This window comes from Paraburkholderia sp. HC6.4b, from assembly GCF_014200875.1.
Lineage (GTDB): Bacteria > Pseudomonadota > Gammaproteobacteria > Burkholderiales > Burkholderiaceae > Paraburkholderia > Paraburkholderia tuberum.
Genome location: NZ_JACHDC010000012.1, coordinates 115,344 through 230,686, shown reverse-complemented (window position 1 = coordinate 230,686; position 115,343 = coordinate 115,344). Strand labels below are relative to the sequence as shown.

Here is a 115,343-nt window from a genome sequence, read left to right as displayed (position 1 = left end):
CATGCACTCCTGCGTGGTGGCGTGCGGGTTTCCGCGTTGCTACACGCGCAGACGCCGGCCGCGCTCGCGTCTATTGAACGGGCCGTCGCACACGAGGCGCAGGCGTATCGCAGCGATACGGGGGACCTCAGGCTTCCGATGAGCTGCGTTCTGGCTTCCGCACTCAAGCCTTAGGGCGAGCGGGTTGACTCAACTCAACTAGACCGTCGCGGCGAGCTTGAATTCATCGAACCTGGCTACTGGTGGCGATAGTTCCTGGACTTCCAGACGGTCCACCAGAGCTGCATGCGCACCGTCAACCAGCCAATCGCAGATTCGCTCGAGTTCTTCAGCGGGTCCTTGCAACACAGCCTCGACCGAACCGTCCATCCGGTTGCGCACCCAACCCATGATGCCTCGAGCCGTGGCCTCGTTGATGCAAGCCTGCCGGTAACCCACCCCCTGCACGTGACCATATACCCTGACCAGTCTGGTCCGTAAATCGGTATCGAACTGTGGCGTCATGATGCACGTAACTCCAGGTCGGATAAGACGCAGCGCAATTGCCTCTGGTCGCTGTCGCTGTCAGTCCGGAAGCAAAAGCGCTGCTCGACACGAATCGCGGGTTCGACAGTCAACCTCCGCGCACCTCGTCGGTTTCGCCTGCCGAGTCTGTCGCCTCCCAATCCGCCTTCGTCGTTGCTGCTGGCGTCACCGGCTTGATACGTGTCCACCACGCGGTATTTGCCGGTGCATGGAAGCGGAACTGCGTGCTCCATGCCGCCCAGAACTCCCGCTGTGCGGCCTGGGACGTCGGGAGAACAAAACCTAACTTCTCAGCGAGTGCCGGCAGATAAAGGTCAAACGCTGATTTGACAACGTCGCCCCAGCTTCTTGCCTCTAGAATCGCAAGCCGATACGCAATTGCCGCAATGGCGGCCGCAATCGCAGCGTTCTGAAAAAGATCCGCCAACAGGTAATTACCGGACAGTCCGTCCGCAAGCCAGATGTCAATCGCTCGCACCAAGGTAAAGATGGACGTAAAGGTACCCAGAACGACGAGTCCGACCAGAAAGTCAACTGGAGCTCTCGAATCCGCAATGATTGCCTGATAGTCCTTTGGGATGACTGCAAGAAGACGCGGCCATACGAATATGCTGTCAACCTTATAGACTTCGCTCGAGTAACCCTCGAATGCACGCAACGTGTTCCCAAAGGCCGTAGGAAGAACGAGATTTTCATGCCGGGGGAAATCACGGGCGTTCCGCTCCTGGTTGCGGTACAGCCTCGCCCTTACGGTGGCTCGGTTCGATTCAGCCTTTCTGTATTCCAACGATTCCTTTGAGGCTTTAAGCCGCTCGATTGTACTGTTCTCTGTAGCGAGTTCCGTACGGAGGCGTTCTATGAGGTCCAGCTGACGATTGCGGCGATTTCGCTCATCGCGCTTCCAGGCCTCGCGATTGAATGGCCATTTGTATCCTTCGAGAACCTGATAAAACCAGTTGTTCAATACCAACAGGATCAGCGATAGGACCCATACGATGATGAGGAAAGAGAACAGGCTTCCAACCTTGTCGCTGTCCGAGGTCGCCTTGTGTAGCAAATCGCAAAATGCCGGGATATCGGCGTTTGCCGCGAGAAAGCCTGTAAAGCCAAGCAGGGCCGGCAAAAAGAAGCCGAGGATAAATGCTTTGTCCAGCAGTTTCGATAGGCCCGAGAGCATCGGAGATTATCCCTTGGCAAGTTCAGCGACGCACTGGCGGTGGGTTGTCGTCATCTGGGTCCTGCTGCGACTGTCCCGGAAGACCTCCGAATTGAAGAGCCCGGTGAACCGCATTCAAATCGATGCTTGCCAGTTTGCTCGGCGGCATTGCTGAGCCGGAGTCGTCTACAAGATGTTGATAGAGGAAATCGACAACCGCACCGAGGGCATTGAGGGCGCTCGCGTAATCTCGTGCAATCGCCAGGTCGTGGACTTCTACGGCCCGCCTCATCACCAATTCGCGTAGTGGTTCCGGTGCTGATTCGTATTGGCGAGCAAACGCGGCGTTCCGTTTGATCTCTTCAAGCCGGTCAATCGCTTTTGAGGCACTGCGGCGGCTCTGCCCCCTGGGTACATGCGTGGCGCTGCGCCCGACCACTTTTGTCAGCAGTTCGACGATTTCACGAGATGAGTTTTCTTTCATCCTGGCTCTCCAAGGGGAAAACAAACTCGCCTCCCCGGCCCCGCCCGGGCGTCAATGCTCGAACCGTTACTCGATGTTAGTACAGCTGTTCGGTAGGAGGAAACAGTATATCGGTGCGCACGCCGCAGAAGTGTCGCGTGGACTTCGCAACAAGTGAACTATCGTCGGGTTCCTCGCTGCCTCGCACATACGGTTGGTCAAGCGAGCGGCACAGGACAATCCCTGAACGCTTGCCGAGCAATGTTCAGGAACATGCGGGCGCAATTCTCCGCAGCGAAATGTTGGTTTCGGACCGTCGCTGCCCGGTCAAAGTGTGGGGTGAGTCCCACCACCGAGTCCACGTCGCCACTGTCACGCGAGCATTCAACGCCTACGCGGCCCGTTAGCGGCGGCACGCTTGCCTGACAGCCCCTCCGTCGGCACGGTCTTTGCATCCAGAAACTGCGTCAACCGGAGATAGCCATGATGCGATGTTTTGCGGACTTCGCTCCCAAGCAAGCGCTGCGCGGCAGTGCAGCCGTACTTGCTGCCACCATACTCCTAACAGCATGCGGGACGGGAATGGCGGCATTCGCCGGACTGCTTCCGAAATCCGACGGGGTAGCGACCGCAGTGACCGCTACGCCGTTGGTCGAGCTGCAGACCACGATGACGAATCTAATCGAATCCAGTTACGAGGACATTTCCGCAACTGCTGACTAAGCTCGCCCGCAAGCTCGGCGGTGCCGCGCCGCGCCACGTGATATCACTGTCGGAACCGACATCACCGTTCATCAGGTGTTGAACACGGTTCGTCTTCAACTCTGTTCTCTGCCATTAGCTATGCTTCTCTCTGTGTCTTGCGCCCGCCGCGAAGCACAGCCACCAAACACCGGCACAGTCGCTTGCGCACGACCCAATGATCGGTCCGACAGGTACCGTTACGTCACCAGCGGGTAGGCACGGTCGCATTGATTGCGTTCAAGCAATGCCCAACACCTGGCGGGCCACCGCGTACTGCACGAACATAGGAGCGAAACGTGGCAAATATTGACTTCGAGAACCTCCGGCAGTTGTTTCCAGTCACCGACGATATTCCCGAGACCGCCCGCCTCGCGGAGCCGATTCATCAGCGCGTCTCGCTCGTCGATGGAGAACTGAAGGCATGGGATGGCGCCTGCAAGAACGTGCAGTCCCCAGTCTGCGTGCGACAAGCCTCCGGCGACGCTGAACAGGTCGTAATTGGCAGTTATCCGGTCATGGGCGAGGTCGAGAGCGATGCCGCGCTGAACGCGGCCGTGCGAGCCTACGATCACGGCCGCGGTGAGTGGCCAACGATGACAGTCGCGCAGCGCATCGGCTGCATGCAAGACTTCATTCGGCTCATGGCGGCCACGCGCCATGAGATTGTGAATCTGATCATGTGGGAAATCGGCAAGAGCCTTGCCGATTCGCAGAAGGAGTTCGACCGCACCATCAGCTATATGCAAGACACTATCTCGGCGCTCAAGGAGCTAGACAATAGCAACTCGCGCTTTGTCATCGCCGAGGGCACCATCGGCCAGATTCGCCGCACCCCGCTGGGCGTCGTACTGTGCATGGGGCCTTACAACTATCCGCTGAACGAAACGTTCGCGACGCTCATTCCCGCATTGCTGATGGGCAACACCGTCGTGTTCAAGCCGCCCCAATATGGCACGCTGTTGTTCTTTCCACTGCTCGAGGCCTTCCGCTCTGCTTTCCCGAAAGGCGTCGTCAACACGATTTATGCACCGGGTGCGGTGGTGGTGCCACACATGCTCGCCTCAGGAAAGATCGACGTGCTTGCCCTCATCGGCTCAAGCAAGGTTGCAGACCATCTGAAAAAACAGCACCCAAAGTCGCATCGGCTACGCGCCGTTCTCGGCCTTGACGCCAAAAACGCCGCGATTGTGTTGGCTGACGCCGACATAGACCTCGCCGTGAAGGAATGTCTGCTCGGTACGTTGTCGTTCAATGGTCAACGGTGCACAGCGCTCAAGATCTTGATGGTGCACCGCTCGATCGTCGATACGTTTCTTCAGCGCTTTAACGCAGCGCTCAAAAATCTCAAGGTCGGCATGCCGTGGGAACAGGGTGTGTCCATTACACCGCTGCCGGGGATGCATCGCACGGCCTACATGACTCAGGCAATTGACGATGCGAAAGCGAAAGGCGCGGCGGTCGTGAACGAAGGTGGTGGCGTGTTCTGCAAAACTCTTTTCTATCCGGCCGTGGTGTACCCCGTGAAGGAAGGGATGATGCTCTATCGTGAGGAGCAGTTCGGACCGATCATCCCAGTCGTGCCGTTCGATGACATCGATACACCACTCGAGTATGTCATCACTTCGGACCACGGTCAGCAGGTCAGCATTTTCGGCACCGACGCTGCCCAAATTGGCTCGCTGGTCGACCCGCTCGTCAATCAGGTGTGCCGCGTCAATCTCAACAGCCAGTGCCAGCGAGGCCCAGACGTCTTTCCGTTTGCCGGCCGCAAGGATTCTGCGGAAGGCACGCTATCGGTCACCGATGCGTTGCGCGCGTTCTCGATTCGCTCCATGGTCGCGGCCAAAGAGACCGACCTGAACAAGACGCTGCTCGATACGATCGTCACGAATCATCACTCGAAGTTCGTGAACACCGGTTTTATCTTTTAGCGGCTCGATGGGTACCGAGCTCGAGTCCCGGTGCGGAGGTTCAGCGCGCGATGCCGTCAAGGTCAGCGCATCGTGCGCATGGTTGAGTGAAAGGGTCCATTCGTCAGTTGGGGCGATTTCGCACGACGTCCGGCCAGTCGATGCCCGCAGAAAAGCATAGGTTTAAAAGCGACGAATATTTGCGACCTGCTCGTATTGTTCCACACCGACTACGACTCGGTACTCCTGCATCAGCCGGATGAGCGCCTGCGACGCCCTGGAAATCACACCGTAGACTTCCAGCTGCTCGGCGTGCACCAGCGCCTGCCCCAAAGTCATGGCCACGTCAGTCCCCTTATTGCAGTTGAACAGCGAGCAAATCGTTGGCGAACGCGGGCCGGGCGGAGGCGAACTCCATCAGGTCGAGGAAGCCCTCGCTGACCGCAAACTCATGCAGCGCATCATCGCCGCTGTCAGCTTTGATGCGACCGTAGCTTTCGACCATTTTCAGGTCGGTAATCAAGTACATCATCTCAACCTCTTTCTGTCTGGGAATGCCCCGAGTTGTCGCGCTCATACCTCGACGGAAAGAATGCGCCCCGTCGGGCCGTTGTCGTCTCATGCTTCGGTCCGAAGAGTACGTAGCGTGGCTTAATTCAAGCTTAAACAATGCCAACGATGAGAACGCCTCGCCGCAACGGAGATTCGGCGGCGCCCAGTCGGAAAACCTCGCGGAATAGCATTCAATCCGTCGCGAAGCGGTTGAACACTGGACGGTCGTTTGGCGGGGAGAATAAAGTGTCCTCGGGCCACTTGCTCGATGGCGGAGCAAGCGGCTGTTATTGAATGTCAGTCCGCAATCTCCGGCTCGACCAGCTTCGCCAGTTGCGCGAGCGACTCCTGCCAGCCGAGGTAACACATCTCGACCGGAATCATCTCGGGGATGCCTTCCTGCACGATGTTCAGTTCGGTCCCGCACGACACCTGCCGCAACGAAACGGTCGTGTGCATCTGACCGGGCAGATTCGGGTCGTCGAAATGGTCCGAATAGCGGATCTTTTCGAACGGCACCAGTTCGATGTACTCGCCGCCGAACGAGTGCCCCTTGCCCGAGCCGAAGTTATGAAACGACATCCTGTAGGTGCCGCCGACGCGCGCATCCATCTGATGCACGTCGCAGGTGAAGCCATACGGCGGTAGCCATTTCGCCATCGCGGCGGGTTCGAGGAATGCGCGATAGATACGCTCGGGCGTCGTGCGCAAAACACGGTGGAATTTGACGGTTCCGGTAGCCATGATGAGTATGCCTTTAACTGGAGGGGTTGAACATACTGTCACGACGCGCCCGCGTTGCGGGAATCGACACGCACGAGACCAGGCAAAACCCGTAGACGGTTGACACTCGTTTAGCAGATGTATCGCCCCTTACGGACTGCGTTGCGGTCGAAGCGTCCCCGGTCGCCATAGCGTCCCCGTCCTTTTTAGATGATCGATGATTGCAACGCATCAGGGACCGCCGGCCTACGCCGGCCATTGAAGTCCGGATGCATGGCTGCAATCGTTACCTTCAATCCGTTGCAAATGAGAACTTGGCAAGCCGAGGGCGTCCATGCATGGTGTATAGGCAACTTGATGAGCAGGGACTTCAGGCGGCGAGTTTCTGCTGAACCGGTTGATCGTCTTTCACCGGTTCGCCATCCCTGAAGGCAATGCCTTCCAGCAACAGCTTGATCTTTTCACGCGGCGCCAGGCTTTCTCGGCTTCCTCGATCAGCTTGAATGCCAGACCAAGGAAGGTGGGTCGCGACACACAGTTGCGCGTGCGCGTCGTACGGTGTCGCACCGTCGCGAACGTCGACTCAATCGCATTCGTGGTCCGCAAATGCTGCCAGTGCTCAGCCGGGAAGTCGTAAAACGCCAGCAGGCTTTCCCGGTCCTTCTTCAACGTTTCCGTTGCCTTCGGATATTTCGCCGCGTAGACCGTCACGAAACGATCAAACGCGCCTTCCATTCGCCATTCGAGGTCTTTGCCCCAACACTTGCTTCAGCAGTTCAACCTCAAGGCTCTAAACATTAACCCCGCCGTTGCGCTTCGACCTTGAAACCGCCGTTTACGTACGGCCATAAAACATAATTCGTATTACATATAGGCAATACCCGCTGAATGATGGCCGAAACTGACGGTGTGATGCGCCCCCGAGAGCACCCGTGTCCCACTATCCTCATCCTCATGGCAGCGTTGTGCAGCACAGCATTCGAAGACCTCCACATCTCGAATCGGGGAAAAAGATGCAAACGTTCGATGTGTTGACTTATGTTGCTCATACCTTGCGTGCGGGAGAGCGCGTAGGTGTTGCCTCTATTCTCTGCGTCGCCGTCGAGATAATGCTGCCGTATGGCAAGGTGTCGTTTGCATCACGCGCGCGCGGCATTCTGTTTCACATTTGTTATTTGTTTATAGGTGGGCTTTTCTTCGAACTTTATCATTCTGTGATCGTCGCACTGCATATCCGACCGCTTTTCTCGATATCGCTTGACGGCGTATTGGATTCGCCGCGGCCAGTCTGGCGCGCCACCAGCATCGCCCTTGCTATCGCTGGGGCGATACTGATTGGTGATTTGCTGTACTACTGGTTCCATCGCGCGCAGCATACGTTCGGTTTCTTATGGCGGTTCCACCAGGTCCACCATTCGATTCGCGAGATGAATGTGTGGAACTGCAATATGCATGTATCGGAGGAGTTGCTCCGTCCCCTCGTTGTCACGCTTCCAATGGCACTACTGATCGACTTCCATCCTCCATTCCTATGGTCGTTGATTGGCATGGTGATACTCATTCAGGGCACCTTCGAGCACGCCGATACACGCATCAGCTTTGGCCCGATTTCCTATCTGTTCCCAGACAATCGATTTCATCGAATTCATCATTCAGTCGAGTTGCGCCATTACAACCGAAATTTCGCTGCAGTCGTGACCTTATGGGACGTATTGTTTGGGACCGCACACTTCCCGAAGAAAGGCGAATGGCCCGAGGTCGGTCTTGACTACACTGATGAGCCTGACGGTCTGGTTGATTATCTGCTGATGCCATTCACCGTCAGGCTACCCGCCACCGCTGTACAAGACCCATCCCCACGGAGGACGGAGTGATGTCCCCACTCGCAACGACACTCGGATCGCGGCTTGCCGATGCGAAAAACAGGCCATCGGGTTTCGACTACATGCGTCTCGTGCTCGCCGTCCTCGTGGTCGCGAGCCACACCATTAACGTCTGTTATGGTCACAAGTTCACTCAAGCGGTATGGTCCGGGCCTGCACGAGCACCGCTCGCGCTAATCTTGCCAATGTTCTTCGCTCTGAGCGGTTTCCTGGTTGCCGGCAGCTTCGAACGTTGCCGCACGATCGTTTCCTTCTGCGGGCTGCGGGTACTGCGGCTGCTACCCGCATTGGCGGTCGACACGCTGATCGCCGCATTGCTGATCGGGCCGTTCTTTACCATGCTTCCACTTCATCAATATTTCACTGATCCCGAGTTCCGGGCGTACTTCCTGAACATTCTCGGAGACGTCCATTTCGCGCTGCCAGGTATGTTCGCCAACAATCCTTGGCCGGATGCAATCAATCAGCAATTGTGGACGTTACCGTTCGAACTAGCCTGTTACGTCGCATTGACTATTGCGTCGTATGCCGGCATGGCACAACGACCGCATCTTTTACTCGCCGCATCGATTGGTGCGAACGTCTTACTCGTTGCGCTTGCGCACCGTTCCGGTTCGGCTGGTATGACCGTACACGGACCGATGCTCGTTCTCTGTTTCTTCTATGGCGTTTGCGCGTACCAGTTCCGCAACCGGATCGTCTGGAGTTCATGGCTCTGTATGCTATCTGGCCTCGTCGCAGTGATTTGCCTATCCGTTCGCGGCGCGGATTACTTCGCGGCGCTGCCCGCCGCCTATCTGACCGTCTTTCTCGGACTCACGCAACCAAGACGCCACCGCTTTGTCGCAAGCGGTGACTACTCATACGGCATCTTTCTTTACGGTTTCCCGATACAGCAATCTGTGGCCGCGATGCTTGCCCCGGCCGCCCTCACCTGGTACGTTCATTTTCCGATTTCCCTCGCCCTCACACTTCTCTTTGCAATGATGTCGTGGCATGGCGTCGAAAAGCGTGCCCTGAAACTGCGCGGCTTGCTGGACCGTGTCGAAACCGGTGCGTTGCATATTGCCGCCGCCGTACCGGGGGGGCGATATCTCGTACCGGCGCCCGCGGTCCGAATCACGAAGTCGCCGACCCTCGAATGATCGTCAGAAGGCGGGGAGAGGCAGCCGCAGAGATTCAATCTCGCGCAATTCGTAGCGGCGCTGCGGGGCGTCTTTGCTCATCAAGGTCAGATACGGAGCAGCGAAATACCACTCTTCATCCAATACATCCGTTGGGTAGGGCCCGCGTTTTTTCGAAGTTCATAACACGCATCTAAGATGGGTGGTTCCCGTCAGAGCCACAAAGGAAGGTCATGGGCATCGACTCGACACATCAAACCGCCATCAAAGCTTTCGTGTTCGATGTCTTCGGAACCGTGGTTGACTGGCGAAGCGGCGTCGCGCGCGAAGCGCAACCGTTTCTGCAGCGGCACGCGCCGAATCTCGACGCATCCGACTTCGCGGACGCATGGCGACGCGAGTATTCGCCCGCGATGGAAGAAGTGCGTAGCGGACGCAGACCGTATGTGCGTCTCGACGTGCTGCACCGGGAAAACCTCGTCAAAGTGCTGGCGCGTTTCGGCATCGCCAACGTTCCCGAACCGGAAATCGATGAGTTGAACCTGGCCTGGCATCGGCTGGACCCCTGGCCCGATGCCGTCGACGCATTGCGGCGCCTGAAGGCGCGCTTCATCATCGCACCGCTATCCAACGGCAACATTCGCCTGATGGTGGACATGGCAAAGCGTGCCGCTCTGCCTTGGGATGCCATTCTCGGTGCCGAAGTCGTCCGCGCTTATAAACCCTCGCCGCTGGTCTATAGCGAAACGGCGGAAATTCTCGGCATTGCGCGACGCGAATTATGCCTCGTGGCCGCGCATAACAACGATCTCGCCGCTGCCCGGCGCGTCGGCTTGAGCACCGCGTTCGTCGTGCGGCCCACCGAGCATGGCCCTCAACAGGCGAGCGATCTGAAGGCGGACGAGGCGTGGGACTTCATCGTCGACGATCTGCACGAACTCGCGACGCAACTAGGCTGCGCGCGCTGACGCAAACCCACGCAAGGCGACGTACTGCAACAGCATGATCGTCTTGCCGTCGACGATTTCCCCTGCGTCGACCGCTCGCAACGCGGCTTGCAACTGCATTTCGATCACCTCGAGATCTTCCCCTTCATCCTCGACGCCGCCGCCGTCGTTGACCCGCATCGACGCGTCGTACTCGCCGACATAGAAGTAGAGCTTTTCGGTTACGGATCCCGGGCTCATGTAGGCCTCGAAAATCTTGTGGACCTGACCCACGCGATACCCCGTTTCCTCCTCGACTTCGAGCCGGATGCGTTCTTCCGGCGAAGCGTTGTCGAGCAACCCGCCCGGCGCTTCGATCATCATGCCGTCGTGACCGTTCACGAACGCGGGCATGCGGAATTGTCGCGTGAGTATCACGTTGCCGGTGCGCGGACTGTGCAGCAGGATCGTCGCGCCGTTGCCGCGATCGTAGGTCTCGCGGTTCTGCCGCTGCCATGTGCCATCGCGACGCAGGAAGTCGAACGTCACCTTCTTCAGCGTGTACCAGTCGTCGGATAGCAAGGTCGTTCCGACGATGCGAACCCGGTCTTTCGTTGCGGTCATGGCGCCTCCTGTCGACCATGGACAATGATTCATGGTATCGTGCAACTTCGTGCAATTTCAAGATATTTCGTGCAATGCAATGTTGACGACCCAACGCAAGAAAGCGATCCTCGACGAACTCGCGCGCAACGGGCAGGTCCTGGCAGGCGAGCTGAGCGCGGCGTTTGGCGTGTCGGAAGACACGATCCGCCGCGATCTACGCGAACTGGCCGCGCAGGGGCGCTTGCAGCGCGTCCACGGCGGCGCGTTGCCCGCGTCGGCGGCGCTCGCGTCATTCGAGCAGCGTCAGGACATCGAGACGCTCGCCAAGCGGCGCATCGCTCGGCGAGCGGTCGAACTGATCGCGCCGGGGCAAACCGTGATCGTCGACGGCGGCACCACGTCGGCGCTATTGGTCCAGGCGCTGCCGTCCGATTTGCACGCGACCATCGTCACGCATAGTCCGAGCGTCGCCACGGCGCTTGCCGCGCATCCTTGTGTCGAGGTGATCCTGATTGGCGGCCGGCTTTACAAACATTCGATCGTGGCCGTCGGCGCCGCGGCGATGGAAGGCATTTCGCGCATCCATGCCGACCTGTACTTCATGGGGGTGACCGGCGTGCATCCCAGCGCTGGGCTGAGCACCGGTGACTTCGAGGAAGCCGCGATCAAGCGCGCGCTCGCCGCGCGGGCGGCGGAAACGGTCGTGCTCGCGTCATCGTCGAAACTGAACGCCGCATCGCGGTTCGTGATCGGCGAGATCAAACTCGCGCAGACCATCGTGGTCGAGAAGAAGACCCGCGCGGAATTGACGAAGCCGATCGAAGCGGCTGGGGTGACTGTGGTGAGAGCGTAGGGGTGGCGCGCCATGGATCACGCGTCCGTCGGGCGTACGCCGCCCGATCACACCCGCGCATGACGGATAGACATAGAAGGCGCCGGTCGGACGAGGACAATAGAGTCCATCGATCGCATTCGGTCTATCCACCACGAGATCGCGCCGTTGCGATTTTTCGAAGCCGGAGTTTCATCCGCGCGCGGCCGCTTCCGAACAAAGATCAAACAGGCGACTTTTGAAGTGCTAGGATGACGCGCGCAACCCGGCTTGTTCCACGAAGCGACACTGCCGGGTTGCCGACACGATGGTGAAATCGTTGCGTTGTGCAGCCTGATACTCAAGTACAGAGGAGACACTCAATGAAACTTTCGAAGCTGCTTATAAACGCGTTGGCGCTCTCGGCTCTCAGCTTTACCGCGGTCGCGGCTCATGCCGAAGATCTGCTCGACTCGGTCAAACAGGCCGGAGTCCTGAAGATCGGTCTCGAAGGCACCTATCCGCCGTTCGACTCGCGCAACAAGGACGGCGAGCTCGAAGGCTTCGACGTCGATGTCGCGAAAGCCGTGGCGGCGAAGCTCGGCGTAAAGCCGGTATTCATTCCGACCGAGTGGAGCGGCATTATCGCGGCGCTGCAAAGCGGCAAATTCGACGTGATCGTCAATCAGGTCACCATTACCCCGCAACGCAAACAGGTTCTTGATTTCAGCCAGCCGTACACGTACTCGGCCGCGCAGCTGATCCAACGGGCGGACGACAAGCGTGAGTTCAAATCGCTCGACGAATTCAAGGGCGACAAGAAGATCGGCGTGACGCTCGGCACCAACTACGACCAGATGGCGCGCGCGGTACCTGGCATCAACGTGCAAACTTATCCGGGTGCGCCCGAGAAACTGCGCGATCTCGCCGCCAGGCGTATCGATGCGACGATCGACGACCGGCTGATGCTGCCGTACATCATCAAGAACTCGCAGTTGCCGTTGCGTACGGGCGCGGTGCTGAAAGGCGCCGAGCAGGAAATGGGCATCCCGTTCCGCAAGGACAATCCGAAGTTCGCGAAAGCACTCGACGACGCGCTGACCCAAATGAAGCAGGACGGCACGCTCAAGAAGATCTCGATGCACTGGTTCGGCACGGACGTGACTCAGCCTATCGCGCAGTAATTTTCTCGTTGTTCTCGCGTACCCGCGCCGACCTGCCGAATGGTCGACGCGGGTACGCCGCTTGCTCGCTGAGCGGTTTCTGCCGCGCAATCGCTCGCGATCAACGCTTCCATTGCTTCGAATCACGAAGCAAGCGCGGATACGCCATTACGCGCACCTTCTCCCTCGTTCATCACGTTTCATTCTTCATGCTGATGCATGCACGCTCTGCTGCGCCGCAGTTGCCTGATGCTTCGAAAGCGTGCGATGCTTTCGGAGCCATTGATCCGGCCACCTCGTGTCGGACTCGCATGTCGCCGGGAGACGACCGCGAATGGCACGCGATGAGACCAGTGAAATGCCCACAACCTTGGAGGCATCATGAGCATTCAATCACTGTCTCGCAGCCGCAACGCATCAACCGCCCATCTCTTCCCCAGCTCAAGTAAGTACTTCGTGCCGCGGCGTTCGCCGATCACGCTCGGCGTCGCCTGCATCGCCTCGCTCGTCTTCTCATCCGCGAGCTGTCTGGCCGATACCCAGGTGGGCGCCACGCTGCCGCCGGCGCCCGACATTCTGTACGGCGATCTGTTCGTCGCCGTGCAAACCGCGCAGATCTTCGCCGACCAGAAGACGTTCGTCGACGCGACGCCGAATGGCAATCCCGCCGCGATCGTCCAGCTATACGAAACGCAGAAGAACCAGCCCGGCTTTTCGCTGCAGAAATTCGTCAGCCAGTACTTCACGCCGCCGCCCGATCAGAGCATCACGCCGCCGCCGAACCAGAGTCTGCGCGAGCACATCGACTGGCTCTGGGACGGCCTCACGCGCACGACGACGAGCGCGCCCGACTACAGTTCGCTGATCCCGCTGCCCAAACCATACGTCGTGCCGGGCGGCCGCTTTCGCGAAGGCTACTACTGGGATACCTATTTCACGATGCTGGGGCTGCAGGAGTCCGGGCGTGAAGATCTCGTCGACGATATGCTCGACAACTTCGCGTACATGATCGACACGTTCGGCCACATACCGAACGGCAATCGCACGTACTATCTGAGCCGCTCGCAGCCGCCGTTCTACTCGTATATGGTGGAGCTCGCGGCGCAAAAGGAAGGCAACAAGGTTTATCAGAAGTACCTGCCTGTGCTGCGCAAGGAGTACGCGTACTGGATGCAAGGCTCGTCCAGCACGCCGCGCGGCGGCGCTACGCGCAATGTGGTCGTGCTCAACGATGGCACCGTGCTCAACCGCTACTGGGACGATCTGGACACGCCGCGCGACGAGTCGTACCTCGAGGACGTCCAGACCGCGCAGGCGAGCGGCCGACCGGCCAACCAGGTCTACCGCGATCTGCGCGCGACCGCCGAAAGCGGCTGGGATTTCAGCTCACGCTGGTTCGGCGACAACCAGACGCTCGCAACGGTACGCACGACATCGATCATCCCGGTCGATCTGAACAGCCTGTTGTTCCATCTGGAGACGACGATCGCGCGCGGCTGCTCGGAGACACGCGACTTCCGTTGCGTCGCGCAGTTCATCGGCTACGCGGCGCGGCGCGCGGAAGGCATCAACCGCTATCTGTGGAATCGCAACGGCTACTACGGCGACTACGACTGGCAACTCGGCAAGTCGCGCGACAACCAGACACCGGCGATGCTGTATCCGCTGATGGCCGGCGTGGCGTGGCCCGATCGCGCGTGGAAGACCGCCCAGACCGTGCAGAATGTGCTGCTCAAGCAGGGCGGCCTCACGACGTCGACCTATAACACCACGCAGCAATGGGACGCGCCGAACGGCTGGGCGCCGTTGCACTGGATCGCGATTCAGGGCCTCAAGCGCTACGGACGCGCCGACCTCGCGCAACCGATCGGCACGCGCTTTCTCGCGGACGTCGAGAACGTCTACAACACGCAGCACAAGCTCGTCGAGAAGTACGTCGTGGAAGGCGCGGGCGAAGGCGGCGGCGGGGGTGGCGAGTATCCGCTGCAGGACGGCTTCGGGTGGACCAATGGCGTAACGTTGATGCTGCTCGATCTGTATGGCAATGGGCAGTGAGTCCCCGCGGCATCGTCAAGCGAGTGTCGTGCGGCTAGTCCCAATGGAAGCAGAATGATCTGGCTCGCCAATATTGTTCTCGTGCTGCACGCGCTGATCGTGGTGTTTATCGTCGGCGGACTATTCGCCATCTGGATCGCCCACGGTTTGGGACTCCCGTGGGCGCGCAATCGCACATTCCGGACGGTACATGTTCTCGCCATCGGTATCGTGGCGACCCTTGCGGTGCTCAATGTGCCGTGCCCGTTAACCATTCTGGAGGATCGTCTGCGCACGGGAACGGTCGGTCCGCAAGGCTTCATACAGCGCTGGGTCAGCGCCTTGCTGTATTACGACTTTCCGGGCTGGGTGTTTGTAGTCGCCTATGTCGCGTTCTTGCTGGCAGTGATTGTTACGTGGTACCGAATTCGGCCACGAGCGTGACGGGCGTACCGCCGCCCCGCCCGCCGAAGCGATCGACGCCGCCCGGACGGAAATTCCCGAGCCTGCTCTTTTTTTAATTCTATTGAGGACGCATTTTCACCGGTTAAATTTACCATTCAGTTATATTTATCAAACGCAATTAATTCCGACGACATAGCCACGAAAATCCGCAGTTCGTCGTCGCCATTCAATGCAATTCGGATAAATCCACCAGCGTTTTTCTGCCCCCCATGCAGCGGCGACCGCGCCAGCGCTCGATCTCAAAGCGCTACTCCCCCACAAGATCCGACTTTATTCTGAATCGCATAATTGCCGCTTGATCCTTGACAAGACCGCATTTCGCATCCTATTTTCACTCTTGCTGTAAGCATCGGAAAGATTCAATTTTAAATTTCTCTTGAAATGTCGAGATAAATCGACAGGGAATCCCTTTATCCATTCAATTAGTAATTTCAGAAAGCGAATGGAAATATTAATGAAAGTATTTTGAATTAATGCATTGCGAAAAGCTGTCCATGCAACCGCTGCGTGCCATCGAGTGCGGTGCGGGTTATTCGATCTCCAATGCGCGCGACCGGCGAAAAGCGGCCTTTGTGTAGCGGTATCACTCACCAGGGAACGAGATGAAACCAGACAGAAGGAGTACCGACGATGGTCGCGTCCGTCGTCATGGCCGGCTCGCCGCGCTAAGCGCGCTGACACTCGGAATCGTTATGCTCGCCGGATGCGGCGGCAGCGACGGAGGTTCGTCGGCGTCGACGGTACCAAGCGGCATGGCGCAGGTCGCCAATCAGGCGCAAGCGGCGTCGGCGCCGCAGACGCCATCCGCCAATCAGCCCTACACCGATCTCACCACCTATTCGACGAGTGCGACGTCCGGGATAGCCGCGTCGCTGGTCGCGGAGAAAGCGGCGATCATGCATTACCAATGGACGTCCGGCAGCACCACCGTCAATTACACGACGACCACCGGCCACCTGACCGCAATGGATCTGACGAGCGGCGCACCCGAAGCGACGATGTCCTACGTGGCCTACACGGCGCCGAGCACGAATGGCAAACCGCGCCCCGTTACGTTCGTCTATAACGGCGGGCCGGGTTCTTCGTCGATCTGGCTGCGTCTCGGATCGTTCGCGCCGACGCGCGTCGCGACCACCGATCCGCTGCTGAACGGCACCAGCTGGCCGAACTATCCGCTTGTGAACAACACCGAGAGCCTGATCGACACGACCGATCTCGTGTTCATCGATCCGCCGGGCACGGGCCTCTCCGAAGCGATCCTGCCGAACACGAACCAGACCTACTGGAGCACCGATGCCGACGCGAACATCATGCGCGACTTCATCATCCGCTACCTGACGGTCAATTCACGCAGCAGCTCGCCGATCTATCTGTACGGCGAATCGTACGGCACGCCTCGCACCGACATACTCGCGCTCGCGCTGGAATCGGCCGGCGTGCAACTGACGGGGATCACGCTGCAGTCTTCGATCCTGAACTACTTCGCGGATGCGATCGAGGCGGTGGCAATCACGGGTTCGCCCGACCAGCTCGCGCTCGAAACCGATACATTGAGCGGCTACATGCCTGGCTATGCCGAGGTCGCGGCGTACTACGACCAGGTATCGCCAGCGCCAATGAGTCAGGCGACCTACGCGCTTCGCAGCGAGGCGTTCGTGACCGCCAACTACAACCTGTTCAAGAATTATTCGCTGTACTGGACCTTGAGCCAGCTCGGCGCGCCCACCTACGCGGGACCGCCGAACTTCCCGCCGACGTGGCTGGAGAAGTTCTGGGACGCCGAATCCGGTCTCACGTTGCAGGCGATGCAGGGCTACTTCAACATCAATCCGTTCAACCTCACGCTGGTGCCAGGCTCGACGATAGGCCGCTACGATGGTCGCGTGTCGTTGCCCAACTCGGACTCGCGTCTGCAGAGCGACGGCGACCCGTCGGACATCCTGATCTCACTGCCATTCACCAATGCATTGGCGACACAGATGCCGGATTACCTCGGCTACACGGCGCCGAACGCGGCGTACATGCCGCTGAACGACGCAATCATCGAGGTGTGGGATTTCTCGCACGGCGGCCAGCCGCTGCCCGACACGATCCCCGATCTGCTCGGCGCGCTAAAGCTGAATCCGCAACTGAAGGTGCTGGCGGAAAACGGCTTCCACGATCTCGCCACGCCGTTCTTCAATACCGAGAAGCAGCTCGCGCGGCTCAAGACGGTCCAGGGTCTCAACCCGAATCTGCGGGTCAACTTCTTCCAGGGCGGACATATGATTTATCTGGATGACGTGGCGCGCCCGCAGATGAAGGCGGATCTCGCGGCCTTCTATGGCGGCACGCCGATAGCGGGCGCGCTGACGCTCGCGACGCTGCCTCAGCCGTGGGCCGACGAAGCGTCAGCCGCCACGCCGACGAGCGAGGCGCTCGCCGCGGCCGCGCCCTGATCGATGGTGGTTTCGCTTCGCGCGAAACCCTCTGACTACTTTTTATGGCGAATGATCATGTCTTCAATCGATATCTTGCGACGTACTCTGGCGTTGATCGTCCTCGGTGTGATCGTCGGCAGTGCGCATGCGTTGCCGCCCCAGCCGGTGGCGCCCGTGACGCTACCCAACGGCGGACACGGCGTGGACGGTCCGTTCTTTCCTCATAACCGTGCCAACGCGGTCGCGCCGACCACCGGCTCGACGCTGCAGCAGCAGGCTCAGCAGCGCGTGGAGAGCAGACTGGGCGCGAAATCGGTGCTCAGCAACGGCTCGTCGATCACCAAGGCCCAGGCGCAAAGCAATGGGCTCGGCTATATCGCCAGGCATTTTGACGAGATCGATACCGCGCATTCGGGCCGCGTGACGTTGAACGACGTTCGGCAGTATCTGCAGCAGCATCAGCAGTGAGAGTCCGGTAGTCCAGTGGTCCGGGATGACGGCGGGCGGTGCGTCGCGATCGTGCGACGCACCGCCGGCCTTATGCGGCTGCGCGCCGCGCCCGCGCGCGGCGGATCGCTCACGCTCACTTGCCGGTTGCCGCCTGGATCATCTTCCATCCATTGCCCGCCGGATCGCGAAAGCCCGCATCGACGCTGCCAAAACGATCCACCGGCTCCTGCGTGAATTCCACGCCGCGCGCCTTCAATTGCTCGTAGCTCGCGCGACAGTCGGCAACGGACAGCACCAATGGCGGCATCGCCCCCTTCGCAACCATCGCGCGCAGCGTTTGCGCGGTCGCTTCATCGTGGACCGGGGGCCCCGGCGCGAACAGTCCCAACTGGAAAGTCGGCTGTTCCGGGTGCTGGACCGTGAGCCAGCGGTAAGCACCGTTGCGCACGTCGGTGTGGACGCGAAAGCCGAGTTTGTCGACGTAGAACGAAAGCGCCGCATCCTGATCGTCGACGTACAAACCGACCACATTGATACCCTGATTCATAACTCCTCCCTCGCTGGTTGAGGGTTCGACTGTATCGCTGGCCACGCGGCGGCGCTTCTCCAAAACTGCGATCGGCAGGTTCGGGCGTTTGCCCGGCCTTCGGCACGCTGGCGCGCCGGTTTCGGCGACGACCGCGCGAATCTCGTCCTCCGAGTAACCGAGCGCGCCGATCGGATCGGTCGGCCACGCGACGCCGCCGGAGGCCGCGAGACGCTAAAGCGCTTCGCAAAGGCAGCGGGGCATCGGCATCGCGGCGCTCGCGCGTCGAACGCGAGCGCTGCGTCCCTTCTGATCGTCGACGTGCGCGCCGACCACATCGATACCCTCATTCACGAAGTCTCGCTGGTAGGAGGCTCGACAGTGTCGCCGACCACGCGGCGGCGCTTTTCCAGAACTGCGGTCGTCAGATCGGGGCGTTGCGCGGCCTTCAGCACGCAGGCGGGCACGCGATCGAGTTCAGCGTGGTTGGCGCGTGCCTGCACGCGCATCTCGCTCGGGCTCAGGCCGGTAATGTCGCGAAAGACGCGGCCGAACGTGCCGAGGCTTTCCCAGCCGGTCGCGAACGCGATGTCGGTGATGCCGAGGTCGGTATCGCGCAGCAGTGTGGTGGCCTGCTCGATACGCCGCGTCAGCAGATAACGGTGTGGCGGCACGCCGAAGGCCCGCTTGAACGAACGCGCGAAGTGCGCCTCCGACACGCCGCTGACTTCAGCCAAGCGCCGCACCGGCCAGGCTTCGTGCGAGGCCGCATCGATGCGGTCTTTCGCACGCAGCAGGCGACGCAGCAGCGCCGGGTCTTCGAGTGCTTCGGCGCCGCCCGAGACGGGGGTCGGCGGGACTGCAGGGTCGTGTGAGCCGGGCATATGTTCGCGTTAGAACCGATAGCCGATGCCCGGCCGCCGCCGCGCCAAGAACGATCGCGGCCACGAGGAGCGTCCAGGCAGGCTTTGTCATCGAGCGGCAGGCCTCGTGTTGATGGAACGACGCACAAGCTGCGGCCCCTGGCCCTGACCGCAACCCGAGGCCATTGTTGCACGGCTTTGCGTGAACCTCGCGTCAAAGGCCGATCGAAAATTTTTCGATTTATAAGAGATGGCAACGGTGCTGTGGACGATACCGCGAGAACACCGACGCGTTCGACCCGGGTTCGGCCTCGAAGGCGGTCACGCAGGCGCTGGCGACCAGCAGCACCACGACTTCGTCGGCCAGCAAGATCGCGTTCGACGGCTACCTGAAGAACGTCGTGTTCGCCTACAACTACATCAGCACCGGCGACGACCGGCCAGACGTGGTCGGGTTCTTCGCAGTAAGCAGCAAGCGTTAAACGCTGATGGCAACAGCGTGCGGCGGCGGCAAGCCGCACGCGTCGAGATAGACGTGTTTCATTCGCCGGGTCGATCATATGTCCGCCATGGTGGGCGCTTCACGCGGTCTGTTCGGTCTTGCCGTAAGTGAGCCGGCCGTTTTTCGACAGCAGCACCGCCACCGGCCGCGTCATTTCGAACTCGGAGAAAATGATCGTCATGCTGGCGGTGATCGGCACCGCGAGAAAGGCGCCCGGCACGCCCCACAAAGCCGACCACACGGCCATGCTCGCGAGAATCGCGAACGGGCTCAGGTTCAGGGAGTTGCCCGTCAGATACGGATCGAGAATATTGCCGATCACGAAGTGAATCGCGGTCAGCGACACCAGCACGACCAGGATCGAATTCAGGTCGCCGAACTGCAGCACCGACATCAGCACCGGGAACACGATCGCGAGCACCGAGCCGATATAGGGCACGTAGTTCAGCAGCGCGGTCAGTATCGCCCACAGCCCGGCGAACTCGAGGCCGACGCTGCGCATCGCGAGCCAGCAGATCCCGCCTAGCAGCACGCCGAGGAACGTCTTCAGCGCGAGATAGGCGCCAATGCGCCGGTTGATGTCGGTGACCACGCCCCGGATGCGCGCCGCGTTGGTCGAATTGGCGGTCATGTTCGTCAGCTTGTCGCCGAACGTCCGGCGCTCGACCAGCAGAAAACTCGCATACAGCACGATCACGAACAGGTCGATGATCACCGACGACAGCGACGCCAGCATGCCGGTCACCATCGCCTGAATATTCAACTGTGTGAGCATGTTCCGCCGCAGCGATTCCCACGTCGGCTCGCTTTCGAGGTGCAGCAGCGTCGAAATCTTGTGGATCATCAGCAGGACCGAGTCCTGGTAGCGCGGCGCGAGCGCGACGAGCGCGTCGTAGTTCTCGACGAGCATGTCGACCGCGAAGAAGATCGCGGCGCCGATCAGGAACATCGAGAGTCCGTAGCGCAACTGGACCGGCAGCCGCGGGCCGATCACCGGAATGCGTTGCAGCAGCCGCGTGAAGTCGACCACCACGTATACCGCGATCGCGCCGAACACGATCGGCACGAAAACCGCGCGCCCGATATACAGCACCCAGCCCACAATCAGCAGCAGCACCACTACATATACGGACGCTTGCAATCTGTCGGTCATTGGTCAGTGCTCCATGAATCCGCAAACAGGTGCGCCAGAGAGTCACCCCAAGGTCACCCGAGGACGACGGCGATGGCCGGGCACGCGCCCGCCGTGCGATCCCCTTACCAGCCGGTCGCGCGATGGACAGCACTGATCTTCGCACAGAACGATGACAGCTCACATAAAAAGCGCGCCAGATCGCTCCGCCGGCAAACTCCGGGTCGACACCTCCAAATGCGCCAGCAGAATGTCGCGAAACGTCGTGATGCGCCGGATTCGCTCGTGAAACCCATCTGCTACGCTGCCCTAATCGGTTTCGATCTCCTGACGTGATCCGAAGCGAGCGCCTGCGTCACGCGGTGGCAGCGCACGGCCGAATCCATGCAGCGAAGCCGCGCCGCGCGTGCCCGTGCGATGTCCGCGCTATATCTGTGCGTGATGTCCGATTGCACGCATCCTCTCACCTCACGACATGGGAGTACGAGATGCTGCAACGGCTGGGGTCGCGATTCGTCGCAGTGGGTCTGATGTGGACATTGTCCGCTTGTGGCGGTGGTGGGGGCGGCAGCGGCGCCGACCCGGCCAGCACCGGCTCGAACGGCGCGGCTGGCGCGACCATGCCAGCATCGAGTCCCGCGCCCGCGTCGAGTCCGACACCGGCATCTAGCCCGACCCCCGCGTCGAGCCCGTCGAGCGCATCCGACGCGAGCGCCACGACACCGAAGCTCGCCGCCGCGACGCCGATCATCGACGGCACGACACTCGGCGCCGCCATCTGGCCCGCGGGCGTCACGGCTTCGGGCGGAACCGGTCAGCCCGTCAGCGGACTGAACTGCGGGTTGCGTAGTACCGCGTACACATACGCGCATCTGTCGATCTACCAGAACGGGCAACTCCTGACGCTGCCACCCAACATCGGCATGGTCGAGCCGACCCTGACCACGCCAACTGGCTGCGCATATCCGGTGCACACGGTCGATTCGAGCGGCAAGATCCATATGGACGCGACGACCGGCGCGACCTATACGCTCGGCCAGTTCTTCTCGATCTGGGGCGAGACGCTGAGTGCGTCGAACGTGGCGGGATTGACCGCCTCGCCAATCGCGATCTACGTGAACGACGGCGGCACGCTCACGCAATATACGGGCGACCCCGCGAGCCTCGTGCTGAAGCCGCACACCGAAATCACGGTCATGGTCGGCACGCCTGTCACCCAAGTGCCCACCTACACCTGGACCGATCCGCCGCCGTTCGACCCGAACCCGATCACGCTCGTCTTCGGAGGCGTGGTCGGCTCGTCGTTCTGGCCGAACGGCACGACCTCGACGGGCGGCACCGGCACGCCGGTCGACGGCCTGACCTGCGCGCCGGACATGAGCGTGCTGTACCACGTGCACGCGCACCTCGCGATCATCAAGGACGGGCAGTGGCTCGCGTTGCCGATGAACGTCGGCATCCTGTCGCAATGCACGTATGAGATGCATACGCACGACAACACCGGCATCATCCATATCGAAGCGCCGAACCTCAAGACCTATACGCTCGGCGAGTTCTTCGATATCTGGGGCGAGCCGCTGACGAACACGAACGTCGCGGGCATCATGGGCGACGTGGTCGCGTATATCAACGACAACGGCGATTCGCGCCGCTATATGGGCGACTTGCGCAGTATCGAGCTGACGTCGTTGCGCGACATCACGCTGCAAATCGGTACGCCGCCGGTAAGCACGTTGGCGACGTATTCGTGGTACGAACCGCAGTGACGTCGGCCGGAGGCCGCGTCACTTCGCCATGGCGCGGCTTCAACGCGACGTACCCGAATGCCCGATACCGCCCGGCCCGCGCGGCACGATGCCCGCGACGGAGCGCGGCGCCGCGTTCGCGACCAGAATCATCGCCGCGCCGGCGAGACCGCTCGCCACGTGCTTCAACGCATGGCCGGCGATCACGTGATGCGTCAGCTCCCATATCTGCCAATCGAGGCTTTCGAAAATCTTCGCGACCCCGTAGAAGACGATCACGAGCGTCCATGCGATCACGCCGTCCACCTTGCGCGTGAGCGTCAGGCCGACGATCAGCATGAGCCCGCCGAACTGAAGAATCGCGTAAGGCCACAGGCTGTTGAACACGAGCCAGTAGCCGACGGTGGCGGGCGACACGACCACCATGATCAGCATCTGCGCCCAGCCGACGCGCTGTCCGCTCCACGACGTCCATAGCATGGCGAGGATGCCGGCGAACACGATGGTCATCGGCAGGCGGTCCCAGACGAGCGTCGCATCGTTCGGCGCCATGTGGTAGTAAGCCGAGCCGAACGCGGTGAAGAGCAGCCCGAGCGCGGCGACGACCATGCCGGGAAATTGCGCCGGCTGGTCGGACGCATGGCGCTGGACCCAACGCAGACAGAGCACACCGGCGATCAGAATGACGACGTTCGACAGCACGTCCGCAGCATGGTGCAGCGGCCCCAGCGAGCGTTGATCGGCGAAGTGGTGATACGAGGCCGGCTGCGCGAGCGGCCATATCATCTGCAGCGCGGTGCCCACCACGAAAAGCAGCACGCTAGCAAGCAGCAAGCGGGAGATCTTCACGTTGCTCGACTCCACAGTGGGCGAAACGCTCGAAGGCGCCGTGAACCGGACCCTTTATGACCCTTTGCGCTGACACGGAGCGGATCACGCTCGATTGCATGGAAACCATGCGGTCGATGCGCGGCCGGGTTGGCCCCCGTTCGAATTCGCGCAGCCTGCTCGTATCATCGGACAAAGCGCTTTGCGCAACAAGAGCGTCGGGCGGCGCACCGATGGGCATGCGCTCATAGTATTCTTCTCAACCAATGCAAGTTGCGTGCAAGCATGCGCGCGACACCGTCAGTACAGGCGGTCGAGCGAAGCTTTGTCGAGCAACGCCACGCGATGTTCCGATTCTGGAACCGGCCGGCTCGCGCGACCCAAACGAAGACCTGGACTCCATGCAAGCGCAGATCCACCACCCGTCGTTCCCGCACCGCCGATGGAGAGGCGCGCTGTGCGCGCTGCTGTGCGCAAGCCTGCTGGCCGGCTGCGCGCCGTTACCGTCGCTCGAGGGTCGCCAGGCGTCGCATGCGTTGTCGCCCGCGGTGGCGGCCACCACGGATCTCGGTCGCGCGGTCGCGCCCGAGCTGGCCGCGCACGCGGGGCTGGCGGGCATTTATCCGCTGGCGGATGCGCATGTCGCGTTTGCCGCGCGCATGGACCTGATCCGTTCCGCGCAACGCACGCTCGACATCCAGTACTACATCTGGCGCGACGATCTGACCGGCACGCTGCTGCTCGAGCAGATCCACGAAGCGGCGGACCGGGGCGTGCGGGTGCGCCTGCTGCTCGACGATCTCGGCATCGCCTCCGCGCTCGACCCGACACTGGCGGCGCTCGACGCGCATCCGAACATCGAGGTGCGCCTGTTCAACCCGTTCGTCGTGCGCAGCCCGAAAATCCTCGGCTTCGTGACCGACTTTTCGCGCGCCAATCGACGCATGCACAACAAGTCCCTGACCGCCGACGCCACCGCGACGATCCTCGGCGGCCGCAACATCGGCGACGAGTACTTCGATGCCACCGACGGCGTCGTCTTCGCCGACCTCGACGTACTCGCGGTCGGACCGGCCGCGACCGACGTCTCGCGCGATTTCGACCGCTACTGGGCAAGCGCGTCGGCGTATCCGGTCGGGAAGATCCTGCCGCACGAGAGCGTCGATGAGCTGGCCACGCTGGAGCGTAATGCGCAGGCGATCGAGCAGGATCCTGCCGCCGCTGAGTATAAGCAAGCGCTGCGCGGCCCGCGCGTCGTGCAGAACCTGCTCGACGACAAGCTGCCACTCGACTGGGCCAAAACGAAGATGATCAGCGACGACCCCGCGAAAGGCCTCAACAACGCGCCGCCGGAAGCGCTGATTTCCCACCAGCTCCGCGAAGTGATGGGCCAGCCGACGAAGTCGCTCGACCTCGTCTCCCCGTACTTCGTGCCGGCAAACACGGGCACGCAGTATCTGAGCGGGCTCGCCGCCCAGGGCGTCGACGTGCGGGTGTTGACGAACGCGCTCGAAGCGACCGATGTCGTCGCCGTGCATTCGGGCTATATGAGGCGGCGCGTCGAGTTGCTGCAAAACGGCGTGCACCTGTATGAATTGCGGCGCGTGGCGGGCGCCACCTACAAGAAAGAACAGTCGCCGGGGCCGTTCGGCAGCTCCGGGTCGAGCTTGCATGCGAAGACTTTCATCGTGGACTCCCAGCGGGTCTTCGTCGGTTCGTTCAACTTCGATCCGCGCTCCGCGCATCTGAATACCGAGCTTGGACTCGTCATCGACAGCACCGAGCTCGCGACGCGGGTCGATCGCAAGTTTCTCGCGCTACTGCCGAGCGTCGCGTACGCGGTGCATCTCGACAAAAACGGCAAGCTGTACTGGATCGAAACCAACGGCGACGTCGAAACCCGCCATGACACCGAACCGAATACGACGTGGTACGCACGGCTCGGTGTTTGGATGCTGTCGATTATGCCAATTGAGTCGCTGCTATAGCTCACAGTTCAGAACCGTCGCAAATCGCGATCTCGCACGGGATCGGGCGTGCGCTGCGTCTCGCGCAACACGCCGTTGGTGTCGAACGCGAAATTGAACAACATGTGGTGGATGTTGCTTTCGATATAACGGTATGACCAGACTTCGCGTTGCGAGAGCCGGAAGAACTGCGTTTGCACGGGGCGGCCGAAATTGATCAGCACATCGTCGCGCGTCCATTTGCCGATTTCCGCGCGATTGAATTCGCTCAACTGCAAGACCTGACGCACGTTCACGATCTTGCCTGAAGCGTCGATATCGGCGGCGACGGTGGTCGAGCCCATCGGCTGGGTCGGCCACATCAGTCGGCGGCCGCCCCCCGGCAGGTCATAGACTTCGCGCGGCGGACCCATGCGGGCGACGATCGCCGCTTGATCCTGACCCGCCTGGAATTGCTGCCACGGCTGCGCGCAAGCCGCGAGCATCATCGCCGTCGCGCACGTGAGCGCGGCGCGGCGCAATGCCAGCGGCGCGCGCGCGGTTCGCGCGGCAGCGTTCCGAACGTGGGCGAGGCGGGTAAGCAAGGGTTCCTCCCGTTACGTTCGATCGCACGATCCTTCGCCGCGCAAAAGCCGAGGCGACACGGACCACGCGCCCGCTCGCCCATGGCTGCAGTCAGGTAACCGACGCTTACTGCACGAGCTTCGCGCGCAGACGCGAGTGCTCTTCCCCGGAAATCGAACCGGACGCTTTCAGCTTGTCGAGCTTCTCGATTTCGTCGGCGACACTGAAGCCCACCACATTGCGCAGATCTTCGCGCACCTGCTTGGCCCGCGCCTGATCGCGTTCCGCCATGCCGCGATGCTGCGTGAGCAGATACGCGAAGATGCCGATATACGGCAGGATGATGAGAAAAATCACCCACAGAACCTTGCCCCATCCGGACACGTCATGGCGGCGGAACAGGTCGCTCGACACCGTGATCAACAGCCAGAACCACAGGATAAAGATGAAGATGGAGAAAACGTCGGCCAGAAAATTCGGGAATGTGAAACCATCATTAAAGAAAAGCATTGTTGTTCTCCAGTCATTCCGGTTGCAATTGAACGGCTTAACGGATTTCGACCTATTGTTGCCCCGCTATGGATGACGCATACGATCAGCACGGCAGCGCCGAAAACCTACCATGACCGCATGTCGATTCGCACGCGCATTCATACTGTATGAAAGACATGCATGAGTTTCAATGGCTCGTTTAAAGCCACAAACCCGCTGTTCGTCACGTCTTTCATTTGTGCTCCTCACTTCGGGCGCCGCAAATGCATGATGCGGATCTTTTTGTCTTTATAGCTTATCCCGATCGTGTAACGCGAGCAATTTTTAAGGATTCCGTTCGATTGACGATTTCTGGTGGTGTGGCGATCATGCCGCGTGGCATTGAACATGCATATGTGAAAATGATGTCAAAAAACCAGCGCTTTTGCCCGGCAAAAAAAATGCCAAAAGAGACGTTTGCGAAGCATCCATGCAGCCCCTGACCGGCCGGCTATGCGCCTCGTCACGCCGCTGCACGATCAACGACTCGTCATTCGCGATGCAGGTCACCGAGTGCGAAGCCGACTACACTTGGCAGGACGACCGAACCACGAGCGCTTCAACAGGTGCCGCGGCCGGATCGCTCACCTCGATCGTCATATGCGTGAGCGCGCTTTTCGCTGCAAACGCATCGAGCCACTGCCGGGCGAGGCGCGGCAGCACGTGCTGTTCGATGAAGCCGATCAAAAGACGCGCACCGGTCTCCTGCACGAGGCAGCGCCCGACGATGTAGTCGACCACCTCCGCCGCATAACTCAGCGCGATGCGGTGGTTGTCCGCCATCCGCCGAACGACTCGATCGAGATGCAAACGCACGATCCGCGCGAGCGAATCCGAGCCCAGCGGACGATATGGCACCAGCGTCACGCGTCCGAGGAAGGCGGCCGGAAACGCCTTCAGCAATTCCGTCGAAAGCGCGGAACGCAGACCGTCAAAGTCCGGCGCAAGCATTTCGTCCGCGCATAGGCTCGCGCTCAGATCGGAGCCGACATTGCTGGTCATCAGGATGGTCGTATTGCGGAAATCGATATAGCGACCATCGCCGTCTTCCATGTAGCCCTTGTCCAGCACCTGGTAGAACATTTCGTGCACGTCGCCGTGCGCCTTTTCAATCTCGTCGAGCAACACGACCGAGTACGGACGTCGGCGCACCGCTTCGGTCAGCACGCCGCCATCGCCGTACCCGACGTAGCCAGGCGGCGCGCCCTTGAGTCCCGAGACCGTATGCGCCTCCTGGTACTCGCTCATGTTGATCGTGATGAGGTTCTGCTCGCCGCCATAGAGCGCCTCCGCCAATGCGAGCGCGGTTTCCGTCTTGCCGACGCCGGACGGCCCCGCGAGCAGGAAGACGCCGAGTGGCTTGCGCGGGTCCGCGAGCCCGGCGCGCGCCGTCTGCACGCGCTCGCCGATCTGCTGCAACGCGTCGTGCTGGCCGATCACGCGCGCCGCCAGCGTGGCGGGCAGCACCTGAACGGCGCTGACCTCATCGGTGATCATGCGTCCGACTGGAATACCGGTCCAGTCAGAGACGATGTCGGCGACGATCGCTTCGCCGACTTCCGGGAACACGAATGGCGTATCCGCCTGCAGGTTCGATAACGTCCGCTCCAGCTCGCGCAACGTCTCCAGCGCGGTCGCCGCGCGATCGCGCACTTCGGCCTCAGGTCGGGCTGCGGCGGCGCGCTCGCTTTCGACCTCGCGCGCGTGCGCCAGCGCCTTCGCCACATCGGACTGGGCCTGCCAAGCGGCTTCGACAACACGTTCCTCGAGCTCGAACGTCGCGATGGTCGCCTTGACGTCGGCCAGCGCAGCCTCGCTGCCGAGCCCGATGCGCACCTCGTTACCGAGCAGATCGGCTTCGACGCGCGCGGCTTGCAAGCGCTCGCGTATCCGCTGCAATTCGCGCGGCGGCGCATGCTGCGATAGCGCGACGCGCGCGCAGGCGGTGTCGAGCAGGCTGATCGCCTTGTCCGGCAACTGACGCGACGGGATGTAGCGATGTGACAGTGTCACGGCTGCGCGAATCGCTTCGTCGAGAACCACGACGCCATGATGGCTCGCGAGCGTGCGCGCGAGTCCGCGGACCATATCGATCGCGGACGGCTCCTCGGGCTCGGCGATCTGCAGCACCTGAAAGCGCCGCGTGAGCGCCGGGTCTTTCTCGATGTGCCGCTTGTACTCGGCCCACGTCGTCGCGCCGATCGTGCGCAACGTGCCGCGGGCGAGCGCCGGTTTCAGCAGGTTCGCCGCGTCGCCGGTGCCGGCCTGGCCGCCGGCGCCGACCAGCGTGTGAATCTCATCGACGAACAGCACGACCGGCGCCGACGACTTCGCCGCCTCCTCGAGTACCGACTTCAGCCTGGCCTCGAACTCGCCCTTCATGCTCGCGCCGGCAAGCAGCGCACCGACGTCGAGGCTCAACAGCCGCACGTCGGCAAGTTTCGGCGGGACTTCGCCGGCCGCGATCGCGCGCGCGAGGCCTTCGACCACCGCCGTCTTGCCAACCCCGGCGTCGCCGGTCAGCAACGGATTGTTCTGACGCCGGCGCAACAGCACGTCGATCATCGTGCGAATCTCGACTTCGCGCCCAACCACCGGATCGATTTCACCGGCGCGCGCGCGTGCGGTCAGATCCGCGCAAAACTGCGCGAGTGCCGCGCCCTTCACCGACGCAGCGATCGCACCGGACGCCTCGCCCGGCACCGCCGACGAAAAGTCACTCTGGTCGTACGGGGTGTCCTCCGCTTCGGGGGAGCCGGCAATCCACGCCGGCAACGCATCGTGAAGGCCGTCGACGGCAATCTTGCCGAACTCCGGCGAAATGGCCAGCAGCAAGCGCCGCAACTCAGGCGTCTCGACAAGCGCCGCCATCAGCCATGCGCCGCGGATCCGACCGTCGCCGAATGCCAGCGTCGCGACCACCCACGCGCGCTCGATTGCCGTCTCGACGTGATGCGTAAAATCCGTGAGCGCGCTCGCGCCGGACGGCAGCGCGGCAAGCGCGGTCTGCAGGTCCCGCTCGAGCAGTTCGCGGCTGATGCCGCAGTGTCTGACGATGCGGTGCAGGTCGCTATCGGACTGCGCGAGCAACTGGTGCAGCCAGTGCGCGAGCTCGATATACGGGTTGCCGCGCAGCTTGGAAAACGCCGTTGCGGATTCGATGCTCCTGAAGAGCGTTGCGCCGAGCTTGCCGAACAACGCGTGGCGTGAAATGGACATGATGACGTTGCAGGTAAAGATGTTTGTAGCGGAAAGGCGTGGCCTCGCGTCGGCATCCCGCGCTCCGCGGGCAGGTATCCGACAAAGCGCGCCGGCCAGACTGATCGAACGACAAAGGATAGCCGGTCGATCGCTGCGTGTATTTGGGCCGTCGCCCATATTCCACTCGAGGAGCGCGAAGTAGCATTCATATCTTCCACGCGCCAACCCACATTTTCAGTTGGTGATCCTTTTTTTTATTTCTGCGGCGAGAGAGTTTTTACAAATGCGCGCTTTCCAGGCAAATCTCATTCGCCGTTGCATACGGGTCAGGCCATGACTGGATATCACGCTCGCTGGGACCATTCGCCCTTCGAAGCAAGCGCGCTCAGGACCTTCGCACGAACGATCCAGTCTTTCCGGCTCGCTCCAACCGTTTCGCGAATCGATCGGTCGGAAATGAGTGAGGCAAGCCAGTGGGCCTTCGTAGGCGAGAACAGTCACGCCGGCGTGGAGTGTTCGCCTCGCGCTAGGCCGAGCGCGCATACCGACCTTCAGCCTATGCCCGATTTATTACGGAACCCGCCTCTCGAAATAGCGAATGCGTCCGGAGACTTTGTCCAGGCACCACCGTCGAGCGTGAATTCTCCGGCGGACCGGATCGAGCCCGTGCTCATGCAGCCGGATGACTTCAGCGACCTGATCGCACTCGCCGAAGAGGACGATAACGATCCGCTGCAGTTGCGGCGCGAACCGAATCCAGCGGAACCCGGCGCACACGACGGCATGGCAAAGCTTCTGGCAGCCGACATCGACGCAGCGGACCCGCTCGCCGCGCTCACGCTGGAATATCGTCACGCGCTGTTGAGCCAGGAGAGCGGCAACGCGCACGAGCCCAAGGCGTCGGCCGAAGATCACGGCGGGTCGATCATCGGCTCACCTCACGACCCGTTCGCCGAGCTTGTCGATCCGTCGCGTGCTGAAGCGTCGGTGTTCGACCTGCTGACGAAGGGGAAGAACATCGACACCCTGCTCGATAGCCTTGACTCGTTCAGTGCCGAGCAGATTTTCGAGTCGGACGAAACGCACGAGATCCTCGCGCTGCTCGCGCCGCGCGGAATTCCCGCGCACCGTGCGAGCAGAACCGCGCAGCTTGCGCGCGAAGAACATCACATGATCAGTATGGACAGCCACATCGCCATGCCTGAATCGATCGAATACGAAGAGCCTGAATTTTCAGATGAAAATAACCGCTGACCTGCCCAAGTCGGACACGCCAACACTTCGCAGCCTGCTCGACGCGCAGACTTACTGCGAACTCAAGGAGCAAACCATCGACAACGTGCGCAAGCATCCGTCGAACGTGCGCGAACGCTGGCTGTTGTTCGAGCTGTTGTGCCTCGACGGTGAATGGAAACGCGCGTTACAACAGCTGCAAACCTGGGCCACGCTAGAGCCGGAAGGCACATCGCGCGCCCAGATGTATCGCGGGCTGATTCGCAGCGAGATGTTCCGCGCCGAGGTGTTCGCGGGTCAGCGCGCGCCGGGCGAGATCGATCCGCTGCCCCAGTGGGTGAAATCGCTGCTGCAAGCCAACGTCAAGCTGGGCGAGGGCAACCTCGCCGCCGCCGACGAACTGCGCGGCGCCGCGTTGAACGCCGCGCCGGCCACGCGCGGCGACAGCACGCAGATCGGCGCATTCGAGTGGCTGACCGATAGCGATAGCCGGCTGGGCCCCGTGTGTGAGCTGACCGTAGCGGGCGGGTATCGCTGGGTGCCGTTCGACTCGATGAAATCGCTGACACTCGGTCCGGTCACCGCGCTGGCCGACCTCGTCTGGCGCTCGGCCGTCGTCGGCCTACGCGACGCGACTATCCTGCGCGGCTACCTGCCGGTGCGCTATCCCGGCTCGGAAAGTGGTCCCGCCGCCACCCGGCTCTCGCGCGAAACAACCTGGAAAGACGTAGGGGAAACCGGCGTGATCGCGCTCGGCCAGAAAACCTGGAGCACCGACAAGGGCGACGTCGGCCTGCTCGACATCGGCGAATGCCGGTTCAATCACGACGAGCACGTATGACCACGTCTGACGCGCGACACCGGCAAGCCTACATGCCGTCGCTGATCGACCGCCTGCTCGACGATGCGCCCGCGCGGCGCAGCGAGCGGCCGGAGGCCTATGCGCCCAATAGCGAAGGCATGCGCCGCATCATCCAGCGTGATCTCGGCCTGCTGCTCAACACGACGAACCTGGACGACGAAATGGACATCGCGCGCTACCCCATGCTAGCCGCGTCGGTCGTCAATTACGGCATTCCCGCGTTGTCCGGCAGCTACCTCACCAGTCGCAACTGGGAAACCGTCGAGAAGACGGTCCGCAACGCGATCGTTCGCTTCGAGCCGCGGCTGATTCCGGAGTCGCTGCGCATCCGGCCGCTCAATAGCAAGAACCCGGTACGCTACAACCAGCTCGCGTTCGAGATTCATGGCCTCATGCGCTGGTCGCCCTATCCACTGGAATTTCGCATCCAGAGTGCATTCGACATCGAAATGAATCACGTCACGTTCGAGCTGGGCTCCGGCAAGGGAAGTTGACATGGACCCACGATTTCTCGACTACTACAGCCGCGAACTGACCTACATGCGGGAAATGGCCGGCGAGTTCGCCGCCCAGCACCCGAAAATCGCGCGCCGCCTTGGCATGGAGGGCATCGACGTTGCCGACCCCTACGTGGAGCGGCTCATCGAGGCGTTTTGCTTCATGTCGGCGCGCACGCAGATCAAACTCGACGCCGAATTTCCGCGCTTTACGCAGCGCCTGCTCGAAGTGGTCTATCCGAACTATGTCGCGCCGACGCCGTCGATCGCCGTCGCGCAGTTGCGTCCGAGCCTGCGCGAAGGCGATTTCACGAGAGGGCTGAAGGTGCCCCGGCAAAGCATGCTGCGCTCGGCGATCCCGCCCGGCGAGCAAACCGCGTGCGAATTCCGCAGCAGCCAGGACGTCACGCTATGGCCTATCGAGATCGCTGAAGCCCGGCTCAGCGCCGTGCCGCCGGATATCCCCGACACCGATCGCCATCTGTTGCCGCACCTGCAATTGCGCGGCGCGTTACGGCTGCGCCTGCGCACAACAGGCGAAGTGAAGTTCAACCAGATGACAGACTTCGACCGGCTGCCCATTTACATCGGTGGCGACGAACGTATCGCTTCGCATCTGTTCGAGCTGATCCACGCCGGTAGCGTCGCCTCCGTCGTGCGCGCGTATGGCGCGTCGAGAGACGAAGGGCACGTGGTCGCGAAAACACCGGTCGAATTTGAAGGTCTGCAAGCGCAACAGGGTCTGCTGCCGCTCACGTGGAATACGTTTCACGGCCACAACCTGCTTCAGGAATACTTCGCATGCCGCCAGCGCTTCTATTTCTTTGCGCTGACGCAGCTCGCGGCGGGTCTCGCGCGCGTGGACAGCAAGGAGGCCGAGGTCGTGCTGCTGCTCGACCGCCTGCCGGAAGAGCTGGCCGCGCACGTCGACGCAGCGCGTTTCCTGCTGTTCTGTACGCCCGTCATCAACCTGTTTCGCAAGCGCACCGACCGCGTCGAAATCAATCGCGCGCAAACCGATTTTCATCTGCTCGCCGACCGCACCCGGCCGCTCGACTACGAGATTTTTTCGGTGTCGCGCGTATTCGGTCAGCGAGCGCAAACATCGCTCGAAGTCGAGTTCAATCCGCTTTATCAGACGCTGCATAGCGACGTGGGCAACCACGGCCGCTATTTTTCGGTGCGCCGTGAGCAGCGCGCGCTGTCGGCCAATGCACGCAAGTACGGCACCCGTACGCCGTATATCGGGACCGAGGTCTACGTGTCGCTCGTCGATCAGGCGGAGGCGCCGTACGCTGACGACATCCGCTACCTGTCGGTCGAAGCGTGGGTCACGAACCGTGACCTGCCGCGCCTGATCCCGCGTAACGGCAAAACCGACCTCACGATGTCGGACTCCGTGCCGATCGAGGGCGTGCGCCTCGTGCATGCACCGAGCGCGCCGCGCGCGCCGTACGCGAGCGGTGAAACGGCGTGGCGTCTGATCAGGCAGCTGAGCTTCAACTATATGCCGCTCGCCGAACTCGACCACGGCGACGGCGGCCAGGCGCTGCGCAACATGCTCGGCCTCTTCATCGCCCCAGGCGAGCGCGAACAGGCACGGCAGATCGAGGCACTCGTCGGCGCACGCACTGAACCGGTGGTCCGGCGTCTGCCGGGCGACGGACTACTCGTGTATGGGCGTGGCGTGCGCTGCGAACTGACGGTCGACGAAACCGGCTTCTCAGGCATCAGCCCGTATCTGCTCGGCCTCGTGCTCGAGCATTACCTCGCGCGCCACGTCTCGATCAACGTGTTCACCGAAACCGAACTTCGTTCGATGCAACGTGGCCTGATCACCCAATGGCGGCCACGCATGGGCGGACGCGGAGCGGTATGAGCATGGATGGGGCAATGGCGAGCGCCGTCGCGCCAACGCGATCATCGCTCGATCCGCAATCGCTCGACGCGTGGTTCGATCCGGACGCGCCGTGGCAGTCCGGCTTCCTGAGCCTGCTGCGGGCTATCGCCGCGCGCGACCCGCTGATGCCGTTGCCGGGCACCGCGAGTCTGCCGCAAGAAGAGCCGTTCCGGATCGGTCAGCAACCCACTCTCGCGTTTGCGCCACGCGAAATCGCGTCGCTCGGCATGCGAGACGGTCGCCTCGACGTGCGGCTGTTCGGGCTCGGCCTGTGGGGGCCGCAGGGGCCGCTGCCGCTGCATATGACGGAGCTGGCTCACAGTCGTGTGGAAAGCCACCAGGATCATGCGCTCGTCGGGCTGGTCGATCTGTTCCATCACCGCGCGCTGTCGCAGTTTTATCGCGCGTGGGCATCGGGGCAAGCCACCGCGTCGCTCGACCGTGCCGGCGACGAAACGTTTTCGTTCTACGTCGCCAGTCTGATCGGCGTCGATCCGGCCGAGGCGGAACAGTCCTGTCTGCCCACGCACTCGCGCTACAGCGCGGCGGCGCACCTCGTGCGCGAGGCGCGGACTCCGCACGGCATCGCGGCGACGCTCTCGCATTACTTCGGTGTTCCGATGACGATCGAAGAATTCGTGCCGCACTGGATCCATCTGTGCGCATCGGAACATACGAGGCTCGGGGTGCCGGGGCCCGCGGCGATCATCGGTGAATGCGCCCAACTCGGCGAGGCAATTCCCGACCGGCAACACAAGTTCCGGCTCGTCGTGGGTCCGCTCGACCTCGATCAGTATTTGCGCCTCACGCCGCACGGCGAGGACTTGCCGACGTTCGTCGAATGGGTGCGAGCCTTCGTCGGCCACGAATACGCGTGGGAGGTCAAGCTGCTCGTCAACCCCCGCGCGGCGCCACCCGCCTGCATCGGCACGTCGCAGAGACTCGGCTACTCGACGTGGCTCGGTGATTCCCTCGACGACCTGCCGGTCGTCGGCATGGTTTTCGAACCTGAACAGTACAACGACCGACCCCGGAGTTCCCTCGCATGAACGCCAACACTCCCGCCGTCGTGCTGCGCTACGCCGATCTGCTCGAACCGGTCTGCGCACACGCGCCTTGCGGTCCCGATCTCGAATACGATCCGGCCTTCGTGATGCTGCAGGCGGCCGCGGCCCCACGCGCCGAAGCGCAGTACGGCGACTTCGTCGACGTGCCGCCAACGGCCAATTGGGCCGACATTGAACGCGACTGCCGCGCGCTGCTGCTGCGGACAAAAGACATTCGCCTCGCGGTGATCCTGCTGCGTTGCCGAACCCGGCTCGACGGCGCGGCTGGCCTGCGCGACGGACTGGCATTGCTGATGGCGATGCTCGAATGCTATGGCGAAGCGCTCCACCCGCTGCCCGTGTTCGAAGGCGAGCGAGACCCGGCGATGTTCGCCAACGCGATCGGCGGACTCGTCGAACCGGATGGCACGTTGGCCGATGCGCGCGACATCCCGATGCCGAGGGCCGCGGGGCTTCAACTGCATTTGCGCGATATCGAAAAATCATTCGCGACGCCGCGCCAGAAGGACGCGCTCGCCCCTGAATCCGTCGCCCGGTTGCTCAAGGAATTGTGGGGCCGACGCGACGCGGCAATGGCCGCACTAGTCGAAGCGCAGTGTCTGACGCAGCGCATTGGCGCATGGTGCGATGAGATGCTCGACGCCGACGCGCCCGATCTCGGCGCGTTGTCCCGAGCGCTGGAGCCATTCGCGCAGCATCGGGTGGGCGGCGGCGGGTCCGCGCCAGCACCCGCCCGAGCCGTCAACGAGCAGGACAACAAGCAGGACAACGACAGCGTGCGTGGATCGGCGTCGGCGATCGTGGCTACGGCGACGCTACAGCAGTCCGACGCGCCGACCGAACTGCCAATCACTGCGCCTTCTCCAATGGATCGCTGGAGCGCGCTCGCAGCCATTCAGGAAACACGCATGTGGTTCGAGCAAAACGAACCGAGCAGTCCTGTCATTGTTTTGCTGCGCCAATCGGAACGAATGGTGGGCAAACGGTTTTCAGAACTCGCCCATATCATTCCCGCCGATTTACTCGCTAAATGGGACGTAGCCGACAGTTGAGGCGACGTGCGCGCATGTGCGACTTTCCCCGCTGTCAGCCTATTCAGTCCGCCGCTCAACCAACAACTTCCAATGAAAAGACTCATTCATTTTCTAATCCTGGTTTGCTTCGCGATACCCCATTTCGCGTTCGCCACCTGCACCCAGTTGAAGCCTTCGCAAGTTTCCGAACTGCTGTCTCAAGGCTACATCGCGGGGCAAACATTAACGGTCAACATACCGTTCCGGGAAAGCTCGGTATCGATCGATCCGGCGTTACCGGTCGGCTCGGTGATCGCCACGGGCTTGTCGCCGGCGTACGCGACCTATGCGAACTTCGCGGACTGCACCAACGGGGGCACGGTATCAATGCAGTATTCCAACGCAACGCCGTCCGTTGTATTGGGGGCTACCGTCTATAACACGAACGTCCCAGGCATCGGCTTTCGTTTGACCTATCTTCGTGCAACCGGCGTGAACTCGCCACTTCCGTTTACGCCTTCCTATCCCGCGGGCGAACCCGATCAGGTTATCTATGCGCGCTTCGGCATTGGCTCGCAATTCGAGATCGAACTGGTCAAAACGGGCGACATCGCAAGCAACGTCAACGTGATACTCAACACCGTGGGAGCCGGCGTCGCCGAGGGTGACGGCAATCGGGTCGTGACCATCACGGGCGGCAGCATCAACGTCAAGGTTCTTCCAAGTTGCTCGGTCAATACCAGCACACTGAACATCGATTTCGGCACGTTCGGCCCAAGCGATGTATCGACCACAAGCGGGCCAACCCAGCCAGTCGACTTTACGGTGCTCTGCACCGGGCCCACGCCACCGGCTTCGATTACTGCCGTACTTTCCGGAACCCCCGATACAGAAGATAGCAGCCTGTTGAAGAACACCGGCGCGACGCATCTCGCGATTCGTTTGCGGGATGTTTCAACCAACACAATCTTCAGGCCCAACGATCCGACGAGCACCCTCGTCCACACACCGCAGGGCGCGATGCAATCGCCGTTTGCACTCGAGGCGACGGTGCTGCGCGTCGGAACAGCAACGCCGAGCGCAGGCAGGATCCAGGCAACCGCAACAGTCACGATGACCATTCTTTGAATCGACTATTCAACGACGAAGGTCCACCAGAATCAACGCGCATGACCCAGTTATCCGTCACACCGCCGCACTCGATCTTCGTGCAAATCGCGAGTTATCGCGACCCGCAGTTGATCCCCACCCTGCTGGATTTGATCCAGAAAGCTAGAAAACCTGATCTACTACGGATCATCGTCTGCTGGCAGCATGCGCACGACGAGACGATGATCCAATTCTGGCAGCAAGGCTTTGGCAATTGGCGAACCGAGCAGACCGACAGCTGGACCATCCAACATCTCAGTCATCGTGAAGCGAAAATCGAATTGATCGACGTGCCCCACATGATGACGCAGGGCGCATGCTGGGCTCGCAATCTGGTCCAACAGCGATACGGCGGCGAGCGCTACACGCTGCAACTCGATTCGCACCACCGCTTCGTCGACGCATGGGACACGCTCGCAATCGAGATGCTGGAGTCTTTACGCGATGCAAGTCCGAAACCCGTGCTGACCGCCTACCTTCCGATGTACGACCCCGAGAACGACGACGCTCGATCCAGCGACGAGCCGGGGATATTGGCCTATGCAAGGTTTTCCAGGGAAGGGGTGGTCCTGTTTCGCTCGAAGACACTCTCCGACTGGAGAACGCGCATTCGCCCGGTCCGTTCACGCTTCTTCAGCGCGCACTTCGCATTTGCCGACGGTCACTTTGCCCAGGCGGTCCAGCACGATCCTGACTATTTCTTTCACGGCGAGGAGATTTCGCTTGCCGTCCGTGCGTTCACCCACGGCTATGACCTGTACAGTCCGCACAGGCTGATCGGTTGGCACGAATATCTGCGCTCATACCGCGTCAAGATGTGGAACGACCACAATCACGAGGCCAAGGAACGGGGTGAAATCGACGAGCCCTGGCACGAGCGCAACGAGCGCTCGTTGCAGCGCAATCGTGCTCTGCTCGGTATCGACGGAGAAACGTTGGCTGGCATTGAGTTCGGCAAGTATGGACTCGGAGCGGAACGCACGCTCGCCGATTACGAGGCCTACGCGGGCATCGGCTTCAAGTGGCGCGGTGTCCAGCAGTCGGTATTGAATGATGTTCCACCAGTCGCGGGCACGCAACGTCCCGACGAAGCGACATGGAAAGCTTCTCTGCTACGCGCAAACGACGTCCGTGTGTGCGTACATCAGAATGGATTCGACAGGCATCTGGTCACGCCCGGCGTCGAGCACGCGCTGCGGGCCGCGACGTCAGTCACCGTCGTGATTTACGGCAACGACGAGACGGTACTGCGCCGCGAGACCGTCGACGGCAGCGGTCTTTCCCGATACCGGAAAAACGGCTGGCTCGACTTCCATGTGACTTTCGAATCAGAACTTGGCCAGCTCCCAGCCTGCTACGTCGTGGAGTTGTTCGACGACGCCGGCAAGGTATTGAGCCGGGTCCGGTGCGCCATCGATGCATGACGCATCCGCGACGACGACGCACGGAAACGCCTCCGGCGTCGCGCGGCCGACAGGATTGCACCACGTCAGCGGATTCGGCGCGTAGCGATACGGACTGGCTCCGCCTTCGCCGTTGCGATCGGGGCTGATGTAGCGGCCCGCGTGAGGATCATAAAAACGCGCACCGTTGTAGTACAGCTTGTTTTCATCGTCCGCGTATTGGCCGGCATAACGAAGCGGCTGCGCAAACGCGTCGCTGCTTGGCCACTCTGGCGTCACAAGACTGCCCCACGCCCGGTAACGCCCGCGCCATGCCACCTGGCCGGTCTCATCCGTGAGCGCGACGGCCGTACCGGCGACGTCAGTGTGATAGTGATAGACCTGCGTGTTCTTGATCGCGCCATCATCGGTGAGGGTCTGGTCCACGCAAGCGAGCGGCGCGAAGCCGGTTGAGCGGTCGGGCTCGGGTTGATACAGGTACGTGCGCAGTTCCATCGCGCGCTGCTGCTGGATCAGTCTGTGTCCTTGCCACAAATAGCGCGTGACCTCGTCCTGTTCCGGCGTCGATGACTGCTGCGCACGCCGTGACGAAGCGGGTTCGACACGCCTGCCGATACGTCGACCGATCGCGTCGTACTGATAGCGCACGGTATAGCCCTTGCGGTGCGCGGCAATGACGTGCCCCTCCGCATCCCAATCGAGCGATAGCGTATGGTTGCGGCCACGCCTACGCACCAATTGCCCCCACACATCATAGTCATAACGATGTCCGCGGCACTCCCGTAACCGGTGGTCGGGATACGCGGCCGGGAACCAGCTGCCGCCAGGCGTATCGAGCAGATTGCCAGCGGCGTCCCACGTGAAATACTCGATGTCCCCCTTCTCCGACACCGAGCGCAACAGACAGCCACGCCGGTCGTAGTCGTACCACGTCTGACCGTCGGCCTCGGCGCCCGTCCTGACGATCACGTCAGCGAGACTGTAATCGGCTTCGCGCCACAATCCGGCGACAGGTTCTGTCGCGCAGCCCGGCGTATCCACGTCGCGCCCCGTCACCGAGCGCCACCACACCGGCAAGCCGAGCGGCGAATAGCCCGTATGCGTGCGCAAACGGCCTTGCGTGCGCGCAACCGGACGCCTCATCGCGTCATACCAGAAGCGCGCAATCTGTCGATCGTCCAGTTCGACGAACGCGACAGCGCCAGTTTCGAAGCGACGCATACGCAACTCCTGCCCCTGTGGCAGCTGAATCGCGACAAGGCGGCCAACGACGTCGTACGTGTAGCGCAGTGTGCCGTTTGCGCCGTGCTCGGCGATCAGACGGTCACCGGCGTCGTGTTCGAAGCGGATCTCATCCGCTCCGGTTCCGAGTAGCTCGCCTTCTCGTGTTGGCTCGCGGCTCACGCAGTCGAGCAATCCGCGCGGCCCGTAGCGATACATATAGCGGTTGTGCGCGGTCTCACGCCGGATCAGACGGCCCGCGCGGTCGTAGTCGAACGTTTCGCGACGCTGTTGCCCGCCCGCCTGCCACGTGAGACAACGGACCTGCCCGGTATCCGCATAGTCGAAGTTGCGTTCCACGCCATCGGCATCCGTGATCGACAGGCAACTGCTGGCATTCCACCGAAGCAACTGCACCGCGCCGTTCGCGCTTTCGATTCGAACCGGGCGCCCATGCGCATCGTATCGACGCACGATCACGTGCCCCTCTTCGTCGACCGCGCGTACGACATTGCCTTGCCGGTCTCGATACCAGTGCCGGCTTCGGCCACTCGGGCCGACGAACGACGTCCGCTGGCCAGCCGCATTCCACACATGACGCTCGGCCTGTCCGTCCGGACGCGTGATGGTCAACGGTCGGCCGAGCCCATCGCGCTCGATTCGCGTGACCGCGCCGAGCGCGTCGGTCACACTGACTACGTAACCATTGACGTCATACTCGTAGTCCGTCGTGCTTCCGCCAACTCCAGTGCGACGTGTCACCTGCCCCCACGCGTTATGCGCGAAGGTCGTGGCGACCCCCTGCGCATCCGTCGAGCACACGACATCGCCATCGTCACCATATTCGAAACGCGTGAATTCTCCAGACGGGGTTTGATAGTGCAACGGCTGCAAGCGATCGTTGCGTGCCCACATCCACACACGGCCATCGCTCAACGCAACTGACACGGGCTCGCGTGACGCAAACGCATACTGCGTCGAGCGGGTTGCGCCCTCGCGATCCGTCTCACACGCGACGCGTCCGAGCCCGTCGTATTCGACGTGAACCACCCGCTCGCCGGGCAGGTGTATGGTGAGCGGCGCGACGGCGTCGCCGTAGTCGAACCGGTAGCGCCGGTCGTCGAAGTCTGTGTGCGACAGCACGCGGCCCTGCTCGTCGTATTGCCAATGCGCCGTGTTGCCGAAGACGTCGCTGACCTCACTGGTCCGGCTATCGAAGTCGTAGGCGAAGCGCTCACGCGCGCCTTCTGACGCGACTCGTCGAATCACCCGCGCGGCGCCGCCGATCGTCTGCCACACATAGCGTGTCGCCATTCCGAGCGCGTCTGCTTCTTCGACGATCCGCCCATCGCGGTATGCAAAGCGACGCACGATTTCGCCGACCCGGTTGCGTACCTCGGTGAGTTCGCCGCGCTGGCTGTAGCCGTACTGGACCAGCGCGCCGGTGGGACCGCCGTCGACACACTCGACAGCGCTCAGACGCGCGCCCATCCGCGCTTCGTAGTGCATGCGCAGCTCGTGGCCGCAGGTTCCACGCATGCGCAGCAAGCGCCCGCCGGGATCCCAGATCAGGCCGATCCGCTGCTGACGAAGATCCTCGACGTATTTGAGCCGTGCGATTCCGTTCGCGTCGAAGTCGCCGAACACGCGGTAATGCGGCGTCAGATCAGCGACGACGAGGCGTCCGTCGCTCAGATGCGCGATGTGCAACTGCGCAGCCGACGCAATTACCTGCGACCCGCGCTCGGGAAACGGCACGCTGAGCGTGCTGCCGCATTCGTCGGTGTAGAGCAGTTGATCGTCCCGCTTGTGCAGCGTGACTTCCCAACTCGTGCGCCAACCGACGCCGAGCAGCCCGTGCGCGTGCTGCTCGCTCGAATAACAACGCGACCATACGAGCGGAAGACGGCCTCGCAGCCTGAAGTCGGTTTCGTCGGTAGGTAGGCAGACTTTGCTGCCGCTGATTACCTCGACCGAGCCGCACAGAATGCCCGACAGCGCACGACGCATCCGCAAGCGGTCGACGACGTCGCCGAGCCGCTCACAGCGATCCAGCAACGGTCCGACACTGGCGAGGGGCAATACGACGCCGGGCAAGCCGACCAGCTCGCCGCCGATTCCCGCGACTCCCGTCGTCACATGGCCCCCATCGTCATCATGAACCGATGCGCACGTCTGGCGAGCCAGCGGAACACGGCGCGCCACACGAAACCTTGCCGCCAACCAATGCCGCCGGCACGTTGTTGATCAACACCGTACCCGAACCCGCGACCACAGCTTGCGAGCACGGGTGCAGCGCGCAAACGGCAGAGCTCATACCGACGAGCGCCGCAGGCAATCGATTGATGAAGACCGTCGGGGAACCCGAGACGATCGAACCGCCATGTCCGATCGCATCGCCTTTGCGAGCCGCTGGAAACATGATCGATTTTCTCCTCATGGAAACTGAACGTCCGTGCAGGGCGATGCGCGAAGGCATTCGCCGTCTGCACGGTATTGCGAAATACGCTGTTACGTGTCAATGCCGGTTTCCGGCGGCTCTTCGGACGGCGGCGGCTCCTCCGACGGTGCCGGCTCTTCCGATGGCGGCGGTTCCTCCGAGGGCGGCGGCTCTTCCGATGGCGGCGGCTCCTCCGACGGCGGCGGCTCCTCCGACGGCGGTGGCTCCTCCGATGGCGGCGGCTCCTCCGATGGCGGCGGTTCCTCCGAGGGCGGCGGTTCTTCCGATGGTGCCGGCTCTTCCGAGGGCGGCGGCTCCTCCGACGGTGCCGGCTCTTCCGATGGCGGCGGTTCCTCCGAGGGCGGCGGTTCCTCCGAGGGCGGCGGTTCTTCCGAGGGCGGCGGACATATCGTCGGAAGCGGACATATCGTCGGAAGCGGCTCGTCCGATGGAGGTGACGGAATAACTGGAACGTCCAGCGCATCGAGCACCACTACAGGAACTGGCACCGTCACTGAGCTGCCGCATTCCTTGTCACCGGGGTTAAGGTCCAGCGGCGTGCCTTGCACCACGACACGGGTGTCACCCTGGATGCGGATCGACTTACCGATGAGCTTGATCTCGCCATCCTTGTTCATGGTCAGCGACGACTTGCCGCACACGATAGACAGCGCCCCTCCGGCCGACAGCGAATAGGCTCCGCCTACCGCGTGGGTCGACGCGCCACCAACCGTGACCGTACGTGCACCGCCCACCGTCAGAAGGGAGGCACCCCCAACCGCGGTCTCCTCCGCCCCGCCAATCGAGACAAAGTGTGCAAGACCCACGGAATAGAAGGCGACACCCTTCACCCTTACCGAGTACTTGCCGCCGACGATCGTGCTGGACGTCGCGCCGACGGTCATGCTGTGCGCCGCGGCCACGCCGATCGTGTAGTCGGCACCGACGACGTGTGACTCATTCAGCTTCGTCAGGCGGTTCATGTCCCGTTCCGCCTGCAAAGTGAATTCCTCGGCACCCGCCTTGTCCTCGAAGCGGATGCTGTTGTAGTTCTGCAGGCCCCCTTCCATCGACCGGCTCATGAAACCGCTCTGCGTCGCGTTGCCTGGCAAGTCATAGGGCGGACGCGTCGCCGCGTTGTACAGGCTCCCGGTGATCAGCGGACGATCCGGGTCGCCGTTCCAGAAGTCGACGATGACTTCCTGGCCGATGCGCGGAATGTAGATGCCACCGAAACCCTGACCGGCCCACGCCTGGCTCACACGGACCCAGCAGGAGTCGGTTTCGACGTTTTGGCCGTAACGGTCCCAGACGAAGCGGACCTTCACGCGGCCGAATTCGTCGGTCCACAGTTCCTTGCCCTCGGGACCCACGACGACAGCCGACTGCGGCCCGTTGACGATCGGCTTCGAGGTCTCCCGCGGCAGTCTGAACACTTCGCTTGTCGGTTGCGCGTCGAACTTGTTGCTGCAGGTGTATTCGTAGCCGCTACCCGATTCGTCCGGCGTACCGGTCAGGTCGAGCTTCGTACCGATGACGAGGTATTCGCAGTTCGCGGTCGTATAGTCGTAGTTGGTCAACACGAACGTCTGCCCGCACGCGAGTCCCCGTACGTTACCTTCGCCTTGCGCTCGCGTACCCGGCGCGCGCAGTGCTTCCATGCGCGTACGCGCCAGCAGTTCACCGTGGCTGCTGTCGGTGTAGTCGCCCGGCCAGTCGTAGCGCTCGAGCAGGTTCCAACTGGTGTCGCGCGGTTGCTGATTGATCGCCCGCATGTCGGCGCGCGAACGCGTGAAGTCGAAGTCGCTCGTCACGTAGTGACCGGTGCACAAGACTTCGGCCGTCGAAAACGCGCTGATGTATTCGGTGTCGGTCTTGCCGCCCTGCGGTAGGAACGCCAGCGTCCGGTATGAGGGGTTCGGCGAGTGGCGGTGCGCGCCAATGTGATCGCACAGCACGAGCCGGTGCTTGCCGTCGGCATGCTCGAAAAACCAGTAGATGCCCCACTCTTCCATCAGACGATGAATGAAGTCGTAATCGGTCTCGCCGTACTGGACCTGGAACGTGCGCGGTTCGTTGGTCGGACTCTCACCCTCGAGCGCATAGCGGCTCACGTCGAGGCGCTTTTCGACCGGGTACGGATAGTCCTTCAGCACCTCGTCGATGATCTCGATGACCGTCCTGTTCTGGAAAATCTTGTAGTCGGTCGTCAGGGTCGCCAGCCACAGCCACGGCTTCAGCACGACACGATAGACGTTGTAGCGGCCGTCCCGACGCAGGTATTGCGCAGCGACGACGAGTCCGGTGATTTCGCGCTGACATGCTTCGGTGTCGGCGCTCGGCTGGAGGTCGATCGCGACGGTCATTTCCTTGCCTAGCAGCGCCTTCAGGTCGAGGTTGGCACTGACGGCAAGCGGTACCGTGTAATCGTCAGGCGTGCGCAACAGCAGTTCGTACTCAAACAGCTTGCCGAGATGCTCGTCGCCGTTCAATGACATGAACTCCAGCGCCGGCTGCGTCTGTCCGTCCGCGGTCTGCCCCGGCCACCGCGGTATCGCCGCGCTGGATACGGTCACTGCGCGGCTTTGCACACTTATCGCGTTCAAGGGATTACTTGACATGCACTCCTCTAAATTCTCTATATCGAAAAGACGCTAGACGCTACAGTTCGTCGGCGAATGCGGAGCCTGACGACGCGTCCGCTCGCCTTCCCATCGCGTGTCCGCTACCGGGACAACGAAAATCGCGCAGCAACGCCGTGAGTTGCGGTCCTGACTGTCCGCCCGATGTCAGTTCGATGACCGCGTGCCGGTCGTCGAAATTGAAGTCCACCGCCGAGCGGCTCGACGACAACGTCGACGTCACGCGGCCCCGGTCGATCAGACGGAACAGCGCCCACGGACCTTCGGTCATGACGGTCGACGTGTCCGGACGCACGCGCGGATTCGCGGTGAGGCCGGCCATCGAACCGCCGCGCGGCCCCGGCCAGGTGATCGGGGACGTCGTGACCGGACCATGCGCATAGCGCAGGTTTTGCCCGTCGACGTCGATGAGCAGATCGGTAATCTCGGGGTCCAGCGACACGACCTTGAGGCCCGCGTTCCACGACATCCGGGTCGCGCCGGGATCGCGGAAAAATGTCTGACGGATCGCCGCGGCGCGCTCGAACGGTTCGAGGCCCGGTCCCTGCATGGGCGGCATGCCGGGGCTGACCGGCTTATAGCGCCATGGCCGCATGCTCGTATCGACGCGGCTGGCGAGCGTCTTGTGGAAGAAGTCGTCGAGCAGGCCGCCGGCCGCGAACACGCGATTGAAATCGTCGATGTCGACTTCCTGGGCGCTCGCGGCAAACGGATATTTGCCTTCGACAGCACGTCGGCATTGCGCGCCAACGCTCGATTCGACCTGCATCGTGAGCAAGGAGCCGACATTGCGGTCCACCTTGCGCATCGACTGCGACGCGAGGCCCACGAGCACGGCCCGAAACGGCGGCGGAAGCTTCTGCGCCTCGAGCTGCAGCGTGGAGCCGAGGTCGTCCGTGGGCGGCATGCTGTTGGTGGCGAGCACGTCGCCGGCCGTCATCAATCGCGTGTACTGCTCGTTGATCAGCCCGATGACGCCGCCCAGCTGCAGCACGCCGCTGCCGCCGGGCAGCGCGCTCCCGCTATCGGCCTGGCCGGTCACGACTTCGCGCAGCGCGGCAAAGCGTCTGTCGACCAGTTCACGTTCCATCTTCTGTTGCGCGAGCTGACCGATCGTGGCGGTTGCGGCCACGGCGCTCGCCGCGCGCGCCGCCTGCGAGCGACGCATGATCACGTTCATGGCACTACCGGCGGCCGACGGCTCGTCCGCGCCATCCACGATCGACAGCGACGTCTCGCGCGCGGCCGTTCGCGCGAGTCTCGCCAGCGGCGAATCCGGCGCAGCCAGCGTACGCAGCGTCTGCAGATCGGGCGCCAGGGTGCCTTCGCTGCCGGACACCGGTCTCACGTCGTCGAGAAACTGGCTCCAGTAATTGCCATAGTCGGTCAGGTATTGGCGACGGATATCGTCGGCGAGCCTGTCCTTGCGCGGTGCGTTGCCGTTTGCCATCCGCCGCCGCCGCGCCGATGCATCGGCCTCGCCCATCACCCAAGCGTCCTGTTTTCGCGCCTGCTCGAGAAAATCAGGGAGGCGCTTGTTAAAAACGGCGTGATAGCCGTCGTAGGTATAGAGACCGGGGATACCTCGCGCGAGCGTCGAACCGCCGGCCAGCATGAACACGGTAGTGGCCTGCGGACCTGCGGCGCTCAGCAGCGTGACGTTCTCGGGCGCCTCGGGAGCCATGGCGTTCATCGCACGTTCATAGAGCCGTCCGGACGCCGGATTGCGGCCAAGGAACTCGCGCGCGCGGCGCACGAGCTGCGCATTCACCGGTCTTGCCGGCACCGTGGGCACCCCTTCCACGATCAGCGCATCGAGGTGACGCGCCATCACGTTGCGCTCGCCGAGCGATGCGACGCTGTTGGCGTGTTCCCAGTCGCCGAGCACCCATGCCTTGACTGCTTTCGCGTCGTAGTGCGAGCCATCGAACAGCATCAGGTAGACCATCAGCGTGCGATAAACGCCGTCCGCGTCCTGTACGCCGATTTGCGTATCGAGCACCGTTTCGAGCCGGCCGACGACTTGCGGCAGCAGCATCTGTTTCAGCAGATTGTTGTAAGTCTCGCCGGCGGCGACGCGGATGGCGGGCGCCGTGTAGAGCCCGTAGTGCCATGCGACACCGGGACTGTCGAGGTCCATGCCGTCGAACTGAGGCAGGTCACGCGACGCTGACAGAAGCGTCCCCATCGTCCCGGGCTGCGGCGCCTTCCGTTGCGACAAGACCCGCGCGGCGAGCGCATTGGCCTTGCCATCGATCGCGGCGAGATACTCGCGGTTGTTGCCGAAGCTCACGACGAGCGCACCAATCAGCCACACCGCCACGACGATCGCGAGCAGATGTCCGATAAGACGCAACGCGCGGAAGCGGACTTCCCAGTACAGGTTCGGCCGCACCAGATGCGCTTCGGCCAGGATCACGCGCTGAAACAGATTGCGCAAGAAATAGCCGCGATAGCCGGTAGGCGTCGCGTCGCCGGACGACGGCGAGACCGTATTCGGCGCGGCACCAAATAAACCCGCGAGCCCGCGACGCAGCCGCTGCAAGAGCGTGGAGCTGTCGGCGGACACGGCCTCGTGAGTTTGCGCCGCGCTCGTGAAATAGACGCCGCGCAGCGTGCTGTTCAACTGCGAGTCGTCGTACTTCGAATCGAGAAACACCAGCGCGAGCAATTCATTGAGTTCCGCACACAGGCTACGAAATTCTGACGGCAGCGCATAAAGTTTCTTGCGCAGATCGACCTCGTACACCTCTTGCAGCCTCGTGTTGACGCCGTCTTCGAGTCCCTGCTCCAGCTCACGCATTTCGGCCGCGCAGTTCAGGCGCAGTGTGTCGCGGCCGTGTTGTTCCGCCGCTTCCTGATAAGGCAGTGTGAAGCCGAAAATCTGCGCGCGGCTTTCCGCCGTCAACGACTGGAAATACTCCCCGAAGCCGGGCAGCAGATCGAGCTTCGTGACGAGCACGTAGACGGGGAATCGAATCCCCAACTGCTGGCGCAACTCGCCGAGCCGAGCGCGCATGGACGCGGCGAGCGCCTTTCGTTCGGGCGCTGGGTGCGTCAACAACTCTTCGATTGAAACGACCAGCAACGCACCGTTGATCGGCGCGCGCGGGCGCCGCTTGCGAAGCAGCCCCAGAAGGCCGCGCCACTCGGCCTCGTTCACGCTCTTCAGGTCTTCCGGATCGACGTCAACCTTCGCGGCGTCTTGCGACGCTGCGTCCTGAACCGTATAGCGGCCAGCGGTGTCGATCAGCACCGCCTCGTTCGCGAACCACCAGTCGCAGTTCGCCGTTTCGACGCGGCTTCTCAGCGACGCCGCGACCATCTGATCCGCCTCCGGAAAATCCAGACCCGAGTTCAGGACCAACGTCGTCTTGCCGGCGCCTGGCGAGCCCACCACCATGTACCACGGAAGTTCGTACAGATAGCGCTGGCTTTCGAGCAGACGACGCAGCCCTGCCGGTCCGCCGCGCATGCGTTTGAGCTTGTCGATGGCCTTCGCGACGACCGCGTGAAGCGCGCGGATTTCGTCTCGTGCGACAGGGGTCGCGGCCGACTTCTTCGTGAACGGGTTCAGAACGCGCTGCAGCAGCACGTCATCGCTGCGCACTGCCCGCCACAGACGATACAGCCCATAGATCGCGTAGCAGGCAAGCAGCACCGAGATCAGCAGCACGCGGGACCAGGTGGTGCCGAGTGGATGCGTTTCGCCGAACGCGAGTATCGGTCCGAAATACCAGAGCGCGAGACACAGCAACGCGACGCCGATGACACCAGGCGACCAGCCGAGCAGCCAGAACAGCAGCAGCAATAACAGCACGACGATCGACAGCGTGCGCGAGAGCACGCTCTCGAGTGGGCGGTAGTCGCCAAACGCAATCAGAGGTCCCACGAACCAGACGGCCACAGCCGTCACGAGGATCGCGGCGAGCACCAGCGTCTGGCGCGTGAGCACAAGTTTCGATAAGCGGTTCAAATAAGACATCAAGGCTTTCCCGTTAATGCGTGACGAAGACTTCCACGCGTCGATTGCGGGAACGACCTTCCGCTGTACTGTTGTCCGCGACAGGTTGTGTATCGCCCTTGCCGACAGCCTCGATGCGATTGCCGGGCATGCCGTGCGCCTTCAATACGTCGGCGACGAACGCGGCGCGCTTTTCCGATAGCACCAGGTTGTCAGGAAACTCCGCCGTATGAATCGGCTGGTTGTCGGTGTGCCCGGTCACCGTGACATTGCCGCCGACCCGGACGACCTCCTGCGCGACCTTGGTCAACACCGGATCCAGTTCCGGTCGAATGCGGCTTTGCCCCGGCAGGAACACGTAGTCGCCACGGAACACGACCCGGCTGCTGCTCGCGGTCTCTTCGACGGAGACCTGGCCGCGAGCGATCTCGTCTTTCAGCAAAATCGACAGGCGCAAGCGCTCGTGAACGACCGGGGCCGCGACCTTGATCGGCTCTCCGATCGCGAGAATCTTCGCTTCCAGCGCATTGCTTTGCGCCAGAAGCCGATACTTGTACCAGGCGAACAGCGAGAACACACATAGCGCAGCGACACCCGCCGTCGCCCAGACCGGCACGCTTTTCAGCAGCCGCATCCTGCCCGGCTCCTCGCCGCGCCAGTGCGGCGACAGTTCGAGCCGCATCGTGTCCCGCGTGCCGCTGATAAGCGTCAGCATTCGCTGCCGGATCTGCTCCAGATGACGTGGACCGTCCGCGGCAACGCTGTAGCGTCCTTCGAATCCAAGGCTGAGAATGCGATACAACACCTCGAGGACGTCGATGTACTCCTGGGGATCCGTTGCCATGCGGCCGATCAGCAGGAAGAACTTCTCGCCGCCGTCCACTTCTCCTTCGAACTTGAGCAGCAGCCCCCCCGCGGCCCAAATTCCGCCGTTCCCCCAACGCGTGCGGTTGGCGGCTTCGTCGAGCGCGGTGCACAGCGCGTAACGGACAGCCGCCACGTGCTTCCACGGCAAACTCGCTTTGTCGCAGACCTTCTGGAATGCGGCGACCTCACGCACCAGCAGCGAGCGCAAGCTCGCGACCGCAGCCAACGAATCGAGCGAAGCCGGCATGTCCGCCAGCATGCGCAACAAAGGCTGCGCGCCTTCGCACAACGGATTGCGCGCAGCCTTCATGCGCTCCAGACGCGTCTGCACTTGTTCCGGCGGATCGAACGCGGCCGCATCGACCACCGGTTCCTGATTGGCGACACCCGCGGTTGTGGGACGCCCAGCGGGACTGGCAGACGGCTGGCTCTGGCCAGAAGCAGAGTTGTCGGGGTTCAACAGAAACTCGAACGCGTCGTCCCCGTATGCACCGGTACTCATTTTTGACGTACGCCCCACAACTCAAGCTTGAGTTCCGGGAAGTGCCCGGCGACATGCATGGCAAGCCCTCCGTGCCGCGCAATCTGTTCCCAGAACGGTCCGGTACGCGACAGTTCGAAATAGATAAAGCCCGAGTTGAACGGAATCTGGCGCGGAGGAACCGGCAGCGCCGCCACTGTCAGACCCGGCAGGTGCGAACGGATCAATTCCGGCAAGCGCTGCGGATGACTGATCTTCGTTTGGGCAAGAAACTGCTGCTGCAGCAATTCGGAAGGCATCTGCGCGCCCACGGCGAGCACGAGGCTCGAATAACCGGCCAATTCGTTCGGCAGCATGGCGGCCGTACGGATGCCATGCGCCTGCTCCGTAAGCGGAATGGGCTGCGCACCACGAATCAACACCTGGTTCAACAGATAGTGAACCTCCTCGACGAGGGGCCTGATACTGCGGTAGAGCTGCGCATGGTCATAGCCCGGCGCCGCCCGCGGACGCCGCGTTTGCGGACGCACGAAGGTCGAAAGCTCGCCCGCGAAAAGCGCGAGCTCGCGATACAGGGTCACCGGCGCGGTCTCCTCGAGTTGGCAAATATGCTCCAGCAGCGGCTCATAGCGATTGAGCACCTGGAGCAGCAGATAGTCGGCCACTTCGGCCGCCGCGCCCGTACGGCCATCAGAACCTGACAGACGGGCGGCGAGCGCGTCGGCGCGTAGTCGCGCGAGACCGTGCAGCTGCATCGCCCATTCGCGCAGCAGTGGATTCGCGCCGTAACCGGTCACGGGCGGAATGTGGTCGGCGCTGTGCAGCGACACGGCGCCGTCGGCGTGCAGCGCCTTCACGCGCGTCAGCGCAAGCCCGATCCACGACTGCGTCAGCTCTTTCTCGGGCAACAGCCGCAAGCGCAGATTCGAGAGTTGGACCGGCTTCGGACCTTGGCCGATCGCGTTGCTGTCGCGCAGTTCGGCGTCGTACGCATGGTAACGGGCCAGCGATCCGCTCTGCTCGGTGAAGGCGGTTTCCTCGGTGTTAGGCAAGCGAAGCGGGACCGCCAGGTAAATCACCTGCTCCTGATGTTCCGGTCCGATCGTCAGTGGGGGCGGGGGCAGCGTCAGGCCAGGCACCTCGAACGGTGTGCCGTCTGGAAATACGCCGAGCCCGCTCTTGAACACCAGCTTGCCGAACGCGAGCGATTCCTGATCGATTTCATAACGGCTGAAGCCCCAGAAAAACGGGCTCAGCGGCGCGCTCCGGCGATGCGCGAACGACTCGAAATACCTCTCCTGCTGCTGAAACAATTGCGGGCGCAGGAAGAGTCCTTCGCTCCAAACAACTTTGCTATACCAACTCATCGAAATTAGTCTGACTTTGAAATCGAAACAGTGCGCCGATCGAGCTGGATCGTCAGCTTCTGTTCCTTGTCTGGAAGAGCCATCCTGTACCATGCGGCGTCGGGCGCGATTGGCAACCGGTAAACCGCGCGCCAGACCGATTTCCCGAGATCCCGGTAGCCGGCCAGCACGCCAATTGCGGTAGTGGCGGGGTTCGACTTCCGGACGATCTCGCGTGTATCGCCGGGACGCAGAATAAATTCGTCAACGACCAGCACGTCGTCGCTAAGGATTTTCTTGTCGTCGCTTTGCAGCGTGAAAAAGTCGCCGGTTTGAAACGCCGTCGGCGACTTCAGTTCGTAGACCCGCACGAGGATCGGCGCCGCCGTTCCCCACTCGTTCGGATTGACGTTCTCGTTTGCCGCGATCTGAAGCCGGAGGGTCGTTCGCTCCTTGACAACGGGAGCCGACGCGGTAGCGCACCCGGACAGCCATGCGCTCGCCCCGCTTAGGGCTAGCCAGCCTCCGATACGCAGCCATATCGCGAAGCGGGAAAAAAAGATCGAAACCATCTGACGGTATCAAGGTGATCTCGCACATCGCCCTGAATGAACCAGGATGCCTGCATCCAGCCAGGCATCCCGGTTAACAACCTTGACACGGCGTCCCGGACAAAAGGGTCGTCGTGCCAAGATTCAGGAAAATGTGCGATTTAGGCTGTGTTCTTCTTGATATCGAAGGTCGCCGTGATCGCACCACCGCTACCGCCTTGCGCGTTCTGCACCACATATTCCTGCTTCAGGCGAGCAAAGGACAGACGCACCGTTTCGCACGGACGCGATTCACTGTCGCTGACGCCGGACGGATGCACCGAGGTAACCAGCACGTCGTTCATCGTGAATTTGATGTATTCGAGCGGATTACCGCCAGCCTTGCGCACGACGAGTTTGGCTTCGTCGATGTGCTTACCGGTCAGGCAGTATTGCGTCAGGTTGGGCGTTGCACGATCGATGAAATGCTCAAACGTGAAGTCGTCGACCGTAGCTCGGCCAGCGCCACCACCGGAACCAACGTGCATATTCGATTGCTGCGTAACGCCCCACGCCCAGCTCAGAACATCGATTTCGTCCTTGTGGTTAGCGTCTGCCGACTCACCATCAATCCCGTTAATCTTGAGAAAGATGTCTTGCGCCATAAAAATACTCCTTGATACCGATTAGTTTTAAAGATGCTCAATGAAAGTCAGGCATATTTAGTGAGCGCCTGTCCGTCGCTCAATCACCGAATGAACGGTAGACGTCAGGTCAGGCTGCATCCTTCACGAGCGGCAGCTTCGCGACGAGACGCAAAGAAACCGTCAGACCTTCAAGTTGGAAATGCGGACGCAGGAAGAACTTCGCCTGGTAATATCCCGGATTTCCCTCGACGTCCTCGACGACCACTTCGGCCGCGGCCAGCGGTCGACGTGCCTTGGTTTCCTGCGACGAATTCGCGGGATCGGCGTCCACGTAGTTCATGACCCATTCGTTGAGCCATTGCTGCATTTCGTCCCGCTCCTTGAATGCGCCGATCTTGTCGCGCACGATGCACTTCAGGTAATGCGCAAAGCGCGAGCACGCGAACAGATACGGAAGACGTGCCGATAGATTCGCGTTCGCAGTTGCGTCGGGATCGTGGTACTCGATCGGCTTCTGCAACGATTGCGCGCCGATGAACGCCGCGTAGTCAGTGTTCTTGCGGTGAATGAGCGGTATGAAACCACTCTTCGACAATTCCGCTTCGCGGCGGTCGGAGATCGCAATTTCCGTCGGGCACTTCATGTCGATGCCACCGTCGTCCGTCGGGAACGTGTGACACGGCAGGTTTTCAACTACCCCACCGCTTTCCACGCCGCGAATCAGCGTGCACCAACCGTAGTTCTTGAACGAACGGTTGATGTTCACCGCCATTGCGTAGGCCGCGTTCGACCATACATAGCGTTGATGATCCGCGCCGGCGGTCGTCTCTTCGAAATTGAATTCGTCGACCGGATTCGTCTTGACGCCATACGGCAGACGTGCAAGGAAACGCGGCATTGCAAGGCCGATGTAGCGCGCGTCTTCCGAACTACGCAGCGAGTTCCAAGGTGCGTACTCAAGGTTTTGCGTAAAAATCTTCGTCAGGTCGCGCGGGTTGGCGAGTTCCTGCCACGAGTCCATCTGCAGCACGGACGGTGCCGCGCCCGTAATGAACGGCGCATGCGACGCTGCGGCCACCTTTGCAATCGAGCCCAGGAGGTCGACATCGGCCGGCGTGTGATCGAAGTAGTAGTCGGCGACGAGACAGCCGTACGGCTCGCCACCCAACTGCCCGTATTCTTCCTCGTAAATTTGCTTGAAGAACGGACTCTGGTCCCACGCAATCCCTTTATAGCGCTTCATCGTGCGACGCAGGTCGTCCTTCGACACATCCATAAAGCGGATCTTCAGCTTCTCATCGGTTTCCGTGTTCGCGACGAGGTGATGAAGCCCACGCCATGCGCTTTCAAGACTCTGAAAATCTTCATGGTGGAGAATCAGGTTGATCTGTTCGGATAATTTGCGATCGATCTCCCCAATAATTGACTCTATGTTTTTGTACGCGTCGTCGGACACCGTTGCCGATGTAAGCAGTGCTTGTTGAGCGAGCGTCCGGACAGCCCCCTCGACAGCCTCGCGCGCGCGCTCCGTTTTGGGCTTGAATTCGCGCGATAGGAGTGCGTTGAAATCGGACTGATTGGTCACGCTCGCCGTTGCCTTGGCGCGCGTGTTCGCTTGAAGTTCGGCCATCATTTCCCCATTGTTTCAGGCTGTGCTTTCGTGCGGAAAGCAAAAATCATTCGTTGGTCACCGGTTCGCCGGTGGATGCCGCTTCCGGCTTTGGCGCCTTTGCGAGCGCTTCGAGTAACGCTGGGTCTCTCAACACCTTGCTGACCAGGTTTTCCGCGCCACTTTTGCCATCCATATACGTTTGCAGATTGGCCAGTTGCGTACGCGCCTCGAGTAGCTGCGCAAGCGCGTCAACCTTCTTCGCGACGGCTGCGGGCGAGAAGTCGTCCATGCTTTCGAACGTGATATCGACCATCAGATGACCTTCGTTCGTCAGCGTGTTGGGCACCGCGAACGCGACACGCGGTTTCATGGCCTTCATTCGCTCATCGAAGTTCTCGATGTCGATATCGAAGAACTTACGATCGCCGACGGCGGGCAACGGTTCGAGCGGCTTGCCCGACAAGTCGGCGAGGACGCCCATCACGAACGGGAGTTCGACTCTCTTTTCCGAACCGTAAATTTCGACGTCGTATTCAATCTGGACGCGGGGGGCACGATTACGTGCGATGAATTTTTGAGAACTGGTAGAAGCCGACATAGTGCTCTGAGGTTGTTCGCTCAAATAAAAGAAGGAGCGGCGACACCGCTCGCTTTCGTATGAAATCCGCAAGCTGATGATGTTATGTCTCGGAGCAGCGCGGCGATATGGGCGGTTGCCCAAAAGTCTGTCCCGTTCGCAAAAGAGAGGCCGGGTTGGCGTGCGCGAACGCAGGTTCCCAGAGGGCTACCCGCGACGAGTACTTTCAGTGCGTGCCTGAATCGGGAACAACGGTGATTTCGACACGACGATTCATCTCGCGCCCCTGACTAGTTTCGTTGCCGGCGATCGGCCGGGTATCGCCATACCCCTGAATTGCGAAACGTGTGACGGGCAACGTAGCCGTGTTGACGAACCAATCGCGGATGGCCCGCGCGCGTGCCTCGGAGAGCTTTTGATTCGCGACGCTGGCACCCACGTTGTCAGTATGACCCGCGATGAGAATTCGCTTGTCGGGATTCGCGCGAATCAGATCGAGAACCGTGTGGAGCCTTGGCTCTGCACCTGACTTGAGCGTCGTCTTGCCGCTGTCGAATAACAAGAGGCTGTCGATCGTCACAGCAAGGGGCGGGGAATGCGCGGCGATTGTCGGGGAATGCGATGTCGCGGTCACGCGTTCAAGCGCGACTTGCAACTGCTTGCCCCGATACAGTCCCCAGCCGAGCCCCGTCGGCACACCGTTGCTCGCATAGCGAGCCAGCTCGGCGGATTGTCTGCGCAACGATTCGAATCGCTCATGCTTCGCATCCGCGCGGGCTGTGGGTATATGCGTGTAAACCTCGAGATCGTCGGCGACTCGCGTGACCAACCTGCTGTTCGACCATGCGGAGACACCAATCGACACCATCAGGACGACCGCCGACGCAGCCAACGCGTGCAAGCTTCCGGAATACGACCGGGCCCACTCGCTCTTCGAAACGCGGAATCTGTCGTTCCGCGCGATGGTCGTAAGTAAAGGCAGAGACAGCGGCTTCGGTTGAGCCTCCGGCCTCGTCAGCAGCGGCCGCAGCGCGGTCTTGCCGGTGAGCCATCGCGTCCATGCGCCTGGACGCATCGGCGGGTGTCCGATGTCGGCCAACAGCAAGCCGCGCAGCGAGAACGGCGCGGTGTTCGCGAGCGATGAAAGTATCGATAGCAGCGCCTCATCTTCTAGCCAGTCGAACACTGCATGCCCCAGACCGGCACGCGACGCACGTTCCGGGTGGGCGACAGCGAGCCAGGCCTGATCCAGCTGTTGCCTGAGCGCTTGCACATGTTGCCGCGCGGTTGCGGTCGCGGGTTGCATCGTCGAGATATTCATGGCATCGCCGAACCAGACCGGTTCCACTGCGTGGCCGCTATTCGAGCCGAGGTACGCGTAGATCGCGATATAGCAGGGTAATACGAACGCCCGGGGACCCATGCAAGCGTCGATTTGATGCTTCCAGCGGGAAAATTCGCGGCGAATCACAGCATCGTCGCACTCACCGTCGGGAACAACGGGCATCAACACGGCATCCGGCGGACGTTGATGCGACTCCATCACCGTGGCCAACACGCTGGACAACTGCTGCGGGGACCGGACACGCAACCACAGCGCATCACCGTTACGTCGCAGTGCGGATGTCTGGCCATCGCGTGCAAACAACGCGCCGGCATGCGGCCCGACGACGAGAACGATCGATAACTGACGCACGTTCCCGAGCTGAAAATCCTGATCCTCGTGAGTCGGATGCGATCGCCCGTAAGCTGGCAAAACGGCGGCGCCCGCCGCCGTCAACAGAACAAGACTGAGCACAACGGGCCACGATGGTTGGAGAGCAAGCGGCAAACATAGCCATATCAGTCCAACTACGGAGACAGCGATCCAGATCAGCGCCGCCCGGTAGCTGTTTCCGGAAATCATTGCGAACGCTCCGTCTGCATAGGACTACTCTGCGGCGGCGACGTTTGAGGTAGACCGCGTACCGCAACGTCCAGACTAAGGTCCATCGCCGTCCATAGTGACGCGATGGCAACCGCACCAGCAATCACCCCGCCGGCGGTTCTGCGTGAATGTGAGATGCGTGACACGTCCGACGGCCGAAGCGAATTGGTCGGTGGCATGGCGTTATCCGGTGCGTCGGGTATGGAGAACGCCGCCTTATTACGCGGATGCCCGTTCAACGCCGATTTCGCACGCTCCAGATATGCGTTGGCGTTTTCTCGTCCGCCGTCGAAGCCCAGCCCCAGCAACATGGTGTAGAACTCAAGTCTGGCGGGGTCCGGATCGCCGCCGTCCACCACCGCCTCGATCCGGTGCCATACCCATGCGGCGCCATCACGCACGCCATGAAAACGCATCTGCAGCGGGTCACGCAACCATTCCTCGCGCTGCCTGGACGGCAATGCATGCAACGTCAGTTCATCTAGCAGAACGCATTGTGCGAGGCTGACTTCCCGGATGTCCGTTGCCGGAAAAGTTCGATCCAGCATTTGCTGCTGTAGCGTCTCGACCAACGTACTGCAACGCGCGCGCCAAAAAGGAATAGCCGGCAGCTCCGCGCCGTCGGACAGCAGTGCTGCATGCAACGCAGTCGCTCGCATGAGCGCGACTGTTGAGTCAAACATAATAAGAAACGTATTCGCGCCGGCACCCTCAGGGCATTTCGACGACATAGGTGACGAATGTATTGACGGTGCCAGCCGTGGCCCGACCGGTTGCGTAGTAGCTGGCAATGAACTTCACCGGCGTTGGATCCGTGGACGTGATCGGAACGACTCTCATCGTAGACCGGTCGCCGACCTTGATCCGCGATCCGTCCTCATTGGCCAGCATGACCTGTACATTCGTTGCCGACGCCGCCCCGCTCGCATTCTGCAGGTCCAGATTCCCGGTGTTGGGATCGGTCGACGAACCGCTCTCGAAATACACGCGCGCCCCCGTTACACCGCTTGGACATTGGATCGTGATGGTAAAGAACTTTGAGCCGCGATCTATAACTCCGGCCGTCGGCAGCGATTGCGTCGAAAGCGTCGGCAACGTGACCGTCATGTCGGGCGAACTCACCAGCGCACACGTCGTCGCGTTATAGGTGCCACTAAAATTGAGCGTGACCGAAGGCGAGCCTTGCGCATGTACGCAAACCGATCCCAACAGCGCACCTGCGATCAATCCGGAAATTAGTCCGGCAATCCGAAAGTATCTACAAATATTTTTCATTTTCTGACCTCTACTGTCGGCGGAATCATCTAAGCCGCAGCGCTGGAGCTGACCGGGTATCGACCTTCGCACTTCAGCGAAGCGAACTGACAAGCGCCGCGCCCGCTGAACGTCGCGCTACGGACTTTGCCGGCGGAGACCAGATTAGCGCTGGATCACAGCTCAGCTTGATGCGCGCAACGATCCCCGCGCGCTGACCGCTGTCCGCCTTGTCGTCGTCCGGCATCGTGTAGGGCATCACGCACTGCTCCGCTGCGCGATTGCCCCAGCGCACCAGCAGCTTGCCTTCGTGCTCGAGGCCGCGCAGGTACGAGAGGCCACCCTGACCGACGATGCCCACCGATTTCTCGGACTCGTCGAATAACTCGGTGCCCATCGGCATGGCTTTGCCTTCCCGATCCAAAACCTCGGCGAAAATCGGCGTGCCCTGCGTGGTCGCAATCTTCACCTTGACGAGCGAACTCGCGCGCGGCACGACTTCCTCACTCGTGTTGCCCAGTTCAACGTCGAGCGACACGTCGCTCGGATCCAGCGCGACCGTGTTGACCCGGTATGGCATCAGCGACGACACCACCGCATAGCCGTTAGCGTCAATCCTTGCACCCTGGCCATTGATGATCCGGCCGCCTTCCGCGCCTTTCGCTTCGACGAGCGCGAACGCCTGCCCAAGCGGCGGGCTCAGCGTCATGCCGCCACTGTGAACGACGACCGCGCCGTCGGCGTTGAACGCGGCTTGACGGGTCTGATTGCTGATCGATGCATTGACGTTGTAAGTAGCGAACGGCGCGCGATACATCGCGTAACCACCCGCGGAAACGGTCCGATTGTCGCCGGCGACGATCCGTGACGCGTTGACACCGTAGGTGATCGGCGTGGCTCCGGTCGTGTTGCCCGACGCAGTGGCCTGAATTGTGCTATCCCCGTTCGAGCCGCGCGAAACGTTGGTGGTCAGATAGTCGAACATATGATGCTCGTTCGAGTCGACCTTGCCGAGCGGAATCGTCAGGTTCAAACCTACCTGCGTGCTGATCTTCGAGTTTTGCAGGCGCGTGCGTTGCGCATATAGCGAGTAGGACACCCGCTTGTACGCGCTGTTGAAACCAACCTGATATTGCAGATCGTAGCCCTTCGACGCGCCCCAGTAGTTCTGCGAACTGCCGGCGATATAAAAAGAACTCGACTCGCCGATTGGCTGGTTGATATTCAGCTGCAGACGGCTGCGCGTGCGGTAGTCATACTGACCCGTGGTGTCTCGGGAGCCATATCGCGCGTACATCGCGTCATGCAGGCTATAGAAGCGTGAGGTCGAGTATCGGTAAGCCGCAACCGAAAAATTCGTGTTGGGCCCTGGAAGGAGCTTGCTGTAGCTGATCCGCGTACTGTAACCGGGACGACCACCAGACACGCCGGGAATATTCGTTCCCGCCGCCGTTACGTCAAACGCGAATGCGCCGAGCGGCGTATTGAGCGCGACACCCACCAGGCCAGCCCAGTAACCTTCCGCAAACTGTGCACCGGTGTAGCCGGTCAACAGGTTTGTCAGGCCGCGCTGATAAACCGCCTGCGCCACCCACGGATGGTTATTCAGCACGGTATCGCGATAGACACCGGTCGTCAGATTGAAACGTGCAACACCAGGCCGCAGCAACTGCGGGACGGACGCAAACGGCACCAGAAAAGTCCGCTGACGGCCGTCGGATTCTGTAATAGTGACCTGAAGGTCGCCGCCATAACCCGTAGCCGGCAGGTCGTTCAGTTCAAACGGCCCCGGCGGCACGCTGGTCTCGGCCACGATGATGTTGTTCTGACGCACGATGATGCGTGCATTGGTATCAGCCACGCCACGCACAACCGGCGCGTAGGAGCGCATGGAATCCGGCAACATGCGGTCGTCGCTCGAAAGCTGGACGCCACGCACGTTGAATGAGTCGAAGACGTCACCGCTCGTCGAACTGTCGCCGATCGTCAGTTGGCTCTTAAGCGCCGTGACATCGTGTTGCGCAAACAGCGCGACACTTTGCCAATGCGTGCCGGAACCCCGGTTCTGCGAGCTTACCGTGGACCACTGGCGGAAACGCCAGCCGTTCACGTTGAATCCGCTTTGCAGACCGAGGTAGACACTGCTGAAGTCTCCGCTACCATTGTTCTGGTGAGTCGTATAGCCGGCGAGACTGTATTGCACGAAGCCTGCGTTGATCCCGTTGTCCCAACGGGACGGATCGACGTAACCGGCAGCCTCCTTGCGCAATTCGATCTGTGGAATCGACAGATCGAGTTGCAGGTCGGCGGTGTTGAACGATGCAACCGATCCCGGTACGGCTTCAACCAGCGGGACGCATTGCACTGACGCGTCCGTATCGTCGAAGTCGCCCTTTCCTGCTTCCTTCAACCGCTGGGCCACGCGCTCGGTATCTACGCCAGCGCGCTCCAGGCCAGGCATCGTGAAACAGGGCGTTGCGATATCCGAGCCCGGCACTGCCTGAAACAGGACATCGAAGCGTCCACGCTTCTTACCATTGACGAGCAGTTCGAGCGGATAAACACCGGGAGCAACAGGATTGCCTCGCGTATAGCGTGACAAATCGGCGACGTTGCCCGTAAAGAATGCTGGATTGAACTCGACTTCTTGCGGAACTTCCGCAGCGGGCGCATTTGATGTCGCCGTGGTAGATGACGCATCCGTACGCGCAGCCTCTCCGTCGACACCGGCTGCCTGTTGCGGCAACTCGGACGCCGAGCAGTCGCTGGATGGCGTCACCGCTGAGTCCGGCGCGCACGCGGCGACCGCGGAATTTGGGCAAAAGACCCAGCCCGACGCTATGATTGCCGCCCAAGCCAGTGGGTGAAACCGGAAAGGGACATTACTGAATACTCTTTCAACCGCCGTCTTACTATTCCGCACGCCCGACATCCCGTATTTCAATTATTGATTCTTTTGCGCTTCCGCGCTTTGCGCACCTGTCACTTCCGCCGAGTCCTTGACCGCTGTACCGAAGTCGTTCAGAACCGTATAGGAAACGGTGGCAGGAGCTTTGATATCCAGCTTTCCATCTTGTGGACGGAGATCGACGTGCCCGAACGGCGGTGCCATATCGGGCAAAAGAGCGACTTTCCTGCCTGCCGTTTCTACCTCTGCCGTGCCGACGGAAATGTAGTAGGGCGATGGGTTGTCCAGACGAACGATGCTCTGACCTTTGTCATTTGCCTCGACATGCCACTTCAGCTGGGCCCGCCCCGCCGTTGGGTCATCGAGCAACGATACCGGCCGGTAGAACATCTTGATACGCGTTCGGAACGCGAGCTGAATCATGTTCCGGTCATCAGCGTCCTTAGGCTTCGGCGGAATTTCGAGAACGTTCAGCCAATAGACAGCCTCACGGTCCTTCGGCATGTCGCCGCCTATGAACAGGATGCGCAAAGCCTGCCCTCTGTGAGGCTCGACCCGAAATACCGCCGGCAGTAACGTGAACGGCACCTTGATTTCATTCGGGGCAGCGGCCGCATCGCCGTCGTCCAGCCATGCCTGGACCAGGACCGGACGGCTGTCAACATTGTTCAAACGAACATTGACTTCGCGGTTTTGCGCCGGATAAATAACTCGGGTACCGGTAATGGTGATAGCAGCTTGTGCAGCAAACGAGGTCACACTTAAGGCGACAGCTGCGGCGAACAACATTGGAAACTTCATTGAAGACACTCGCTCCTCCACGCGACAGATAAGCGGAATGCCACTTCGGGTTGCCCTCGAACTAGAAGAGCAACCCGATGCCATTCGGCTTAGATTCGCTTACTGGTATGCCAACGTGTAGCGAACAACAGCCGTCACGTTACCGGCCGTGGCTCTGCCTGTTGCATAGTACTGGCCGGCGTAGTACATCGTTGCCGTACCGTCGTTCCCAACAGCAACGAACTCGCCCGCGCTGCCCAGCGGAAGCACCGACTCCTCGCCACTCGTGCCATTGTGGTCAAGCAATTGCACTTCGACGTTCCCGGCCGGCAAGGTAGTTGCCTGGTTAATGGCATTACGCGTAACCGGGTCCATGTTCGTGGTCTCGAAATGCGCCGCGACATGGGTCAGCGTTGCCGGGCACTTGGACACCGAAATGGTGAACGGCTTGGACCCGCCGGTTACGCCAGCCGCAGGCAGCGCCTGCGAAGACACCCGAGGCAGCGTGACCGTTTGGTCCTCGTCACCCGAGTTGATCACACAGGTGTCGTCATACAGTTCTCCATTGAACGTTACCTGACCTGTGCCCGGTACAGCTTGAGCGAAAACCATCGGCGCGACGGACAGGCCCATCAGCGCGATCATGAGTTGCGTTACTTGTTTTTTCATGAGATTCCTCTTTGTTGCCATTTCAGAACTACAAACCCTTGTAAAGCCGGGACGTCCAGCGATCGTCAAGGCAGAGGAATGATCTCATTGAAGAAGATCGGTGTTAATGGGCCAATACCCAAAATGAAAGACCAAAATAGGTCAGTCGAGAAACGGCGTGTCGATTCCTCGAACTGAACAGGTCACAGGACCACCCTACGATAGGGAGAAGGCGCTACGAGAACGACAGAATCCGCCTGAGAATCGCGGCAATTGCTACGAGCAGGACCACTCGCGCACGATTGTGACGAGTTCTACGTCGTTTCTGGCACCGAGCTTCTTCATGCCAGCGTTCTTCTGATTGCTCACGGTCTTCGGACTGCGATTGAGCCGCTCGGCAATTGTTGCGATCGACATCCCGTCGCAGATCATTCGCACGACCGTCGATTCTTTTTCAGATAGCAAATTGAGAGAAGATCCGCCTTGCGCTGCGCGCCCCGTTGCGCGCAACATCTTGTCCGCAATGGAATCAGGCAGAAACACGCTTTTATTTTTGGCAACGCGAACGGCAGCAGTAAGGCTGACAAAGCCCTCGGGACCCTTACCGACGAAGCCGGCCGCCCCCGCGTTGAGCGCGGCTGAAATGATGTGCGTGGAAGAATGCGTGCTCAGAAAAACTACTCGTAAGGATGGGGCGACACGCCGGATCCGGTCAAGAAGATTGAGACCGTCGGCATACGGATCGCCTTCGAATTCGTAGTCGCACACAAGAACATCGACCGGCACTTCAACCAACCGCTGGAGAAGCAGGCCGATACTTTCGCTTTTGAAGCAGACCTGGATGTCAGGACAACGCTGAAGAAGATGCTCGACGCCGAGGAGAATAAATGGATGATCGTCGGCGATACCCACTCTTATTTTGTTCACTCACACTCCATACCACGCAGGTGAATACCTTTTCCTTGCCGAAACACCCTGCATGACTTGTCACCAAAGTACCATGTCATTTCACGCCGTTACATGATGAGAAAGGCGCAGGGCATCTCGTCCCATCCGCTCGTCGACTTCCCTGATCCTGTGTGTCGCCACGGGACGCTGCGTTTGCGTGGGCCTAGCCGCACACCTCAGCAGCAAGATCGAGAGCCGCAACCTTCCTGCTTCTAATGAAGCGAACGGCGTCGGGAACGCCTATCATCTAAGCGCACAAGTCGGCGCGGTCCAAATAGCGCATATCAAATTGTCTTGATCGTTCCACAAAAGCATTTTGGCACCACGCAAATAGAAGTTTTCGAACCACTGTTTTTTAAACGATGCAAAATCGGTGAGAAAGCCGGTGTGCTTTGGTAAAGACAAAGCAATTTTTGGGCATACAACCTAGCATGGATCAATCATGAAGATGGGATAGCGCGACGCACCCCAACTCGTCGGCGAGGAATTAAAACGTCTTCGCCTTGCGCAGAGGCGGATTGTACGATGCGCTAACAAGCAAAAAAATCAGCAGAGTCCTATATGCGTCATAGGTGCAAGAAGTGCTTTCAACATCCACCCCAGTCGGCCCGTCGCAATGCCCCATCGCCGCCGGCGTCACCGCCGTGTTTCTTCTAGCGGACCGCGCGACAGCAGGTCCGCGGTCGGCGCGCTGCCCGTCAATGTCACGACGCCGTTATCCGCGCGCGCTGTAATGTTGCTGGCCCGTAGTCCCTGGCTTCGTGCGTTTCTGAATGCGCGGCGTACGTCCCGCACGAGTTGCCGGTTGGTAGCCTTGATCTCGCCCGCGGTTGGCGCCGAACTCGCCGCAGCTTGTGCCGCGGGACCCGATCCGCCCGCTTGCGGCTGCGCGTGCGCAGTCAGGCAAGCGGAACACGACCGCGCTCGCGCAAACCAGCTTCAGCCATTTCTGTGCGTTCATTTCGTTTTCCTGTTGTGTATGGCCGGATGACATCGACGGTGGCGCCCGGCCGACCATTTCATCCGCTGCATTCGCCAGGCCGCGATCATGTGAGCCGCGCGGCGCGCGAGCGGAAGCCTTAGGCCGCAAAATGATTGCGCACGAGATCGACGAACGCGACCAGCCCGGTAAGCAGAACCACAATGAACAGCCAGCGTTCGAGCAGCGTAAACACAGGCCGTTTCCCCTTGCGACGCTCGGCGATGTAAAACCACACGGTCGCCGCCGTATAAAGCACGGTCGACATCAACAGATAATGCAGGCCGCCCGCGTACACGAGAAAGAGCGCGTATCCGCAGCCCAGCAGCGCGAGCATGAAATCGATGCGCCGTGACCACGGCTGCCCCGCATACGATTCGCCGCTCGCTGCGAGCTTCAACCCATAGCCGGCGACGAGCAGATACGGGATCAGGTTCATCGACGTCGTGAACTCCTTGGCCAGCGTGAACGCTTCTTTCGAAAACAGCGTCACGATCAGAAAGGCCTGAATCACGAGGCTCGTCATCCACAGTGCGGCGACCGGTACGTGGTTGCGGTTTTCTCGCCCGAGAAACGCGGGCATCGTGCGGCTCTTGCCCGCCGCGTGCAGAATTTCGGCGGCGAGCAACGTCCATGCGAGATAAGAACCGAGTACCGATATCAACAGGCCGAGCTTGACCGCGACCGCGCCCCAGGCGCCGACCGCGGCGCTCAGCACGCCAGCCATCGACGGATTTTTCAGCGTGCCCAACTGCTCGAGCGGCAACACGCCATACGACAACATCGTGACCATGACCATCAACGCAAGCACGCAGAGAAAGCCGAGGACGGTCGCGACCCCGACGTCGCGCCGTTCGCGTGCATGCCGTGAATAGACACTCGCGCCTTCGACGCCGAGAAACACGAATACCGTGCCCAACATCGTCTTGCGCACCTCGCCGAACAGACCGGTCGCCGACGGCTCGGGAACGGTCCACAGGTTCGCGATGAACAACTGCCACTTGACACTCGATAGCACGAGCACCGCGAACAGTCCAAGCGCGAACAACTTGGCGGCCGTCATCGACGCATTCACTACCGACGAGCCCTTCACGCCGCGCAGTATCAGAAAGTGAAACACCCAGATCATCAGCGAGGAACTGACGATCGCGCTAAACGTATTGCCAGCGCCGAATGAAGGCGCGACGATCGCGAGCGCGGACTTGATCAGCACGAGATACGCCACGTTGCCGAGACAGCTGGCGCACCAGTAACCGAACGCCGACAGAAATCCCGTGTAGCGTCCAAACCCGACGCGCGCATACGTGTAGACGCCAGCGTCGAGTTCCGGCTTGCGCCATGCGAGCCGTTGAAAGATCAGCGCGAGTATCAGCATGCCGGAGCCGGTGATGGTCCAGCTGATCAACGAACCGACTACGCCGGTATATTTGCCGAGCGCCTGCGGCAGCGAAAAGACGCCCACCCCGACCATCGAGCCGATCACCATTGCCATCAGGCCCGGCGCTGAAAGTCTGACGCGCTTGTCCATTGCTGCGATCGCTCTCCCGCGAACACGTTCCGATCGAGCCGCGCTCGTGCGACTACGATGATCGACCGCTCAGATGACGATCGTGCCGGTCGCGAGGCCGATCAGCGCGCCAATCGCGCCGCAGGCCGCGACGGCAAAGATGACCCACTCGACTTTCGAAAACACCCGATGGCCGCGCTCGCGTTTGGCCACCACATACAGCACCGTACCGGGCGCATAAAGCAGCGCCGATAGCATCAGGAACTTCAGGCCGCCCGCGAACAGCAGAAAGGCCGTATACAACGTCGCGAACATCGCGACGAAATACTCGGTGCGCAACGCGCCGCTCAAGGTGCCGCCATTCTGTCCACTATCGTAACGCGCGGCCTTGATGCCGTATGCGGCCACGAGAAAATAAGGAATCAGCACCATCGAGCTCGTGAGATTGAGCATCAGCGCAAACGCGTCGGTCGACCAGTACGTGCTGATTACGAAACACTGCACCACGGTACTCGTGAGCCAGATCGCGGCGACCGGCAGCTTGCGCTCGTTTTGTCGCGCGAAGATACGCGGCATCGTCTCGAGACGCGCGGCGGCGAACAGCACCTCGGCACAGATCAGCGACCATGCGAGGTACGCGCCGAGGATCGAAATGATCAGACCGGCGCTGACGAACACGACACCGAATGGGCCGAGCAGCGCGCCGAGTACCGCGGCCATCGACGGCTGGCGCATCACCGCAATATCGGCGCGCGGCAAGCTCGCGTAAGGCAGCAGCGTCACCAGCACCAGCAGACACAGCACGGCGACGAAGCCGGTGATCGTCGCGGCGCCGACGTCCGAGCGCTTTTTCGCATAGCGCGAGTACACGCTCGCACCTTCGATACCGACGAACACGAAGACGGTGACGAGCATCGTCGCGCGAACCTGCGAGAACAAGCCCTTGCCGATCTGATCGCTGCGTTCCCACAGATTCGCGCGAAACATGTCGGCGCGAAACAACGCGATCAGCATCACGATGAACAGCACGATTGGAATCAACTTCGCGACCGTGACGATCGTGTTGATCATCGTGGCCTGCTGGACGCCGCGCAGCATCACCAGATGAAACAGCCAGATGCCCACCGACGACACGATGATCGCGGTCGCCGTATTGCCGTTGCCGAAGGCCGGCACGAAAGCGCCAAGCGTCGATTTGATCAGCACCCAGTACGACACGTTGCCGAAGCAGCCGGCCATCCAGTAGCCGAATGCGGATAGAAAGCCCGCATAATCGCCGTAGCCCGCTCGCGCGTATGCGAACACCCCCGCATCGAGCTCGGGCCGTCGCTGCGCGAGCGCCTGAAAGACGCGCGCCAGCGCATACATGCCGATGCCCGCCACGCACCATGCAATGACCGCGCCGAACGGTCCGGTCGCGCGCGCGAAATTGCGCGGCAACGAGAAAATCCCTGCGCCCACCATTGAGCCGACGACCATCGCGGTCAATGCGGGCAACGACAGTTTCGTCTCGACCTGGGTTGCCATCGTCCACCCTTCAGAGAAGCTGATTTCCTCCAGAAATGGACTTACGCGGAGCAGGTACGCGTGCATTGCGCATCTCCTGTCAGTCCTCCCCGACTGAAGCCAACGGCCTTGCGAGTACCGGACCGCACTCCTCCTGGTCGTTCACTGTGCGGCCGGTGCCGGTGCGGTGGCGGGCGCGGGTTCCGTCGGCGCTCGTGTATTCGAGGCCACTGGCGGATTGGCCAACCAGCCGCCTCCCAACGCCCTGAACAGCGCGAACTGTGCCTGCAGTTCGCCGACCTCTTCCCTCGCCTGCGACGACTGGCTTTCGAGCAGCGCAACCCGCACCTGATCGATATCGACGCGGCCGGTATCGCCGAGTTCGTAGCGACGTCGCACCTGGCTCAACTGCGTGGTGCGACGCGTGACTTCTTCATTGCGTGCCTTGAACAACTCGTCCTGCCGGTTCAAACGCGCCAGTGCACGGTCGACGTCATAGAACGCGCCGAGCGCGGTCTTTTCGTAGTTCGACATGGCCTGCTGCGCCTGCGCGTCCGACGACTCCACCTGCGAGCGCCGCGCGCCAAAGTCGATCAGCGGCAGCGCCATCGCCGCGCCGAATAGCCAGAACGTGCTGGCCCCGAGGCTTTGACCCGCGATCTCCCAACCATTGCGTGCAAGCAAACCGCTCAACGACATGGTCGGCCAGTAGTTGAGCCGCGCGACATCCGACTGCCTGAGCGCCGCATTCACGCGTGCCTGTGCCGCGATCAGATCCGGGCGCCGCATCAGCAGATCGACCGGCTGGCCGGGCTCGATATGCGGCAGCGCGGTCATCAGCGTGTCGCTTTCATCGAGAATCCCCGCGAATTCCGCAGGCTGCACGCCGCATAGATTCTGCAAATTGAGTCGTGCCTGTGCGATGCCGTTCTCCACGTCCTGCAAACGCGCATCGACCTGCGCGCGGCCGGCGCGCGCTGCTTCGATGTCCGTACTCAGCACGAGACCCGCGTTAAAGCTCTTCTCGGCGATGTTGACGAAGTCGTCCGCGATCGCGCGGCTCTGCAGCAAAATCGCGCGCTGACGCAGCAGCCCGCGATAGGTGACGTACAGATCCGCGACTCCCGACACCACGCTCAGGCGTACCGCCTCCGCGTCGCCCGCGGCCGCGCGTGCCTGTTCGCGTGCAGCCGAGAGCCTTGCGCGTCCCTGACCGAACAGATCGATCTCCCATTGCGCCCGCAAGCCGACACGCCAGAACTGCGCATCGGTATTGTTGATGCCGAGGAATTCCGCGAATTCGAGCTGCGTCTCGGCGCCGTGATACTTCGCGGCGCTCACGCTTGCACCGACCGACGGCAACAGTTGCGAGCGGGCCAGGCGGATGCCGGCCTGCACCTGATCGACGCGTGCGTAAGCGGTGGCGATGTCGAAGTTGTGCGCGAGCGCGAGATCGATCAGTCTGTTCAGCGTCGGGTCGTTGTACTGGGTCCACCATGCCGCGAGCTGCTGCCCGGACATCGGTGTCGCCACGCCCGGTTGCGCTTCCGAATACTGCGGCGGAAACGCGGCGGGCTTTTGCAGCTGCAATGAACCCGTACAGCCGGCTTCGAGCAGCAGGGCCGCGATGGCGAGAAGATAAGGGCGCGCGCGGATCATTTTGCTTCCGGGTGTCGACCCGGCTCCCATTCCGCCTGCCTGATCGAGAACAGCATCGCATACAGCGCCGGCACGGCGACCAACGTCAGCACGGTGGCAAAAACAAGGCCCGCCATAATCGTGATCGCCATGTCCTTGAAGAAAGGATCCCACAACAACGGCGCCATGCCGAGCGCCGTGGTACCGCCCCCCAGTATCACCGGCCGCAGACGGTTCATCGCGCCGTGGGTCACCGCCTGCATGCGCGGCACGCCCGCGGCGATCTGCGAATCCATCTCTTCGACGAGCACCACGCCGTTCTTGATCAGCATGCCGATCAGACTCAATAGACCGAGCAACGCCATGAAGCCGAACGCGCCGCGAAATAGCAGCAGACCGAGCGTGACGCCGACGATCGACATCGGCACGACGAGCAGCACGACGAGCGCCGGCTTCAGGCGTCCGAACATCATCAGCACGAGCAGCGCCATGCCGATGAAGCCGAGCGGCAGTTGACGGAACAGGCTCTGCTGCGCGCGCGTCGACGATTCGTGCTCGCCGCCCCATTCGAAGCTATAGCCCGGTGGCAGCTTGATGTTCTCGATGCTGGAGCGTATGCGGTTGAACGCGTCGACACTGTTCTGCCCATAGATCGGGTTGGCCGAAACCGTCAGCGTGCGAATCCGGTTTTCGCGCGCGATCTGGCCTTCCTCGGTACCGACCGCGAAGCCGTTGACCACGTCGCCGAGCGGCACGTAACGGCGCAGCCCCGCGCTGAACACCTGCAGGTCCTGCAGACCCGCGACGCCACGCGTGTAGTCGGGCGAACGCAGCACGATCGGCAGTAGCTGATCGCCTTCGCGATAGATGCCCACCCGCAGGCCTTCGCTTGCATAAGCCATCGTGTCGCTAACCTGACGGCGCGTCACACCGAGCGAGCGCGCCCGCGATTCGTCGAATTCCGGCCGCACGATGCTGATCGGGTCCTCCCAGTCGTCGCGAATCGCGATGATGCGGCCGTCCGCCTTCAGCACATTCTGTGCTTCTTGAGACAAGCGGCGCAGCACGGCCGGATCGGGTCCGGAGAAGCGTGCCTGAATGGCCGCGCCACCGCCGGGACCGAACTTCGGCCGCGTGACCGTCCAATGCTGTTCTGGGAAGCGCCTCTTCAGGTCCGCTTCGATGTCCGGAATCATGTCGTCGATCAGGCTCTGGTCCTTCGCGCCGACGATGAACTGCGCGTACGACGGATTGCGCGTTTCCGGATCGTAGACGAGGGAGAAGCGCGTCGCGCCCGAGCCAATATACGTCTGCACGTTGGTGACGTCCGCATGCTTGAGCAGCACCTTCTCCACCGCGCGGCTCTTTTCGACCACCGCGCGAATATCGGCGCCGCGCGGCAAACGCATGTCGACATAGAAGATCGGCGTGGTCGACGCGGGGAAGAAGCTCCGCTCGACGAAACGGAACGCCCACCCGGCCAGCACTGTCAGCGCGACGAGGCCGATTACCACGAACACGCGCTGTCGGGTGACCCATGACAACAGCTCGCCGTAACGCTTGTACAGCTTCGACTTGAACGGGTCGTCATCGATGATGTCCGCGGGCTTGAAAAGATACGTGCCGAACAGCGGTGTCAGGGCGATGGCGATCACCCAGCTGAATAGCAGCGAAATCGCAGCGACGGCGAACAACGACGCACAGAATTCGCCGACCGAATCCGGCGACAGGCCGATGCCCGAGAAAGCCAGAATCCCCACAATGGTCGACGCGAGCAGAAGCCATTGGCTTTGTTTGAGAATCTCGGTCGCCGCCTGGAGATGCGACATGCCTCGTTGAACCTTCACGAGCATCCCCTCGACCACCACGATGCTGTTGTCGGTCAGCATGCCCATCACGATGATCAGCGCGCCGAGTGAGATACGCTGCAGCTCGATGCCTGCCGCGTACATCACCAGCAGCGTGCCGAGGATCGACAGGAACAGCTCGACGCCCAGCACGACGCCCGCGCGCCAGCCGAGCGCAATGCCCAGCGCGACACCGACGATCGCCACGGACAGGAACACGTCGAAGATAAAGCCGCGCACGCTCTCGTCGACGACCTGCGGCTGATCGTAAAGCGAGTGCAGCTTGATGCCGATCGGGAGGTCACGCTCGAGTTCGGCAAGCCTCGCCTTGAGCTCCTCGCCGACCCTCACCACATTGACGCGCGGCCGCGCGCTGATACCGATCGTAACCGCGGGCTGGCCGTTATAGTGAATGACCTGGTTCGGAATCGTCGCGTAGCCGTGGCTTACGCGCGCGATGTCGCCGAGCAGCAGAGGGGCGGGCGTATTGTTGACAGGCAGCGAACGAATGGCCTGCAACGAATCGAGCGAGCCGGACGGCGCAATCCGCAACGACAGGTCGCCGACACGTTCGCGTCCCGCGGGCCGAACCTCGTTCTGCACGAACAGCGTCTGCGCAAGATCGTCGGTGGACAGATCGTTGGCGATCAGTTGCGACTGGTCGACGTCGACCGAGATCTGCTCCTGCTGCTCACCGGCGATCACGATGTCGGACACGTCGCCGAGTGTCAGCAGTTGGCGGCGCAGTTCGCGCGCGTACTCATACAGTTGCGCCTGCGTGTAGCCCTCGCCGGTCAGCGCGTAGAACATCCCGTAGACGTCGCCGAAACGGTCGAGCACGAGTGACGGTCCCGCGCCCGGCGGAAGCCGGGGCTGTGCATCCGATACCGACTTGCGCACCTCGTCCCACACCTGCGGCAATTGCGCCGACGTGTACTGGTCGCGAATCTCGACGCGGACTTCAGAGTAGCCCGGTGTGGAACGCGAGGTCAGCCTGTCGACCTGCGGCATCTGCTGGATCGCGCTTTCGAGCCGGTCCGTCACTTCCTGCTCGACCTCGTGCGCACTCGCGCCCGGATACAGCGTCACGACGACCGCAGTCTTGATCGTGAACTTCGGGTCTTCGAGCCGCCCGATGTTGTAGTACGCGAAGATGCCGCCCAACAGCGAGATGAGCGTCAGAACCCACGCGATCAGCGGCTTTTCGATAAGGGGGCGCGCGAGATTCATTGAGGCGCATCCATTGGACGGACCGCCATTCCCTCTTTCATGAACTGCGAGCCGCCGGCCACCACGCGGTCGCCCGCCGCAACCGCCCCCGCGACGACCACATCGTCATTGCGAATTTCGCGCACGCTGACCGGCACCGCATGCACACGGCCGGACGCGGCGTCGTAGCGCCACAGACTGCGCTGACCGTCCGCGCCGATCGACACCGCGGCGATCGGAATCGCGAAGTACCCTTTGTTGTCGTTTTGCGCGACCTGACGCGCCGTTTCGGAAATCTGTACGCGCAGCGCCATGCCGGGGAACAGCATCGCGCTTTGCGGTCCTTCGATCGAGAACACGAGCCGGTAGGCCGCCGAAGTCGGCGAGGTCTGCGTGGTCCGTTCGCGGAACACGAGCGGGAAGCGGTTCTGCGGCCGCCCGGGCAGCCACGCCTCGGCTCTCAGCGTCTTGTCGACGAACAGCCGTTCGGCAATGCTCTGAGGCAGATCGACGCCGACATCGGCACGGCCGATGTTTTCCAGATTGAACGCGGGCGCCCCAGCCTGCACGACCTGCTGGATCTCGATGTTGCGGCGAGCGATCCGGCCGTCGAATGGCGCGACGAGCTGGGTATTGCGCAGGTCGCGGCTCGCCAGGTCGCGTGCCGCGCGTGCGGCATCGGTGGAAGCCGACAACTGCTCATAAGCAGCCTGAGACAGAATGCCGTCCTTGCGCAGCACCGCCTGGCGCTTCAGGTTGTCGCTCAGCTGCTGATACTGCGCGTTCGCGCGTTGCAGTTGCAGCTTGTAGGGTTCCTCGTCGATCCGCGCGATCAGTTGCCCGCGTTTCACCGACGCGCCTTCGAGCACCGCGATCTGCACGACGCGGCCCGATACTTCGAAGGCGAGCGGCGAGATGCTGGTCTGCTCGACCCGCCCGGTAAAAATGCGAATGGCGGAAGCGTCGGCAGGTTCGACCCGAGTGAGCTGCACGGCTGGCCTCGTATCGCCACTCTGTGTTTCGGTCTGCCGTTGGCAGCCCGACAGTGAAACGACAAGCGCGCAGGTCAACGCGCACGACACTGCGCCGGTCAGTGCGATTCCGCCTGATCGGCGAGGCCGCGGTGCATCGGAGCGGTTTGCATTCATGACGTTCTCGGCTGACTGCTGGCGCAACCCATGTCGTAAGCCCAGCGGCAACGTAGCTCACGGGCCGGCGAATACGAGACCCTACAGGTTGCTCAGCAATTCATAGGGGCCCATAACAGTGGACCGATGGGTGCATCCGCTTCGACTTCCACGGCCAGGTCAAACTCGAGGAACAGCGGCATCCCTTCTGTCGGACCGGCAACGTCGTTCAAACCAGTCCATCGGCGACAATGGTGTTGTGGCCGTCGGGACTACAGCCGCGACCCATGTGTCGTCATTCCGGCTCCGTTCGTCAGGCATCCTGTCGAACTGCCAAACTGCTTCGCCATGCCGAAGCAAGACTGAGGAAATTGACGAACCCGCCCTGTATGGAATGCACGACGATTCCGCAAAACCTGAAGACGAATGAATATGCGGGCGGATTGCAGCGTTGAATCAGATCCCTTCGATGGAACCTTGCTGCAAAATTATTAAAGTTCCCAAACAATTCGCTGTCAAGAGCCTCACAGGCGCAGCACGATCGTATCGATTGCTTACCTTAAGCGGTATATCAAAGCCGTCATAGGCGTTCATGACTTCGCGCAGTTCACTGGTGGTTTGCCCGTGTCATGCGTGCGTCATTGCCCCTTTCAGTTCGTCACAGGCATCATGGCCGAACAATGCGCAAGCCGTCAATCGATTCGCGACTTGCTACGGTCATACCGACTCGTTCTATGGTTGCTTCGGCTTCTGTTGATGAAATATAAGCATGGCTATTCTGCTGTACTAGTCACGAAATACCATGGGGAAAAGTACTATAGGTTTCAAGGAATTTTTGTTTCGCCGATGGGTGACGCAACTCTGCGTGAAAAGAAAGTTGGCAATTGCGACGTCGCGGGCCGCCGCCAGCGTTCATCGCTTGCATCGGCGTAGCGCGGCTGCCCTCTCGCACGAACCGGTTCGACGCATCATGACGCGCTCGCTCGCATCGTGGACATCGCGGTGCGCGGCACTCGCGCTGCTCACTGGCAGTCTTCTGTGCGGTTGCGCGATGGTCACCGTCAGCTCGCAAGGCCCGGAGCAGTACATCGCGATGCGCCGCGGCGACATTCTATCGACCGGCCGTCTGAGCGCCGCGACGCGAGCACGCTGCACATCGCGGCACTCGATGGGAACACCTGCCAACGTGAGCCGCTCGCTTGCATCAATACGATCTTGACCGTCGGCGGAATCAATACCGACCGGCGATTGTCGAGCCTCGCTGAACTGTCGTTGCAGATGGCCATCACCAACACGCCGGCCAACGCCAGCGATTGGAGCGACGCAATTCGATCTGTGGCTCAGGGCCGCGCGATTCGCGTATGCATTTCTGTTCCTCGGTGAACGCACTGCTGGCGAACGTGCATTCGAAGATCGTCAGACCCAGGTCCGTGACTACTACAACTACGCGGTGCAGGAACTTGCCCACGCGCTGCTTCTGCGTGGCGCGCTCGCTACCGATGCCGGCAACGGCGTGCCGGGTACGCAGTACATGGCAGGCTGGTCCATTCATCCCGACCTGAGCCGAACCCGGCTACCCGAAGGCGTGCGCGAACCGCGCGAAGTCATCCCGGCGTCGCGGCTGTCGTTCGCGGGGATACGTAGCATTTATCGACCCGATGGTTTGGGGGCGGAACTCGTTGCTGTGATGAACGTGCCGCCGCCTGAAGATGATGTCGATGCGGGTGGCAATGCCAGCGCCGACACGCGTGTGTCCACCGCGTCGATGGTCGCGCGAGCGCACCGTTCAACTCCGGCGTGTCGTCAGAAGCCGCGGGACGGCCAAGGCCGGCGTCGCGCTTTTTCCGCGAGATGCCGTCGCCGAACGTGACCGCGTCGATCCTGTTCAGCCAGGGCATGCTCGAACAGGTGCTTGCCTCGCATGAGGTCGTGCTGTTCGTCTATGATCCGTATCGCGAAGACAGTGTCGAGCGACACGGCCAGACTGTGCCACTTTCGGCCAACTTCAGCGCGGGCTACGGCATCTGGCTCGCGCGCTCGGGCTTCGCCGGGCAATCGTTGCGCACGCTGTTTGGACGCGCACACGGTATCGATACGCCCCGCATCTACATGATGCAACCGTTCGATCCCAATCGACGGATCATTCTGATGCTGCACGGCCTCGCGAGCAGCCCCGAAGCATGGGTCAACGTCGCCAACGATATTCAGGGCGATGAAGTGCTTCGCCAGCATTTCCAGGTGTGGCAGGTCTACTACCCGACCAACGTGCCGATTCTGGTCAACCTCGCGCGCATCCGCCGCGCCACGCAACAGACGCTCGCGCACTTCGATCGAGACGGTACGGTGCCGGCGTCGCATGGCATGGTGTTGATTGGTCATAGCATGGGCGACGTTCTGGCGCGGCTGCTCGTGTCGACTTCCGGCGACGCGCTTTGGGCGACGTTCGAGGACAAGTACGTGCCCGAGGGCACCGATATCGATCGCGAGGACGAGCGGCCCGATCGGCTACTGAACTTCACGCCGATGCCGCAAATCGAGCGCGCCATATTTATCGCGGCCCCCCATCGAGGCACGCCGTTCGCGAGCAACCGGCTGTCGCGCTGGGCGGCCAACCTCGTGCGTCTGCCGCTTGCCCTGCTGAACGAGATCGAGGAAGTGATGCAGACGGCGACGAACATCGAACCGCAGGGACGGACCTTCCATGTGCCTAGCAGCATCGAACAGCTGCGCGAAAACGGGCCGCTCGAAGATTCCGACGATGGCGTGGTCCCTTATCGCAGCGCGCATCTCGTGGGCGCGCTGTCGGAGAAGGTGATTGTTGCTGGACACAGTGTGCAGGAGACGCCGCGGGCGATCCTCGAGATTCGGCGGATCTTGCATGAGGATATTGCGCAGATCGATCAGCGCGGGGAGGTTTGCGGGGAGGCTCGGATAGCGAAGTGATGGCGGCGGGGCCAGCTGTCTTTTGCGGCGGCTCGGACTTGGGCTCGGACTTGACGAGCTTGCTGTTGCTGGGCTCTGTTCGACTCACTGGTACAGCGTTCCGAATCAAGCCAGTGTGATCGAGGCAGGCGCGGAAGATTGGTTCGAATGAGCAGTCAGGTCAGCGGAACGCTCGAAATTCTTTCGCTACAAATTACGTATTGAATGTTACGGATTGGCGGGGCACTGTGTTCATTCTGGCGTGTTGTCGCCGTTTGGTGGGAGTGATGGGGTATCGTGCACCAATTTGACTGATTGGCGTGAAACAATGGCGTGCATTGGCGAAAAAAGTCTTTTAAAACAATAGGTTGACACGCATAGAAGACGTTTCGCTATGTTTCACGCCGTGTCGGTTGGCGAGATTGGCGGAAGAATCGAAAATTCTCGCTCGTATTGGCTAAGAGTCACTCGTTTTTCGATATTTAGTTCGCAAAAGTTGACCGTATGTTCGGTCCCCGTATATTGTTAGGTTGCCGATGCGCGACTGCTGCATCTGTTGAAGTTCAAGTTGGCCACACGCGTGGCGACTGACAGTCGCTCGCATTGCGGATGCGCGATCGTCTTGCTAATCAATATCACAGGGCGGGCCGGGAGAGACTCGTTACGTTCGCGAGATTTGCGCGCTTGCCCTCACCTATCCTGCCGTCCATCGTCCGACGGATTTCTTGCGGATGATCTGAGAGCAGCGATGTTGATTTCGCGCTGAACGAGTGGTCTGACGCAGGCCCATCCGGGTGGCGTGACATACGATCGGACGGAGATCATTCGTTGCGGTCGAGTCACTCATTACTCCGGTGCTTGCCCCAAAATGATCGGCGCGGTTGCGATGCATCCCTTCGAATACTTCTATCTGGGTGTCTCCCCGGCGGGTGGGTAGATCGGTAGGCGTGACGACCGACATCAACTACCTTTAGAGTGTCCTCTCTTGACGACGGTGGGATGTTGGTTTAACGCGATTACGACCAATTCATCGCGGCCGGCAGGCGTTCGCGATTGACTTTCTGGTCGTCGATCGAACACCGTTTGCGGAACGGCGACTGCACCGTTTGAGAGAACGCGCGATACATGATTCGGCGTCCCTTAACGCGACGTTCCAGTAATAACTGGCTCCCGCCGGATCTTGACGCATGTCGTCTGTTCGCTGAGGCAAGCAACATTCACAGCCCTTCCTTTGCGCGTTTGTTCGTGCCGCTTTCATTGCTAATCGTACGGAACAGCTTTTCCGGCAGAACGACTGCCGACTTTGCGGTCGATAAGCGGTGGCCTCAACGCTGCGCGCGTTCATTGCCTGAGGTACACCGGGAGAGTGAAGCATTCTTGCGGGACGTCGACGATCTTCGCCGAGGTTTGCTGCGGCCGACAGCGCCATCATGAACACAGCTGTTCATGGACAACCATGTGCAATGCACGTCGCGCACTAAGGGCCGCGGCCTTTCTCATTGAGAAGATTGGGACCGACGATAGCGGAGTCGAGTCGTCTCGGGGAAACGCGCTGATGCGGCGTTGGGTTGAGAATGACCGTGGATGGTCTGCCGGAATAGAGTTTACGTTTATAGGACAGAGGGCTGGCCCTTCATCCCGTCCGTCATATGTCGCCTGTGCGATTTTGTATGTGCTCCGGGTAATGTGACCGTCAACGAAGCAGCCGAACCCGGCTCAATGGATGCATCAGAAATCCCCAGTCATTGGCTGTCTCGCTCATGGCGAGCGGCTGCCCCGCCGCAGGTGCCTGCGAGATCGCTGCGAACGCAATACTGCGTGAATCGCTCCACGGGTCGTGCAAGGCACGAACGATGTGCGTTCAGCGCGGACGCGGCACGCTTTCATCGGCATCGGGGGTGCGTCGTCAAGAGTGTCTAGAGTCTAGACACCGGATGGCGCAAAGGTAGGGCTGCGGGGTGAGTGTCTAGACTCTAGACACTCTTCGAGGTGGACCGATTTGATTGACCCAAAAAAAAGCCCGCACTAAGCGGGCCTTTTAACACTACAACCAAACCACCGATTAGCTCGTCTTCGGCTGCGATTGGAACATCTGTCCGATCAACTGTCGTATCTGAACTTCTTGCGCCTCGGTGATCACTCCGGTCTTGATCTTGATCGTGAAGTTACTCACATCCTTGGTGATGCTCCCAGCGTGCTCTCGTCCCGCGAAAAATTTCTCGATGCTGCGTCCGCTGGTACCACCCGACGTCGTCTGCCGGGTCGCCAGGGCGGTGATTGCCGCCGCGACCTTGCCCTGATCCATTTCGCCTCTCACCAACAGAGGCCAAATTTCGCGAGCGGCTTTAACGCCATCCTCGCCATGCTTTTTGATAGCCGCTGCAATTGCTTGCGCCGCAGTCCCGCCCAATAGTCGCGGTTGAATATCGAGATCTTTCTTGATGAAGTCCGGCAGATTGTCGAACGACAAGAACTGATACAGACCTGCCCGCGACAATCCCATCGCTTCCGCCAGTCGCTTGCGATTCGGGAACTCTGTTTCCGATCGACGAATCGCCACGCCGATTTCATAGTCAGCAAGGTCGTCGCGGCTAATGTTTTCGACCATTGCGAGCACGGCCATATCCGAGTCGGAGCAATCCGCGACCACGGCCTTGATCGTGTCCAGCCCCAACATTTTGTGCGCACGCCAGCGTCGTTCGCCGGCGACGATCTGATAGTCGTCCGCGACACGACGGACCACGATCGGCTGCATCAGTCCAACTTCGCGGATCGACTCCGCGAGCTCGGCTAACTTTGCTTCGTTGAACACGCGACGCGGCTGCCAAGGGTTCGGCAAGATGCCTGCAACCGCCAGTTGCGATGCGACGCCAGTCGATTCCAGTTCCTGCACGCGAAGTTGCGCAACGGCCAGCGCGCCGGCAAGGCCGGGCGCCGTTTGCGTGCGGTTGCTGCGCTTCACCTCGTCCTCGTTGATCGACGAAGTTTTGCGAATGCCCGAGGTCTTGGCCAGCAACTGTTCTCGCATATTGCTCATTGCGCGTTCCTCCATTTTTCCGAATAGATCTCGTCGATCCAGCGACAGTAGTCGACGAGAGGTTGCCGCACGCGTTGCAACGACTTGGCCGCGCTGTGATTGCTGCTGATGTCGAAGACGGTCGAGAACGCCAACGCCCCGGTGCTCATCACCGAGCTCGCCGGTACCTCGATCGAATGCAGCCAGTTTTCGTACGCGCTTTGCGCCCACGCGCGCACGATCGGCGCCGACGAGTTCCGCCCATAATCGACCCGCGACAACACCAGCGACACGAAGTCGTACTTCTTGTCCGTCTCGAATTTGATAAAGCTTTTGGACACGTCCGAGAAAAGTCGCCAGAACGACAGCGAGCTGATGAAGTCCAGGTTTTCCGGCACCATCGGCATCACCATGGCATCCGCGGCCATCAGCGCGTTCAGATTGAGGTACGACAGCGACGGCGACGTATCCATGAGAATGTAGTCGTACTTCTTGCGCAGCGGCTCGAGCCCTTGACGAAGCACGGTCCAGAAGCGAAAACCCGGTCGCATCTTTTGCATCGCCGGCAGATGGAACTCTGCTCCAATCAGTTCCGTGTGCGCAGGAATCACGTCGATGCCATCCCAGTACGTCGACTGGACCCGCCCCTCGAGGCCACCTTCGCTGTCCTGGTCGTAGACGTACGGCAATACTGTGTCTTCAGGCGTCACGTCTTTTTCCGCGTACAGTCCACACAGCTCCGAAAGCGACGCCTGCGGGTCGAGATCAACCACCAACACTTTGCGTCCCCGCAGCGACAGCCCCTGGGCGAGGCACATCGTCGTCGTCGTCTTGGCGGAGCCACCTTTGAGCTGCGCGGTGATAATGATCTTCCCGTCTGGCTCCTTCAGGCGCGTGACCAGCGGAGTCTGGTAGATGTCGGAAATCTTTTGTACCCAGATCCGCGCCTCTTCCAGCGTGAAGGTCCGGGTACGGCCCGTGCCTGCCGCCGTGCCCGAAGGCAGTTCTCCGTCGCCTTTTGTCGCGAGATACTGAACCTGCGAGTGTGAGACGTTGCACATCTCGGCAATCTCGCCGGTCTTGAAAACGGGAGCCGTTTTTCGAGGACGCGGAGCCAGAATCGTGTCACGCAGCTCATTAGTGAAAATGGTGACTTTTTCTGCGAACTCACTGATCTGCTCAAAGTGAACGGTTCGGTCTACGGCAGGAAGTTGGCTCGTTCTGACCATTCTGAGGTTTTTCCATAAAATTCTAGAAACCTCAGAATACAGGAAATACTTGAAAATAGCTTTTTAAATTACTGTTTTTATGCGGATTTTCTGCAAATTTCTGTATTTCCAGACGGTTTTCGGTGGCGGAATCGCCGTGGAAACCAAACGAGCCTCGAAACACTGCGTCCTCGAAGGCACAAATGACCTCACCTTTCTTCGCAATCTGGGTAGCGGAGTCGGCACTCCTGCTCGAGACTTAGGCACTTGGTGAGGTCATTTGTGCACTTTCTCATTTCCTGAAAGACCGGTCCGGCGATCTTTGGCACAACCGACCTCACCATTGTTAGATTTTCGCCACCTCCCTGCGAGAGCTCCCCGCACTTAGAACGCAAATGCACAATCAACCTCACCCACAGAAGCGGCGATACACCGGCGCCAGGCCGTCAGCCAGAGGTTCAGCTCATGGCCAAGGGTTGCCAATCACCGTAGCAGCACAACCAACCTCACCTTGGCAAAGCTCTTCCAAACCCGCTCAACGTTTCGCACAATCAACCTCACCATGCTGCATCGCGCAATCTTCAGCCGCATTTATGTGTGTGTGCCGGCGTGGTAGGTTTTTTTAAAACCGAGAACAAACTCACAAACCAACGCAACCAAACACTATTCAATCCGTTCAAGCACTTAAGTTCCAAAAGGTGAGGTGCGTTGTGTCGAAGGTGAGGTTCGCTGTGCTCAGAGGTGCGGTTGGTTGTGCAGCAAGGTGAGACCGATTCCCCACCAAGGTGCGGTTCGATGTGTTTGCCGCTGCGTCAAATCGCGAAGGTGAGGTGGGTTGTGCAGCTACTGGGAACGAGGTTGAAAGGGCCGTCGCATAAGGCTTTGCATCGCGAACGCCCGCCCGCAAGGTGAGGTTCCTTGTGAACATGGTGAGGTTCTGTGTGCCGAAACGCGGAAGGGACGCCGAAACGGCCTCCGTCGCGGTCGTTTGATGGTGAGGTTCTGTGTGTTGACAGCTCACCACCGCATGCTTACAGTCCCGGGAGCGAAAAAGTGGATGAAGAACATGGCCGCGGACAATCCGGAAGAGGGCAGGTCGAAAGCGACGTCACGCCAGATGGCGCTCGCGCTGTTCGAAGACATGTTCGATCAGGGATTGCGCATCAACGAGGCCAATCGCGAGATCGGTTATCAGCGCAACGATTTCTTCACCGAAATCGTCAATATGGGGCTGCCGGCGCGGCGCTTTCTCGATGCCGCGTACTTCATCGTCGCGCAGGAGCCCGAGCAGCGCGATCAGTACGACGTCGAACTCAACTACTTCAAGTGGCTGATGCGTTACGACAGCCGCAACCTGAAGCACTTGCGCACGATCGCCGACGAAGCTCAGAACGCGAAAGTTCGCGTGACGAATACGCCCGCGGACCGCGATCCCAACGAAAACGATCTGTGGGTGCAGGTTCAGTTGATCGGCATGGTCGGTTTTCATCGCGGACGTATGCGTTTCGACGTCCATCCGCGGCTCGTGCCGCATATCCGCGATCCGCAGAAATCGCATTGGCTGAGCTTGCGCATTTCCACCGCGTTCACGCGCAGTCTCGCGCGCGCGATCTACGACAAAGTTTTGCCCAACGTGCCCGCGGGACGCACCGACTGGATCCAGCTCGAGGAAATGCGCAACTGGCCCGGCAAAATGGGCGCGAATGCCGCCATCTTCAAATACTTCAAGCGCGATTGGCTCGAGCCGGCGGTGCGCGAGATCAACGAAGTGTCGGACGTCGAGATGTCCTATGAGACGCGGACTGCATCCACGACGTCGAAGAAAATCGACCGCATCCGCTTCCTGCTCAAGCGCAAGGACACAGCCGACGCGGTACTCGCGAGCCTCGCCGACGCGAGCCATCTGTACAAGATTCTCACCGACGAATTCGGGCTCTCGACCAAACAGTTCAGCGAGATTTCGGAGAACCGCGAACTCTGGACCGACGAACGTATCCAGCAGGCCGTCGAATACACGCGCTTCAGGGTCAAGCGCGGCCAGGTCAAGAAGAGCCCCGCGGGCTACCTGATGCGCGCGCTACGCGACAACTGGAAGATCTCCGACGCCGAGCGCACGATGGTCGACGTACAGGCCAAACTGCTCGCCGACGAAACGCAGGAACAGGCGGTCAAGACCGAAACGAGAAAGACCGTGGCGCACAGCATCGCGACGCGCGAAGAAGAAGTGCGCGCGCGCATGAACGAGGATTCGCGCAAGGGCCGCGACCATTTCAACGCCGCCGATGCGAAGACGCGCAAGGAACTGATGCATGCGTGGACGACGTCGCGCGAAGGCAAGCTGATGCTGCGTCGGATGAAGCTCGAACCGTCGACGGTCACCGAAGATGCGATTTTCGCGAATACCGAGCTGGTCTGGTATCTGGGGCAGTTCGTGTTCGGCCGGATGAATGCGGCGCGCGCGGCGGCGTGAAGTGAGCCGGAAATCGGCTGCAAAGCAGCCCTTGCTACTTCAGACGCTCAGAACGCTCAGAACGACCCGAACAGCGAGCCCAGCACGATCACCACCACCAGCGCGAGTAACGCGCCGAGAATCCCGACGATCACGATGTCGCGATAGCTTTCGCGGTGGTTCGACCCACACACGGCAAGCAGCGTCACGACCGCGCCGTTATGCGGCAGGCTGTCGAGTGTGCCTGAGGAAATCACGGCGACCCGATGCAGCAGCGCCGGGTCGATGCCGTATTGCGCAGCCAGTTGCAGATAGGTGCTGCCGAGCGCGTCGAGCGCAATGGTGAGACCGCCCGAGGCCGAGCCGGTCAGCGCCGCGAGCAGATTGGTGGCGACCGCGAGCGATACGAGCGGACCACCGCCGATACCCAGCACCCATTCGCGCACGAGCGCGAACGCTGGCAGCGCGGCGATCACCGCGCCATAGCCGACCAGACTGCCGACGCTGAGCACCGGCAGCACCGATGCATTCGCGCCCGCATCGATCGTCTCGCGCAGCGCTGGCAGGCGATGCCGATTGAGCAGCACGAGCACGACGATCGCGACGGTGAGCGCCACGCACACGCCCCACACACCGCCGACCGCCGCAAGCGACGTCTCGCCCCAACGGACCTCGGCCAGATAGTCGGCGTCGATGCGCGGCAGCACGATCACGTTCATCACGAAGTTCGTCAGCACGACGAGCACGAGCGGCGTGAGCGCGACGCCGAACGAGGGCAGACTCTCGCTGACATGCCCGCGCTTCGCTTCCTCCGGATCGAAACTCTGCGATACGCTTGCGCGCTCGCGCACGAGGTTGTCGCTGGCCGGCGCCCCGGTGGATTTCACCGCCGCCTCGAGTCCGTCGAATCCTTCATTGGCCGCCTTCGCGCGCGATTGCTGCAAGGACAACCACCAGAGCCCGAACACCACCATCACGATACTCGCGATGATGCCAAGCCCAGGCGCCGCAAACGGCGTCGTACCAAAGAACGGCATCGGGATCGCGTTCTGGATAGCCGGTGTGCCGGGCAGCGCGGACATCGTGAACGTCGACGTGCCGAGCGCGATCGCGGCCGGCATCAGACGGCGCGGAATATTGGCGGCCTGGAAGAGGGCGGTGGCCATCGGCGCGAGCACGAAGAACGCCACGAAGAGGCTGACGCCGCCATAGGTGACGAGTGCGCCACCGATCACGACCGCGAGAATCGCCCGATGCGCGCCAAGCTTCTCCGTCATGTAACTGGCGATCGCCTTCACGGAGCCGCTGTCTTCCATCAGCTTGCCGAACAGCGCGCCGAGCAGGAACAACGGAAAGAACTGCGCGAGAAAGCGCGCGGCGCTGAGCATGAAGGTCTGGGTCCAATGCGCGAGAATCGGTTCGCCCGAAATCGCGGCGGCCAGCATCGCGGCGAACGGCGCGAGCAGCAGCACGGTCCAGCCGCGGTACGCGAAGCCGATCAGCAGCGCGAGACTCGCGAGCATGCCGAAAAGCCCTAGACCGATCGCGAGCGGTGACAGGGTGATGACTTCCATGGTCAGACTCCGTCGAGCAACGCGTCGAGATCCAGCGAGGAGCGCACGCCGATCGAATCGCCGTGCTCGGCGAGGAACGCTTCGGCGGCACGCCGGCCTTCGTCGCGCAGCATCGTCAGAAAGCTCCACTCGGCGTTCAGCTTCGACGAGTAGCCGAGTTCGGTCATCAGCTCGCTCGCGATCCGATGGATGCGCATCGCCGCCCAATGGCGGCCTTCGTCGCTGCCGGGGTCCGCCGCGCGGCGCAGCAGCGCGATCATGCGCAGCTCTTTTAGCAGCGGCGCGTTGAAGGCAACTTCGTTCAGGCGACTGATGATGTCGCGCGCGGTGCGCGGGGTTTCGTCCCGCACGACGGGATTGACCTGGATCAGCAGCGTGTCGCTCGACGTGCATTCGCGTACCAGCGGCGTCATGGTCGGATTACCGGCATAGCCGCCGTCCCAGTAGTCTTCACCGTCGATCTGCACGGCCTGAAACAGCGTGGGCAGGCAGCCGGAGGCGAGCAGCACGTCAGGCGTCAGGTCGCCATTGCGAAACACACGCGCCTGGCCCGTGCGCACGCGCGTCGCGGTGATGAACAGCTTGATCGGCGCGTCGCGCAGATGCGCGAAATCGATCGAGTCCTGCAGAATCTTCGCCAGCGGATGTACGCCGCGCGGGTTCAGGTCGTAGGGAGAAAACACGCGCGCCGCGAGGTCCATCGCGATGAAGAGCGGCGAGTAGTCGAGCGTCCAGCGGCCCATCAACACGTCGAACGGGGTACGGCGAAACGGGCTGTACACCGATGCTTCGAATACTCGCCGCCAGAAGGCTTCGAGCGCGGCGCGCGCGCCGGCCGCGCCGTCTGCCTGATAGCCGCTCACCAGCACCGCGGCGTTCATCGCGCCAGCCGACGTACCCGATATTCCTTCGATCCGCAGCCACGACTCTTCGAGCAAACGGTCGAGGACGCCCCATGTAAAAGCACCGTGCGATCCGCCGCCTTGCAATGCGAGATCGATAAGGGCGGGTTCGCGGTGGGTGGGTTGGTTTTTTGTTGCAGCCAAGACGACTCCGGTAGTGAGGAGTGCTCCATTTCGCGAGCTGACGCCGCATGCACGGCGGACGAATGAACTGCTGGCCAATGCTGTGAACTACCGAATGAGGTGAGGCGTGTTTCAAAGGCGAAACATCGCACTGCACCATTGGTATTGGAAGTGGCCGGTGACTAAAAGTCAAGCGTATTCAACTTGATTCACAGAGCTTGCGAGCAACCGGCTCGTGGCCGTCATCGCCCGCTTGCTGGTCACGCGCGATTGTGTCTGGCAATGCCGGCCATTCAAGCGGAATATAGAAAAGCCGGTTGGTCACGCCGAGGTCAAAAACAGCGTGTAGGGAGCCCGGCCGGCGCGCCCCGTCGCGCCGCTTACATAAGCCGCTCACATAATCATGGATAGGCGGAGTATCTTTGCACGGTTGAGCGCGATAATGCGGTGGCAATCATGCAATCTGCGTTATCCGTTTGCGCGTGCCGCTTAAATGCTAACTCGCGTGTATATCTTCGCTGTTTCGCCTTGCGCTAATCGCCGCGGCGTATTGCAATGTAATGTATCGTCTCGGCCGCCGGATACATTACGACATAATTCGACTGATGAACCGGGCTATAAAGCAGGCATCGTCAAATCACGGAGAGCATCATGAACGCCGGGTTGCTGCAAGGGTCCTGCCACTGCGGGGCCGTCAAGTTCGAAGTTCGCACCGAAATCGTTCCGGCTGGTCGTTGCAACTGCAGCCTGTGCCGCCGCAAGGGCGCGCTGATGACGCCGCTCTTTCCCGCCAGTCAGTTGAAGATTCTGAGTGGCGAGGATTCGCTGACGCTATACCAGTTCAACACGAAGGTCGCGAAACACTACTTCTGCAAGCATTGCGGCATCTATCCTTTTCATCAGACGCGCAAGGATCCGCAGCAATGGCGCGTCAATATCGGCTGCCTCGACGGGGTCGATCCTTACGCGCTCGAAGCCGGCGTGGCCGATGGCGCGAGTCTTTCCGTGCTGGAGGACGCATGAAACGCCTGTTTGCCATCGCGGTGTTCGTGGCGGGCGGCTTCGCGGCCGAACTCGCGCATCCGTTGCAGTGTTCATTGATCCAGTCGAGCGGCGTGCAACTCAAACGCCGCTGCAGATAGTCCGTCGATGGAAACCTCCGACCACGTACTGATCGTCGATGACGATCGCGGTATCCGTGAACTGCTCGCGGGATACCTCGAGAAAAACGGCGTGCGTGTCTCGCTCGCGGCCAATGGCCGCCAGATGCGCGCCGCGCTCGAGAACGGCGCGCCCGACCTGATCGTGCTCGACCTGATGCTGCCCGGCGAAGACGGCCTCGTGCTGTGCCGTGAGTTGCGCGCGGGCAAGTTCCGCACAGTGCCGATCCTGATGCTGACGGCGCGCAGCGAGGAAGCGGACCGGATCGTCGGCCTCGAAATGGGCGCCGACGATTACCTGACCAAACCGTTCGCCGCACGCGAGTTGCTCGCGCGAATCCGTTCGGTGCTGCGCCGCGCGCGCATGCTGCCGCCCGGCATGGAGGTGACGGAGTCGGCGCCGATGCTGTGCTTCGGCGACTGGCGGCTCGACACGACCGCGCGCCATCTGCTCGACGCGGACGGAACCGAGGTGGCGTTGAGCGGCGCGGAGTACCGTCTGTTGCGTGTGTTTCTCGATCATCCGCAGCGCGTGCTCACGCGCGATCAGTTGCTGAACCTCACCCAGGGACGCCAGGCCGATCCGTTCGACCGCTCGATCGATCTGATGGTGAGCCGCCTGCGTCAACGCCTGCGGGACGGCGCGCGCGAGCCGCGCTACATCAAGACGCTGCGCAGCGAGGGCTATGTGTTTTCAGCGGCCGTGACCGCGATCGGAGATCCGCAATGAGCGCATCTCCATCACCGTCGTTGCTGCGCTGGCCGCATTGGCCGCGCACGCTGTTCGCGCGGCTCGCGGTGATTTTGTTCGTCGGGCTCGCGCTCGCGCAGGCGCTGTCGTTCTGGCTCACGATGACCGAGCGCGACCAGACGATGACCAACATCATGATGGGCTACATCGAGCGCGAGGTGGCGAGCTCGGTCGCGCTGCTCGATCATCTGCCGCCCGACGAGCGCGCCCAGTGGCTGCCGCGGCTCGCGCGGCGCAGCTATGAGTTCGTGCTCGGCCCGGGCGTGCCAGGCACCCCGGTCGACGCGAGCCTGTCGGCGCGCGTCGCGCAGTCGATCGGCGATGGCATCGGCACGCGTTATCCGTTGACCGTCAACGCAGTGCCGGGCGATCGCGAGCGTCTGCAGGTGCACCTGAAACTGAGCGACGGCACGCCGCTCACCATCGACCTGCGGCCAATGCCCGGCGCCCCGTTGTCGCGCTGGCTGCCGCTCGTGCTGACGCTGCAGCTGCTCGTGCTCGCGGCCTGCTGCTGGCTGGCGGTACGGCTCGCGACGCGCCCGCTCAATCAGCTCGCAGTCGCGGCCGACACGCTCGGCCCCGACCTGAAGGCCGCGCGTCTGCGCGAAGCCGGTCCGTCCGAAGTGGCGCGCGCCGCGCGCGCGTTCAACGCGATGCAGGACCGGATCGCCACGTACATGACCGAGCGCATGCAGATTCTCGCGGCGATTTCGCACGATTTGCAGACGCCGATCACGCGCATGCGTCTGCGTGTCGACACGATGGACAACGACAGCGAGGCCGCAAAGCTGCGCCAGGATCTGCAGGAAATGGAGGCGCTGGTCAAGGAAGGGGTCACCTATGCGCGCACGATGCATGGCACGACCGAGGTGCCGCGCCGCATCGATCCCGATGCACTGTTCGACAGCCTGGTGTGCGATTACGTCGACGCGGGTCAGCAAGTGTCACTGCAGGGCCATTTCGGCCAGTCGCTGACGATGCGTCCGCAGGCGTTGAAGCGCATCGTTGGCAATCTGGTCGATAACGCGCTGAGGTACGGCGGCGCCGCGCAGATCGATATCGGGGCGTTGCACGATGGCGAGGCTACCGTGTCGGTGCTCGATCGCGGTCCCGGCATTCCGGTCGAGTCGCTGGAGACGGTGTTCGAGCCGTTCGTGCGGCTCGAAGGGTCGCGCAATCGTCAAACGGGCGGCACGGGGCTGGGGCTCGCGATTGCGCGACAACTCGCGCTCGCGATGGACGCGACGCTCACGCTGCACAACCGCGTCGGCGGCGGTCTCGAAGCGCGGCTGACGTTGAGGAAGTTGCGCGAATCATAGTTGGACCTCTTGCGGCGCGGACACGCAGACGATTCCGTCAGAAAAATTCACAAAGCCCGCCATTACGAAATCGTCATCGGGTTTGGACTATTAATGACCCCCGCGCGCCATTTCGAGCTGTGGCTCTGGTGCTTCTCAGTAGTTCTGAACGACCACCGGTTCAGCTCGCTTCTGCGATTCCCCATCATTTGAGAAAACCGCGACGATGATGCGGCAGGTCGCATGATTGTTAAATCATCGACATTCAAAGCGACTTTTCGATGCGAGCGATTCAGATGCGTGGTGAATTGTTAATTCGCAAATTCAACCAGATTCGGCAACGCAGCATCGATGGATTCGATCGCATCGCGAGCCACAGTCCGTTACCTTGTCTTCGATAAATTGACAAACGCCAATGGACAGACCATTCTTTTCGTGTGGTGGTTGCAGAGTAGCGCGGCTGATCAACAGCAAGATTGGCCGAGAGACACGTTTCGTTCGAATCTGATTAAAGATCCTTGTTAAAAAGGTAACTAAAAGGAATCCGAATGGCGTCCACTCCACAAAAGATGTCAAAAATGCAACTCACCGGGATGGTGGTGGGCGGCATGGTCGGAGCCGGGATCTTTTCCCTGCCGCGCACTTTTGCCAATGCCACCGGTCCGGTGGGTGCCGTGATTGCCTGGCTGATTGCGGGCACGGGCATGTATATGCTGGCGCGCGTATTTCAGGCGCTGGCCGAACGCAAGCCCGAACTGGACGCCGGCGTGTTTGCGTATGCGAAAGCGGGCTTTGGCGATTATCCGGGCTTTCTCTCCGCATTTGGCTATTGGATCGGTAGCTGTATCGGCAACGTTTCTTACTGGGTGCTGATCAAGTCGACACTCGGCGCGTTTTTTCCCGTGTTCGGCGATGGCAATACGGTCGTCGCGATCGTCGTTGCATCGATCGGCATCTGGCTATTTCATTTCATGATCCTGAAGGGCGTGCAGCAGGCGGCCTTCATCAACAGTATCGTCACGGTCGCCAAGATCATTCCGATTCTGGTGTTCATCTTGATCCTGATCTTCGGCTTCCGGTTGGACCTGTTCCAGGCCAACCTCTACGGCGGAGGACTCGAAGGCAATATCCTCGAGCAGGTGCGGGCCACGATGCTGGTCACGGTGTTCGTGTTCATCGGTATCGAAGGGGCGAGCGTTTATTCCCGTTATGCGAAGAAGCGTTCCGATGTCGGCCAGTCGACGATTCTCGGCTTCGTCGTCGTGACCTCGCTGATGGTGCTCGTGACGATGCTGCCTTACGCAGTGCTCCAGCGCGCCGACATCGCGGCCATGCGGCAGCCGTCGATGGCGGCGGTGCTCGAAGCGGTGGTCGGTCATTGGGGCGCGGTTTTCGTCAGCATAGGTTTGCTGATTTCGGTACTGGGCGCTTATCTCGCCTGGTCGCTGATCTGCGCCGAAGTGTTGTTCACGGCGGCAAAGACTGAAGACATGCCCGCCGTATTCGCGAGGGAAAACGCCAACAAGGTACCTGCCAATGCATTGTGGCTGACCAACATCGTGGTGCAGCTGCTCGTCATCAGCACCTACTTCTCGCGCGATGCGTTCGCGCTGATGCTGAATCTGACGAGCGCGATGTCGTTGATTCCGTACCTCTTCGTCGCGGTGTTCGGCTGCATGAACGCGAATCGCGGCGACGGTTACGACGTGCGCGCCGACGAGCGCCGGCGTGACTTCATCATGGCCGCAATCGCCTCGATCTATACGGTCTTCATGATCTGGGCGGGTGGCCTGAAATTCATTCTGCTTTCCGCCGTGCTGTATGCGCCAGGAACGGCGCTTTATATCTGGGCTCGGCGCGAGCAGAACAAGAATGTCTTCATCGTTTCCGACTGGATCATTTTTATCGTTGCGATCATTGGCGCGATCATCGGCATCTATGGCCTCGTAACCGGAAGGATCGCGATTTAGCTTTAATGAAATCCGATTGAACAGAGCGGGCCAACATTGGCATTCAGGAGATCATCATGGCGAACACGGACGCGAAAGCGGGTGAATTGGGTGTCTACTCGGAAGTCGGGCAGCTGCGCAAAGTGATGGTCTGCGCACCGGGGCTCGCGCATCAGCGTCTTACCCCGAGCAATTGCGATGAACTGCTGTTCGACGACGTACTGTGGGTCGAGAACGCGAAGCGCGACCACTTCGACTTCGTCACGAAGATGCGCGACCGCGGCGTCGAAGTGGTGGAGATGCACAATCTGCTCGCCGAAACGGTCGCGGTGCCCGAAGGCAAGAAGTGGATTCTCGACAACCAGGTGGTGCCGAATCAGGTCGGCCTCGGCTTTATCGATGAATTGAGAAGCTATCTGGAAGGGCTCGACAATCGCAAGCTGGCCGAAACGCTGATTGGTGGGCTATCCACTCACGACTTCCCGGAAGCGCACGGCGGCAAGGCGCTGGAGGTCGCGAAAGAAGCGGCGGGCGGCACCGAATATCTGCTGCCGCCGCTGCCGAACACGCTGTACACGCGTGACACGACGTGCTGGATCTATGGCGGCGTCACGCTGAATGCGCTGTACTGGCCGGCCCGCCACGAGGAGACGATCCTGACCACGGCGATCTACAAGTTCCACCCCGATTTCGCGGGCAAGGTCAACGTGTGGTGGGGCGACCCGACTCAGGACCACGGTCTCGCCACGCTGGAAGGCGGCGATGTGATGCCGATCGGCAAGGGCGTCGTGCTGATCGGCATGAGCGAGCGCACCTCGCGGCAGGCCATCAGTCAACTGGCTGCAATGCTGTTCAAGAAGGGCGCGGCCGAGCGCGTGATCGTCGCGGCGATGCCGAAGATTCGCGCGGCAATGCACCTCGATACCGTGTTCACGTTCGCCGATCGCGATTGCGTACTGGTCGCCCCGGACTTCATGGCGAAGACGCGCACCTATTCGTATCGGCCGAGCAGCCATCCGAGCGGCGTCGAGTTGCACGCCGAAAACAAGCCGTTCACCGACGTCGTCGCCGAGGCGCTCGGGCTGAAGCATCTGCGCGTGGTCGAGGCGGGCGGCAGCGACTATCAACGCGAGCGCACGCAGTGGGATAGCGGTGCGAACCTCGTGTGCGCGTCCCCGGGCGTCGTCTATGCATACGACCGCAACACGTACACGAACACGCTGTTGCGCAAGCAGGGCATCGAGGTGATTACGATCGTCGGTGCGGAGCTGGGCCGTGGACGTGGCGGCGGTCACTGCATGACCTGCCCGATCATCCGCGATGCGGTCGACTATTGATCAGTCAAGCGAATCAATCTGGCCGGTGACTGGCAAAGTGTCGCCCGCTCGCTGAAGTGGCGAGCGGGCGACAGCGCCGCGTGCGCTTGCGCCGCCGCCAGGAACGGCGCGATCCGTCCAGACGATCGACGCGACGAATCGAATCGCCCCGCTAATCGCCGGGTTGACGCACGCGGTCGTGGTGGGCAGGTCCGGCTTGAAGTCGAACTTCCTTTTACTATACTTTTTAACGACTTCGCGCCTGAATTATCGAATTTGATATCTCGCGATTTGCAAGGATTACATTCGATAGACCAGCGATCGCTGCAATGAAGTTCGAGTTAATGAATCTGCGAGTAGCTGGACGATCACTTTTCACGTCAATCGCGTGAATGCTCGGAGCTTTCATCCACCGCACGGAGGTTCGAATATGAATAATCGCTTTGTTGCGCAACTCGTCGCCTTGTCGTTTGCCGGTATGTCCGCGCTCGCGATTGCGGCTGGGCCCATGAAGGACCAGGGCGGCGGCCAGATGGCCGGTACGGGCCGTCAGCAGGTGATGCCGACGATTCCGCACCGTGACTGGCATAAAGGTCAACGTGTGCCGGCCGAATACCGTAACTACAACTTCATGATGGACGACTGGCGCGGACATGGCCTCAATGCGCCGCCGCGCGGGCACAAATGGCTGGGTGTCAATGGCGACTATGTGCTCGTAACGACGAACAACTGGACCATTTCAGACATTGTCGCCGGAACGCAGTAATGCTTCCTCGTGGTGCCCGGGCTATCCGGCGACCAGTTTTAGCGCCGGAACCTGGGCCATTCATCGACACGACATGATTTCGTCATTTTCGCGTCGATTTAATGCTGCGTGTCGTATAGCCGGTCGGGAACGAACAATGCAGTCACGCCGCTCAAAAAGAACACCGCGCCGACCACGAGAAAGCCAAGTCCGATCGAGAACTGCGTCGCGATAAAACCGATGACGATCGGCGCCGCCCCCGAACAGAAGCGCCCGAGATTATACGAGCCGCCCACCGCGGTGCCGCGCACCGACGTCGCAAAACTCTCCGACATGAATGTGCCGATCGTGCCGAGTGGCACGCCGTACAGAAAGCCGAAGACAAGCATCAGCGTGGAAATGTTGTCGTGGGTGTGCCAGAAAATGATCACGGGCAGAAAGAGTGCCGCACCGATACAGCCGAGCACGTACACGCCGCGCCGGCTCCAGCGGTCACCGAGCCAGCCCGCGAAGATCTTGCCGATGAAGGCGACCACGTATGTGCCGATCATATAGCCGGTCAGCGAGCTGAACTTGATGTGCAATTCCTTCTCGAGATACGTCGGCAGCCAGTTGTTCAGGCCGTAAAAGCCGGACAGCACGAAGGTCGACGCGAAGGTCCACAGGATGAACATCGTGCGCGCCTGGCGGTCGCGGAAAATCTGCGCGTAGCGATTGTCGACGAGCCGCGTTTTGCTCGCACGGTCGGCAGCCCGGCTCGCGAGCCATGCCGCCGGTTCGGGCACCGCGAACTTGATCGCGAATGCGAGCAGCACCGGCACGGCAGACACGTAGTACAGCGTGCGCCAGCCGTACTGCGGCAGGATCCAGTTGCTGAGTGCGATCACGACGATATAGCCGGCCGAAATGCCGGTTTGCAGCATGCCGAGTACCAGCGAGCGCCGTTCGGTCGGCACATATTCGGCTACGAGCGTGGTGACCAGCACCATGCAGCCAATGCCGAGCGAACTGATAAAGCGCACCGCCGCGAATTCGACGAAGCTGTGCGTGAACCCGAGCATCCCCGCGCCGAGCGAGAACAGCGCGAGCGCCCATGCGATGACCCGCACGCGGCCGAGACGATCGCTCGCCCAGCCGCCGACAATGCCGCCGATCGCCATGCCGAGCAAGGTCAGACTGCCGAGCGCGCCCGCTTCGACATTGGTCAGCCCGAAGTCGTCCTTGATGCGCGACAGGGTGAGGCCGTACATCATCACGTCGGCGCCATCGGCGATCAGCGCGAGGTAGGCGAGCACGAAGACCAGCACCCAGCGGCCTTGCGAGACGGCGGAATGGGTCACCGCTCGATAGTTTTGCAGGTCGGATGGTGTTTTCATGAACGGGCGGCGCAAGCGGGGGATGCCGTATTCTGCTTGAGCAGAGCGGGGACGAGGAAGGCGCCGATCAGGAGGCCTATGCTTTCATGACGGCTGGTGTACCAGCCTTCCTTGTGGGTCAGGTTCATCGTACCGATGCACACGCCATCATAGGCGATCGGAATGTTGAGGATCGAGCCGAGACCGATACCTGTCATCACCGCATGATCGTCGAAGGCCTCGCGAATGCCTTGCGACGTGGCGGCACGAAACGGCTTCAGATCCTGAAGTATCTGTCGCGCCCACTCGGTGCCTTGCTTCTTCTTGCGGCCGCCCAGTGGATAGATGTCCGGCAGGTTCGTGTAGACCCGTTCGACCTCGTGACGCCGCGCATCGTAGGACATGATCGTGAACAGGCTTAGGCCTATCGCCTTTGCCGCCACCGCGTGAACCGCGCGGAACAGCTCGAGCGGTTGGTTCTTCAGGCGCATCGCCAGCGCGAGACGCTCGAGGTCTGCGATATCCAGCATCTGCGTATCGTACGGTGCGGGTTCGGTCAGGTTGCCTTGCATCATTTGCATCGCGTTTGCATCGGAAAGTGTGAAAAGTCGCAGTGCGTTCAGCCGTGCATGCGGGTGGAGTTCAACTGACCTCGCGCGTCGCGAGCCGGTTCGAGTTCGCTCGCCTCGATATCTTCGAGCGAGCGGTTGCGCGTTTCGATGCCGAGGAAGAACACCACGCATGCGCCGATCACCAGCACCGTCGTGGTCATCGCGAATACACCGAGGAAACCGGACAGCGGATAAACGAGGCCGACGAGGATCGGCGCGCTGACCGAGCCGATGCGGCCGAACGATGACGACGAGCCCGTGCCCGTCGTGCGTACCGCGGTGGGAAACACTTCCGGCGTGTAAGCGTAGACGCCGGCGAATGCGCCGTTCATGAAGAACGACAGCGCGATGCCCGCGGTCATGATCTGTATGCCGGTGTGAGAAAACGCGAGCGTGATCGCGGCGATGCCGCCGAACAGCATGTAGGAAGCGACCACCGCCTTGCGGCCGATCTTTTCGTTGAGCCACGCCGCCGAGAAGTAACCGGGAATCTGCGCGCCATAGATTGCAATCGAATAGCCGAAGCTCTTCGTCATCGTCAGCCCTTCCTTGACGAGCAGGCTCGGGATCCACGCGAAGAACGAGTAGTACGCGAACGCGACCGAGAACCACATCAGCCAGCTGACCGCGGTCGTGCGCGCGAGTCGCGGCGACCACAGCGTGAGCACGTTGCGCCACGCGTTGCCGCGCGCCGGCGTCGAGGCCGGCGTGGGCAGCGCGTGTAGCGCGTGGTTCGCAGTCACGGGCGCAAGCGCAATGCCGCGCTCGACGAACGCCGCTTCGATGCGGCCGACGATGCCGTTTGCTTCGGCCGCGCGGCCCTGGCTTTCGAGCCAGCGCGGCGATTCGGGCAGCGTCCGGCGCCACCACAGCAGCATCACGACGGGCAGCGACGTGATCACGGCCAGATAGCGCCAGCCGTCGACGAAGTTGCGCACCACCGCGAAGCCGAGAATCGACGAGGTCAGATAGCCGAACGACATGAAACCGACCAGCGCGCCGCAGAAAATGCCGCGATAGCGGCGCGGCACGAACTCGGCGAGAAACGGCGCGATCACGACCGTCTCCGCACCCGAACCGAAGCCCGCGACGACGCGCAGCGCGAAGAACGTATGCCAGTCGTGCGCGGTCGCGCTCGCGAGAGACGCGACGCAATAGATGGCGAGCGCGCTCATCATGATGCGGCGCCGGCCGATCACGTCGGCGAGCACACCCGACAGGAACGCGCCGAAAAAGTAGCCGATATAGGTGCTGCTCGCGACGAGCCCGGTCTCAGCGCTCGTCAATTGCCACAGCTTGCTGACGACCGGCAGCAGGAACGCGAGCGACGACGAATCGAGCCCGTCGAACATGTACCCGAGCCCGCCGATCAGCAGCAGTCTGCGGTGAAAGCTCGACAGGGGAAGTCTTTCAAGACGGGCGGCGACGGCGGACACGGCAACTTCTCCTGAAGGAAATGGCGCGGCGAGGCCACGCGTTCTGCGCTGATGGCTGCTTCGGGCCGCTTATCGGCCGATTGCGTAGGCCTGCATCTGACGCGGTGTAGCGGCGCCTCGCATCAAACCGTTGCGGATCGCAACCGCGCAGACCCGGCCGAGCGCCCACGGTTCCGCGACGGTGAGGTCATGGCCCCGCGCGTGCAGTTCGGCGAGCGTGCTGTCCGGAAAGCGCGACTCGGCCGACATCTTGCCGAGCTGCATCGCGCGCGGATAGAACGAGCCGGGGAAGTGCGCGGTCTGGAACGAGGGCGCATCGGCGGCGGCCTGGAAGTTCATGCCGCCATGCACGTGCTTGAGGAACAGCTGCAGCGACCACTGATCCTGCTGGTCGCCACCCGGCGTGCCGAAGGCCGCGTACGGTTTGCCGTCGCGCGTGACGAGCGTCGGCGACAGCGTGGTGCGCGGCCGGCGGCCCGGGCCGAGTGACGAAGGCAGGCCTTCTTCCATCCAGAACATCTGCGCGCGCGTGGTGACGTTGAAGCCAAGCCCCGGCACCGCCGGCGACGCCTGCAGCCAGCCGCCCGACGGCGTAGCCGACACCATGTTGCCCCAGCGGTCGACCACGTCGAGATGCACGGTATCGCCGCGCAATTCGGGCAGCGGCGCGAACGTCGGCTCACCCTGGCCAAAGCCGCCGGCCTGCTCGCGCCCGGCATTCGCGACGATGCGCGCGGCGCGTTGCTCGCTGTCGCCGAGCAGCCCGGGGCGGAATTCGAACGACGCGCGGCGCGGATCGATGAGGTGGCGCCGCTCGTCGTTGTACGCGTCGCTGAGCAGCACGTCCATCGGCACATGCGAAAACGCCGGGTCGCCGTAGAACACTTCGCGATCGGCGAATGCGAGCTTCGAGCACTCGATCACCGTGTGCACGAAATCGGGCCCGAGGGGGTCCATCGCGCCGAGATCGAAACCCTTCAGCAGCGCGAGCTGTTGCAGGAACATCGGGCCCTGGCCCCATGGGCCGGTTTTGTGCACGCGCATGCCCGCGTAGTCGTAAGACACCGGGTCTTCGTAGGTTGGCTCCCAGCGCGCGAGATCGCCCGCATCGAGCAGACCGCTATTGCGCAGGCCCGAGGTGTCGAGCACGGCGGTCGAACGGAAGTACTGGTCGATCGCGTCGGCGACGAAGCCGCGATAGAAGACATCACGCGCGCGTTCGCACTGCTCGGCGCGATCGCTGCGCGTATTTGCCTCGCGCAGGATGCGCTTGTAGGTTTCGGCGATCGCGGGATTCGCGAACAACTGGTTCGGCATCGGCGCCTCGCCGTTGCGCAGCCATTGCTCGGCCGAGGTCGTCCATTCGGTGCGGAAGAAGTCCTGAATCGCGAGAATCGACGATGCCATGCGTGGCAGCACCGGATAGCCGTTTTCCGCGTAGCCGATCGCATAGCTCAGCACTTCTTCGAGCGGCAACTGGCCATAGTCGCGCAGCAGCGCCATCCACGCGCCGAATGCGCCCGGCACGACCGCGGGCAGCAGGCCCGTGCCCGGCACCACGTCGAGCCCCATCTTGCGCATCCGCTCGATCGTCATGCGCGCGGGCGTCACGCCTTGTCCGCACAGCACGCGCACGCGTTCTTCGCGCGCGCTGTAGAACACCACCGGCAGCTCGCCACCCGGACCGTTCAGATGCGGCTCGACGATCTGCAGGACGAAGCCGGCTGCTGCGGCGGCGTCGAACGCATTGCCGCCTTTTTCGAGGACCGCCATCGCCGATGCGCTCGCGAGCCAGTGCGTCGAGGCCACCATGCCGAAGGTGCCGATCAGTTCTGGACGGGTTGTAAACGACATGGGCGACTCCTTGGCGACGACGGTCCGAATGGAAGAACCAATATGGAGTGGTTCAATTGGAGAAAATGAAAGCGTAAAACTAACGAAGCCGGGTTGCACCCGGTGTTAATCATCAACATGCGACCCAGTATAGCGAATCAAAAATCACCGGGTGCTGCTATGTCATGCCGCCGCGATTCTGGTATCGTTGGGACCAATACAAATTGGTTCGGTGGATAACATGGACAAACCGGTACTGGATGCGCTGCTCGACTACATCGCCGATCATCAGTTGAAGGACGGCGACGCGCTGCCGCCCGAACGAAAGCTCGCCGAGGAACTGGACGTGAGCCGCCGCGACCTGCGCGCGGCGCTCGCTTCGCTCGAGGCGTCGGGGCGCGTGTGGCGCGGCGTCGGCCGCGGCACCTATCTGGGCGCGCGGCCGCTGAAGTTTGCGCCGACGCTGCGCGGCTTGCGCGCCGGCACCAGTCCCGCGGATATCGCCGAAATGCGGCTGCTGTTCGAGCCGGCGCTGGCCGCGCTGGCCGCGACGAAAGCGAGTGGCGACGACCTGCAGGAACTGGAGAAATGCGCACGCAAAAATGCCGCCGCGAAAAACGACGACGAGTGGCAGCAATGGGATCATCGCTTTCATTTGCTGATCGGACATGCCACGCGTAATCCCGCGTTGATTGCGTTGATGGAGGTGATCAACGGTATGCGGGTGAAGCCGGAGGTGCGCGAGAAAACGTCCGCGCAGGAGACGCGGCAGTTTTTCGCGCAACAGCATCAGGCGATCGTCAATGCGCTGAAAGCGCGCGATGCGGATGCGGCCGCGCAATGCATGCGCGAGCATCTGCTGAGCGTGCAGTGGCGTGCGTCGGCGAAGACCGATGGTGCGGCGGCGCGGCGGGCGTGAGGTTGCCGTGGTGCCGCGCGTCGGTCAGGATGGCGGCGCTTTACTGCGCGAGCTTCCGGTTCAGCCGGCGCATGCCGTCGAAGACCGCATCGGCCACGTCCAGCGGAAAGGCGGCAGGCAGTAGCGACGAGACTCTATCGATCACCGTCTCCGTTTGCGCGGTCAACTGATCGATCAGCGTATCGACGTCCGCGGCGGAAAAACCGACGCGCTGTCCTTCGGCCACCCAATGCCGGCGCTGGATCTGATTGAGCAGGTAGTGGACGTTCTTGCCGCGAACCGCCATCGCCAGTTTCACTTTTTGCGCCGCGAGGCGCCCCGCGCCGCTGCCGATGATCGGATGCGCGGACAGCACGTCATAAAGCGGCGTGGATTCGTAGCGATTGCCGGGCAGATGCGCAATGCTGAAGTTCTTCGCGTGGCCATCGGTCGCGGCGAGCAGCCAGAAAACCAGCTGCGTCGCGAAGAAGTTGCGCCGGTCCGTCGTCGCGCGTGTGGACCTCGCGAGTATCTCCATGATCGCCTCGATGCCCGGACCGCCATCGGACTCGTACTTGTGCAGCGCCGACGTGCCAGTGGCCTGGCACATGTCCTCTTGCGGCAGACGCACGATCCACGTGGCGTCGCTCGACAAACGGCGATCGAAGCGCTCGACGATCAATACCTTCTGCTCATCGAATCGCGCGATTTCGCAACGCGCGACGGGCAGCCCGTAGGCCGCGACGATCTGCGAGCACAGCCATTCGTTTTCCACCGACGTGCGCATATCGGCGCGCATGTTGCCGACGAGCCCAAGCGGCAGCTTGAAGATGTGCGTGGTCGGCGTGCTGCCTTCGGGCAGCAGCCAGCGATTGCGATGACGGAGCAGCGCGGTTTTTTCCTGCGCGCCGGCGATCGACAGACGCAGGTCTTCGAGCGGATCGTGCTGCCCGAGCGGCGCCGCCGTCGTCGTGCCGCGTAGCAACGCCGCGATGTCGCTGTCGCTGAGTTCGCGACCGTGGATGCTCGTCAGATCGCTCGGCTCTTCGTCCGGCGACAGCAGTTGCAATGCGCCGACGCAGTCGCGGCCGAGCGCGGTGAGCAACGCAAACGGCGCGGCGCTGCCGGTCCGGTAGCGCGCGGCGATGCGGCGCCGGATCGGTTCGCTGTCGGGCAGCAGGTTGTCGAAATAGTCGGCGACGATCTGACCGCGATACGCCTGATTGCCCGGTGTGAACGGCAGCGACAGCGATAGCGGACGTCCTTGCGGATCGTCGATCCATTCGTCGGCATAGCTCAGACGTTCGCCGCTGCGTGTCGTTTCCCAGGCGCCGACCCGCAGGCCGTTCATCCACAGATTCAGACGGTTCGGTGTGCTGCGCGCCATGCTTACCAGTCCTCCCGTTTCTTGCTGGTGCTGGCCGCTTTGGTTGCCTTGGCGGGTTTGACCGCTTTGGGCTTTTGCGCCGACGGTCCCGGTTTGAGCGGCACGCGCGTGGCGCGTTTAGCGTTGCTTTTTGCGTCGACCGGCGTTCCGGCGACCGGCGCTCCGGCGGCCGGCGTTCCGCTCCCGGCGCGGCGGGAGCGGTTCGGCGCCGGCGCGGCGTCTTCCACGGCCACGCTTTGCGTCGATCCGCTCTGCGCGAGCTTCAGATCGACCTGCAAGACCCGCAACACCCTGAAGAGCCGTTCGACGCTGACGGTCGCCGGATTCGCTTCGAGTTGCGCGTAGGTCTGTTGCGTGACCCCGAGATGCGCGGCCATCGCGGCCTGAGTGAGGCCGGCGGCCTTCCTGAAGCCCTGCAGGATCGGTCTGAGCTGGCTCAGTGTCTTGATGGCGTAGTCCACGGTCGATCTCCGGTTCGGCTGCGGCGGCGTAACAGCCCAAAACCTGTAAATAACAGATACAGTCTATACTCTGTATTTAGCAAATACAAGCTAGAGACTGTTAATGACGAGCACGTACGCATTTGAAACGGCGTCCCGTCACGCTACTCATCACGCAACTAACGGTCAACCGCGCACCGCCACCCCCTTCGCTGCTGCGCAGCCCCTCCGCCGCAGGCAACATGTGATCCACCGAAAATAAAGATGATCGACAAACGCAACCATAAAATCGCATCTGTTTCACTGCTGGTTGGTGCTGCCATCAGAAGAAGCAACGCCTCGACCGGAAATAGATAAATCCGAATCGTTTTCGATTGACGATCTAATCAGGAAGCCGAACATTCAGGCAAAACAAAAGCTGTTTTCGCATTGCGTGGCCAGAACACTGAATGGCCGTCGATAACGAATCGCTAGCAATATCACGGGCGCTCAAATCGAGCGCAGGATAGCTGACGAGTGTCGACGCGCATTGCATCGTATCCTTTCGCTTGCCGAATGAAATTTGACACAAATGTCACGCGCCGCGCATCGAGAGGAAACGGGCTTGGAAATTACAGAAAAGGCTGTAGACTCTATAGCGTGTATTACGCGGCGAGGTCGACACGAGTCCAATCGTTGCGCGCATACGGCATGTGTGCAAATCACTCCAATCCGCCATGAGATTTTCTGCCATCAAGGTGTCTATTCGCTGATACGACCCAACGCCAATAGAAGCCGAACCGGCGAACCACGCCGACCGGTGAACCTGAAAGGAGATTCGACGAGACACACAGACCATTCTTCCAAATAACGCGATCGACGCCGCCGGATGCGGTCGCCGGCGGGCCGCTGGAGAACATAACTTCTTTGGAGTATGTGATGGCAAGCAAACCACAATGGCGAACGCTGTTATCTCTGACTTTTCTATCGCTGGCAATGATGGGCAACGTGGCGCGTGCGGAGAGCATTCCAATTGTCACAGGCCAGCAATGGATGCAGTCGACCGATGAGCAGAAGAAAGCGTATCTGGTCGGCATCTCAAATTTGATCGACGTCGAGCGCGCCTATGCCGGCAACATGGCGAACAGCAATGACATCGCACAGCGCTTCGGCAAGGGCATGCAAGGCCAGACACTGGACAGCGTGCGTCAAGGCCTCGACGGCTACTACGCCGCCAATCCCACGATGATCCAACACCCGGTGATCGAGACCCTCTGGTTTCAGATGGTCATGCCCGGCCTGAAGAAAAATCAGTAAGGAGAACGATCATGAAACGACTTGGGTGGATCGTCAGTATTGGCGCACTGGCTGCGATGATCGGTTGCACGGACATGAGCCCGCAGACGCAGGGCACGGTGAGCGGCGCGGCACTTGGCGCGGGCGCCGGTGCGGGCATCGCGGCGATCTCCGGCGGCGATGCGTGGACCGGCGCGATCATCGGCGGCGCGGCGGGCGGCGTGGCCGGCAATATCCGCGGCCGTCAGTAATTACCGGCGAGCAGGCAAGGCTGGGGCGCGACCTGGGTCACGTCCCGGTTTCGTTACTGAAGCGCACGGCCCGATCAGGCCTTGATCAGGCATTCCACGGCCGTCGAGTGAAGCGATTTCCGAGGCGTCGCTGAAGGACCGTTCTTCCATGAGGCACCTCTCCCTTCCCCGCGACGCCGTATGCATTCCGTGCCATTTTCCTCACGTCGAATGTCACGTAGCGAAGCGAATGGGGCGAATTCATTCGCGCTCGCGACATCGCGCATCCCCAGTTCGTCATGAAAATAATCCGTTCATACTCGAGCCGCTGTCAACGTCGCGTTGCCCGCCCGGCCGACAAAGTTTGAACCGATGATTAAAAGCCCTTAGGATATCCACATCGGAAGCCGCCGCGATGGCGGCATGCGCACACCACGCAGAGAGCAGCCTGCGCGCGGTGCAACCTTCATCTCATCAAGAGAACACGAATGCTGCGCACGTCACTGACGGTAATAAAGATAAGTGCATGGATTCTGGTGCTGCTGGCGGTGCTCGCATTGGGGCTACGCGCGTGGAATTCGCAGCGCGGGCCGGAGCTGTCGGTATGGCACACCTATGTGCCGCGCGAAATGACCGTCGAGGAAATGGACACCGCCGACTGGAACGCATACATCAAAGCGGAAAATCGGATTTTCGACGACGTGCGCGTCAATGTCGTTGAAAAGCTGCGGCCGTCCGAGCGCATTCCGGCGAACCGCTATTACGAGGGTTCGCCGATTTTTCCGTGGCATTTCGCCGAAAACTGGAATCACTCGTACATTCTCGAGCCGTCGGGGCCACCCGTCGGCGCGGTCGTGCTGCTGCACGGCATGACGGATGCGCCGTACAGCATGCGGCATATCGCGCGTCGATATCGTGATCGCGGTTTCGTCGCGATCGGCATCCGCTTACCCGGACATGGCACGGTGCCGGCGGGGCTCGTCGACGTGCACTGGCAGGACTGGACCGCGGCCACTCGGCTCGCGGTGCGTGAAGCGCGCCGTCGCGTGGGGCCGGACAAGCCGATCGAGCTGGTCGGGTTTTCGAACGGCGGCGCGCTCGCACTGCAATATGCGCTCGACGCGATCGAGAATCCCGCGCTCGCGCGTCCGACGCGCGTCGTGCTGATCTCGCCGATGATCGGCGTCACGCGTTACGCACGCTTTGCCGGTCTCGCCGGATTACCCGCGGTGCTGCCGGCCTTCGCGCGCGCCGCGTGGCTCGGCATCGTGCCGGAGTTCAACCCGTTCAAATACAACTCGTTTCCTGTGAATGGCGCGCGACAGTCCTTTCTCCTCACGAGCGTGATTCAGGAACAGATTGCGCGGCTCGAGCGCGAGAACCGGCTCGATAAGTTGCCGCCTATCCTGACGTTCCAGTCGGTGACGGATTTCACGGTCAGCACGCCAGCGGTGATGTCGGCGCTCTACGACAAGCTGCCTGAGAACGGCAGCGAGGTCGTGCTGTTCGACGTGAACCGCAGCGTGCGCTTCAGGACCTTCCTGCGCTCCGCGTCGTACACGGCGCTCTCGCGCCTACTGCGCATCGGTCCGCAGAACTATCGCACGACGGTGATCGCCAACGTGTCGCCGGATTCAGCGCATACTGTCGAGCGCAGCGTTTATGCGGGCGAAGTGCAAACGCGTGTCAAGCCGCTGGATATCGACTATCCGCAGGATATTTTCTCGTTGTCGCACGTCGCGATTCCATTCCCGATCACCGACGCGCTGTACGGCATCGCGCCGGACGATTCGGAGAACTTCAACGAGAACCTCGGCACGCTCGCGCCGCGCGGCGAACGCGGCACACTGATTCTGACACTCGATTCGATGTTCCGCATCGCGTCGAATCCGTTCTTCCCGTATCTGCTGCAGCGTATCGACGAAGGCATCGGCAAGATGCCGCCGCCGGTCGTCAAGTCACCGCCGCGCACGCATGAAACCGCCGACGGTCCGCCCGACGATTTCCCCGAAAATCTGAATGCGCTCGAGCAGGTCGGCTCGGACGAGCCTTGAAATCATCTCGATGCTTTGAATCAAGCTGACGGCAATTGCACTGCCACCCTCGCGAGATGTGACCAGGCGGCCCGCAGCTACCGCGTGCCGCCTGCTTTTCGGCTCGAAGATCGACGTTACGGCTGATACGACGAATCGACGATCGTCCACAGCGCCGCTTTCGGCTGCAGGTTCGCATCGAACGGCAGCGGCAGGTTGTTGCGCGGCACCGGCGTCGACGTCAGCCACGTGTGCTTGTCCGAATAGCCCCAGAACGTGACCGCCTTGATGCTCGGCTCCTGTTCGAACAGAGTGAACACGGCGCGATAACGCTCGGCCTGCGCGCGCATGATGTCGTTCGGCACTGGATGCCCGAGGTCCGGCAGACATGCATGCGGATCGCTCCAGCATTCACCGGGATCGGCATAGAGACTCACGTCGAGCTCGGTCACCTGGTTTTCGAGGCCGAGCGCGGCGACGTCGTCGAACGCCTGCTTGATGTTCGGCAGCGGCGGCCAAGTTACGCTGATATGCATCTGATGCCCGACACCGTCGATCGGCACGCCCTGCGCGCGCAAATCGCGGATCACCGCGAGCAGCTTTGCGCGCTTGCGCGGATCGTCGGTGTTGTACTCGTTGATATAGAGCTTCACGTTCGGGTCCGCCGCGCGCGCCGCGCGGAAGGCGATCGCGATGTAGTCCTTGCCGAGCGTCCGGTACCACGGACTGTCTTCGCGATACACCTGATGCGGATCGTCGCTGATCGCTTCGTTGACTACGTCCCACGCGTAGACCTTGCCTCGGAAGTGTGTGACGACGTCGGTTACATATCGATCGAGCCGCTTCGCGACGATGTCGTGATAGAGCGGATCTTTCGGATCGCCGGCGAAGAACCAGTTTGGCGCCTCGGTCCAGTCGCCGGCCTTGAAGTGCCACAAGAGCGTGTGCCCGCGCACCGCAATGCCGTGCGCTTGCGCGAACGCGACGATCCTGTCGGCCGGTTCGAAGTTGTACTTGCCTTCCGCGACGCCGATCGTGCCCGGCTTCATCTTGTTCTCGGCGGTCAGGCTCGAGAACTGGGCGGCGACGAGCGCCGCGTCGGCGGGACTGTCGATTGAATCAGGTTCAATCGCCGCGCCGACCTTGAAGTGCGCGGCCATCACACTGCGCAATGACGGCAGCGCTTCAGCGGGCGCCGCGGCGAGCGGCCGGCCGTCATGAGCGACGGCGGCCTGGTTGTGCGCGCAGCCTGCGGTTGCGAGCGCGCAAACGGCGACGGCTGCGCAGAGCATGCGCATTGAAGTCCTCAAAGGACGCACTCCTGGTCTCAGTGTGACGGAATGCCGGTTCGGATGTCTTCTCTAACTATGTTTTACCGTTACCGATAACAGCGAGATGTTAAGCAGCCTCTGTCAGCCCCGCTATGAGGGATTTACCTGACATATCGACGAGACATGGATGGTGAATCAGCGTCGAGTCGACCGGCTTGACACGGCGTGGGTTGAAAGCGCTTTCAGATGGGGACTGCACGGAACCGTCGCGCGGCTAACGGCGCGAAACAGGGCGCCAGTCACTGAATCCCAACTGGCGAGACAGGAAAACCGAATCCGTTCAACGCGCGGGTCTGCTTCAATCGTCGTCCGCGCCGCGATTCAGTTTGATTTCAATGCCCGTTCAGCGAGCCAGCGTCGGGCGAGAGCCGGTTGTCCACCGAGGTGACACCCGGAACCGACATCGCACTCTGCTCGGCACGCGCAACATGGTCCCGCTCGGGCACCCATCCGAGCAGCGTGATCTGCCCCGAGTGGGCAAAGACGAACACATGTGACATCCCGACTCCGCTGTGCGCCTCCGCGACCCGCACGCTATGGGCGAGTTGTTGGTCGGTGGCTTGCGAATCCTGGGCATGGGCCGCCGGCGCTATTGCGCTTGAAATCAGCAGCGCGAGTGTAGAAACAAAGGCTGTTTTCACGATACCTCCTTAGAGTGCCAAGGTGTGCCGGCAAAATCCGCCGGCAAATCTTCCGGTTCGACTCGATGCGAGGCGTCGGAAGTGCACTGGACAAAATCCTCTTTCCACTGCATGCGTCGCGGTTATCGCGGTTGCGCGCCGAGGTTTTGCCAGTCGGGGCGATGGGCGGTCGTGCCGTCGCCCGCAGAAAAGTTGCAAGGGCAGCGTGTTCGAGCGGGACGTCGCACGTGCGGCGTGGCGGGGGAACAGCGAGAGCCGGGGATGGAAGCTGGTTGGAGCGTTCGTATTGGAGCGCGAGAGCCAGACGGATGAGCTGACAATCCCGCACTCAGCCTGCTACGCGGCTGAGCCCGGCTCGTTGCCCGACATCGTATGCATTGATGATAGTCGCTAATGTCCACCACTGCTGGCGGCTCCTGCGCCAGTTCGTCAAGCCCAAACCGGCAATGCAAGCGAGACGGCTCGTTGCATCTTCGCAACATCAAGCGCGAAATTTTGCTTGCGTTCGAGCGTGTTTTCCTTGTTAAGCAAGCGCTGAGCGACGCGCGAGACGGATTCGCCCATCGTTTCGGTGCATGAGTTCAAACGGATTTCCGACGCTTGTGACCATCACGTAATGGTCACAAGGAAGGGCGCTACTGCGGGATCGTCCGGCGCGCAACTGTTATCGATAACAGCGTTTTCCCTGAGCAGTTAGTTTGATGCGCGGCGCAAGGCCATCCCTATAATCGCCTCGAAATGTGAAGCGAATAAGTAGCGAACATTTCGGCAAGAGGGAAAACGTGTGAGAACGCGTGCGTCCTGTGCGGCTTGGAGACGCCAAAATATATATATAAGGATATCTAAATGAAGAAGAAGCTTATTGCTATGTCGGTGATGGCAGCCGCGACGACGGTGGCCCATGCGCAGAGCAGCGTCACGTTGTACGGCCGTATCGACAACGGCATCCAGTTTGAAACCGGCCTCCCGGGCGGCCACGCGTGGTCAGCGCAAAGCGGCGATTGGGGTTGCTCGTGGTTCGGCCTGCAGGGCGCCGAAGATATCGGCGGCGGCACGAAGACGGTCTTCCAGCTCGAAGGACAGCTCAACACGATGACCGGTGCATCGGCCGGCAATCTGTTCGGCCGCCACGCGACGGTGGGCCTGACGAACGACCACTGGGGTTTGTTCAAGATCGGTAACCTCGGCGCCGGCGAACTTTCGCAGGACAGCTGGGGCACCGACCCGCAGGTGATGCAGCGCTACGCGATCTCGACACTGGTGCGCGGTCGCAACTGGGCGAGCACCAGCAACGGCGCGGAGTACAACTCTCCGGTGCTGCTCGGCGGCCTCGTGCTGAAGGGCCAGTATTCGCTGACCAACAACACGAGCTGGAACTCGGCGCCTGTCAACTCGGCTGGCGTGCCGACCGGCCAGGGTCGTACGAACGCGGTCGAAGGTGTGTACACGTGGGGCAACGGCGACGTCCGCGTGATCTATGACGAAGTGCGCGGCGCCAACGGCTCGTTCAACAACGTCTACTCTGCTTCGCGGATGGCCCTTGTCGGCGGCACGTACGTGCTAGGTCCGGTCAAGCTGTACGCGGGCTACCAGCACCTGAGCGCGCCTGACGCGACCAACGCGAGCGTGGGCGTAACCGATGCGTCGCAGCCTCTCGGCGTGAGCGCGCCGACCAGTGTGAACCACGAATGGGTCGGCGCTGCATGGCAGGTCACGTCGCCCACGCTGTTGACGGCTGCGGTCTACCACGCGAACGCGAACAACGGCAACGGCAATGCAACGCTGTTCACGCTCGCCGCGACGTACGCGCTGTCGAAGCGCACGTTCCTGTACACGGAAGCCGGCTATGTGCACAACAGCTCGACGTCGAACCTGAACCTCGGCAACGGGCCGTACGGCAACAACAACTTCGATGCGGTGACGGGCACGTCGTCGAACAGCAACCCGAACTATGGTCATAGCCAGACCGGCGTGTTCGCCGGGATCATGACCTCGTTCTGAGTTGAGGTTGCCTGATCAGCAATCGCAGTGATCTCTTTGTTTCAAGGACTGTTTATTTCTCTTTCATAGAGAGGCCGGTGCGACGCCTCCTCCACCCTCGTCGCATCGGCTGCTTTTTCTTTTTTTTCGAATTCATCACCGGACGTAGTGCGCCTCTTCATATCTGAGAGCGCTTTCATCACAGGATTCAGGCAGAACTCATGACCCACGACGGCTCCAACGATAAACCCGGCGCGCCCAAGGTATCCAACGTACCCGCTGCGCCCAACGTGACGCTCGAAGCCATCGCGCGCGCGGCCGGTGTTTCTCCGAGCACCGTATCGCGGATCCTGAACGGTTCTGCGCGCGTGCTTCCCGCCAAGCAGCAGGCGGTGGAAGCGGCGATCGCGCGTTTCAACTATCGGCCGAACGTGCTCGCGCGCAGTCTCGCGAGCGGGCGGACCGAAACGATCGGCGTATTGACGCAGGCGGTGTCGAGCCCGTTTTACGCCGAGTGGCTGCGCGGCATCGAGGAGTCGTTGTACGAGCCGGGCTTTACGCCGATCTTCGTGAGCAGCCGCTGGAACATCGACGACGAAAAGGCGCGCCTCGAACAGTTCATCGCGCGGCGCGTCGATGGAATCATCTTGCTGCACGCGCAACTCGATGAGTCGACGTTGACCGACTACTCGCGGCACGCGCCAATGCTCGTACTCGGCCGCTCGGTACAAAACAGCGCGACGCTCGCTGGCCTGCCGATCGACAACATGCAGGGCGCACGCGACGCGACCCATCATCTGATCGAGCAAGGCCATCGCGAGATCGCCTTCATCGCCGGGCCGGCAAGTCACGAGGATGCGATCGAGCGCCTCGTCGGCTACCGGACCGCGCTCGAGGAAGCGGGCATCGGCTTCGATGCCGATCTCGTCGAGCAGGGCGATTACCTCGAAACGGGCGGCGTCGCAGCGATGGAGCGCCTGATGGCGCGCCATCCATCGCTCAGCGCGGTGTTCTGCGCAAACGATCAAACCGCGTACGGCGCGCGCCTCGCGATGTTCCGCCGCGGCGTGCGGGTGCCCGACGACGTGTCGCTGGTCGGCTTCGACGATTTGCCGACATCGTCGTACATGACGCCGCCTTTGACGACAGTCCGCCAGCCGACTTACGAAATCGGCCGCCTCGCCGCACAGGGCATCGTGCAGATGATCCGCAAGCAGTCGATCGCGCTAAGCCCGATTCCGCTCACGCTCGTGACGCGTGAAACCACGCGGCGAATCACGCCGCCGGTAAAACGGGGGGATACGCCTACGTAGCGGCTGTTTTTTCGCCTCAACGTGAAAGCGCTTTCAGGTATCGGCAGTCAAGCAGAAATTCAGCAGCGCATTCAGCGCCAGGCAAAGCAGCACCGAGCAAAGCAGCAACAAAGACAACAGGGGAAGTAGGTCGCAGCAACCGGGTATTCATCGAATGCAATTCAAACAGGGTTCTTCAGGAGACGAGTAATGAAATTCCGCTTTTCAGGCTCTGCCGCCGCCGTTCTGCTCAGCCTGGCCGCAGTCGGCGCGCACGCCAACACCACGTTGACGGTCGCGGTCTTTCCGAAGCTGGATCAGGAAATCAAGGACGCGCTTCCGGCGTGGAAGAAGCTGCATCCGGACGTCGACATCAAGGTGTCGTCGCTCGCGATCGCCGATCACCACAACGCAATGACCACCGCACTCGCGACGAACTCCAATCTGCCCGACGTGATGGCGGTCGAGGTCGGCTTTATCGGCCGCTTCGCCTCGGGCGGCGGTCTCGAAGATCTGTCGAAGGCGCCGTATAACGCGGGCCAGTACAAAAGCCAGTTCATCAACTACACGTTCGCGCAGGCGACCACGCAGGACGGCACGATCGTCGGCATGCCGGCCGATATCGGTCCGGGCACGCTGTTCTATCGCAAGGACCTTCTCGACAAGGCGGGCGTGACCGAAGCCGACCTGACGAAGTCGTGGGACTCGTACCTGGCGGCCGGCGTGAAGATCAAGAAGGCGACGGGTGCGTACCTGATGGCATCGTCGCGCGATATCGAGGACATCTACATTCGCGCCGACCTGAAGGAAGGCGATGGCGTGTACTTCGACAAGGCCGGCAATCCGGTCGTCACGTCGCCACGTTTCGTGAAGGCGTTCGAACTCGCGAAGAAAGCACGCGACCTCGGTCTCGACGCGAAGATCACGCCCTGGTCGAACGAATGGGCCGAAAGTTTCAAGCGCGGGACCGTCTCGACGCAGATGATGGGCGCGTGGCTCGGTGGCCACCTGTCGTCGTGGATCGCCCCGGACACGAAGGGTCTGTGGCGCGCGGCCAATCTGCCGAACAACGCGTACGCATCGTTCGGCGGCACGTTCTACTCGATCCCGGCGAAGGCGACGCAAAAGCCGATGTCGTGGGAATTCATCAAGTTCCTGACGACGCGCCAGGACACGCAGCTCGCATCGTTCCGTTCGATCGACGCATTCCCCGCGCTGCTCGCCGCGCAGAACGATACGTTTTTCGCGGAGCCGGTCGCATTCCTCGGCAACGAGAAAGCGCGTCTGATCTGGCGTGACGCAGCCTCCCACATTCCGGCGATCCAGCGTAGCAAGTACGACCAGGTCGCCGAGGAAGCGGTGCATTCGGCCCTCGACAAGGTCGTCGACGACGGTGCAGACGTGCATACGGCGCTCCAGGAAGCGCAGGACCAGATCGCGCATCGGGTGCGCCGTTAAGCGGTATCGATGCAAGGTCGCGGCACGCTGCTTGCCGCGACCGACGTGTGTCGCAGTGCGCTGCAAGTCTGCTGCAAACAGCGTGGCCGGTCATCGATCCCGGCTACGCCCGACTGGACGGAACTATTGATGACCACCCCGCTGCCCACGACCCCAGAGGTCGCCCGCGATGCGCGCGCGAGCGACGTGCTGAGCTCGCCCGCGCCGTTCGCCGCGCCGCGCAGAACTTCGCGGCTCGATCCGGTGAAAGTCGCACCCTACCTGTTTCTCGGGCCATTTTTCCTGCTGTTCGCGCTATTCATGGCGTTCCCGCTGCTGTTCTCGCTGTACCTGTCGTTCCAGAGCTGGGACGCGACGGCGGGGCTCGCGAGCATGAAGTGGGTGGGTCTGTCGAACTTCACGTTCACGCTGACCGACCCGTGGTACTGGAAGTCGCTGTACAACACCGCGTTGATGGCGATCATGTCCGGCGTGCCGCAGCATCTGGTGGCGCTGCCGCTCGCCTTCTTTCTGCAAACCGCGTTTCGCCGCTGGCGCAACCTGGTGGTCGGCCTGTACTTCCTGCCGTTCATCACGTCGAGCGTCGCGATCGCGCTGATCTTCTCGTCGCTGTATTCGACCGACTTCGGCATGATCAACCTCGCGATCGCCGAGCTCGGCAAGCTGCCCGGCCTGCACTGGATCGTCCCTGCGCATCCGATCGAGTGGCTGTATAACCCGAAGAACGTCAAGCCGGCGGTGTCGGTGGTGATCTTCTGGCGCTATGTCGGCTGGAACACGGTGCTGTATCTGTCGGCGCTGCAAACCATTCCGAAGGACCTTTACGAGGCCGCGCGCATCGACGGCGCGAACGGCTGGCAACAGTTCACCCGCATCACGATTCCGCTGATCAAGCCGATGATTTTCTTCGCGGTCACGCTGTCGATCATCGGTGGGCTGCAACTGTTCGAAGAGCCGTTCATCCTGCTGCCGAACGAAGGCATGGGTACCAGCCAGTCCGGTCTGACGACGGCCGTCTATATGTATCGCACCGCGTTCCACGACGGCGATTTCGGCACTGCGAGTTCGATCGCATGGCTGCTGTTCATTTCGATCGGCGCGTTGATGTGGTTGAACACGCGGATCTTTCACCGCAGCGGCATGAACGAGGAGACACAGCGATGAAATCGTCGAGCAACAAGGGCCGTTATATCGGCTACGCGATCGTGGTGGCCGGTGCGCTGCTGATGTTCTCGCCGTTCTACTTCATGTTCGTGTTCGCGACGCACACGAGTTCCGAGATTTTCTCGATGCCGCCCCCGCTGTGGTTCGGCAGCGCGTTTCTCGACAACATGGCCTCGCTGATGCGGCACATTCCGTTCTGGCGCAATCTCGGCTGGAGCTTCTATACGGCCACGATGCAAACCGTGCTGACGCTGCTCGTCACGTCGATGGCCGGCTACGCGTTCGCGATGTACGAATTCCGCTTCAAGAAGACGCTGTTCGCGATCGCGCTGACCGCAATGCTGGTGCCGCCGTTCCTCGGCATGATTCCGACCTTCATGACGATGAACCTGCTCGGCTGGATCGATCAGCCGCGCGCGCTGTACGTACCTGGCGCGGCCGCCGCGCTCGGCGTGTTCCTGATGCGCCAGTACGTCGCCGCGGCGATTCCGTCCGAGCTGATCGAGGCGGCGCGCATCGACGGCTGCAGTGAATTCCGCATCTACTGGAGCATCGTGATGCCGCTGCTGGGACCGGCGCTGGGTACGCTTGGACTGATCAGCTTCATTCAGGCGTGGAACAACTTTCTGTCGGCGCTCGTCGTGCTGCGTTCGCCGTCGATGTACACGCTGCCGCTCGCTCTGCGTATTCTGCAAAGTCCGACCAATTCGGATTGGGGCGCGGTGATGGCGGGCTCCGCGGTCGCGGTGCTGCCGTTGCTGGTGCTGTTTGCATTCACCTCGCGGCGTCTGATCGACGGTCTGACGACCGGCGCGGTCAAGGCTTGAGATTCTCTCTTTCATTTTTCACGCCCTAGCAGGCGTGACGATTCAGGACAACATCATCTATGTCGACGTATCGATTCAACGGAGACTTCGTCTGGGGCGTCGCCACCAGTTCCTACCAGATCGAAGGCGCAGCGCATGAGGACGGCCGCGGCCCGTCGATCTGGGACGCGTTCTGCAACGTGCCGGGCAAGGTCCTGAACGGCGAGAACGGCGATGTCGCATGCGATCACTATCACCTGGTCGAGGAAGACCTCGACCTGATGGCCGAACTTGGGGTCAAGGCTTATCGCTTTTCGATCGCCTGGCCGCGCGTGCAGCCGACTGGCCGCGGCGCATTCAACGACAAGGGCCTCGCGTTTTACGAGCGCCTCGTCGACGGTTTGCTCGAGCGCGACATCCAGCCGTTCGCAACGCTGTATCACTGGGACCTGCCGTTGTCGCTGCAGCATACGCAAAACGGCTGGGAAAGCCGCGACACCGCTTATCGCTTCGCGGACTTCGCGCGCAAGATCGGCAGCGTGCTCGGCGATCGCGTTGCATCGATCGCGACGCACAACGAACCGTGGTGCACCGCGTGGCTCGGCAACGCAACCGGCTATTTCGCGCCGGGCAACGCCGATCTGAAGAAGGCCGCGCATGTCGCGCACCATCTGCTGCTGTCGCACGGTCTCGCGTTGCAGGCACTGCGCGCCGATGGCGTGAAGGCGCCGCTCGGCATCGTGCTGAACCAGTCGCCGGCGCATGGCGCGACGGATGCGCCCGAAGATCAGGCCGCCGCGTCGCTCGAATACGCGAAGTTCGTGCGCTGGTACATGGACCCGCTGTTCAAGGGCGAGTATCCGGCCGAGGCGCTGGAATGGTATGGCGCGAACGGTCCGCAAGACGTGATCCGGAACGGCGATTTCGACGTGATCGGCACGCCGATAGACTTCCTCGGCGTCAACTACTACACGCGGATCTTCGCGAGCGCATCGGGCGAGAAGCGTCCGCCGGGCGCGCTCGGCTTCACCGACATGGATTGGGAAGTCTATCCGCAAGGTCTCACCGAATTGCTGACGCGCATCAACGCCGACTACAAGTTGCCGCCGATCTACATCACCGAGAACGGCTGCGCGGCGAAAGACGTGCTCGATAACGGCCGCGTGCACGACGCCGAGCGCGTGCGCTTCTACGACCTGCATCTCGCCGCCTTGTCGGACGCGGTGAAACAGGGCGTCGACGTGGCGGGCTATTTCGCCTGGAGCCTGATGGACAACTTCGAATGGGCGTCGGGCTACGACAAGCGCTTCGGCATGGTCTACGTCGACTACGCGAGCCAGGAGCGCACGCTGAAGGACAGCGCGTTGTGGTATCGCGACGTGATCGCGCAACACGCCGGCGTCGCGGCCGTGCGCTGAGGCGCACGCCCGGCGACGGGCGCATCGAACCTCGCGTGGCGCGACAGTAGTGCGGCAGTGGGATAGCGTCACGCGGGGTCTGCAAGTACAAGGATCGAGGAGGAGGCATCAAATGGGCGAACTCGTATTGCGCAACGTCACGAAGACGTATGGCGAAGGACCGCAGGTGATCCAGGGCATCGACTTGCGCATCCCGGACGGCCAGTTCACGGTGTTCGTGGGACCGTCGGGCTGCGGAAAGTCGACGATGCTGCGCATGATCGCGGGGCTCGAGTCGGTGACGGGCGGCGACATTCTGATCGACGGCGTACGCGTCAACGATCTGCAGCCCACGGACCGCGGCATCTCGATGGTGTTCCAGAGCTACGCGCTCTACCCGCACATGACGGTCGCGGAAAACATGGGCTTTTCGCTGAAGCTGTCGGGCAAGTCGAAAAAGGAAGTGCGCGAGGCGGTGGGCCGTGCCGCCGAGATCCTGCAGATCACACATCTGCTGGAGCGCAAACCGAAGGCGCTGTCGGGCGGCCAGCGCCAGCGCGTCGCGATCGGACGGGCGATCGTGCGCAAGCCGCGCGTGTTCCTGTTCGACGAACCGCTGTCGAATCTCGATGCGGCGCTGCGCGTGCAGATGCGTATCGAACTCGCGAAGCTGCATCGCGAACTCGGCACGACGATGATCTACGTCACACACGATCAGGTCGAGGCGATGACGCTGGGCCAGCAGATCGTCGTGTTCAACAAAGGCTGCATCGAGCAGACCGGCGCGCCGCTCGACCTGTATGAGCGGCCGTCGAACCGC

General features: G+C 61.5%; 93 protein-coding genes and 2 pseudogenes (2 of these 95 cut by a window edge). 43 read left to right on the top strand and 52 right to left on the bottom strand.

Features of this window, described 5'->3' with window-relative positions:
- Positions 1-174 carry the final stretch of a class I SAM-dependent methyltransferase gene (locus HDG34_RS19830; protein ID WP_090810770.1) on the top strand. 642 nt of this gene lie to the left of the window's left edge, so only the last 174 of its 816 coding nucleotides appear in the window; the start codon falls outside the window, past its left edge; it ends in the stop codon at positions 172-174.
- A 24-nt stretch (positions 175-198) separates the two neighbouring features.
- Here the strand turns inward: HDG34_RS19830 and HDG34_RS19825 are convergent, their stop codons facing one another.
- The 3 genes from HDG34_RS19825 to HDG34_RS19815 all read right to left on the bottom strand — a co-directional run bounded on the left by HDG34_RS19825 (position 199) and on the right by HDG34_RS19815 (position 2,165).
- On the bottom strand, positions 199-504 hold the full coding sequence (locus HDG34_RS19825; RefSeq protein ID WP_184061802.1) for an acylphosphatase: 306 nt from the start codon (positions 502-504) through the stop codon (positions 199-201).
- A 109-nt stretch (positions 505-613) separates the two neighbouring features.
- Positions 614-1,702, bottom strand: coding sequence for a hypothetical protein (locus HDG34_RS19820; protein ID WP_184061801.1), 1,089 nt, complete (start codon positions 1,700-1,702; stop codon positions 614-616).
- A gap of 22 nt (positions 1,703-1,724) precedes the next feature.
- Positions 1,725-2,165 carry a hypothetical protein gene (locus tag HDG34_RS19815; protein ID WP_184061800.1) on the bottom strand — a complete coding sequence of 147 codons (441 nt, stop codon included), beginning with the start codon at positions 2,163-2,165 and terminating at the stop codon, positions 1,725-1,727.
- A 1,019-nt stretch (positions 2,166-3,184) separates the two neighbouring features.
- Here HDG34_RS19815 and HDG34_RS19810 point away from each other — a divergent pair.
- Positions 3,185-4,819 carry an NADP-dependent glyceraldehyde-3-phosphate dehydrogenase gene (locus HDG34_RS19810; RefSeq protein ID WP_311734786.1) on the top strand — a complete coding sequence of 545 codons (1,635 nt, stop codon included), beginning with the start codon at positions 3,185-3,187 and terminating at the stop codon, positions 4,817-4,819.
- A 162-nt stretch (positions 4,820-4,981) separates the two neighbouring features.
- Here the strand turns inward: HDG34_RS19810 and HDG34_RS19805 are convergent, their stop codons facing one another.
- The 4 genes and pseudogenes from HDG34_RS19805 to HDG34_RS19790 all read right to left on the bottom strand — a co-directional run.
- On the bottom strand, positions 4,982-5,143 hold the full coding sequence (locus HDG34_RS19805) for a hypothetical protein (protein WP_184061799.1): 162 nt from the start codon (positions 5,141-5,143) through the stop codon (positions 4,982-4,984).
- A 10-nt stretch (positions 5,144-5,153) separates the two neighbouring features.
- Positions 5,154-5,330 (bottom strand): hypothetical protein, encoded by a 177-nt coding sequence (locus HDG34_RS19800; RefSeq protein WP_184005448.1) that lies wholly within the window; start codon positions 5,328-5,330, stop codon positions 5,154-5,156.
- A 317-nt stretch (positions 5,331-5,647) separates the two neighbouring features.
- Positions 5,648-6,094, bottom strand: a complete 447-nt coding sequence (locus tag HDG34_RS19795; protein ID WP_018422638.1) for an SRPBCC family protein — start codon at positions 6,092-6,094, stop codon at positions 5,648-5,650.
- Between the two features lie 349 nt (positions 6,095-6,443).
- Positions 6,444-6,799: pseudogene (locus HDG34_RS19790) on the bottom strand (transposase); the annotation flags it as partial.
- 206 nt (positions 6,800-7,005) lie between these two features.
- On the opposite strand from HDG34_RS19790, the gene HDG34_RS19785 reads away from it, so the two are divergent.
- Together HDG34_RS19785 and HDG34_RS19780 are read left to right on the top strand one after the other, a co-directional pair.
- The gene (locus tag HDG34_RS19785) at positions 7,006-7,947 is read left to right on the top strand and encodes a sterol desaturase family protein (protein ID WP_311734787.1); all 942 of its coding nucleotides are present in this window, start codon (positions 7,006-7,008) and stop codon (positions 7,945-7,947) included.
- On the top strand, positions 7,947-9,101 hold the full coding sequence (locus HDG34_RS19780) for an acyltransferase (RefSeq protein ID WP_184061798.1): 1,155 nt from the start codon (positions 7,947-7,949) through the stop codon (positions 9,099-9,101). The genes HDG34_RS19785 and HDG34_RS19780 overlap by 1 nt, the downstream gene beginning before the upstream one ends.
- Before the next feature lie 36 nt (positions 9,102-9,137).
- Here the strand turns inward: HDG34_RS19780 and HDG34_RS39285 are convergent.
- Positions 9,138-9,224 (bottom strand): annotated as a pseudogene (locus HDG34_RS39285) (IS5/IS1182 family transposase); the annotation flags it as partial.
- An 89-nt stretch (positions 9,225-9,313) separates the two neighbouring features.
- Between HDG34_RS39285 and HDG34_RS19775 the strand changes: the two are divergent.
- Entirely contained in the window at positions 9,314-10,048 is a 735-nt protein-coding gene (locus HDG34_RS19775; RefSeq protein WP_184061797.1) for a haloacid dehalogenase type II, read from the top strand.
- On the opposite strand, the gene HDG34_RS19770 is transcribed toward HDG34_RS19775, so the two are convergent.
- Positions 10,031-10,630, bottom strand: coding sequence for an NUDIX domain-containing protein (locus HDG34_RS19770; protein ID WP_184061796.1), 600 nt, complete (start codon positions 10,628-10,630; stop codon positions 10,031-10,033). The two genes, HDG34_RS19775 and HDG34_RS19770, sit on opposite strands and share 18 nt — an antisense overlap.
- Before the next feature lie 79 nt (positions 10,631-10,709).
- Between HDG34_RS19770 and HDG34_RS19765 the strand changes: the two genes are divergently transcribed.
- The 6 genes from HDG34_RS19765 to HDG34_RS19740 all read left to right on the top strand — a co-directional run bounded on the left by HDG34_RS19765 (position 10,710) and on the right by HDG34_RS19740 (position 17,973).
- Complete coding sequence (locus HDG34_RS19765; protein WP_184045063.1) at positions 10,710-11,465, top strand: DeoR/GlpR family DNA-binding transcription regulator; 756 nt, start codon at positions 10,710-10,712, stop codon at positions 11,463-11,465.
- Positions 11,466-11,806: 341 nt separating this feature from the next.
- Positions 11,807-12,607 carry a transporter substrate-binding domain-containing protein gene (locus HDG34_RS19760; RefSeq protein ID WP_184061795.1) on the top strand — a complete coding sequence of 267 codons (801 nt, stop codon included), beginning with the start codon at positions 11,807-11,809 and terminating at the stop codon, positions 12,605-12,607.
- A gap of 360 nt (positions 12,608-12,967) precedes the next feature.
- On the top strand, positions 12,968-14,641 hold the full coding sequence (gene treA / locus HDG34_RS19755) for an alpha,alpha-trehalase TreA (protein WP_184061794.1): 1,674 nt from the start codon (positions 12,968-12,970) through the stop codon (positions 14,639-14,641).
- 54 nt (positions 14,642-14,695) lie between these two features.
- Positions 14,696-15,064, top strand: coding sequence for a DUF2784 domain-containing protein (locus HDG34_RS19750; RefSeq protein ID WP_184061793.1), 369 nt, complete (start codon positions 14,696-14,698; stop codon positions 15,062-15,064).
- A gap of 623 nt (positions 15,065-15,687) precedes the next feature.
- Positions 15,688-17,523 carry a S10 family serine carboxypeptidase-like protein gene (locus tag HDG34_RS19745; RefSeq protein ID WP_184061792.1) on the top strand — a complete coding sequence of 612 codons (1,836 nt, stop codon included), beginning with the start codon at positions 15,688-15,690 and terminating at the stop codon, positions 17,521-17,523.
- Positions 17,524-17,574: 51 nt separating this feature from the next.
- Complete coding sequence (locus tag HDG34_RS19740; RefSeq protein ID WP_184061791.1) at positions 17,575-17,973, top strand: 2-oxoglutarate dehydrogenase; 399 nt, start codon at positions 17,575-17,577, stop codon at positions 17,971-17,973.
- Between the two features lie 115 nt (positions 17,974-18,088).
- Here the strand turns inward: HDG34_RS19740 and HDG34_RS19735 are convergent, their stop codons facing one another.
- The 4 genes from HDG34_RS19735 to HDG34_RS19725 all read right to left on the bottom strand — a co-directional run bounded on the left by HDG34_RS19735 (position 18,089) and on the right by HDG34_RS19725 (position 20,999).
- Positions 18,089-18,502 (bottom strand): VOC family protein, encoded by a 414-nt coding sequence (locus tag HDG34_RS19735; protein WP_090810736.1) that lies wholly within the window; start codon positions 18,500-18,502, stop codon positions 18,089-18,091.
- A 329-nt stretch (positions 18,503-18,831) separates the two neighbouring features.
- On the bottom strand, positions 18,832-19,365 hold the full coding sequence (locus HDG34_RS19730) for a helix-turn-helix domain-containing protein (protein WP_184061790.1): 534 nt from the start codon (positions 19,363-19,365) through the stop codon (positions 18,832-18,834).
- 220 nt (positions 19,366-19,585) lie between these two features.
- Positions 19,586-19,714 carry a hypothetical protein gene (locus HDG34_RS39280; protein ID WP_260321241.1) on the bottom strand — a complete coding sequence of 43 codons (129 nt, stop codon included), beginning with the start codon at positions 19,712-19,714 and terminating at the stop codon, positions 19,586-19,588.
- A 211-nt stretch (positions 19,715-19,925) separates the two neighbouring features.
- On the bottom strand, positions 19,926-20,999 hold the full coding sequence (locus tag HDG34_RS19725) for an AI-2E family transporter (protein WP_184061789.1): 1,074 nt from the start codon (positions 20,997-20,999) through the stop codon (positions 19,926-19,928).
- Between the two features lie 467 nt (positions 21,000-21,466).
- Between HDG34_RS19725 and HDG34_RS19720 the strand changes: the two genes are divergently transcribed.
- On the top strand, positions 21,467-22,744 hold the full coding sequence (locus HDG34_RS19720; protein ID WP_184061788.1) for a hypothetical protein: 1,278 nt from the start codon (positions 21,467-21,469) through the stop codon (positions 22,742-22,744).
- A gap of 39 nt (positions 22,745-22,783) precedes the next feature.
- Here the strand turns inward: HDG34_RS19720 and HDG34_RS19715 are convergent, their stop codons facing one another.
- Positions 22,784-23,572: a hypothetical protein gene (locus HDG34_RS19715; RefSeq protein WP_184061787.1), complete on the bottom strand. Its 789-nt coding sequence runs from the start codon at positions 23,570-23,572 to the stop codon at positions 22,784-22,786.
- A 380-nt stretch (positions 23,573-23,952) separates the two neighbouring features.
- Between HDG34_RS19715 and HDG34_RS19710 the strand changes: the two genes are divergently transcribed.
- Positions 23,953-25,539, top strand: a complete 1,587-nt coding sequence (locus tag HDG34_RS19710) for a phospholipase D family protein (RefSeq protein WP_184061786.1) — start codon at positions 23,953-23,955, stop codon at positions 25,537-25,539.
- Between the two features lie 8 nt (positions 25,540-25,547).
- Here HDG34_RS19710 and HDG34_RS19705 read toward each other — a convergent pair whose 3' ends face one another.
- Entirely contained in the window at positions 25,548-26,102 is a 555-nt protein-coding gene (locus HDG34_RS19705; RefSeq protein WP_409259447.1) for a hypothetical protein, read from the bottom strand.
- Between the two features lie 106 nt (positions 26,103-26,208).
- Complete coding sequence (locus tag HDG34_RS19700; RefSeq protein WP_184045085.1) at positions 26,209-26,592, bottom strand: SHOCT domain-containing protein; 384 nt, start codon at positions 26,590-26,592, stop codon at positions 26,209-26,211.
- 245 nt (positions 26,593-26,837) lie between these two features.
- Between HDG34_RS19700 and HDG34_RS19695 the strand changes: the two genes are divergently transcribed.
- Positions 26,838-27,056 (top strand): hypothetical protein, encoded by a 219-nt coding sequence (locus HDG34_RS19695; RefSeq protein WP_143037291.1) that lies wholly within the window; start codon positions 26,838-26,840, stop codon positions 27,054-27,056.
- 82 nt (positions 27,057-27,138) lie between these two features.
- On the opposite strand, the gene tssH is transcribed toward HDG34_RS19695, so the two are convergent.
- A complete protein-coding gene (tssH, locus tag HDG34_RS19690; RefSeq protein ID WP_184061785.1) occupies positions 27,139-29,832 on the bottom strand; it encodes a type VI secretion system ATPase TssH in 2,694 nt (897 codons plus the stop codon).
- A gap of 654 nt (positions 29,833-30,486) precedes the next feature.
- Between tssH and HDG34_RS19685 the strand changes: the two genes are divergently transcribed.
- The 8 genes from HDG34_RS19685 to HDG34_RS19650 all read left to right on the top strand — a co-directional run bounded on the left by HDG34_RS19685 (position 30,487) and on the right by HDG34_RS19650 (position 38,959).
- On the top strand, positions 30,487-31,068 hold the full coding sequence (locus tag HDG34_RS19685; protein WP_260321240.1) for a TagK domain-containing protein: 582 nt from the start codon (positions 30,487-30,489) through the stop codon (positions 31,066-31,068).
- On the top strand, positions 31,052-31,888 hold the full coding sequence (locus HDG34_RS19680) for a type VI secretion system accessory protein TagJ (RefSeq protein WP_184061783.1): 837 nt from the start codon (positions 31,052-31,054) through the stop codon (positions 31,886-31,888). The genes HDG34_RS19685 and HDG34_RS19680 overlap by 17 nt, the downstream gene beginning before the upstream one ends.
- Positions 31,885-32,403 (top strand): type VI secretion system baseplate subunit TssE, encoded by a 519-nt coding sequence (tssE, locus tag HDG34_RS19675; protein ID WP_184061782.1) that lies wholly within the window; start codon positions 31,885-31,887, stop codon positions 32,401-32,403. The genes HDG34_RS19680 and tssE overlap by 4 nt, the downstream gene beginning before the upstream one ends.
- Position 32,404: 1 nt before the next feature.
- Positions 32,405-34,285, top strand: coding sequence for a type VI secretion system baseplate subunit TssF (tssF, locus tag HDG34_RS19670; protein ID WP_090810718.1), 1,881 nt, complete (start codon positions 32,405-32,407; stop codon positions 34,283-34,285).
- Between the two features lie 2 nt (positions 34,286-34,287).
- Entirely contained in the window at positions 34,288-35,355 is a 1,068-nt protein-coding gene (gene tssG, locus HDG34_RS19665) for a type VI secretion system baseplate subunit TssG (RefSeq protein WP_184061833.1), read from the top strand.
- Positions 35,352-36,425, top strand: coding sequence for an ImpA family type VI secretion system protein (locus tag HDG34_RS19660; RefSeq protein WP_184061781.1), 1,074 nt, complete (start codon positions 35,352-35,354; stop codon positions 36,423-36,425). Before tssG ends, HDG34_RS19660 begins: the two co-directional genes overlap by 4 nt.
- Positions 36,426-36,497: 72 nt before the next feature.
- Positions 36,498-37,514, top strand: coding sequence for a fimbrial protein (locus tag HDG34_RS19655; RefSeq protein WP_184061780.1), 1,017 nt, complete (start codon positions 36,498-36,500; stop codon positions 37,512-37,514).
- Between the two features lie 41 nt (positions 37,515-37,555).
- Positions 37,556-38,959, top strand: coding sequence for a GlcNAc-transferase family protein (locus HDG34_RS19650; RefSeq protein ID WP_184061779.1), 1,404 nt, complete (start codon positions 37,556-37,558; stop codon positions 38,957-38,959).
- Here HDG34_RS19650 and HDG34_RS19645 read toward each other — a convergent pair.
- From HDG34_RS19645 to HDG34_RS19540, 22 genes are all read right to left on the bottom strand, one after another.
- Positions 38,864-42,298, bottom strand: a complete 3,435-nt coding sequence (locus HDG34_RS19645) for an RHS repeat-associated core domain-containing protein (protein ID WP_184061778.1) — start codon at positions 42,296-42,298, stop codon at positions 38,864-38,866. The genes HDG34_RS19650 and HDG34_RS19645 overlap by 96 nt on opposite strands.
- A gap of 16 nt (positions 42,299-42,314) precedes the next feature.
- Entirely contained in the window at positions 42,315-42,581 is a 267-nt protein-coding gene (locus tag HDG34_RS19640) for a PAAR domain-containing protein (RefSeq protein ID WP_090810707.1), read from the bottom strand.
- An 89-nt stretch (positions 42,582-42,670) separates the two neighbouring features.
- Complete coding sequence (locus HDG34_RS19635; RefSeq protein WP_184061777.1) at positions 42,671-45,220, bottom strand: type VI secretion system Vgr family protein; 2,550 nt, start codon at positions 45,218-45,220, stop codon at positions 42,671-42,673.
- A gap of 40 nt (positions 45,221-45,260) precedes the next feature.
- On the bottom strand, positions 45,261-49,226 hold the full coding sequence (tssM, locus tag HDG34_RS19630; RefSeq protein ID WP_184061776.1) for a type VI secretion system membrane subunit TssM: 3,966 nt from the start codon (positions 49,224-49,226) through the stop codon (positions 45,261-45,263).
- Between the two features lie 13 nt (positions 49,227-49,239).
- Positions 49,240-50,574: a type VI secretion system protein TssL, long form gene (gene tssL / locus HDG34_RS19625; RefSeq protein ID WP_184061775.1), complete on the bottom strand. Its 1,335-nt coding sequence runs from the start codon at positions 50,572-50,574 to the stop codon at positions 49,240-49,242.
- Positions 50,571-51,920: a type VI secretion system baseplate subunit TssK gene (gene tssK / locus HDG34_RS19620; protein WP_184061774.1), complete on the bottom strand. Its 1,350-nt coding sequence runs from the start codon at positions 51,918-51,920 to the stop codon at positions 50,571-50,573. Before tssK ends, tssL begins: the two co-directional genes overlap by 4 nt.
- A 5-nt stretch (positions 51,921-51,925) precedes the next feature.
- Positions 51,926-52,471 carry a type VI secretion system lipoprotein TssJ gene (gene tssJ / locus HDG34_RS19615; RefSeq protein WP_184061773.1) on the bottom strand — a complete coding sequence of 182 codons (546 nt, stop codon included), beginning with the start codon at positions 52,469-52,471 and terminating at the stop codon, positions 51,926-51,928.
- A 140-nt stretch (positions 52,472-52,611) separates the two neighbouring features.
- Positions 52,612-53,094 (bottom strand): type VI secretion system tube protein Hcp, encoded by a 483-nt coding sequence (locus tag HDG34_RS19610; protein WP_184023663.1) that lies wholly within the window; start codon positions 53,092-53,094, stop codon positions 52,612-52,614.
- Positions 53,095-53,203: 109 nt separating this feature from the next.
- Positions 53,204-54,706 carry a type VI secretion system contractile sheath large subunit gene (gene tssC, locus HDG34_RS19605; RefSeq protein WP_184061832.1) on the bottom strand — a complete coding sequence of 501 codons (1,503 nt, stop codon included), beginning with the start codon at positions 54,704-54,706 and terminating at the stop codon, positions 53,204-53,206.
- A 46-nt stretch (positions 54,707-54,752) separates the two neighbouring features.
- Positions 54,753-55,286, bottom strand: coding sequence for a type VI secretion system contractile sheath small subunit (gene tssB, locus HDG34_RS19600; RefSeq protein ID WP_184045111.1), 534 nt, complete (start codon positions 55,284-55,286; stop codon positions 54,753-54,755).
- Between the two features lie 205 nt (positions 55,287-55,491).
- Entirely contained in the window at positions 55,492-57,171 is a 1,680-nt protein-coding gene (locus tag HDG34_RS19595) for an OmpA family protein (protein ID WP_184061772.1), read from the bottom strand.
- Positions 57,168-57,851, bottom strand: coding sequence for a DotU family type IV/VI secretion system protein (locus tag HDG34_RS19590; protein WP_260321239.1), 684 nt, complete (start codon positions 57,849-57,851; stop codon positions 57,168-57,170). The genes HDG34_RS19595 and HDG34_RS19590 overlap by 4 nt, the downstream gene beginning before the upstream one ends.
- A gap of 52 nt (positions 57,852-57,903) precedes the next feature.
- Complete coding sequence (locus tag HDG34_RS19585; RefSeq protein WP_184061770.1) at positions 57,904-58,467, bottom strand: fimbrial protein; 564 nt, start codon at positions 58,465-58,467, stop codon at positions 57,904-57,906.
- 73 nt (positions 58,468-58,540) lie between these two features.
- A complete protein-coding gene (locus HDG34_RS19580) occupies positions 58,541-61,378 on the bottom strand; it encodes a fimbria/pilus outer membrane usher protein (RefSeq protein WP_184061831.1) in 2,838 nt (945 codons plus the stop codon).
- Between the two features lie 12 nt (positions 61,379-61,390).
- Complete coding sequence (locus HDG34_RS19575; protein WP_260321238.1) at positions 61,391-62,155, bottom strand: fimbria/pilus periplasmic chaperone; 765 nt, start codon at positions 62,153-62,155, stop codon at positions 61,391-61,393.
- A 99-nt stretch (positions 62,156-62,254) separates the two neighbouring features.
- Positions 62,255-62,803 (bottom strand): fimbrial protein, encoded by a 549-nt coding sequence (locus tag HDG34_RS19570; protein ID WP_184061769.1) that lies wholly within the window; start codon positions 62,801-62,803, stop codon positions 62,255-62,257.
- A gap of 255 nt (positions 62,804-63,058) precedes the next feature.
- Positions 63,059-63,709 (bottom strand): response regulator transcription factor, encoded by a 651-nt coding sequence (locus HDG34_RS19565; protein ID WP_184061768.1) that lies wholly within the window; start codon positions 63,707-63,709, stop codon positions 63,059-63,061.
- A gap of 1,100 nt (positions 63,710-64,809) precedes the next feature.
- Positions 64,810-66,237 (bottom strand): basic amino acid/polyamine antiporter, encoded by a 1,428-nt coding sequence (locus tag HDG34_RS19560; RefSeq protein WP_184061767.1) that lies wholly within the window; start codon positions 66,235-66,237, stop codon positions 64,810-64,812.
- 69 nt (positions 66,238-66,306) lie between these two features.
- Positions 66,307-67,743, bottom strand: a complete 1,437-nt coding sequence (locus HDG34_RS19555; RefSeq protein WP_184061829.1) for a basic amino acid/polyamine antiporter — start codon at positions 67,741-67,743, stop codon at positions 66,307-66,309.
- A gap of 141 nt (positions 67,744-67,884) precedes the next feature.
- Positions 67,885-69,381 carry an efflux transporter outer membrane subunit gene (locus tag HDG34_RS19550; protein ID WP_184061766.1) on the bottom strand — a complete coding sequence of 499 codons (1,497 nt, stop codon included), beginning with the start codon at positions 69,379-69,381 and terminating at the stop codon, positions 67,885-67,887.
- Positions 69,378-72,437 carry an efflux RND transporter permease subunit gene (locus HDG34_RS19545; protein ID WP_184061765.1) on the bottom strand — a complete coding sequence of 1,020 codons (3,060 nt, stop codon included), beginning with the start codon at positions 72,435-72,437 and terminating at the stop codon, positions 69,378-69,380. The genes HDG34_RS19550 and HDG34_RS19545 overlap by 4 nt, the downstream gene beginning before the upstream one ends.
- Complete coding sequence (locus HDG34_RS19540; protein ID WP_184061764.1) at positions 72,434-73,408, bottom strand: efflux RND transporter periplasmic adaptor subunit; 975 nt, start codon at positions 73,406-73,408, stop codon at positions 72,434-72,436. Before HDG34_RS19540 ends, HDG34_RS19545 begins: the two co-directional genes overlap by 4 nt.
- Before the next feature lie 1,125 nt (positions 73,409-74,533).
- On the opposite strand from HDG34_RS19540, the gene HDG34_RS38655 reads away from it, so the two are divergent.
- Together HDG34_RS38655 and HDG34_RS38650 are read left to right on the top strand one after the other, a co-directional pair.
- On the top strand, positions 74,534-74,926 hold the full coding sequence (locus HDG34_RS38655; protein ID WP_221309191.1) for a hypothetical protein: 393 nt from the start codon (positions 74,534-74,536) through the stop codon (positions 74,924-74,926).
- Positions 74,927-75,340: 414 nt separating this feature from the next.
- On the top strand, positions 75,341-76,486 hold the full coding sequence (locus HDG34_RS38650; protein ID WP_221309190.1) for a triacylglycerol lipase: 1,146 nt from the start codon (positions 75,341-75,343) through the stop codon (positions 76,484-76,486).
- 2,041 nt (positions 76,487-78,527) lie between these two features.
- On the opposite strand, the gene HDG34_RS19530 is transcribed toward HDG34_RS38650, so the two are convergent.
- On the bottom strand, positions 78,528-79,502 hold the full coding sequence (locus HDG34_RS19530; RefSeq protein WP_184061763.1) for a ParB/RepB/Spo0J family partition protein: 975 nt from the start codon (positions 79,500-79,502) through the stop codon (positions 78,528-78,530).
- A complete protein-coding gene (locus tag HDG34_RS19525; RefSeq protein ID WP_184061762.1) occupies positions 79,499-80,710 on the bottom strand; it encodes a ParA family protein in 1,212 nt (403 codons plus the stop codon). The genes HDG34_RS19530 and HDG34_RS19525 overlap by 4 nt, the downstream gene beginning before the upstream one ends.
- Positions 80,711-81,755: 1,045 nt before the next feature.
- Here HDG34_RS19525 and HDG34_RS19520 point away from each other — a divergent pair.
- A complete protein-coding gene (locus HDG34_RS19520; RefSeq protein ID WP_167368809.1) occupies positions 81,756-83,159 on the top strand; it encodes a replication initiation protein in 1,404 nt (467 codons plus the stop codon).
- A gap of 56 nt (positions 83,160-83,215) precedes the next feature.
- Here HDG34_RS19520 and HDG34_RS19515 read toward each other — a convergent pair whose 3' ends face one another.
- Together HDG34_RS19515 and HDG34_RS19510 are read right to left on the bottom strand one after the other, a co-directional pair.
- The gene (locus HDG34_RS19515; RefSeq protein WP_090810670.1) at positions 83,216-84,712 is read right to left on the bottom strand and encodes a GntP family permease; all 1,497 of its coding nucleotides are present in this window, start codon (positions 84,710-84,712) and stop codon (positions 83,216-83,218) included.
- A 2-nt stretch (positions 84,713-84,714) separates the two neighbouring features.
- Complete coding sequence (locus HDG34_RS19510; protein WP_184061761.1) at positions 84,715-85,758, bottom strand: patatin-like phospholipase family protein; 1,044 nt, start codon at positions 85,756-85,758, stop codon at positions 84,715-84,717.
- A gap of 630 nt (positions 85,759-86,388) precedes the next feature.
- On the opposite strand from HDG34_RS19510, the gene HDG34_RS19505 reads away from it, so the two are divergent.
- The 7 genes from HDG34_RS19505 (at position 86,389) to HDG34_RS19480 (ending at position 92,977) form a co-directional block, all read left to right on the top strand.
- Positions 86,389-86,760, top strand: coding sequence for a GFA family protein (locus tag HDG34_RS19505; RefSeq protein ID WP_090810665.1), 372 nt, complete (start codon positions 86,389-86,391; stop codon positions 86,758-86,760).
- Entirely contained in the window at positions 86,757-86,879 is a 123-nt protein-coding gene (locus HDG34_RS39275) for a hypothetical protein (protein WP_260321235.1), read from the top strand. Before HDG34_RS19505 ends, HDG34_RS39275 begins: the two co-directional genes overlap by 4 nt.
- A 7-nt stretch (positions 86,880-86,886) precedes the next feature.
- On the top strand, positions 86,887-87,627 hold the full coding sequence (locus HDG34_RS19500) for a response regulator (RefSeq protein WP_018422680.1): 741 nt from the start codon (positions 86,887-86,889) through the stop codon (positions 87,625-87,627).
- Complete coding sequence (locus HDG34_RS19495) at positions 87,624-88,967, top strand: ATP-binding protein (protein WP_090810663.1); 1,344 nt, start codon at positions 87,624-87,626, stop codon at positions 88,965-88,967. The genes HDG34_RS19500 and HDG34_RS19495 overlap by 4 nt, the downstream gene beginning before the upstream one ends.
- Before the next feature lie 527 nt (positions 88,968-89,494).
- Positions 89,495-90,916, top strand: a complete 1,422-nt coding sequence (locus tag HDG34_RS19490; protein ID WP_184061760.1) for a basic amino acid/polyamine antiporter — start codon at positions 89,495-89,497, stop codon at positions 90,914-90,916.
- A gap of 56 nt (positions 90,917-90,972) precedes the next feature.
- Positions 90,973-92,232, top strand: coding sequence for an arginine deiminase (gene arcA, locus HDG34_RS19485; protein ID WP_184061759.1), 1,260 nt, complete (start codon positions 90,973-90,975; stop codon positions 92,230-92,232).
- Between the two features lie 409 nt (positions 92,233-92,641).
- The gene (locus tag HDG34_RS19480; protein WP_184061758.1) at positions 92,642-92,977 is read left to right on the top strand and encodes an RcnB family protein; all 336 of its coding nucleotides are present in this window, start codon (positions 92,642-92,644) and stop codon (positions 92,975-92,977) included.
- Between the two features lie 98 nt (positions 92,978-93,075).
- On the opposite strand, the gene HDG34_RS19475 is transcribed toward HDG34_RS19480, so the two are convergent.
- From HDG34_RS19475 to HDG34_RS19460, 4 genes are all read right to left on the bottom strand, one after another.
- Positions 93,076-94,332 (bottom strand): MFS transporter, encoded by a 1,257-nt coding sequence (locus HDG34_RS19475; protein WP_184045142.1) that lies wholly within the window; start codon positions 94,330-94,332, stop codon positions 93,076-93,078.
- Positions 94,329-94,892 carry a GAF domain-containing protein gene (locus HDG34_RS19470; RefSeq protein ID WP_184061757.1) on the bottom strand — a complete coding sequence of 188 codons (564 nt, stop codon included), beginning with the start codon at positions 94,890-94,892 and terminating at the stop codon, positions 94,329-94,331. Before HDG34_RS19470 ends, HDG34_RS19475 begins: the two co-directional genes overlap by 4 nt.
- Positions 94,893-94,930: 38 nt before the next feature.
- Positions 94,931-96,358, bottom strand: coding sequence for an MFS transporter (locus HDG34_RS19465; protein ID WP_184023600.1), 1,428 nt, complete (start codon positions 96,356-96,358; stop codon positions 94,931-94,933).
- A 69-nt stretch (positions 96,359-96,427) separates the two neighbouring features.
- On the bottom strand, positions 96,428-98,212 hold the full coding sequence (locus HDG34_RS19460) for a gamma-glutamyltransferase family protein (protein WP_184061756.1): 1,785 nt from the start codon (positions 98,210-98,212) through the stop codon (positions 96,428-96,430).
- A gap of 220 nt (positions 98,213-98,432) precedes the next feature.
- Between HDG34_RS19460 and HDG34_RS19455 the strand changes: the two genes are divergently transcribed.
- Positions 98,433-99,110 carry a FadR/GntR family transcriptional regulator gene (locus HDG34_RS19455; RefSeq protein WP_184061755.1) on the top strand — a complete coding sequence of 226 codons (678 nt, stop codon included), beginning with the start codon at positions 98,433-98,435 and terminating at the stop codon, positions 99,108-99,110.
- Between the two features lie 40 nt (positions 99,111-99,150).
- Here the strand turns inward: HDG34_RS19455 and HDG34_RS19450 are convergent, their stop codons facing one another.
- Together HDG34_RS19450 and HDG34_RS19445 are read right to left on the bottom strand one after the other, a co-directional pair.
- On the bottom strand, positions 99,151-100,476 hold the full coding sequence (locus tag HDG34_RS19450) for a type II toxin-antitoxin system HipA family toxin (protein WP_184061754.1): 1,326 nt from the start codon (positions 100,474-100,476) through the stop codon (positions 99,151-99,153).
- 2 nt (positions 100,477-100,478) lie between these two features.
- Entirely contained in the window at positions 100,479-100,937 is a 459-nt protein-coding gene (locus tag HDG34_RS19445) for a helix-turn-helix domain-containing protein (RefSeq protein WP_184061753.1), read from the bottom strand.
- A gap of 897 nt (positions 100,938-101,834) precedes the next feature.
- Here HDG34_RS19445 and HDG34_RS19440 point away from each other — a divergent pair.
- From HDG34_RS19440 to HDG34_RS19430, 3 genes are all read left to right on the top strand, one after another.
- The gene (locus tag HDG34_RS19440) at positions 101,835-102,212 is read left to right on the top strand and encodes a hypothetical protein (RefSeq protein WP_090810644.1); all 378 of its coding nucleotides are present in this window, start codon (positions 101,835-101,837) and stop codon (positions 102,210-102,212) included.
- Between the two features lie 11 nt (positions 102,213-102,223).
- On the top strand, positions 102,224-102,442 hold the full coding sequence (locus HDG34_RS19435) for a YMGG-like glycine zipper-containing protein (RefSeq protein WP_018422694.1): 219 nt from the start codon (positions 102,224-102,226) through the stop codon (positions 102,440-102,442).
- A gap of 467 nt (positions 102,443-102,909) precedes the next feature.
- Positions 102,910-104,475, top strand: coding sequence for a carboxylesterase (locus HDG34_RS19430; protein WP_184061752.1), 1,566 nt, complete (start codon positions 102,910-102,912; stop codon positions 104,473-104,475).
- A 116-nt stretch (positions 104,476-104,591) separates the two neighbouring features.
- Here the strand turns inward: HDG34_RS19430 and HDG34_RS19425 are convergent, their stop codons facing one another.
- From HDG34_RS19425 to HDG34_RS39270, 3 genes are all read right to left on the bottom strand, one after another.
- Complete coding sequence (locus HDG34_RS19425; RefSeq protein ID WP_260321233.1) at positions 104,592-105,746, bottom strand: endo-1,4-beta-xylanase; 1,155 nt, start codon at positions 105,744-105,746, stop codon at positions 104,592-104,594.
- Between the two features lie 371 nt (positions 105,747-106,117).
- On the bottom strand, positions 106,118-106,426 hold the full coding sequence (locus tag HDG34_RS19420; protein ID WP_184045159.1) for a BON domain-containing protein: 309 nt from the start codon (positions 106,424-106,426) through the stop codon (positions 106,118-106,120).
- Between the two features lie 429 nt (positions 106,427-106,855).
- Positions 106,856-106,990 (bottom strand): hypothetical protein, encoded by a 135-nt coding sequence (locus HDG34_RS39270; RefSeq protein WP_260321232.1) that lies wholly within the window; start codon positions 106,988-106,990, stop codon positions 106,856-106,858.
- A gap of 282 nt (positions 106,991-107,272) precedes the next feature.
- Between HDG34_RS39270 and HDG34_RS19415 the strand changes: the two genes are divergently transcribed.
- From HDG34_RS19415 to HDG34_RS19385, 7 genes are all read left to right on the top strand, one after another.
- Entirely contained in the window at positions 107,273-108,427 is a 1,155-nt protein-coding gene (locus HDG34_RS19415) for a porin (protein WP_184061750.1), read from the top strand.
- A 200-nt stretch (positions 108,428-108,627) separates the two neighbouring features.
- The gene (locus HDG34_RS19410) at positions 108,628-109,719 is read left to right on the top strand and encodes a LacI family DNA-binding transcriptional regulator (RefSeq protein WP_184061749.1); all 1,092 of its coding nucleotides are present in this window, start codon (positions 108,628-108,630) and stop codon (positions 109,717-109,719) included.
- Positions 109,720-109,908: 189 nt separating this feature from the next.
- Complete coding sequence (locus tag HDG34_RS19405) at positions 109,909-111,156, top strand: ABC transporter substrate-binding protein (RefSeq protein WP_184061748.1); 1,248 nt, start codon at positions 109,909-109,911, stop codon at positions 111,154-111,156.
- Between the two features lie 129 nt (positions 111,157-111,285).
- The gene (locus tag HDG34_RS19400) at positions 111,286-112,320 is read left to right on the top strand and encodes a carbohydrate ABC transporter permease (protein ID WP_184061747.1); all 1,035 of its coding nucleotides are present in this window, start codon (positions 111,286-111,288) and stop codon (positions 112,318-112,320) included.
- A complete protein-coding gene (locus tag HDG34_RS19395; RefSeq protein ID WP_184045169.1) occupies positions 112,317-113,147 on the top strand; it encodes a carbohydrate ABC transporter permease in 831 nt (276 codons plus the stop codon). Before HDG34_RS19400 ends, HDG34_RS19395 begins: the two co-directional genes overlap by 4 nt.
- A 59-nt stretch (positions 113,148-113,206) precedes the next feature.
- Complete coding sequence (locus HDG34_RS19390; RefSeq protein ID WP_184061746.1) at positions 113,207-114,544, top strand: GH1 family beta-glucosidase; 1,338 nt, start codon at positions 113,207-113,209, stop codon at positions 114,542-114,544.
- A 112-nt stretch (positions 114,545-114,656) separates the two neighbouring features.
- A protein-coding gene (locus HDG34_RS19385; RefSeq protein ID WP_184061745.1) for an ABC transporter ATP-binding protein crosses the window boundary here: on the top strand, positions 114,657-115,343 show its 5' portion. It continues 444 nt past the right edge of the window; only the first 687 of its 1,131 coding nucleotides appear in the window; the start codon lies at positions 114,657-114,659; the stop codon falls past the right edge of the window.

Excerpts from the sequence above, each read along its gene's own strand:
- HDG34_RS19825 (WP_184061802.1), bottom strand. The coding sequence starts at position 504 with ATGACGCCACAGTTCGATACCGATTTACGGACCAGACTGGTCAGGGTA.
- HDG34_RS19820 (WP_184061801.1), bottom strand. The coding sequence starts at position 1,702 with ATGCTCTCGGGCCTATCGAAACTGCTGGACAAAGCATTTATCCTCGGC.
- HDG34_RS19815 (WP_184061800.1), bottom strand. The coding sequence starts at position 2,165 with ATGAAAGAAAACTCATCTCGTGAAATCGTCGAACTGCTGACAAAAGTG.
- HDG34_RS19800 (WP_184005448.1), bottom strand. The coding sequence starts at position 5,330 with ATGATGTACTTGATTACCGACCTGAAAATGGTCGAAAGCTACGGTCGC.
- HDG34_RS19795 (WP_018422638.1), bottom strand. The coding sequence starts at position 6,094 with ATGGCTACCGGAACCGTCAAATTCCACCGTGTTTTGCGCACGACGCCC.
- HDG34_RS19780 (WP_184061798.1), top strand. The coding sequence starts at position 7,947 with ATGTCCCCACTCGCAACGACACTCGGATCGCGGCTTGCCGATGCGAAA.
- HDG34_RS19775 (WP_184061797.1), top strand. The coding sequence starts at position 9,314 with ATGGGCATCGACTCGACACATCAAACCGCCATCAAAGCTTTCGTGTTC.
- HDG34_RS19770 (WP_184061796.1), bottom strand. The coding sequence starts at position 10,630 with ATGACCGCAACGAAAGACCGGGTTCGCATCGTCGGAACGACCTTGCTA.
- HDG34_RS19765 (WP_184045063.1), top strand. The coding sequence starts at position 10,710 with ATGTTGACGACCCAACGCAAGAAAGCGATCCTCGACGAACTCGCGCGC.
- HDG34_RS19760 (WP_184061795.1), top strand. The coding sequence starts at position 11,807 with ATGAAACTTTCGAAGCTGCTTATAAACGCGTTGGCGCTCTCGGCTCTC.
- treA (WP_184061794.1), top strand. The coding sequence starts at position 12,968 with ATGAGCATTCAATCACTGTCTCGCAGCCGCAACGCATCAACCGCCCAT.
- HDG34_RS19750 (WP_184061793.1), top strand. The coding sequence starts at position 14,696 with ATGATCTGGCTCGCCAATATTGTTCTCGTGCTGCACGCGCTGATCGTG.
- HDG34_RS19745 (WP_184061792.1), top strand. The coding sequence starts at position 15,688 with ATGAAACCAGACAGAAGGAGTACCGACGATGGTCGCGTCCGTCGTCAT.
- HDG34_RS19740 (WP_184061791.1), top strand. The coding sequence starts at position 17,575 with ATGATCATGTCTTCAATCGATATCTTGCGACGTACTCTGGCGTTGATC.
- HDG34_RS19735 (WP_090810736.1), bottom strand. The coding sequence starts at position 18,502 with ATGAATCAGGGTATCAATGTGGTCGGTTTGTACGTCGACGATCAGGAT.
- HDG34_RS19730 (WP_184061790.1), bottom strand. The coding sequence starts at position 19,365 with ATGCCCGGCTCACACGACCCTGCAGTCCCGCCGACCCCCGTCTCGGGC.
- HDG34_RS19725 (WP_184061789.1), bottom strand. The coding sequence starts at position 20,999 with ATGACCGACAGATTGCAAGCGTCCGTATATGTAGTGGTGCTGCTGCTG.
- HDG34_RS19720 (WP_184061788.1), top strand. The coding sequence starts at position 21,467 with ATGCTGCAACGGCTGGGGTCGCGATTCGTCGCAGTGGGTCTGATGTGG.
- HDG34_RS19710 (WP_184061786.1), top strand. The coding sequence starts at position 23,953 with ATGCAAGCGCAGATCCACCACCCGTCGTTCCCGCACCGCCGATGGAGA.
- HDG34_RS19700 (WP_184045085.1), bottom strand. The coding sequence starts at position 26,592 with ATGCTTTTCTTTAATGATGGTTTCACATTCCCGAATTTTCTGGCCGAC.
- HDG34_RS19695 (WP_143037291.1), top strand. The coding sequence starts at position 26,838 with ATGCATGATGCGGATCTTTTTGTCTTTATAGCTTATCCCGATCGTGTA.
- tssH (WP_184061785.1), bottom strand. The coding sequence starts at position 29,832 with ATGTCCATTTCACGCCACGCGTTGTTCGGCAAGCTCGGCGCAACGCTC.
- HDG34_RS19685 (WP_260321240.1), top strand. The coding sequence starts at position 30,487 with ATGCAGCCGGATGACTTCAGCGACCTGATCGCACTCGCCGAAGAGGAC.
- HDG34_RS19680 (WP_184061783.1), top strand. The coding sequence starts at position 31,052 with ATGAAAATAACCGCTGACCTGCCCAAGTCGGACACGCCAACACTTCGC.
- tssE (WP_184061782.1), top strand. The coding sequence starts at position 31,885 with ATGACCACGTCTGACGCGCGACACCGGCAAGCCTACATGCCGTCGCTG.
- tssF (WP_090810718.1), top strand. The coding sequence starts at position 32,405 with ATGGACCCACGATTTCTCGACTACTACAGCCGCGAACTGACCTACATG.
- tssG (WP_184061833.1), top strand. The coding sequence starts at position 34,288 with ATGGATGGGGCAATGGCGAGCGCCGTCGCGCCAACGCGATCATCGCTC.
- HDG34_RS19660 (WP_184061781.1), top strand. The coding sequence starts at position 35,352 with ATGAACGCCAACACTCCCGCCGTCGTGCTGCGCTACGCCGATCTGCTC.
- HDG34_RS19655 (WP_184061780.1), top strand. The coding sequence starts at position 36,498 with ATGAAAAGACTCATTCATTTTCTAATCCTGGTTTGCTTCGCGATACCC.
- HDG34_RS19650 (WP_184061779.1), top strand. The coding sequence starts at position 37,556 with ATGACCCAGTTATCCGTCACACCGCCGCACTCGATCTTCGTGCAAATC.
- HDG34_RS19640 (WP_090810707.1), bottom strand. The coding sequence starts at position 42,581 with ATGTTTCCAGCGGCTCGCAAAGGCGATGCGATCGGACATGGCGGTTCG.
- HDG34_RS19635 (WP_184061777.1), bottom strand. The coding sequence starts at position 45,220 with ATGTCAAGTAATCCCTTGAACGCGATAAGTGTGCAAAGCCGCGCAGTG.
- tssM (WP_184061776.1), bottom strand. The coding sequence starts at position 49,226 with ATGTCTTATTTGAACCGCTTATCGAAACTTGTGCTCACGCGCCAGACG.
- tssL (WP_184061775.1), bottom strand. The coding sequence starts at position 50,574 with ATGAGTACCGGTGCATACGGGGACGACGCGTTCGAGTTTCTGTTGAAC.
- tssK (WP_184061774.1), bottom strand. The coding sequence starts at position 51,920 with ATGAGTTGGTATAGCAAAGTTGTTTGGAGCGAAGGACTCTTCCTGCGC.
- tssJ (WP_184061773.1), bottom strand. The coding sequence starts at position 52,471 with ATGGTTTCGATCTTTTTTTCCCGCTTCGCGATATGGCTGCGTATCGGA.
- HDG34_RS19610 (WP_184023663.1), bottom strand. The coding sequence starts at position 53,094 with ATGGCGCAAGACATCTTTCTCAAGATTAACGGGATTGATGGTGAGTCG.
- tssC (WP_184061832.1), bottom strand. The coding sequence starts at position 54,706 with ATGGCCGAACTTCAAGCGAACACGCGCGCCAAGGCAACGGCGAGCGTG.
- tssB (WP_184045111.1), bottom strand. The coding sequence starts at position 55,286 with ATGTCGGCTTCTACCAGTTCTCAAAAATTCATCGCACGTAATCGTGCC.
- HDG34_RS19595 (WP_184061772.1), bottom strand. The coding sequence starts at position 57,171 with ATGATTTCCGGAAACAGCTACCGGGCGGCGCTGATCTGGATCGCTGTC.
- HDG34_RS19590 (WP_260321239.1), bottom strand. The coding sequence starts at position 57,851 with ATGCGAGCGACTGCGTTGCATGCAGCACTGCTGTCCGACGGCGCGGAG.
- HDG34_RS19585 (WP_184061770.1), bottom strand. The coding sequence starts at position 58,467 with ATGAAAAATATTTGTAGATACTTTCGGATTGCCGGACTAATTTCCGGA.
- HDG34_RS19580 (WP_184061831.1), bottom strand. The coding sequence starts at position 61,378 with ATGTCGGGCGTGCGGAATAGTAAGACGGCGGTTGAAAGAGTATTCAGT.
- HDG34_RS19575 (WP_260321238.1), bottom strand. The coding sequence starts at position 62,155 with ATGAAGTTTCCAATGTTGTTCGCCGCAGCTGTCGCCTTAAGTGTGACC.
- HDG34_RS19570 (WP_184061769.1), bottom strand. The coding sequence starts at position 62,803 with ATGAAAAAACAAGTAACGCAACTCATGATCGCGCTGATGGGCCTGTCC.
- HDG34_RS19560 (WP_184061767.1), bottom strand. The coding sequence starts at position 66,237 with ATGGACAAGCGCGTCAGACTTTCAGCGCCGGGCCTGATGGCAATGGTG.
- HDG34_RS19555 (WP_184061829.1), bottom strand. The coding sequence starts at position 67,743 with ATGGCAACCCAGGTCGAGACGAAACTGTCGTTGCCCGCATTGACCGCG.
- HDG34_RS19550 (WP_184061766.1), bottom strand. The coding sequence starts at position 69,381 with ATGATCCGCGCGCGCCCTTATCTTCTCGCCATCGCGGCCCTGCTGCTC.
- HDG34_RS19545 (WP_184061765.1), bottom strand. The coding sequence starts at position 72,437 with ATGAATCTCGCGCGCCCCCTTATCGAAAAGCCGCTGATCGCGTGGGTT.
- HDG34_RS19530 (WP_184061763.1), bottom strand. The coding sequence starts at position 79,502 with ATGAGCAATATGCGAGAACAGTTGCTGGCCAAGACCTCGGGCATTCGC.
- HDG34_RS19525 (WP_184061762.1), bottom strand. The coding sequence starts at position 80,710 with ATGGTCAGAACGAGCCAACTTCCTGCCGTAGACCGAACCGTTCACTTT.
- HDG34_RS19520 (WP_167368809.1), top strand. The coding sequence starts at position 81,756 with ATGGCCGCGGACAATCCGGAAGAGGGCAGGTCGAAAGCGACGTCACGC.
- HDG34_RS19515 (WP_090810670.1), bottom strand. The coding sequence starts at position 84,712 with ATGGAAGTCATCACCCTGTCACCGCTCGCGATCGGTCTAGGGCTTTTC.
- HDG34_RS19505 (WP_090810665.1), top strand. The coding sequence starts at position 86,389 with ATGAACGCCGGGTTGCTGCAAGGGTCCTGCCACTGCGGGGCCGTCAAG.
- HDG34_RS39275 (WP_260321235.1), top strand. The coding sequence starts at position 86,757 with ATGAAACGCCTGTTTGCCATCGCGGTGTTCGTGGCGGGCGGCTTCGCG.
- HDG34_RS19500 (WP_018422680.1), top strand. The coding sequence starts at position 86,887 with ATGGAAACCTCCGACCACGTACTGATCGTCGATGACGATCGCGGTATC.
- HDG34_RS19495 (WP_090810663.1), top strand. The coding sequence starts at position 87,624 with ATGAGCGCATCTCCATCACCGTCGTTGCTGCGCTGGCCGCATTGGCCG.
- HDG34_RS19490 (WP_184061760.1), top strand. The coding sequence starts at position 89,495 with ATGGCGTCCACTCCACAAAAGATGTCAAAAATGCAACTCACCGGGATG.
- arcA (WP_184061759.1), top strand. The coding sequence starts at position 90,973 with ATGGCGAACACGGACGCGAAAGCGGGTGAATTGGGTGTCTACTCGGAA.
- HDG34_RS19480 (WP_184061758.1), top strand. The coding sequence starts at position 92,642 with ATGAATAATCGCTTTGTTGCGCAACTCGTCGCCTTGTCGTTTGCCGGT.
- HDG34_RS19475 (WP_184045142.1), bottom strand. The coding sequence starts at position 94,332 with ATGAAAACACCATCCGACCTGCAAAACTATCGAGCGGTGACCCATTCC.
- HDG34_RS19470 (WP_184061757.1), bottom strand. The coding sequence starts at position 94,892 with ATGCAAATGATGCAAGGCAACCTGACCGAACCCGCACCGTACGATACG.
- HDG34_RS19460 (WP_184061756.1), bottom strand. The coding sequence starts at position 98,212 with ATGTCGTTTACAACCCGTCCAGAACTGATCGGCACCTTCGGCATGGTG.
- HDG34_RS19455 (WP_184061755.1), top strand. The coding sequence starts at position 98,433 with ATGGACAAACCGGTACTGGATGCGCTGCTCGACTACATCGCCGATCAT.
- HDG34_RS19450 (WP_184061754.1), bottom strand. The coding sequence starts at position 100,476 with ATGGCGCGCAGCACACCGAACCGTCTGAATCTGTGGATGAACGGCCTG.
- HDG34_RS19440 (WP_090810644.1), top strand. The coding sequence starts at position 101,835 with ATGGCAAGCAAACCACAATGGCGAACGCTGTTATCTCTGACTTTTCTA.
- HDG34_RS19435 (WP_018422694.1), top strand. The coding sequence starts at position 102,224 with ATGAAACGACTTGGGTGGATCGTCAGTATTGGCGCACTGGCTGCGATG.
- HDG34_RS19430 (WP_184061752.1), top strand. The coding sequence starts at position 102,910 with ATGCTGCGCACGTCACTGACGGTAATAAAGATAAGTGCATGGATTCTG.
- HDG34_RS19425 (WP_260321233.1), bottom strand. The coding sequence starts at position 105,746 with ATGCTCTGCGCAGCCGTCGCCGTTTGCGCGCTCGCAACCGCAGGCTGC.
- HDG34_RS39270 (WP_260321232.1), bottom strand. The coding sequence starts at position 106,990 with ATGGGCGAATCCGTCTCGCGCGTCGCTCAGCGCTTGCTTAACAAGGAA.
- HDG34_RS19415 (WP_184061750.1), top strand. The coding sequence starts at position 107,273 with ATGAAGAAGAAGCTTATTGCTATGTCGGTGATGGCAGCCGCGACGACG.
- HDG34_RS19410 (WP_184061749.1), top strand. The coding sequence starts at position 108,628 with ATGACCCACGACGGCTCCAACGATAAACCCGGCGCGCCCAAGGTATCC.
- HDG34_RS19405 (WP_184061748.1), top strand. The coding sequence starts at position 109,909 with ATGAAATTCCGCTTTTCAGGCTCTGCCGCCGCCGTTCTGCTCAGCCTG.
- HDG34_RS19400 (WP_184061747.1), top strand. The coding sequence starts at position 111,286 with ATGACCACCCCGCTGCCCACGACCCCAGAGGTCGCCCGCGATGCGCGC.
- HDG34_RS19395 (WP_184045169.1), top strand. The coding sequence starts at position 112,317 with ATGAAATCGTCGAGCAACAAGGGCCGTTATATCGGCTACGCGATCGTG.
- HDG34_RS19390 (WP_184061746.1), top strand. The coding sequence starts at position 113,207 with ATGTCGACGTATCGATTCAACGGAGACTTCGTCTGGGGCGTCGCCACC.